This is a genomic window from Microvirga lupini (genome assembly GCF_014191055.1).
GTDB classification, from domain to species: domain Bacteria; phylum Pseudomonadota; class Alphaproteobacteria; order Rhizobiales; family Beijerinckiaceae; genus Microvirga; species Microvirga lupini_A.
The window spans coordinates 113,344-219,319 of record NZ_JACHWB010000005.1 but is presented as its reverse complement, the minus strand read 5'-3'; the positions used below and the strand labels follow the sequence as shown (position 1 = coordinate 219,319).

Sequence of the window (105,976 nt, the reverse complement as noted above, 5' to 3'; positions counted from 1 at the left end):
GGCACGACTTCCGTCGGCACCTTGTCCTTGAGGCGCCACCAGAGGTGCATGAACGAGCCGTAGAAGAAGGGATCGCCTTCGCACAGAACCGCGACGGTGCGGCCAGCCTCGATCTCGGCGAGAAGCCGTGCTGCCGCTTCCTCGTAGAAGGGGTTAAGGGCGGCGGCGTAATCCGGGTGATCGGCGGGAATTTCCGTCGTTACCGGATAGACGAGGGGGATCTCCCGCTCGGGGTTCTGGCCGACGACGGCATCAGCAATCGTGCGCGCATTGCCGCGGCGTCCACGCTTGCAGAAATGGACGAGCCGGTCGGCGCTCTCCAGCACCTTGCGGGCGCGCACGGTCATGTAGTCGGGATCGCCGGGGCCTAACCCCAAGCCGAAGAAGCGAATAGGATGCTTCGTCATGCTCGTCTCACTCCACCGGGTTCGCGAGGGCATTGACGGCCGCTGCCGCCATGGCGCTGCCGCCGCGCCGTCCATGGACCACGAGGTGCGGCACGCGCCCATCGCGGGCCAGAGCCTCCTTGGATTCCGCCGCCCCGATGAAACCAACCGGAATGCCGATGACGGCGGCGGGCTTCGGTGCGCCTGCATCGAGCATCTCGAGCAGGTGGAAGAGAGCGGTCGGCGCATTGCCGAACACCACGAGCGCGCCCTCCAGACGCTCACGCCACAGCTCCATGGCCGCCGCCGAGCGGGTGTTGCCGAGTTCCGCCGCCAATGATGGAACGCGCGGATCGTCCAGAGTGCAGATCACCTCGTTGTTCGCCGGCAGCCGCGAGCGGGTGATGCCATTCGCCACCATCTTGGCGTCGCAGAGGATCGGTGCGCCGCGCTTCAGGGCACCCTCGGCGGCTTCCGCAAAATCGGGTGAGAGCTCCACATCGCGCGGCAGATCCGTCATGCCGCAGGCATGGATCATGCGCACGACCACGCGCTCGGCGGCGCCGGTAAAGCGCGAAAGATCGGCTTCAGTGCGAATGATCGCGAAGGAGCGGCGATAGATTTCTGCGCCTTCGCGGACGTAATCGCGGGAGGTACTCATCGGGGGGCCTCCGCAAAGGCGGGCCGCAGGTCGTCCACAGAGTTCAAAGGCAACAGACGGGTCATGATCTCGTCAATGGATAGATGAATGGATGAAGCATCGCGGGCGGAGCCATGAAGCACGACCTCATAGCGGCCATCCTCCCGGCCTACCAGCGTCAGGTCCGCCTTGCCCGGATGGGCGCAGCCTTTCGGACAGCCTGAAACGTGAAGGGTTGCGCCCTCTCGGAGCAGGTCTCCGCAGCTCCCCGCAATGCGCAGCGCATCGCCGGGAGCCATGGTTTGGGCGCTGCCGCAATTCGGCCGACCGGGGCAGGCGAACACAGACAGGCGTGCATCGTCCGGGGCGGTGATGAAACCGGCGCGGTTAGCCTCATCGATCAAGGCTGGGACGCGCTCCTCCGCGATCATCGGCAGCAGAATGCCGCGCGTGAAGGAGAGGCGGATCTCGCCGCTGCCGAAGCGCTCGCTCCTATCCGCCACTTGAACCAGCTGCCCGACATTGCAGCGGCCGAACGGCAGGGCGAGGAGAACAGCCGATCCATTGTCGAGAGCCAGGACGCCTGCACGGAGAGCTGCGGTCCCGGCTGGCAGCTCGATGGCAGGATCGAGCGCTGCGCGTGCTGCGAGTTCCCACACGAGGTCAGGCGCGAGATCCCGCAGACGCTGCGCCTCGCTCACGCCCTTGCGCCGCAGATCCGCGAAGCCGGAGAGGATTGCATGAACGGCCTGCGGCGCGCGGCAGAGGGGCGATGAGCCGATCCAATGCTGGCCGTTTGAAGCAGGCATGGCAAATGTGACGGCGTCGTTATCACTCGCCACCAGACGAAGATCGGCCCCCACCTCAGCGAGGGGCATTGCGCCGCCGCCGTCGATTGCGATGAAGAATTTCGCGGTCAGACCCTCGATCCCACCTGCCGCAGTCTCAATGGCCTGCGCCAGGGCAAGTGTATCGCACCTGTCGAGCGGATCGAGACCGGCGAGCGGCGACAGCACCGTGAGGCGGTGCGGACCATCGCCCTCCGGTTCGGCCAGTCCTTCGCGGTCGAGGAGCGCGAGCAGATCGGGATAGGTCTCGTCGCTCACGCCCCGGATCTGCAAATTGCCGCGGGCGGTGATGTCGAGATGGCCGTTGCCGTGCCGGCGGGCGGCCTCGGCAATGAGTCGTGCCTGACGCGCATCGAGCCTCCCGGCAAACGGATGAAGACGCACGAGCAGGCCGTCACCGGTTGCCATCGGGCGTCGCACGCCCGGGCACCAGCCTCGGCGCGTGATGTGGGCGTGAGGGTTCATTCGGCGGCCTCCTTCCGGCCATCCTCGAAGAGAGCTACAACGGAATTGAGGCGGCTCTCCCACAGGCCACGCCGGAGGGCCTCGCTCAGGCGGTCGCGAATAGCCTGAGCTGCGGCGGGATTGGAGGAGGCGATCTGCTGCCAGACAGGCTCGTCGGCGATCAGGGCCGTGAAGACGAGATCAAGGGTCGCTGACGGAACGGCGTCCGTCGTGGCCGCGAAGGCGAAGAGCGCATCGACCCCTTGCGCGATCTCGGCCGCGCCGCGCCAACCGTGCCGCAGCTGGCCGGCGATCCAGCGCGGGTTCGTCAGACGGCCGCGGACAAGGCGGTCCACGTCCTCCGGGAGAGTGCGGGCTTTCGGGGTCTGGGGGCGGCTCGTGTCGAGGCTGTAGAGCGCCGGGAATACTCCCAGCGCCTGTGCCGCCGCCGCGAAGCCTCCGATGGCATCCGCTGCGGAGTCGCCGTCGAGGATGTCGCGTTCGGCCACGTCACTCACATGCACGAAGGCTTCTGCCTGTTCGACACGCTGCGGGAAGCTCTCATCGGCTCGAGCCTCGCCGCCGGCCCCAAACGCATGGGAGGTGCCTTCAAGATAGGTGCGGCCGAGATCATTCCCGCTCGACCATTCCCCGTCGAGCGCCTGTGCCGATACGCCTGCGCCATAGGTGCCGGGTGCGGACCCGAACACGCGGGAGAGTGCCTCACCGCGGCGGCGGGCGGCGGCGAGCTCATTCCACTCGTCATCCTCGTTGAGCGCCGCGACCGCGCGGGCCGCCTGGTCGAGGAGCGCGATCTGGTCCGGGAAGGTGTCGCGGAAAGCGCCGGAGACGCGGATCGTCACATCGGCGCGAGGCCGATCGAGGAGCGGCTGCGGCACGATCTCGAACCCGGTCACGCGGGTGGAGGCATGGTCCCAGGTTGGGCGCACGCCCATGAGGGCGAGGGCATGGGCGATGTCCTCGCCGCCGGAGCGGAGCGTGGGCGAGGCCCACAGGTCCATCACGATCCGGCGCGGCCAATCGCCCTGTTCCTGCAGATGGCGGCGCACCACTTCTGCCGCCGCGCGCCAACCGAGCTCGGTGGCGGCGCGGGTGGGAATTGCACGGGGATCGAGGGTCGCGAGGTTGCGGCCTGTGGGCAGCACCTCATTCTGCCCGCGCGACGGAGAGCCGGAAGGGCCGGGCACGACGAAACGCCCGTCGAGTGCTCTCAGCAATCCCGTGAGCTCGCCTTCGCTGCAGGTCTCGAAGCTTTCAGGTGCATGGCCGAACACGTGCAGCCCGTCGCGGATCGTCACTTCGCCGAGATCGCAGAGATGCGCGTCGAGGCGGGTCAAAGCCTCGTCCATCGGTGTGCCGGCATCGACACCGCAGGCGGCAGAAAGTCCGTTCGCCTGTGCACGCTCGAGAATTTCCTGCGCGACCAGTTCCGCACGTCCGGGGTGGAGCACCTGAGCTGAGGAGAATTCCTCCACCAGTTCGCGCAAGGCAGCGGCCTCGCCGTGTAGGCCTGCCTCCGATGTCTGCGGCGTGAGATGGCCGATGGTCACCGCGCCAATGCGGCGCTTGGCGGGGACGGCTTCGCCGGGATCATCAACGATGAACGGGTAGATTACCGGGATCGCTCCGATGACGAGGCGCGGCCAGCATGCGGTGGAGAGGGCCACTGCCTTGCCGGGCAGCCATTCGGTGGTGCCGTGGGTGCCCAGATGAACGAGCGCGTGGATGTTCTCCAGAGCCTTCAGGCCGCAATAGAACGCAAGATAGCCGTGGCTCGGGGGGCATTCGGGATCGTGGTAGGAGCTCTTGCGATCAAGGCCATGACCGCGATCGGGCTGCAGGGCGACAAGCACGTTGCCGGCGCGCAGGGCACGGAAGCGGAAAGCGCCATGCGACAAGGCAGGATCGTTCTGGGCGCTGCCCCAGCGCTCATCAATGGCACCACGATGCTCGCTTGGCAGCGTCTCCAACCATGCGCGATAAGTGGCGAGCGGAACCTCGAAGGTTTCTCCCCCTTCGGTGAGGCGGGGCATGAGGTCGTCCGCCGTGAAATCCCGCTCGGCCTCGTAACCGGCGTCGCGCAGCAGGTCGAGGATCGTGCAGGCACTCGCCGGCGTATCGAGTCCGACCGCAAAGCCGGCCCGGCCGCCGCGTGCCGGATAGTCGGAGAGAACGAGTGCGAGCCGCCGTTCATGGCGCGGCGTCCGCGCAATGCGCACCCATGCGGCTGCCATGTCCGCGACGGCATTGATGCCGGCTTCATCTGGTGCCTGCACCCGGCGCGAGAAGGCGAGCGCTGAGTCAGCAGGCTCTTCGGCTTTGAACGAGATGGCACCCGTGGCAATCCGGCCGTCGAACTCAGGCAGCGCGATCTGCATGGCGAGGTCGGCTGCGGAGAGGCCGCGCGGCGAAGCCTCCCAGGCGTCCTTGGCGCTGCCGACGGGAATCGCCTGAAGGATCGGGCAGTCGGCTTCGTCTAGCACGAAGCTCTCGTCGTCTCGTGCCGAGAAGGCCGTGGTGGTGATGATGATGTCGGGGCGGCGTGCCTGAATCGCGCGGCGGACGATTGCCACCGCGTCCGGATCCTTCAGGCTCGACACCGCGAGCACGAGGGGCTCGATGCTGCGCACGTGCAGGGCCGCTGATAGCGCTTCGATGGCATGCGTATCACCCGAGAGAATGGCGGAGCGATAGACGAGAAGGTAGGCAAGGGGACGTTCGTGGGAGAGGCCCGCAAGTAAGGATTCCGGTTCGACGATGTTACTGGATCTCTGCCCACAGCTCTCATCCTGAGGAGGTCGCGGAGCGGCCGTCTCGAAGGATGGCCCAGAGAGCACTGGAACCTCCTTCGAGGCGCAGCCTGATGGCCGCTCCTCAGAATGAGGGCTGTGAATGGAAGAACTGCTTTGAAGTATCCCTCCTGCCAACCACGCGAAGGCACGAGGTGCAGCGCGCGGCGGCTCGATGGCAGCATCTGCTTCGCCGATCTCCGCACCGATTCGTGCGAGCAGGTGGCCCATGTTGTCGATGCCGCCGGCCTGGAAGTAGGCTTTAATCTCGTCGCAGAGCGCTGGCGAAACGGTGGCATAGGCTGCAAGCCGGGGATCGGGTCGGTCGTCGCCCGGCAGCACGGCGAGCTTGATGCCGTGGACGCGGCATGCTTCAGACAGCCGCTCCAATCCATAGCGCCAGTAATCGAGCCCGCCGAGACAGCGCACGAGAACGAAGCGTGCTTTCGCGGCGGTATTGTCGATGTAGAGATCGACCGAGAGAGGATGGCGCAGGCGGCGCAAGGATGCGAGGCGCAGCGATGGTCCGCCCGCCTTCAGCCGATGGGCAGCCGCCAGTGCGCCGAGGTCACTGTCCGCAAACGACAGGACGACGATATCCCCAGGAGGTTGCTGGAGGTCAACAGCCTCCTGGCCATCCTCAAGGGATATCGTTGTGACCGGAAGGAGGTGCATGCTATCCCGCGCGCAAGGCGGCTTCGACAGCCTTCACGTCAAAGCCTTTCAGGCCGATCACCACCATGCGTCCGTCGCGCGCTTCGCCCGCCTTCCACGGCCGATCAAAGTGGTGCGCGACGCGCTGGCCGACGCCCTGCACCACGAGGCGCATGGGCTTGCCGTTCACGGGCGCGAAGCCCTTGATGCGCAGCACGCCGGCCGCTTCTGCCGCGCGTTCGACGCGGGCGACAAGCGCCTCCGGCGTGGCGACGGGATCGACGGGAATCGCGATGCTGTCGAAGTCGTCGTGGTCGTGATCCTCTTCCGTCTCATGATGCGAGGGACGCGCGTCGAGATCAGTTTCCGCCGCCGCATTCATGCCGAGCAGGACTGTCGGGTCGATCTTGCCATGTGAGGCCTCGATCACCTTTACGGCTCGGGGCAGGTGCTCTTCGATCTCGGCCAGAACCTTGCCCTTGTCGCCGGGTTGCATCTGGTCGGTCTTGTTGAGGATGATGAGGTCGGCACAGAGGAGCTGATCCTCGAAAACTTCTTCCAGCGGGTTCTCGTGATCGACGGAAGCATCGGCACTGCGCTGCGCTTCGAGCGCATCGGGATCGTCCGCGAAGGTGCCGGAAGCAACCGCCGGGCCGTCGACCACGGCGATCACGCCGTCGACCGTTACACGGGAGCGGATGTCGGGCCAGTTGAAGGCGCGGACCAGCGGCTTCGGCAGGGCGAGGCCCGAGGTCTCGATCAGGATGTGCTCAGGAGGGTTGGGCCGGTTGAGCAGCGTGTTCAGGGCAGGCACGAAATCATCGGCCACCGTGCAGCAGATGCAGCCGTTGGGGAGCTCCACGATATCGTCCTGCGTGCATCCTTCGATGCCGCAGCCTTCGATGAAAGAGCCATCGAAGCCGAGATCGCCGAACTCGTTCACGAGAACGGCGAGGCGGCGCCCGCCCGCGTTCTCGAGCAGGTGACGCACCAGGGTGGTTTTGCCGGCGCCAAGGAATCCGGTGATGATCGTGCAGGGGATCTTCGAGAGATCGCTCATGAAGGCTTGCCTTTCGGCGGCGTGTCTCAGGCCGCGCTGCTTGTCTTGAACGGGGGAATGCGGGCGACGACGCCCTTGCGGAACGCTTCGGGCCGCTCGCGCCACGGCACGAGGCCGTCGGAGGTTCCCGCATAGCGGCGCAGCCCGTCGAGAATGGTCTCGACCGAGGTGTCGGCGCTCAGGTCGCCATAGATGTAGGTCCAGCGGCCGGGACCGGAGACCGCGATGGTGCAGGGCCGCTTGCACACGGAGAGGCATTCGACCGGCTCCACGCGCACCTTCGGTGCGTCGGGATGCTCAAGCGCCTCGATCAGGGCCCGGTGAAGGATCGCACCGGGCCGGAGCGCCTTGTCGTCCGGGCCACCTGCCTGACGGCAGGTGACGCAGACATGAAGGCAGATCTCCTCAGGGGTTGAGGTCATCGATGTAAAGCCGATCCGCTCAGGCGAAGGCCGGCAGGGCCAGGGCCGCGACGCCCGTAACGGCAACCGCAACACCGGCGAGCCGCAGGGCGGGAGCGGCGAGCGAGCCCTTCGCAATCGAGCGGGCAGCGAAAGCCACGCCCGTGGTGAGAGCGGTCTGAACCGCCACGAGGCCGACGAGATAGGCGGCAAGCGGGGTGGCTTCCGCGCCGATGATCGACTCGCCCAGGGCATAGCCGTGCACGGCGCCGCCGGCGGCGAAGAGCGCCGCAATCAGACTATAGGGCAGGGTGGTGCGGATCGTCGCCGCAAGGCCGATGGCCACGACGCTCAACGCCACAAGCGCTTCGGTGTAAGGCAGGTCGAAGCTGGCGAGGTGCAGGCCGACGCCGGCCGCCATGGCAACCATCCAGAAGGCCGGAAGCGTCAGGCCGCGGGCAAAGCGCGAGGCGACGAGGCCGACGCCCACGAGGGCGGCGAGGTGATCGAGACCGATGACCGGATGGCCGAAGCCCGAGAGCAGGCCCTGCGTAAAGGTCGCCGGCGTCATGCCGCCCATCGGATGGTGGGCGAGGGCCGGCGTCGCGGCGGCAAGGCCGGCGAGCGTCAGGGCGAGGAGGCGGGTCTTGGGCAGATTCGGTGCAGTCATCGTTCTCTCCGTCGGGAGACTCGTGGTTAGAGTCTGTTGAGCTTCCACGGACGGAACCGAACGACGGGGGTCATTCGACTACGGTCACCGTCGGCACACCCCGTCCGACAGACCCGATAGAAGCAAAGGCTGACGGCAGGTCTCCTGGCTCGCGGGTCGATGCCTTTCTCCGCCTTCCCGGGCTTCATGGCCCAGTGGCATCCGGAGCGAAGGCTCGCCGCTTACAGTTGCGGGGGCAGCCGCGGTGTCTCACCGCATTCCCTTTTCACCCCGTTGCCGGGGCACCATCGTCTCCATGCTTATCTGGCCGGGGGGGATGTTTCAAGCCTCACGCATCGGGCATGGCCGGCCTTGAAATCTGCCTGAGCCCTGTTCATGGTGCGCCCTTCCACAGGAAAGCAGGCCGGAATGTCCCAGGACGAAGAGGCGCGCCACCGCGCCAAGATGATCAAGCGCAAGGAAGTACAGGACCGGGAGGTTGCCTCCAAAACCGTCGAGATGGGGCTCCTCATCGTCCATACAGGTCCCGGCAAAGGCAAGTCGACGGCGGCCTTCGGCCTTATGCTGCGGGCCCTCGGGCGCGGCTTTCAGGTGGGCGTGGTCCAGTTCATCAAGGGCGCCTGGGAGACAGGCGAGCGCATGGCACTCGACCGGTTCGGCGACCAGGTGGAGTGGCACACCATGGGCGAGGGCTTCACCTGGGAGACGCAGGATCGGTCCCGCGACGTGGCGGCGGCCGAGCGCGCCTGGGAGAAGGTGAAGGAACTGATGGCCCGCGAGGATATCCGCCTCCTCGTGCTCGACGAACTCAACATCGCGCTGCGCTATGAATATCTGCCGCTTGCCGAGGTGGTCGAAACCCTCAAGCAGCGCCGGCCCGATCTCCACATCGTGGTCACCGGCCGCAATGCCAAGCCGGAGCTGATCGAGGCCGCCGATCTCGTGACCGAGATGACCCTGGTGAAGCATCACTTCGCCGCCGGCGTGAAGGCGCAGGAAGGCGTCGAGTTCTGATGCGTGCGCTGATGATCCAGGGTACCGGCTCCAATGTGGGCAAGTCGCTCTTGGTGGCGGGCCTGTGCCGGGTCTTCGCGCGGAAAGGTTTGAGGGTTCGCCCGTTCAAGCCGCAGAACATGTCGAACAACGCCGCCGTCACCGCCGATGGCGGCGAGATCGGCCGCGCCCAGGCGCTTCAGGCGCGCGCTGCCGGTGTGGCGCCCAGCGTCCACATGAATCCCGTGCTGTTGAAACCCCAGAGCGAGATCGGCTCGCAGGTGGTGGTGCAGGGCCGCGTCGTCGGCACGGCGAAGGCGCGCGAATACCAGACCTGGAAGCCGCGCCTGATGGAAGCCGTTCTCGACAGCTTCGGGCGCCTCTCGGACGAGGCCGATCTCGTTCTCGTCGAAGGGGCAGGCTCGGCCTCGGAGGTGAATCTCAGGGCCGGCGACATCGCCAATATGGGCTTTGCCCGCGCGGCGAACGTGCCGGTGGTGCTGGTGGGCGATATTGACCGGGGCGGCGTGATTGCGAGCCTCGTGGGCACCAGGACGGTGCTCGACGAGGCGGATGCAGCGATGATCCGCGGCTTCATCGTCAACCGCTTCCGGGGCGATCCGGCCCTGTTCGACAGCGGCATGCGCTTCGTCGCCGAGCGCACCGGCTGGCCGGCGCTCGGGCTCGTGCCGCACTTCGCCGATGCCGCCCGGCTTCCGGCCGAAGACGGACTGGGCCTGCGGCGCGAGGGACGTAAGGGGGCGGTCATCATCGCCGTGCCGGTGACGCCATGGATCTCGAACTTCGACGATCTGGATCCCCTGCGGGAGGAGCCGGGCGTGGAGGTGGTTCTGGTCGAGCCCGGCCAGCCTTTGCCGGCCGAGGCGGCGCTCGTCTTGCTGCCGGGTTCGAAGACCACCGTCGACGATCTCCTCTTCATCCGCCAGCAGGGCTGGGACATCGACCTCAAGGCTCATGTGCGCCGGGGCGGGCGGGTGCTGGGCCTGTGCGGTGGCTATCAGATGCTGGGGATGCGCATCGATGATCCCTTCGGCATCGAGGGCGAGGCGGGGCGCTCCGTTGAGGGCCTCGGGCTCCTCGACGTGACGACCACGCTGACAGCGAAGAAACACTTGGAGGCGGTGACGGGCGCGACGATCCCCGACGGCGTTCCGCTCTCCGGCTACGAGATGCATATCGGCGAGACCTCGGGACCCGACACGTTGCGGCAGCCCTTCGCCCGTCTGGCGAATGGGCAGGCCGACGGCGCCGCATCGGCGGACGGTCGCGTGGTGGGCACCTACGTGCATGGCCTCTTTGCGGACGACCGACAGCGGGCACGGTGGCTCACGCTGCTCGGGGCCGAGACGAGCGATCTCGCCTACGAGGCTTTCATTGACAACATCCTCGACGGCTTTGCCGATCACCTTGAAGCGCATCTCGATTGCAAGCGGCTGCTGGCGATCAGTGTGCGATGAACCACGCCAGTAACGCCAATCCGGCAGCCAGACAGAAGAGCAGCGCGCAGGCCGTGCGATAGAGGGCCAGCGCCCGGTCGATGTCGTCGGCCTTTGCTTCCGCGCGCCCGTCGCCCATCCAGCGGTCCTCCACGCGCACGTCGCCATAGACGCGCGGTCCCGCGAGCCTCAAGCCCAGCGCTCCCGCCATTGCGGCCTCGGGCCAGCCGGCATTGGGCGAGCGGTGATGCGAGGCGTCACGTCGGACGGCGCGCCACGCGTCTTGTGGCGAAGCCTCTCTATGCAGAGCGGCTGCCATGATGATGAGCAGCGCCGAGAGGCGTGAGGCGGGCAGGTTCACCAGATCGTCGAAGCGCGCCGCCGCCCAGCCGAAGGCTTCGTGCCGCGGCGTGCGGTGGCCGATCATGCTGTCGGCGGTGTTCGCCGCCTTGTAGAGGGCAGCGCCAGGGAGGCCGCCGAGACCGAGCCAGAAGGCCGGGGCCACGATCCCGTCGGAAAAATTCTCCGCGAGGCTTTCGATGGCCGCGCGGGAGACGCCTGCCTCGTCCAGACTCTGCGGGTTGCGGCCGACGATCATCGAGACGGCCGCGCGCCCACCCTTGATCCCACTCTCCCGCAGCCCCTTCGACACGGCCGCCACATGCTCGTGCAGGCTGCGCTGGGCGATGAGGCTGCTGGCGAGAATCGCCAGGAGCAGAAGGCCCATGAGATCGAGCGGCCGGAGGAGGGCGCCCAGCGTCCAAGCCATCAGCCCCGTTACGGTGAGGAGAACCAGCAGGGCCAGAACGCCAGCAATGCGCCTTTGTCGGAAAGGCCAAGACTCCCTGTTCAAGCTCCGGTCAAGCCCTTTGATCAATCGGCCGATCCAGGTGACGGGATGGCCAATCGCCGTGTAAAGGCGGTTGGGGTAGCCGACAGCGGCCTCCGCCGCGAGGGCGAGGCTTAAGGTGAGCAGGCTGTCGGAAAGGGCCATGGGTGAATCGAATGGGTGAGGCGCGGGTCTGGCACGGGGGCGATCTGGACGAGGCCCGGCGGCTGTTTCCGCGGGCGCCCGAGCCGTGGATCGACCTGTCGACGGGGATCAACCCCATAGCCTATCCGGTACCCGCCTTGCCAGCCTCCCTGTTCGCGCGGCTGCCGTCGCCGGCCGATCACCTGGATCTCGAAGCGGCCGCTGCCCAAGCCTATGGAGCGACAGATGCCGCGATGGTGGTTGCGGCGCCCGGCACGCAGGTTCTGATCAGCCTTCTTCCCCATCTGCGAGGGCGTGGTCGAGTGGCTGTTTTCGGGCCAACCTATGCGGAGCATGCCCATTCGTGGCGCAAGGCAGGGCATGATGTGGTCGAGGTTCAGTCTTTGGACCTGCTCGACAGGGGCGATGTTGCGGTGGTCGTGAATCCCAACAATCCGGATGGCAGGCTCATTGGGCGCGAGGCTTTGCTTCGCCTTGCCGAGGATCTTCGTCCACGGGGCGGCTGGCTCGTGGTCGATGAGGCCTTCGCCGATTTCGATGCCGGCGAGAGCCTTGTGCCGGTGCTGCCATCGAACGTGATCATCCTGCGATCCTTCGGTAAGACCTATGGCCTTGCAGGACTGAGGATCGGCTTTGCGCTGGCGCCGGAACCCGTCGTCACGAGCTTAAGATCGGCACTCGGCCCTTGGGCGGTCTCCGGCCCTGCCATCGAGACGGGCCGGACGGCACTACGCGACCGGGAGTGGTTGGAGGCAGCGCGGGGTGCCCGCGCGGCCGATGCCAGCCGGTTGGATGCCCTTCTGAGCTCGGTTGCGGGGGCGCCTTTGCGAGGCACGATCCTGTATCGTCTGCTGGAGAGCATACGGGCGCCTGAACTGTTTCAGGTTCTGGGAGAGCATGGCATCTGGGTGCGGCGATTCCAGTATAGTCCGCATCTATTGAGGTTTGGACTTCCTCGCGATGAAGCAGAATGGCAGCGCCTTGAGACAGTATTGGGCCGCTATTCTCAACACTGAGCTTTGCCTTTTTCGGGTATAAAACAAAAAAAGAGAAGCCGCGTTCAGTTTATTCAACTGATTCGCGGCTTCAGCCGTGTCTGCCCCCGCCAACACGGTAGTCTTATAAAGTATATCTTTGGTAATTTTGTATATAATCGTTCCGCATCAATGAAAAAATCTATACGCTGATTTGGCTGGTGAATGGAATAGTGGAAATTACGTAGGCCGCTATGGCCAAGCTTATACTTCGGTATGAAAGCAGTGCCGAGTAAACTTGGCTATTCGTTTCGATCGGTCGCAAGATAAAGTCATAAGTCCTGCAAATTAAGGGATTTTTGTCCTGTGCCTTCCGAGCGCCTCGGGGTGCCAGTGGAAATATACGCTTCGAAAGGATGTGCGGTGGCCAACGCTGCGCAAAATGTCGCACCTCCTTGATCGAAGGGGCCTCTGGCGGTAGGGCCGCCACCGACAGGAGCATGCTGCCCTTCCTTCCCTGTGCTCGGCTGAGTTGGTCCGCATCCGGAGGGTGGCACATTGAGGCAGGAACATGCGGATAGCGACCGAGTTCAGCCCTCTGACATTTCCTGAAGGAGAGCTCCTTATGAACACCCGAAGCTGGACGGCGCTCGCTCTTGTCGCGCTTGCCGTTGTCGTCGTCTTCTTCGCTCTGCGCGAGACTCATTCGGATCCGGACAGCGCACCAGGCCGGGCCGCCAGTCAGGAAACCATCAAGCCGATCCCATCCAATCCGGATACGGTCACCCCGCGCTGATCGGGTGGCGTTCGCCGTGCCTATCGCCTCAAGCGCTTCGCGTTGGCACGGACCTTCTTGCGATATCCCTTGACGATCTTGTGAGCGGAGCCACCGGCCGCGACGACGGCCGCGGCCTCGGTGAAGGCGGTGATCTTCTCCGTCACCATGAGCAGGTTCTCGGCGTGGGATCCTCGACCCATCGCGGCCTGTGACAGGCGGGTCCAGATCACCGTCTGCGCCTCAAAGGCCAGCATCGTGGTGTCTGTTGCAAGTTTCATCCAGGGTAAGAGCATCGGAACTCCTGAGGCGCTTCTCTCAAGGGACAACATCGAGCGCCGGCATCTGATCCTCTCGAATCTCGAAAGTCGGACCGCATCGCTCCGGAGAGCCGGATCTGCTCGAAAGAGTGGAGGGCGATTCAGAGTGAATTTCAGCGATGCGCGCTGTCGTTTAACATAGATTTATATAATGAGGGGTGACCCCTCAGGTCCAGAGTTATCGAGGGGATCGGCTGTGCCCCGCTATTACATCGATATCAGAAGCCATTTCGGCATCGATGAGGATCCGAGCGGTGTCGACTTGCCGGATGTTGCGGCGGCCAGGTCCGAAGCTCTGAAGATGCTTCAAGTGCTCCTGGGCAACTGGGCCGCGATGCCGCCGGGTTACAGCGACGCGATCTTCATCGAGATCATCGGTGAAGATCTTCGCCCGGTGCTGATCATCCCATGCTCCGACGTGATAACGGTGAAGAGCTGAGCGTCACCGGATCATTCATCGAAGAGCCTGAGTAGAAGACCCAAAGCAGCTAGTTGTTGCTGGCCCACCCTGACAGAGCGGTCTCGGGGAACCTGTCGGTGGGCACTGCAAGCTGCACCGGGGCAGGAGGCTGCGCCCTCGTCATGCAGTCGCGCATGTGCTCCTGGCGGGCCACCTTGATGATCTCCCGATAATCCTGGCTGGACATGTTGCGGGTTCTGTGGATCAGCCGGGTCTCCTTGTAGCACGCATCCCAGCGTGCTTTCCCCTCGGGGGTAGAGGCCCATCCTCCCTCCTGCGCGTAAGCATTCGCACAGACGAGAGTCGCTGCTGCAAAGACATACAAGGTCAATAAACGCATATTGGTGCTCATGGTGTGAGTATCGGCTCACTTCATGAATGATAACAGTGTCGGGCTTCGAACGTCCCATCCCAGGAGCTAGGGCAAAAGGGTATCTACCTTTGCGTCAGGATCTGCAGGGGAATAAAAGGAGTCTCAGGGCGCTTCCGGCGCGCAGCCGGGCTTCAGGGAAGCTGGCTGCAGATCAGGAGTGCCGTTAGGGCAGCCACAAGAGCCGTAACCATGAGGCCGCTGTCGACCGGATCATGGGGCATCGCCTTGCGATTGATCACTCGCCTGATCACAATCCAGCTCTCGATGCGATTAACATAAGTTGATCTAAGTGTGGCAAGACGCGCCGGCGTCAACCTCGATCCCTATGCGACTAACGGCTTATTTCCTGCGCCCCGGCGACAGGTGCGTCACCCAGCCGCTAGCCTCAGCCTGAGAAGGCCGCCGATAGCAGGAGAATCGGAGTGGCTCGCGAGTAGCGCAGGCTCCGTGCCTTTCAAGCACCATCCCTTTGGAACTGCCCAAATGACCTATCGTTTACCCAAGTGAGGTATGCCTGTGGCTTGGCGGCGTCCGCATCCGGTTCGACCGCGCCACTGTGTGTCACGAACGTGAGATGAGGCAGTGATGGAGCTGGAGAAGATCAAAGAGGCCATTGCGAGTGTCACCCGTGATGAGGAATTGGCTTCGTCGACATGCTATGAAGTCGAGGCCTATGCCCGGATCTGGCCATTCGTCTTCCTGGTCAATGATTGGGACATCTGGAACGGCAGCAGGCGAGCGCTCAATCTTCAAGTCGTCCGGTGGCTCGAGGACTCGGGCGCTCCCTACGACTTCTTTCAGATCCGGACCGGTTTCGGCCTCATGGGGTTCAAGGATCAAGCGGCGGCCAGGAGCTTCGAACTGCGATGGTCGGCTTTCTCGCGCACGGCGCCAGCCTCGAACGGAGACTGGAACCCGCATCCCATCAGGAGCACCTTCGAACCTGTCCACGCAGGTTAGATTGGTATTCCGCCCGGCTTTCCGACGTGATCCGCAACGCATTTCTCGAGAGCCGATTCTTGAAGATCTGTGCGTAGAGAAGTCCAGCTTCAGGAATAGAGTCCGGAGAACTTCGGCTCTCCAGCCACGGCTGCTTAAGTTCAATTCAGCGGGATATGGCCAAGTTTTGGATCGCTGTGTTAAATGCCCTGCGACCTTCCTGTACGCGAAGGCTGTCGTCAGGGCCAAGGGGAGTGGTCTTGGTGCAGATCTGTCGATCCGACAGTAAACCAGAATAATCCCCGCCTTGGGGCAATGCTATGTTCGAGTTACTTGCTCGGTTCTTCCTTGGTGAGCCGCCACGTGAAAAGGGCGTCCATGTTGATCTGATCTACGGTGACCCCGATCTCCAGGCTTTCTTCCTGCTGCTCATCATATTCGGATCGATGCTCTTGACCCCGTTCGTGTCGGCCATGTGGCGAAAGCAGAAACAAGGGATAGCCTTCGTCCTAGCAGTAACGCTCTTCTGCGCGGTGAGCTTTGCGGCCGTAGGAATTTTCGCCAGTGGTTTTGCCGGCGGCCGGTACCCGCAACTCCAGTGGAGCGCGGGCCAACAGCAAGCCTTAAAATAATTGCCAGCCTCCAAGCGGAGGTGATTGGCCGCTTAAAGCATGAAGTAGCTCTTCGAGACGGTGGAGATGCCCTTCAGGTACATTGCAAAATCCGCCACCCCGTCACCGTTCACATCTCCGCTCACAACGGCCCCACCTGAGACCTTGTTGTAGCGCAACTCGCCCGCCTTCTCGTGAAAGCCGTTCTTTCCGATGAACGTGAAGGACTGGTTTCCGGATACGGTCGTCTTCGCATCCATGGCTTTCAGATCGATCCTGTCCTTCTGTCTGGCGGAGAAGTCATAGATCGTGTCCCGGCCATTTAACGCCACGGTACTGTCTTTGGCGCTCTTGAAGACAAAGGTGTCGGCTCCGGTGCCGCCATAAAGCCGATCCGCTCCGCGGCGGCCATAAAGCACATCGTTGCCGCCGAAGCCTTCCAACTTGTCTCCGACGTACTTATCCAACAAGTAGACGCCGTTGCCGCCTGTGATCTTGTCGTTCCCCGCAAGGGCTTTCTTCAAGAGAGCGAGATCATCGGATCTGGACGAGGTTCTGGCTGCCGCAACAAAGGAAGCCGCCGGAACGCTGATGCCTTTGACCGTGAGGCTGGGTTTGCCGCTTTGGAAGCCGCCAAAACTCTCCACGGCCCCGCCGTTCAGCATGCCGGTTGCATCATAGGTGAAGCCTGTACCTCTGTACTCGTCGCGGTACGCGGTCCCTGAGCCGTAAGTCACGGAGAACAAGCTTGAGGTCTGCTGATAGGGATTGCCGTGTAGCATTCCTGAGAATTTGACATTCTTCAGGTCAAAGCCGAAAGCCGTATAAACTGTAATCGTTGCCATGGATGCCGCTTCCTATGGGAAAGCGTCTTTATTAAGGCCCCGGTCAGGTGAGCAAGAGAACAAATGTCGCGCGGGCCCGAGACGGTTAGGTCCTGCCCATTCCTGATCGCCCGCACTGTGTCCATGATCCTTTCAGCAAACTGAGACCTGCGGACTCCAACCAGCCTGCATTCAATGGTTCCCTCGTTCCGTCCGTCGGCTGTCGAAGAGGCACCCCGATCACGCTTGGACGTCTTCAGGGTGGCACCGGCTGAGGCATGCATGAACACGGATGTGCCAGAAGGGAGGCTGGGCTGCGAGACTCGGTGATGCTTTTGCCGGTGGAGACAGGGAGGGCTAGCATACCGCCGTTTCATGCCGCCCTCCCGCCGCCTAGAGGGATCGAACCGTGAACCCATCGTCCAGACAGCCGTAGAACGGATGTCTAAGGTTCGACCCTGATGTGAGAGAGGCGCTAAGCCCTTGAAAATCGGAGTGGCTGGGGGACCTGGATTCGAACCAAGACTAACGGAGTCAGAGGCAGATGTTTTTGTAGTAGTTCCAAGCATATAACCCCTCCTATTTCTGTCTAACAGACTATAGAACTATTCAGGAATTTTCAATCTTTTCTAACGACTTGGCATCTTTTTCCTCCGTTTCCTGGTCCAGTTTTTCCACAACACCTTGCAGCTTCGGAACAAGGTCGGCTTGACGCGAATAATGACTTGCCATCCCCTCGGTCTCTTGCCCGAGCATGTCGGCAATCGTCCGGGTGTCGAAGCCGAGTTGGCGCATCTTGGTGGCTGCCGTGTGGCGCAGCCCGTGGAAGGTGAGGCCGCTATCCACCTTGCCCTCAGCCTCCAGCTTCCGAATGACCTTGAAGAACACCGACCGGAAGCCGTCTTCCGTCCACGCCTTGCCCCGCGTGTTGACGAACAGGGTCTTATCCTTGTGAGCGGGTAGAGCGCTCAGCGCCTCGGCAACCGCCTTCGGGGCCTTCACTTTCACTTCCTTGCCGCTCTTGGCTGAGATCCGGGTCAGCATCCCGGTCTTGGCATTGTAGGAGCCGAGCGGGGCTGCCAGGATTTCCCCCTGCCGATAGCCGAGAATGCCGCCTAGCAGGATCGGGGCCTTCAGGTGAGCCGGCACCGCCTCCAGAACCGCATCCCATTCCTCGGGCGTCCACGGGCGGTTGGCCCTCGGCTCCGTCTTCGGTTTGCGGATCTTCTTCATCTTGGCTGCCGGGTTGATGTCGAGCCCGACGAACTCCCGTTCCAGCCCAACCTCAAAGACCACGGACACCACGCTCAGCACATAGTTGGCGAAGCGGCGGCCCTTCTTCAGTTTGGCTTTATCCCTGAGTCCTGCCACGAACCCGCGCGTCCACTTGTCCAGCGGCATGCTGTGGAGCGGCTTGGTCCAGTCCAAGACCTTCAGGTAGTCTTCTTTCGTGCGAGGGGCCAAATCCTGAAACCGGGCGCTCTCTCGGTAGAGGACCACGAGCCCACCCCAGGTGCCAGGTTTCTCCTGAATGGGCTTCACCTTGGCTCGGGCGGCGTTCAAGGCCGCGAACCACTCCTCCGAATACATAGCGTGGGGCGGCGTCAGGCGGGTGCCGGTGATCCGGTCATAGGCGTAAGCGATCCCCTTGGACACATACGCTTTGATCCCCGGAACCTTATTCTTCTTCGGCATCGAGCTTGCCCAGCCAGTCGTTAGCGTCCGCCTCGTCGGAGCGGTCCAAGTTATCAATCCAGGCGTCCAAGTCCTTCACGTCGTATCGGAGCCCCTGCTTGCCAGGTCGGACCCGCTTGGGCCTGACTGGAGGAAGAGTAGACCCGAGGCCGCAATAGGCGGCTGCCTCAGATCGGGTCAGGAGGCGCTTGGCTGGGGGCTTCACATGAGCCTGTCCCATGTTATCCCTCCTTATGGGAGGTTTGGGGGGCCTTCCTTCGGGCTTCGCCCTCATCAGGAAAGATCAATCCGCCGCCCGCCCGGTCGCTGTGGGCTTTGCCGTCCTCGTAGGCACGCCGGATCTCAGCCTCAGCCCGGTTCCTGGCTTGGTTCCAGCCTTCGCCCTCGTAGCGGTCCGGGATAACGCGGCGGGCGCGTTCACGAAAATCCATCACGCTGCTTCCCCTGCTGAGTCAGAGAAGACCTCGCAGCTATCGCCGCACCCGCCGCCGAGGTCGAGATCATCCAGAACAACAAACCCGAACATGTCCATTTCGAACTGAAGTTCCGTATCGGGCGTGTAGGGGACGAACGTGTTGCTCATTCCGATGGCGAAGATGTCATTAACGGTCTTCTTTCCCCGAAAGAACCGGCGCGGCCGGTCGCGACCATCGCCTGGCCCCGCATCGGGGTAGGTGGCCTCCATGCGGCGAAAGAAGTCGAACCACTCCGGGCGCTCCCGGGCGATGGTCGCCAGTTTGCGGTCAGATTTCTTCCAGCAGGTAAGGCAGTTGCCCCAATGCTCTGGCAGGTTGAGGTCAAAAGGCTGTTGAGCCCACCACGACAAAACCGCCTGCTTCGTCACTCCCCACTTGATCAGTGGATAGATCAGCCTCAGTTCCTTCGCCTTGGAGTTTTTGCGACCTTTTTCATCAGAGCGTAGGCCGATAGCGGTATCGTAAGTCCCTGCATCCCAGCCGATGCTGCGAAGATAGGCGGTCATTGGCCGTTCCTTGGTCTCCCGCGTGCAATGCGGGAAGCTGCTATTTGGGATGCCGTATTTCTTGATAACGGGCTCAAACGGCTCGCCCCTGCGGGCGGCGGTTTCGAAGGTCGCGACCCTAAAGCCGGTTCCCTTGCCATGCTCGGGATCGACAACGGCCTCGACCCACACGACATTGAACCCGAAATGCTTGTCGCAGCGGTCCACGAACCGCAGCGTTTCTTCATGCTCCTGGCCTGTATTGGCGAAGAGCACCACGATTTCCGTGCCGTCATTGCGCTCGGCCGCTAGATCCAGTAGGCGCTTAGTCATATAGGCGCTGGTCCTGCCCCCGCTGAAACTGATGAACAGGCGCGACTTCGCGGCTTGGCTCTCGGTTGGACCCTGCTTTTCCGAGGAGCGCAGCGACGGAGGACACATCAAATCACTCATCTGTCCCTACCCCCGTCTTGCTGGAGGGGGAGGCGAGAGCCTCAAGGGCCTTGATGGCCGGATTGCCCTCTGTATTCCAGCTTGAGTAACGACCGCTGGATTGCGTCGTGTAGGCTGCGCGAACGGCCTCAATCGCTGCCTCAAGGGGAACGTAATCCCTGTTATGGGATGGGGAGAGGAGGGCGGCTATACGATCAGCAGCCCGCTCGATCTCGGCACCATTCCAATGCACAGCCGGGTTGGCCGCATAGAGGGCTTCGGTCGCAAGCACCCTCACATACTCTCCCCCGGTTTGTGGGGTGATTGTGTGCCCTCCTTCGGCTGCTTGCACAGCCTCATCGGGAAAACTCAATTCAGGCGATGGCTGGCGCGATCTCGCCGTAGTCAGTTCGGCCTCAAGGGCCTTGATGCCGGTTCTGAGCGCGGCAACCTCTTCCGAGAGAGACGCTATCGTTTTGTCTGCTTCGATGCACCGAGCCGCTCTCTCCTCAAACAAACGGGTCAGTCGCTCGATCTCTCCCTCGGGAAAGCGCGATCCGCCTTCAGGCAAGCCGGTGGGTGGTGTGAGGAGTTCGATTGTTGTCTCGAATGGCACATCACAGCCGTTGTAGAGATACTTGCCGAACAGGCTCATCAGTTCCCAGAGTTGCCACTTGGTCCAGCCATCGGCATCGGACGTCTTGATGTCGTAGTATTCGCGCTCAAGGATCAGCTTCCCCACATGGGTCAGCTTCACTTTGACCTCGTGATTGAGGTTGAACAGGTAGGGAGGCTGCCACATAGCGGCTTGCTGCTCTGGCTGATCGATCTGTCCCGACGAGCCTTCAGGCGAGGGAGGGCACATATGCTGCTCCTCAAGCTCCTTTACTCTGGCGAGGAGGAAGGTCTGTGCGGCGGCTATCGCAATTTCTGCCGTTTCAGTGTGGTAACGCCAACTCTCTTCGACACAGCGCCGAATGAATGCTTCGTCAGAGGTCTCCCTGTACCGGATGTTGGAAATGACGTGCTTGCGGCAAAGCGCTCTCGCTACATCCTCCACTAGTCCTGTATGATCGGGAGGGGATGTGTGCCCTCCCTCGGCTTTCGCCTCGTCGGGAACGATCAAGTCAGCTTCAGTCCCGTCGCTAGGTAGTGCTGTGAGGATGCGGCTATCAAATCGCTCTTCGAACCGCTCGGCAGCCTCAAGGGTATGGCAGGACACCGTGTAAACATCGCGGCACTCGCCAGGCGGGGCTCCGACTGCGCGGCAGTACAGAATGGCGATTGTACTGTCGGGATGGCGCACCGTGACCAGGCGTTCAGGTAGAACGATGTCGCTGCTTGAACTTTCTCGATGAGGGCTCTCAGAGCCCGAAGGAGAGCAACTCGTATTCTGTAGGGTCATGAGCGGGCTTCCTTGAAGGAACCACCGTGCTCGACCGCAGGAACGCTAGACGAGACAACTGCTGGCGGCACAGTGGAAGGGGTGGATCTCTGAAAAGGCTTGCAGTTCGAGCCGCGGAGCATCCACACGCGCTCGACCCGGTGATTGTGCTCGTTGATGAGATCCTGCAGCGCCTTGCTGATGGGGCGGATCGGGGAATTGATCGGTTCGCTCATCGGACGTTTCTCCGAACAAGCGTTCCATCCATCTTCCGCTTCCAGCCGCTGTCTCTGCTGCCGGGGATAGGCGGACCTTTTCGCGTCCTGATGCCGAGGTGACGCATCTTTTGGCGTTTCGCTTTGGCAATGCGGGCGAGGTCGCCATCCTTGCCATGTGTCTTCAGATCAGCGCAGGCTGTGTGAGCCGGGCCGCGGTTCTCCAGATCGTTCGACCCGCCAAGGCCGAGCGCCCGCAGATGCTCGTCGATCCAGGGTTCGCCGGCCTCGATCTTGCGCTCGCAAAGGACGCAGATCCCTTTGAACCGCTCGAAAAGGGCAAGGCGCTGCGTCGGGGTTAGAGGCTTACGGGGAGTGGTGCCGACGTCCACTGTCATGCAGCCCTCCCGGCGTTCCGGGTGAGCGTCTCAGGCTTCACTTCGATCAAGGCAGAGACGATCTCAAGCACGGCCTGCTTGCTGGCCTGGAACTCCTCTTTCCCCATTGCCCTACGCGATTGGCTCTTGGGCTTGCGCACGACGACGATCGGGCCGCGAACCACAACCACAGAATATTCGTCCATGGAGGCGACGAAGTTGGCGACCCGCAGTGCCGCGGCATGACTTCCGGCGTCGACCTCTTGCTGGTTGAAGTAACCGGCATCAATCAGGGCCCGCTTGCGCAGATGCTCACGCGTCTTGAACTGCTCCGCTAGGTGTTCAGGCAATTGCGCCCAGGCCTCAGCCACGAAGGCGAACTCGTGGTTATGGCTGGCAGTCGAGCGGTCGTTATGCTCGACAAGCCGGTAGTTCTCGCCAACCACGAAGGAGCGGTCGCACTCTGCCTGGAAGCGGCGGTGCGGGACCATCGCCTCGCCAGTCCATTCGAAGAGAATAGGGGCCGTGGTCATGCCGTAGCCCGCTGGTCATAGAGTGCCGTCAGGTCTGCAACCTTCTGAGCGAGCTCTGCCAAGAAGCCAGCCACGTCCGCCTCAAGGCTCGCGATCAGGGCGTCGTCACGCTCGATCCGCTTAACGAAGAGCCGCATATGCTCCGGCATCCTTGGGTCATAAGAGACGAAATCGCACCATTGACGACCTGCGCAGGCCATCTGCCACATCATCTGCGTGACGTACTTCCCCGGCACCGTCTGGCTGATTAGCGTCTCAATATGGGTTGCCGTGTTTGGGCACTTGATCTCGACAAGCCCGTCCTCACCAACCAGGCCGTCAGGGCTTGCTCCGGTCATCGCGATAGAGGGATGAGGCACGAAGCCGACTTGTACGACCTCTGCGTCCACGCGGAACTCGTATGCCACGCGGGCGTCAGGCTCCTGCTCCGTGCCCCATTTCATGGCCGCATTGCTGAACTTCTCAGCCGGCTCGCCGGTCAGGCGCTCCGCGATCAACTCGGCCATGTAGTTCGCCCTGGATGCGCCCCAGCCGGTTTTGGTCTTGGCGATCACATCCGCCACGCGTGAGGCGGTGACCTTGCCGACGCGGATGGCGAGCCATTCCTCGGAGCCTTGGACGATCTCGCTCATTGCTTCCCCTTCTTCGCGTTCAGGGCGGCAATGGCACGCTCGTAGTCCTTAGCCGGGATGGCGGCGATGCTCTCGACCTTGAGGTATTGGAGGAACTTCTTTTCGTTCGCCCCGACCGCCTCAATCAGGTCTCGGATCTTCATGACCTGCTCGTCTGAGATCCCCTCTCCCGCACCAGCCGCGTTGCCGTCGTCATCTTCCCCGCGGCTTGTGATGTTGAGCAGGGCGCCGGCCGTGTAGCGCTTGCCGTAGGAGATGGACGAACCGACGGCCTGGACAGCGTTTTTGCTGCCGCTGGTGTCGATGGGCAGATGCATGGTCGTCTCTTCACTGTGCCCGTCGCGATGGGACAGGACGCCCGTCACCGTGATCCGACCTTCCTCCTGTCCGGTGCGGAAGCTCAGCGCGAAGCCGTGATTGGACAGAACCGGCTTGATGGCGTCGTTGATGTCTTCCCAAAGGGCATAGGTGCTCTGAACCTGCTTGTTGCTGCCCTTGATGGCCCCGCGCTCGATGATGACCGGGAGATCGGGCTGCATCCGTGCCAGATCAGCCGCATAGGCCGCCTTCGCGTTCCGCTCCATGATGCGCTCCTGCATCTGGAGAAGCCGCTCCATCTTGTCGATGTCCACGGCAGGATTCATGGCAGCTCGCTCGATCACCTGAATGATGGCAGCGCTCTCAGGCACGACGGGAACAGGAACATTCGGCTCTTGGACGGCCACGGCGTTCGATTGGTTGCTCATTGATGCTTATCCTTCGGGAGTTTGACGACGGGCTTGGCCCATCCAAGTTCTTCGGAGAGCTTGGCGATCATCGCGACCCGGAGGCGCTCGGAGCGCTTGGTCTGAGGACCGCGATAGCGGGGAGTGAGGGAGACGCGCTTCATCGCAGCATCGCCTCCACCAGCTTGAACATCGTGAAGCACCACAGGCCGAAGGCGACGGCGCCGATGAGCATCCAAAGGCCGTTCTCGATCTTGCGGGAGTAGGCCTTGCACTTGGGAGTGTTGAAGCTCATCACGCTGCCCCCGGATAATCAGGCTCATCACAGCCGATGCGGTTCTCGTCGTCTCCACCGCAGGGGCAGGGGACAGTCTCAAAGTCGCTCGGGTAGAGCATCCGCAGATTGCGAGGGCGAAGCTTCACGCCGCGTCCGAAGCACGAAGGGCACAGCCCCTCGGCCATGATTTCGCGAACGGTTGCGTTTATCTCGACTGGCTCGGCAACGAACGGCTGCACGACACGAGGGCGGAAGGGGAAAGCGACGACCTCACCCATGGGCGTCACTCCGCCGCGATCAGGTAAGCGACAGGCTCGTTGTCCTGCGCTTCTGCAAGGCGGCTAAGGCGCTCGTCAGCCTTCGCGGCCAGCATGTCGGAAACGGTAGTGTCACCGGCGTCGCGGATCTCGACGCGGCCCTGGTAGATCTGCATCTCACCATCGACCTGAGCCTCGATGTAGCTTCGGGCGCTCCAGTCAGCGAGACGATGGGCGCGGTCGTCGATAGCGGCCTCGATTACGCTCCCACGGCGTGATCCGTCTTCGTTGATGTAGAGGAGCCTGTCGTTGAGAGGCGGAAGGGATCGGAGGGAGGGCATGGGGCTCATCCGTTCTGAGTGGATGAGAAGACCCTAATGGGGGATATTGCCCCCGTCAATAAGATTGTGGGACATAGCCCTCATTATTGTGGTTCATAGGGGATGTGAGCTTCTCCCCGTTATCCACAGATATGAAGACTCGACTCCCGCCTCTAAGGTGAACAAAATAAGAACAACGAACACGGAGGGGCAAACTTGCAGGTTCATTTCATACCACCAACACCTGAAAGCCCTCTCCCCAGAGAGCACCGCTACAAGCTCAGAATGCGCTGCTCAAACTGCCTCACGGACACCTATCCAGTTGCGTGCATGGGTGTGCGGCGTCTCTCGACGGTGGAGGTCAGCCGACGGGTTTTGGAGTTCGCTGAGCGCATTGAGCGTCCATGCCCATCATGTCACAGCGTCTCTTACCGGCTTATCAGCTACTTCCCAGACAAAGAGGATCAGAGCCATGTCAGCCACAGCTAAGATGTTCTACGTCGTGCAGCCATTCATCAAAGGGAAGCGGGGAGGGCTGAAGGCTGAGCAGGCCATTCAGGCGCCTAGCGAGAACGCGGCGCTACTCAGGGCAGAGCGTATGGCCGGTAGCAAAGCCGGGGTGCTCGTGTTCTCTCAGACCGGGGATCCGGAGATGGGGGACTTCGACGAGCCGGTATTCCTGGCTAGCCATGGCGACGTGCCGTCAAGGGACTGAGGGGCAGCCAAACAAAAACCCCGGCCAGAAGCCGGGGTTTGAATATCAAGCCGGGAGTGGTTTGGGACCACTGAACCCATTGTCTGATCGGTCCTCAGTACGCTTTGAGCCGAGCCGGACCGCTCGTGAGAAGAAAGCGGCTTCGCGCTTGTGGTCGGAAATTGCCTTCGCGACAAAGCTAATGAACATCGTGGCGCCTTCCGACCATCTGAAAAGCATCGCCGCAACACCGCTCGCTATCGCATCAGTGAAGGCTTCGGCCAGATCTGGATCGGTCTTCCGGAGGCGCTCGACAGCCTCTTCGAAATCTTCGGCCGCCTTCAGATCCGCCCGCGTCGTCTTACTCAGATCGGGTTGGCAGACCTGACGTATTAGCTCAAGAGCTGCCTCGCGGTCACTGACCTGCTCGCTGAAGACGATCAGCTCCCACTTCATGTCACTCGGGGCCTTTGGATCCTCCAAGAACCGCTCGAGCGCCTTGTGATGCTGCCTGAGTAGGCGCTCAGTGGCCTCAAGCTCACTAGTCCGGCGCCGATGCTTGGCAATAACTCGGCTACTCCAAAGATAGATGGAAGTCGCTAAGCTCGAAAGCGTGACTAGGGGGGAAACGCTGAATTCTAAATTGGCTATCATCGTTTCTTGCCTCCAATCCGCGGCGTATCCGCTGAATTCTGTAGTCGCTCTTTCTCTAAACGAAACTTATGTTTGTCACGGAGCGCCTTGATCTCCGCCTCTCTTTCTCTAACCCGGATCTCAGCCATCCGTTCTCTGTGGCCCTCAGCGCGGGTCTGCCGCCAAGCATATACGCCCAACAAAATAAGGGCAAAGCCTATGGCCAGCCAGGGGTCTAGCCCATATTTGATCAGTCCTGCTGTCCCAGCAAATAAGATCGCAGTTAGCAGGGCGTCCGGCCCATGGGGGCCAAGATGTTTAACTATCTCTTGATAAAGCCCTTTTTCAGGTTCAGTCGGCACCCTGCTGGTCTCCCAAAATTTTTGAGCGCACCTGCACGCACGTGAGGGCTAGTAGGTCAGATCGTTGATACTCCGGCGGACCAGGGCCAAGATCCTCACTTGGCGCCCATCGCCCTCGCTGGGGTCCCGAAAGACCTTATTTGGGATTACAATCGGCTTGTGCCGCTTATTCGTTGACCGAGGGCAGAACTCGTACCGATCCTCGTAGATCTCGAGCTGCTTGACTGACCATTCCCGGGTGTGACCGCCGTCTCGGGTCTGCTCCACGACAACAATCATGCCGTCCCTAAGCACGACCTGGCCCTCAATGTCCTGGAAATCGAGGCCAATGACCTTGTCTCCCTCAAGGATTGGGCGGGGTTTTAGGTCATTCATCGAGTCTCCCCGGACCCTGAAGCCGATGCGCCGGGCGTGGGGGAATTCCCGGTCCGGGTAGTCCCCGACGTACTCCATATCGTCGATATCGAACTCAGGAGCTTCCCTGAACGCTCCGGCCTCCACGTCACCAACAATGGGGACGGGCACCATCTTCTCTGTGATCATCTCAGCATGACTGGGCTGAGTTAATGGCGTTGGCCGATCGGTAGGCGAGGTGCCGCCAAAGGAACCAATGCCCTCAGCTCCAAAGATCAGCCACTCAGGGCTCGTTTCCAGGCCGACAGCCAGCTTCTTCAGAGTGTCCAGAGTAAGTGAGTTTTCAGGGCGCCGAAAAATATCCCTGATCGCAGTCGCTCCCATCCCGGAGTCGAGCGAGGCGGCGCGAGGGGTCTTCCCGGTCTGCTTCAGCCTCTCGGCTATGCGGTCGCGTACAGGGTCAGTCATGCGAGGGAAGATACCCTCACCTACGAGAAACAGTGAGGGGGATATATCCCCTTGACTTATGGGGGCTATGTCCCTCATTATCGTTTCATGCTTACCGCAGATCATCTTCTCACTCTTTTCGGCCCGTTCTGTCAGGCGCGGCGGATCTCCGAGTCCCGGCTCTCGATGCTGCTCTTCAATGACGGCAAACGTATCGGGCTGCTCCGTCGCGGTGGTGATATCGGATCGCGTCGCCTCCAAGATGCCTTTCAATGGCTCTCGGACCATTGGCCGAATGACGCTGAATGGCCCTCTGAGATCCCTCGCCCTGAGGTCCGCCGACAAGGGGAGGCCGCCTGATGCGGACCATCACCCTCACGGCTGACGCCGTCTCCATCAGTTTCCTCGACGAGTTGAACCGGCGGCTCACCGCACTGTCAGAACTTGTCGAAAAGCCGGTCGATCTTGTCGAGCTCATCCGCGACATCCCCCGCGCTGCCTCTGCTTTCAACTTTAAATCGCTCCCCACAGGCAGGGCAGGTGAGTTCCGGCTCGTCCTTGAGCCGTGTGACGGTCTGCTCCGTCTCATGGCCGCACTTCGGGCATCCGATAGGGAAGGTAATCTCGTCGCTGAGCTTGGGCATATGGAATCCTCCATCGGTTCTGTGACAAGCCCGATGGTAGGCGAGGGCGAGGAGGGTGTCACTGTTGCATTCTCCTCGCCTTCCGGCGGGGAGGCCGCCTGATGCCCCGCTCTCGTCTCAAGCCCCGCTACCGCTTCACGGCCTCTGGCCGTTGGCTGTTCCTCAGCCATGACGGCTTCATTCCCCATTCCCCTTCCATCGGCAAGACCGCTTCCTCCCCGGGCGCCGATGTGAAGAGCGCGGGCGGTTCAACCGAGCCCCTGGCTGCCCGCGCTTTTGTTTCAGCCCCCGCTTCCACGCTTGGGAATATCGCTCAGCCCCGTCCAGCAATCATCTCAAATCGATAGGCGAACCTTACATGAACGCCCGCAACCCCTATGCCGCCATCAAAGCCGCCTTCGATGCTGACGTGGACCGCCTTGGTGGCGTGGTCGTCGCTGCCAGCAAGAGCCGGGTAGGGCAGGCGCTCATCTCCCGCTATTCCTCGATCGCCGATCAAAACGTCACCACGCATGTGCCGGCCGACGTTCTGCTTGACCTCACCATGGAGATCGTGCGCCGAGGCGGTACGCCTGAGACCCTTCAGGTTCTGGCGGATCTAGCGGGCTTCAAACTTGTGCCCCGTGAGAGCGCAGAGGCCGCGGGCGACAACCTCATCCGCCACCTTGCTGATACCTCGCGAGCCCAGGCGGCGCTTTCCACCACAATAGCCGATGCCCTGTCGGATGGCCGGATCGATCCTGCCGAGAAGGCCGCTATCGATGCCGCTGCTGCTGCCGAGGAGAAGGAACTCGCTGAGCTTCGGAATGACCTGAAGCGCGGGACAGTCACGCCGATCCGTGGTGCAGCATGAGCGGCAAGTACCTTCATGGAACGAGATGGGCGGGCATCGCGGTCGTACCGACACGCAAACGCCTCCGCAGAGCGTGGCACCAAGCTCGTAACGGAGGCGTCGAGCGTTCGGTCCTGCGACCGTGGGGGCACGGGCCGGCCGGAGCGCTGGGCTTAAGGCTAAGCATCAGCCGCTGCCTGTCGACCGCGGAAGCGGATTACTCCGTCTGCAACTGACAACGCCCAAGGAAGTAAGAGGAGCATCGAGCATGGATGACGCAGCTTTCACTACCGAAGCCGTCGCCGCCGATCAGCTGAAGGCCTTCATCGAGCGCATTGAGCGCGTCGAAGAGGAAATCGCAGGGCTGAACGGTGACAAGCGCGACATCTATGCGGAAGCAAAGGGTAATGGCTTCTGCACGAAAACCATCAAGAAGATCGTCGCCCTGCGTCGGAAAGACTTTTCCGTACGCCAGGAAGAGGATGCCATCCTCGAAACCTATATGTCCGCGCTGGGGATGGTCTGATGGCATTCCTTCGTACACACGTGCGTGCACGTGCACGCGAGGGCCAGCAGGCGATGCTTGCCCTCGGCCGCATGAAGAACGGCCAGATGAACAAGACCGAGGAGGCCTATGCGGCTCACCTTGAATTGCGTCGGATCGCTGGCGAGGTCGCCTGGTACAAGTTCGAGGGCATCAAGCTTCGTCTCGCTGACAACACGTTCTTGACCATCGACTTCGCCGTGATGCTCACCGACGGCAGCCTTGAGATGCACGAGGTCAAGGGCTTCTGGACCGACGATGCCCGCGTGAAGATCAAGGTCGCGGCCGATCTATACCCCTTCCGTTTTATCGCTGTGCAGGCGCTCCCGAAGAAGCAGGGAGGCGGCTGGAAGGTCGAGGAGTTCTGATGATCTCCTTCAAGCGTCAATCCGAATCCCTCGCCATCTCCAAAGAACATGCCCTCGAAGGCTTCTTCTACTTCACCAGCGTGCGCGAGGAGGAGGCCAGCAAGTACCCGGACTATGTGGAGGCCCGTCTGGCAGCGACGGAGAGCGTCAAGAAGCTCGCTACGGCAGAGGAGGCCTTCGGCAGCGCCCGCGTCCGTTCCTGGCTCGACGAGATAGAAGCCAAGGCCATTGCCGAACTCAGCAAGCGAGGCGCGGCATGAGCGGAGACATTCTCTGGATCCTTGAGACTTTCTGGCCTGAGTTTGAAGCCTGGGCTGCGTCGACGCCTGCAATCGCACAGGTGAGCGAATGAGCATCACGTCAGCCATCGTGCGGGAACTCTTGGCGGCCGGTCTGGAAGGCGAGGGGCTTGTCGCAGCACTAGAGCGCATCGAGGCCGCTTCTCAACCGGCCCTGACCAAGAGGCAGCTTCGTGACCGCCGCTACTACGAGAACCACCGTGAGGAGAAGATCGCGAAGGTTCAGGCACGTCGCTCCGGGAATGGGCAAGGTGACGGAACAAGCGACGGAAATGACGGAAACAGCACTAACCCAACCAGCGACGGAAATGTCGGAAATAGCGACGGAAGCGACGGAAATCCGACACTCGTCCAAAGGTCCCCAAGATATAATAACTCAACCCCTAAAACCTCTCTCTCCGCTAACGCTCCGAGAGAGGGTGACGCGCCTGACGGCGCTTCGGCTCCCCCGACGAAATCGAAACCGGCTCGTCGAAAGCCTCGGGTCATCGCTGACGAGACACCAATCGACCCAGACCGCAAGCCCGAAGATCGGGACCGGGAGTTCGCTGCCGAGCGCGGGCTCACCGGGAAAACGGCTTGGCACGAATGGGAAGCGTTCGTCGCCTACCACCTCAAGAACGGCTCCCTGATGGTCGATTGGCATGGAGCCTGGAGAACCTGGGTCCTGCGCTGGAAGAAGCGCAATGAAGAGGAAACCACGAATGGCCAGCAAGGCAATCGCAACGGTCGAACCTATCCCGCCCCTCAGGCCCGAAGCTCCGGATCTCGCATCGCTTCCATCATGGGCTATGACACTGAACCAGACGTGCATGGACCTGAGGAAGAACGACGCTTACCGGATCGGGAGCCATGGCCGAAAGGTCGTCACGCTTCCGGCTTCCTCGATGCCGAACCCGACGCAGCGGGCGTATATCGAGCGTAGGGTTGCGGAGCTCGAGCTCATGCCTCAGCCGGGTCCGGTCAAGGAAATCGACGCCACCATCGGCGCCCTGATGCTTCGCTACATGACGGCCCGCCAGGATGACGAGATGGTTCGGGCCCGTGTGGAAGGCTACCGGATCGTCCTGAGAGACTTCCCTGGCTGGGCCGTCAGAGAGGCTTACGCCCGCTGGCTCAAAGGTGAGATCGGCAGGGAGCATGACGCTTCCTTTCCTCCGCCAGAGCGGGTGCTCTACGAGGCTGCCAAGAACCTGACCATGGCTGCCAACGGGCAGAGGGTTGGCTTGCAACTCGTGTTGGATGCCGAGGGCTACCAGCCCTTGACCGATGCGGAGATGGCCGAGCGGCGAGAGCGCCTTGCCGCCCTGACGCGCAATATCGTCAACACGGCAAGCCCTGAGGACCGCGGCCCCGGCTCGCTGCGGCGCCGGCCCGAATGCCCTGAGGAGATTGCCCGCAAAGATCAAATCCTGACCAACCCCGGCAAGGGTATCCTGGCAGGGCTTCACGAGATGCAGGAGGCCGAGAATGCGGCCGCTGAATGACGACGCCACGATCGAGCAGAGGGCGCGAGCCGACCGGTACTGGACCGAGATGGTTCGCCCTCAGATGTCCGCCAAGGGGCAGGCGAAGGCTCCTGAGGACCCGCAGGTCGCCCTCAACCGCATCAAGGCTGAAGGCTGGGGAGACGTTCAGGTCTCCGACGCCATCCTCGCCACTCTCCCGAACATGAAGAAGGGGCAGGCAGCATGAGGGAGCAACGTCCGAACAAGCTGAACTCTCGGCAGGCTAGGGAGGTCGCTGATAGGCTGAAGGCTAGGCGCCAGACAAAGGAAACGCTTTCAGCTATCGCGCAGGACTATGGCGTTTCCCACGCGACCATCGCCTACCACGAGAAGAAGCTGCCTCCGGCCATTCGGTTCAAGCCCGTCCCTCGTCAGGTCGATGAAGCCGAGGTGCTCCGGCTCTACGGCATTCACATGCACCAAGGCACGGTAGCCCAAATCCTCGGCGTCCCGTCCCGCACGATCTCGCGAACCATCGCTCGCTTGGAGTCATCGCCATGAGTGTTCGCAAAGGCAAGCAGGCCTGCATGGAAGCGCAGTTCTGGAAGGCTCTTCGGAAAGCCCTCTACGAGGACATGAAGCGCGCAAAGCGTGTCCCTCCCTCAGCTCGCATGGAATGGAAGGCAGCAGCATGAAGCTCTTTGACGTTTTGGCGACCATCGGCGTCCTGCTGATCTATAGCTCTGCTCTCTGGTGGGCTTGGAATGAAGGTGGCGCCTTTGGCTTGTTCATCGCGGGCATTGCGACGTTCTGCCTGTCAGTATGCGGTTTCCTGGGCAAGGAGCTCAGCAAGCCATGACGAACCTCCCCCGCTTCGCCCTGTCTGCCAAAGCCCAGGAGATCCCCGCACATGGCTAAGAAGAACCGCCGTAAGAAGCACATCCGCCAACGGCTTGAGACGCCGAAGGTGACCCCGACGCATTTCATCCGCCTTGAGCGGATCAAGGTCTCCATCGACGAGAGCCGGCGCTGGTATGTGGTTCGCGTGAACGCCAAGGCCGAAGCGAAGGTGCAGAAGGGCTTGGAGCAGGCTGGCTTCACGACCTATCGTCCGGTCGACACCGACCTGGTTCGCCGCAGGAACAGGGTCTACGAGGTTGGCCAGAGGCCTGCCGCTGGGTATCTCTTCGTCGGGGTTGATCCAGACAAGTGCGGCCATGAAGAGCTTTGGGCCTATCACGACAAGGTCGTCAGCGGAGACCAGCCCTTCACCGTCATAGACGAGGAGGGCAGGGAGGTCGTCTATGACGCTCGCATGGTGCAAGAGCGCCCCTTCTATCGCGTTATGGGACCGTTCAAGACAAAGCAGCTCACCCGGTTTGCGGAGAAGATCAGTGGTGCGCTCGTGGCTGTGCTTTGGTACAGGGGAGAAGTTCTAGGCCACTTCCCAGCAATCCAGTCAGGGCTTGTGGAAGGCGAGCGTCTACTGTTGACAAACTTCAACGAGACACTTGAAACTAGAGCGGCATAGCTGTAGTTATACCATTCAGAACTTGTGGTGACAGTGTGCTCGGTCTTCTTGGGCTTTGAGCTACGACCGCGTAGGAGAGACGGAGCCCAGGCCGCTGTCTCTCAGAGTGCGAAGCTTGCACGATTTCTCAGTAAGGTTTCGTTCCAGGTCGATCAGCGTAGCGCGTCAGAGCAATTCCGATGATGCGAGGCCGCCATGAAGCGCTTGGTAATGCCCACGTTGTATCTATCGACTATTTGCTCACCGGCTGTAGCCGAAGATGGGACAATCTGGGCTGGCTGGCTCGGAGCAATAGGAGCCGTTGTCTCGGCACTCATTGCTGCTTACGTCGGATCCAAGAGCGGCGCGATGCACGCTGTTCAGGGTTACAAGACCCAAAAGGCATTCGACAACCAACTCGACTGGTACATCCGAATGTTAAGGAGCGTACGCTCTCTTAATGAACGTATTCGAGGTGCATTGGTCTGGGAGGCAGAGGGCAGAGGCGACCCGCACTGGTGGAGCCAGGTGCAAATAGCGCATGAAGAGTTTGAGCGGACGGCTTGGGAGGCTCCGCTCTTCGGAACAGATAAGGCGAATGCGGCCACGAAGAAATGTTTAGCGGCAGTCGAAGCAGCAGCCAAAGTAAGTGAGATATTCGATCCCTACCATATGAAGAAAGAGGGCAGGGATCCGAACATCGCCTTCGAAGCGGCCCGAGCTCTTCCCCCGGTCCTTGAGGAATGCGTGAAGCCGATAATAAGCGAGGCCCGTATTCATCTCGGGATCGCGGTTGATGCCCCGGCGAGCTGATCGCGCAGGGCCTTTTCTAAGCTACTCCGCCTCTTTGGGGACCGAACGGGCAGGCTGCTCCCGAGCTTTTGCTTCCCGCTCCCTTGCGAGGTTCTCCCAAGTTTGGGCCATCTCCAGCAACTGTGCGCGTTGCTCCTCATTCAAAGCCCCATTGGCCATTTGCCAGCACTCTTCGGCATGCTGTCGGTATTCAGAAGCCTTTTTCATCGCAAGCTCACAAACCGTTGAGCGGGCCTAAGCCCTTCGGCTGAGCTTATTTTGTCAGAGGCTCTTCAGCGTCAAGACCCATGCCCACACGCAAATTCTACATCCGAGACGATGGCTGTCTCATGATAGAGATCAGCCCCAACCTCTACGTAGAAGAGAGCATGGCAGAACGCTTAGGTCTGCTAAGATAAGTTTGGCACGGCGGCGTGGACCGGAGATGCACCGGGTAAATCGACACGCAGCAGAAGGGCCCTGCGAGGGAGTGCGGATGTAAGCCCCAGCCTCACGGCTGTACCTTCGCCCCTCTAGCCAGTGTAGCGACTGGCCCGTGCCGCCCTTAGGCTCGCTGAGAGGCTGGGGCTGTTGAGGTAGGTTAGGCAGGCCGTGCGTTCGCTCGCAACCAAGCTACACCGTCTTCTTCGGGCTTGTGACAGGCCCACTGGCAGCCGTGTTTAAGCTCGATCACTGCGGTGCCGTCGTCCGAATCGATAAGCATGTTGAGGTGGTCTCTTATTGCTGCCGCGGAGGCATCTAACTTCACGAGCCAAACAGACTTCAAGAGCCTGCTCGCGTTCCATGCGGCAAGGCACTCATAAAGAGGATCATAGTTCCGCTCCTCGCGTAGATCATAGCTGACTAAGTAAAGCCCCACTGGATATTCCTTTTCTGGTTAGGAGATGTCACGTGAGTACTTGAATAAGGCAACATCGTGGCATTGAATTTTTACTCGTGGCCCCGACTTATGCGGCAAGTTGTCGGGAAGTAATGGGACACGCATTTGCCCAAGTCCCTGGACCACAAAGCAAGGCAGAGAGAGCACGACGCCAAGCGGAGGGGGAGTGGCCTCGACAGGTACGAGGCCCAAACCTTGGTTAGAGGATGAAGTCCGAGCTAGCGAATGCCTTCAGACCGCTGACCATGATGGTGAAGTCGGCGATGCCGTCACCATTGGTGTCGCCGGTGATGTAGGTGGTGGCACCGGACTTAAAAGCCCTCAATTCACCGGCGACGTTGTGAAAGTCCTTCTCGCTGATGAACTTGAAAGCCTGATTACCCGCCTGACCTGCGTTCGCGTCGATGTTCTTCAGGTTGATGCGGTCGGCGCCGCGCGTGAAATCGCGGATGGTGTCGCCGTCAGCTTCCGCGGAGGTATCGAAGACGAAGGTATCTTTACCTGTCCCACCCCAAAGAACGTCCTTGCCGCCGTTGCCGTTGAGGGTGTCTTTTCCGGATGAGCCCTTGAGTGTGTTCCTGCCGGAATTTCCCGCGATTGAGTTGTTCAGGCTGTTGCCTGTGCCGCTGATATTCCCCATACCCCAGAGCGTGAGGTTTTCCAGGTCCTGCCCCCCAAGAGAGAATGTGACAGAGCTGATGACCTTATCGGTGCCTTGCCCAACCTGTTCGAAAACCCTGTCGTTCTTGTGGTCCACGTAATAGGTGTCATGGCCCAGCCCGCCATACATGTCGTCGGCTTCGTTGGAGCCATACAGCATGTCCTTGCCGCTCGTGCCCCTGGTAGTGGCCCGGCCGGTGCCCACGTCGTTAGGCTCTGCGCGCTCGTTCGCGTTGGGCGAGCCGAAGTTCTGGGTCACGTAGACGCCGCCTTTCCCGACCTGCAAGCCGATTCCGATCTCCTGGAAGGTGCCATTGATGAGGTTGGCGTAGTGGCCCGGCGAGTTGACGAACTGGTCGTGCAGCCCTCGGATGGTCTCCTCCGTGAGGGGGCCGTAGCGCCACGCGATGTTCTCGCCCCATGCCTGCCATTCGTAACCTGCGGAGGTCATCCGGGCGCCAGCGGTCGAGCCGCCTTCGCCCGTATGCGAGAAGATGTTGGTCTTGCCCATCCACAGGCTGTGGGCGTCCGAGGACTCCAGCAGCTCGCCGTCGAAGGAGAGCGGCTTAGCTCCGACCTTGGCACGGGTTTCGTTCACGAGCTTAAGGAAGTAAATTTCGAGTTTGGTCGGCGTATACATGGATGACTTGCCCCCTGTGGCTTTAGCTTGGTTTTTGCCGGGCAATTACGCAACGTCAACCCCTCGCGACGTCCCTAGATCTGCATTCGTTGTCAGGTTTCCACCCAAACATTGAGTGACGTTGCCCAGCCCGGGCGCTGTCTGCTGGCTGAATGACGCAAAGAGACCAGAGAGCTCGCAACCGGGAGCACGACGCCAAGCGGACACAGGAGAAGCCCTGGCGTCGATGGTACTGGACAGCCCGATGGCGCAAGAGGGCAAAGAACCAGCTGAGGCTAGAGCCCCACTGCCGCATGTGTAAGGCTCAGGGGCGCATCACCCCGGCCACAGTAGCCGACCACGTCGTCCCCCATAGAGGCGATCCTATCCTCTTCTGGGAAGGCGAGCTTCAGAGCCTGTGCGACGCAGCCCCATGGCGATGCCATTCAAGCGGGAAGCAGAGGGAAGAGCGAGGCAAGCCCAGGCAGGCCATAGGTTGCGACGGGTGGCCTCTCTAGGGGGGGAAGGCAGAAGTCTAGGGCGATTGGGGCCTGCACCGGCAGGGGGCAAAACTTCTCGCTTTTGCAGATTAATGTTTTGAGATTGGAAACACGCAATGGCTAAGCGCGGCGCAAAGCCGAAGCCAGCGCACCTTCGACTGATAGATGGGACCCGCAACGTCACGCGGCACGGGACCGAGAAGGAAATCCGTGAGGCGGTCGAGGCGAGCGTACAGAGTTTCGGCAAGCTGACCAGACCTAAGCACCTGAAGGGTGAGGCTCTGGCGGCATGGAAGAGATACATCGAGCCGGCCTCGTGGCTGGACGCATCACGGGAGCCGGCGGCCATCGCGTTCTGTGAACTGTGGCACGAGTTCCGGTTCAATCCGACAGGATTCCCGGCATCCAGGCATGGGCAGATGCGGGCCTATATGAGCGAACTCGGTCTGACCGACGAGCGGAACCGCGGCGACATCGAGAAAGATGACAAGGACGAGTTCTTCGACGACTGACCGCGCGACCCTTTATGCCGAGGCTGTTGTTAGGGGCGAGATCGTCGCCGGCCCCCACGTTCGGAACGCCTGTCGTCGGCATTTGGACGATCTGCGGCGGAAGGACGTTGTTTTCGACCCAGCGAGCGCAGCCAAGGCGCTCCGGTTCTTCGAAGAGAAGCTGAGGCTGAGCGAGGGACAATTCGAGGGTAGGGCGTTCAAGTCCCAACCTGCGCAGGATTTCATCATCGGTTCGCTTTTTGGCTGGAAGAAGCTGGATGGCCGACGCCGGTTTCGGCGGGCTTATATTGAGCAGGGCAAGGGCAACGGGAAATCGCCTCTTGCGGGCGGGATTGGGCTCTACGGTCTGACAGCGGATGGTGAGGCAGGAGCGGAAATCTACTCCGCCGGCGCCACGAAGGACCAAGCAGGCATCCTTTTTCGCGATGCCGTGAAGATGGTGGACAAATCGCCGGACCTCGACAAGCGCCTGAAGCGCAGCGGAGGCCCTGGCAAGGAGTACAATCTGGCGTACCTCGCCAAGGGATCGTTCTTCCGGCCGGTCTCGAGGGAGACCAAGAAGACAGGTTCGGGGCCGCGCCCGCATTTCGCGCTTGTGGACGAGGTCCACGAGCACGCGGACGGTGGCATCATCGAGATCCTCGAGCGCGGCTTCAAGTTTCGCCGGCAGCCACTCCTGCTGATGATCACCAACAGCGGGTCGGACCGCAATTCGATCTGCTGGGCTGAGCACGAACATGCTGTGAGGGTCGCGGCCGGCAATATCGATGCCAAGGACGACGATGCCCATTATCTAGGCGAGGTTCTGGACGACAACACGTTTTCATATGTGTGCGCCCTTGATCCGGGCGATGATCCGCTGAATGACCCTTCCTGCTGGATCAAGGCGAATCCGCTTCTCGGGGTTACGATCACAGAGGAGTATCTGGCAGGCGTCGTTGCTCAGGCGAAGGCGATGCCCTCAAAGCTCAATGGCATTCTGAGACTGCACTTCTGTCAGTGGACGGATGCCGACACGGCCTGGATGACCCGGGCGGCTCTTGAGCCGGCCATTGCCGATTTCGAGCCTGAGGAGCATCACGGAAAGCCGGTCTGGATCGGCTGCGACCTGTCTCAGAACCGGGACATCACCGCTCTGGCGGTCGTCGTGAAGACTGGCGAGATCGAGGTCACGGCCGAGCGCAACGGGCAAACGCAGACGGTCCGCAAGCCGACCTATGACGCCTGGATCGAAGCTTGGACCCCTGGCGACACCTTGGACGCCCGGTCTTTAAGGGACAAGGCGCCGTATCGGCAATGGGCTGATGCCGAACATATCCACGCTCCGAAAGGCGAGAGCATTCGCTACGATCACGTTGCACAGGCCTTGGCCGAATACGCCCATGACTTCAAGGTCGAGTGCGTGGCCTATGACCGCTACGCCTTCCGCCGTGGCTTTGAGCCGGAATGCGCGGCGCTGGGTATCAGTGTCGAGTTCGTCGAGCACCCGCAGGGCGGCACGAAGAAGGGCAGGCCGAACGAGGCCATGACGGAGGCAGCGAAGGCCGCGGGGCGCGACCCTGAAGGGCTTTGGATGCCTGGGTCGGTTCGTGAACTGGAAGATGCGATCCTTGAAGGGCGCATCCGCCTGAAAAAGAACCCGGTACTCATCTCGGCCATGATGAGCGCGGTCACGGACGACGACCGTTGGGGCAACTACTGGCTCGCAAAAGAGCGAGCGGTCAACAAGATCGACGCGGCTGTGGCTCTCTGCATGGCGATTGGTGCCGCGAATTCCTACGAGGGCGCCAAGCCCAAAGAGTTCCAGATGTTCGTGCTGGGCTGACAAGGACCCCTGATATGAACCGCATGTATTCGATCCTGGCCGTGAAAGCGGTCGAGGAGGACCAGCGTATTATCCGCGGCGTGGCCACAACACCTAACCCTGACCGGGTAGGGGACATCGTGGAACCCTTGGGTGTCCAGTTCAAGAACCCCATGCCACTGCTGCATCAACACGACCACAGCAAGCCTGTCGGCACTGTTACCTTCGATAAACCTACCAAAGACGGCATCAAGTTCGAAGCCAAGCTCCCGATCATTGATGAGCCCGGACCTCTGCGCGACCGCGTCGAAACGGCTTGGGGCGAAGTGAAGGCCGGCCTCGTCAAGGGCGTCTCCATTGGCTTCCGCGCTCTCGAATACTCGTGGATGGACGAAGGCGGCATCCGCTTCATCGCCACCGAGGTTCTTGAGCTTTCTCTTGTCTCTGTGCCGGCCAATGCCGACGCGGTGATTTCCACTATCAAGTCGATTGATGCCCCCTTGCTCGCCGCGACCGGCAAAGAGCCCAAGGCAGATGATCGGCCTGTCCGCCCCGGCGCTTCGGGAAAAGCCATCAAATCCGTGAACTTGCGCCCGAAGGAGGGCACTAAGATGAAGACCATCGCAGAACAGATCGAGGCGCTTGAGGCCTCGCGAAATGCCAAGTCCGCTCGCATGGCAGCCGTCATGCAGAAGTCCATCGACGAAGGCCGTTCAACCGACCAGGCCGAGCAGGAAGAGTTCGACACGCTGGAAGGCGAGGTTGAGGCCATCGACGGCGACCTGAAGCGCCTCCGCGCTTTGGAGAAGGCGCAGGCTCTCTCCGCAAAGCCCGTCGTGCACGACCAGATCAAGACGGGTGCCGAAGGTGCGGCCGTCCGCTCTGGCGTCGCCCTGCCGAAGTCGGCCCCCGAGAAGGGGATTCGCTTCGCTCGCTACGCAAAGTGCTTGGCTCTCTCGACCAAGACGCATCAGCCCGTGGCGGCCATCGCGGAAGGCATGTATGGCAAGACCGATCCAGACCTTGTCGACATCGTCAAGGCTGCGGTATCTGCGATGACAACCAGCAACACGGATGCCCTGATCGGCAACGAGGGCGGCTTCGCCGACTTTGTGGAGTTCCTCCGGCCAAGAACAGACATGCGCCAAGCGGCGTAAATTAGTCTCAACAGAACAACAACTTAGCCGCCTCCGGGCGGCTTTTTTCATGTCGCGGGCGTGCTTACACCCGTATCAATGAAATCAATAGCTTACCGCTGACTGCCGCAGCCTCCCGGCGTCTCCGTGGTGCAAGAGTGGTGCAAGAGTTGGATGTGAGGCGCGACAAGGAAGGACCGAAAATGACGACTGAGAATGAGGATCTTTTGTATGGCGTACCGGCCATCGCAGAGGCCTTCAAATGGAAGCCGAGACAGGTCTATCATCTGAAGGAAAAGCACGGGCTGCCGACCTTCAAAATGGGCCGCACCGTCTGCGCTCTGAAATCGGACGTACGGGCTTGGATTGCCACGCGGGCGGGGAAGGTGGCGGCATGACCGACGACACTCTCGTTTCCACCATCCGCAAGAACAGCCGTGAAGAGATCCGGGTCAGCCTAGGGGAGTTCCAAGGCCACACGGTCGCTCATGTCAGGGTATGGTTTAAGGCTGCCGATGGGGCGATGCGTCCCTCTAAGTCGGGGCTCGCTTTTCGCGTTGACCTCCTGCCTGAGATTGCCCGCGCCATGTGCGAGGCGAGAGACCAAGCTGAGAGCCTCGGCCTTGTCGCTCCCGCCCCCCGGTAAGCCATCGGCACCGGAGGCGCGGAATGAGCGTAAAGAAGAGACGCAACAGCATTGGGCAGCAGTTTATTGCCCATCGCCGCGACATGCGGGAATCCCCAGCCTGGAGGCATCTGCCGGATAATGCCCGGCGCATCCTCGACCGGCTGGAGCTTGAACACATGAGGCATGGCAGCGCCGAAAATGGGAGGCTGCCCTGCACCTATGCCGACTTTGAGAAGGCAGGCATCCGAAGGAAGTCTATCGCCCTCGCCATCCGTCAATGTGCTGGCCTGGGCTTTCTGGAGGTGACGAGGCAGGGCCGCCGATCCATTGCCGAGTTCAGGACGCCCTCTCTCTATCGGCTCACCTATGTGCATGGGACAGGCCGCAGTCAGGCCCCGACAGACGAGTGGCAGCGCATCAGCACAGACGAGCATGCGGTTGCCGTGGTGGCGGCTCTTAAAGCTGCACCCTCCCGAGATCTAGAAAGTAGGGGCGAAAACGCCCCCAGGACTGTAGGGGCGAGAACGCCCCCGGCACATGGCCGGCATAAGGGGCGATAGCGCCCCCGGATAAGGGGCAAGAACGCCCCCGGCTTTTTAGTTTCAGCAAAGTATCAGAATGAAAGGCAAGGGCCTTCGCGACTAGAACACCTTGAATTTCGGGGTGTATAGCTTGTTCTTTGTCGCAATAGTATCGATCTCATTGAGAAGCTTGACATAGTCGTCGCGGTTCTGAATTTGCGCCGATCGAGAGGCGAGTTCTAGACGGGTGCGCTCATCCACATAGGGCGCCACTATCGTTTGCACCTGTACTAGGTGGTTGGCGGCTCTCACAGCATACGTGTCGCGAGCAAAGTTTACGAATAGGAAGGTGAGGAGGAACAGGAATATCGGCATCGAGAAAAAGGAGTTGAAACGTTCAAGTCTCCGATATAACGGGCCGGATTGTTCTAGGTTTATCTCGCGCTTCCGTGTGAACCTGATTAGAAAATACAAGGTCACGAGACCGCCGATGCTTACCGATGCAAAGCCCATTGTAAGAAGATAGTTAGACAGCGCTGCTCTCTCATATTGCCCGCGCGCGATGTCAACATAGATGCTGTTGAGGTAAGACGTCGCTCCTAGCGTTCCGATGTAAAGGAGCTTTTCCGAGGCCCACGACAGAAGTGGACGTACTACGTTCTCCCATACGCCGGAGCCGACCACGCCAAGGACGATTGCCGCAATCCAAGTGCCAATTCTCGTCTTATTCATCATTCTGCCCCCCAGGCATTCAATAGAGTTGAAATGCCTTATGTCGTGATCGCTGCCAAGGGGGGCTCCGGCCTACGTATGGCCAAGATCTAGGGACCGGCGTCCTATCCACTTCGCACGCAGCCACAATTCAAATGTTGAGGGTGCAGAGGGGGAAGGGGCTCGCCCAGAGAGCCGAAGGGGCCTGCACCGGCAGGGGGCAAAACTTCTCGTTTTTGCAGATTAATGTTCTGAGACGGCCATTCTGCAACGCCTGACCTGAGCAGGACCGGGGGGCATTCTCGACCCATCCAGCAAGGACCCTCAAACCGACCGGGGTCCACCGTTCGCACTGCGATGAAGTTTAGGAAGGGGGTTTCGGCCATCCCCTTCGGGGATGAAGTGTGCATGTCCGACACTGACGCGCTCTTGCGTGTGCTCATATCCGAGGTGCGAGGCCTTCGGGCTGATATTGCCCGGCAAGCCGGCGCACCTGTCCAGGCCGATAGCCTCGCTGCCTTGCTCGATGCCATCGCCTCAGCGGTAGGGGCTCGCGTGTTTACGGCCTCGGAACTCGCAGACTTTGCCGAGGCCGCACCGCCTGAAAAGCTGCTCACGGCCCTTCATGCAGCGGGCGGCACGAGCCCGCGCAAAGTCGGAAAGCTGTTGCGACGCATGGAGAAACAGGAGCTTGCCGGCTGGCGTGTCCTGCAGGTCGGCAGCGATAGAGACGGCATCATCTGGAAAGTAGAGCCTGCGAGTTTGGGCGGCTGAAACTCGCAAACCCGCAAAGCCCATTGAGACCCGGCCAGTATCACCGCAGTTTTACTATCACAACACAAGATGACCGGAGCACAACCTTGGACCGACTCGCCACTCTTACCAGTCAATACGAGCTGAACGCTAAGGCTCAGGCCTTCGTCAGATACACGATTGCCCGCGCCGTCGGCTACGAGGCGGGCATGGATACCGCCGAAGTCTTTGAGAAGCGGTGGCCTAATTCGAAGTACATCAGCATGGTACAAAAGGCGGCGGTGCCGGCTGGTTCAACGGGAAATTGGGGTGATCCCCTCGTCCCGGTGCAGGGCTTTGCCACTGAATTCCTTGAGCTGGTCCGCCCGCTTACGATCCTTGGCCGGATGCGCGGTTTCCGCCCGGTCCCGTTCCGGGTGAAGTTCAACAAGCAGACATCCGGCGCAACGGCGGGCTGGGTTGGCGAGTTCAAGCCGATCCCGGTCGGCAAGCTCGATATGAGCGTCGACGACTTCGAGCATTCCAAGGTGGCCGGAATCATCGTGCTCACCAAGGAGTTGGTGAGGTCGTCGGACCCTGCAGCCGAGGCCGTGGTCATGCGGGACCTCGTTGGCGGGATTGCCCAATTCACCGACGAGCAGCTCCTTGACCCGACCGTGACGGAAACCGGTATTCGCCCGGCTTCGATCACCAACGGCCTGACGGCGATCCCGTCCACCGATCCCGAGGCGGATCTGTACGCCCTTACCGGTGCTCTCAGCGCAGCCGGCGCACAGTTCCTTGCTCCCTACTTCATCATGAGCCCGAAGAACGCGCTTGCCTTGGCTGCGCTCAGAAACAGCCAGGGCGCCAGCGTGTTCCCGAACGTCAACGTCCTGGGCGGTGACATCTGGGGAATCCCGGTTCTGGTCTCTGCCAATGCGGGCGATCAAATCACGCTCCTCGATGCGGCGGAACTGATGCTGGCCGATGGCGCCGTGGAACTAGACATCGCTCAGGAAGCCGCACTTCAGATGCGGGACGATCCCGTTGATGGCGCGGTGCAGATGGTCAGCCTTTTTCAGGCCAATAGCGTCGGCTTCAGGGGCATCCGCACGATCCGTTGGAAGATGCGCAACCCCGGTGCCGTGGCCTATGTCTCCGGCACTTCCTACTGAGGGCCGCACCATGGATGAGGATGCTTGGGACGAAAAGATCCTAGAGGAATTAGACCGAGCCTTTGAGAACGCTGGCAAGATCAGCGGCAAAGGGCTCGGGCCGCTGGTGGGAGCAATGCTCGCCGCATGCGTGAAGACCGTTCGCGACGAGATGCGGGAAAAGCACCGCAAGACCGACGAGCGCCTCACTGCCATCGAAGAACACCTCACAGCCATTCGGGAAGGCCGCGAATGACCACGTTTAAGATCAAGTCTTTTGCCGACCTAGAAGCCTGCTTTGACGAGATCACAGAGGAGAGGCTGCAGGATACGGCCCGACTCTTGTCCAGCAAGGGCGCGACCGATGAAGAGATCCGAGCCGAGATAGCTATCCAACGACAGCAGTTCGACAGGGTGAAGGCCGAAGCGACCGGCACCGCCCGACGCGGCGGAGAGAGCCTACAGTGACCGGGGGGAGACCTCGGCGAGCCCATGAACGGGGCCTCCACCGGTCGGGGGTATTTCCTTTCATAAACGCCCCGAAAAAAGGTTTTTTTCGGGATCGGAAAGAAAGCAGACCCGGGGGGGTATCCTCACACTTGAGGAGACCCGAGGGCCGTTACCGGACGGGTGCGCATGCAGACAATTTTGCTTACCGATTTGATTTGCGAGTGCGCACTTTCCGGCAAATCGAAGGCCCTGAAACCTAATCAAGACAAGGCTTTCAGAGTGATTTTTAATAGGCGCGCAGAAAGCAAGGTGCGCACCCAAATGCTAACCGTTGCTAAGAAAGGAACGAGCAAATGAGCCAAGCCACCAATTGGCAGATCCCGATTATAGGGCCGATGACTCCATCAACCTTCGCGGGACGACTGAGAGACAACTTCAATGCTCTACTGTCGGAGCACTCAGGCTCGACCGAGCCGAGCTACAAGGTGGTAGGCACTACCTGGGCTGATACGTCGGTCGCGGGCGTGATCACCCGCAAGTATTGGGACGGCAGCGCCTGGCGCACGCTGATGACGATCAACACCGCGACAGGTGTAATCAGCTATGCCGGGCCCCAAACAACAGATGTCACAGTCGCCGCTCCTTTTGTAGACTTTACACTGTCCCCAGGGTTTCGATCGTACCGGCTAACCTTCTCGGAAGTTCAAGGTGCTGTGAACAACGCGCAGCTTGCTTTGCGCGTTTCTGAGAATGATGGAGCAAGCTACCGCTCCACTTCGGGCGATTATTTGAAGCAGATGAATTACAACACGACTGCCTCTGGCATCGCGACAATATCTGCCTCGACTGAAACCATGCCTCTCATCACGGCGCCAATAGATAACTCCAATGCTCTCAATGGTGCCTCTGGTTGCCTAACTATTCATCCTGGGTCTGCCTCAAAGCGGTTCTCCGTCAATCTGCAAAGCGAAGCGATCATCAATGCAACGAATTACCTGACCATATTTAATGGGTCCGTGAAGTGTCTTACGAACGCCGCTCGGGTAAATAAAATCCGCCTTCTTATGAGTTCTGGGAACATTGCCACCGGCAAGTTTACCTTGGAGAGCGTGCCATGATGATGAAATACGATGACGGGGAACTGGTGCCTCTGACGACAAAAGAGTTGGCACAATACGAGGCCGATCAGGCAGCGCCCCCACCTCCAATGGGCCTTCCGCGCACCTACAAAGCCCCGATGTTCCGCAAGATGACGGACGCCGAGTACGAGGCGTACCTTCAGATCCGTGCAGGCTTTCCGCCAAGACTGCAGGCGATCTTTGACGCGGCAGAATTCCTATCGTCGGATGATGAGTTCTGGCCGGACCTCATGGCAGCCGCAGAAGATACTTATGGTCCGGAACGTGCCGCAGAACTACTAAGCCCCACTCTCGGCTGAGAGTTGCCTCTCGGTGTGGAGAAGGTTGCGGCTGCGATCTTTCAACCGGCGTGCCGGCGTGCCAGCGTAAATTCCCCAGGGGGCAAGGGGTTCGTTTACGAGCGAGAGGGCGCCAACCGCACACCCTTCAGCAATATTTGCCCCCGGCAGAACGACAGAGTGGCTGCCTACTATGACGTGGCGACCAAGGGTTACAGTTCCACGCTTGACCTTGAGTAGGTGCCTTGGAACAGTGGGATTTGTCAGTGTTTCGCCTGAATAATCGTCGCTGACTGAATAGACGCAGACACTTTGGGAAATCCCGGAGAAGTCCTGCATCTCGATTCCCTCACCGCCCATCATGACAGCTTGGGCGGCAATGTGGATGTAAGAGCCAAACCGAACGAACCCACCGGCTGCGCTGATGACACAGTACGGATCGATACGGACATTTGAGCCGAAAGACATTCGTTCGAGGTCAACAAGTACAGCAGTTGAATGAACGCGAACGCCCTTCCCAACAGTCGGCACACCCGCTTCAAAGAGTTCGTCTTCGGTGAGGTAGCGTCCGCCTAGAATTTTCATGGCACGGTTTTAGCAAGACCGTCGCTCAACTGTCCAGTCGCCCGATTCCGGGCCTTTTCGGGGACGGCGTCTTCGTGCCAATGCTGACCCAGGCTGTCTATGTCTCAGACGAGCAACTCGACGAGCTGATGGAGCAGGCGGCGGGGCTGCCTGCTTAGGGCGGAAGGTAGAGGCCGGGATCAGCTCGCAAGGCTGCCCGGCCTTCCGTTCTAGCTACGACGTGGCCGAGACCGCGCGGCTTGCCGAGCTGCTGCCTCTTCTTCAGTCGAGACGACATAGCCCTTTGAAGCCATGCAACCGATAGCGACATCTAAAAGGGCGCTCTGCCTTTGGTTTTCGATCATGCCAGCTTGGATAGCCCCGACAACACCACGGTAATAGATTGGGGACATGCCAACGGCGGCCTTCTGTGTCTCACCAATGCAGATGGTCTTATCGAGTTCAGCCTGCTGCTCAAGCCTTGGATTGCCTCGAATAGACTGTCCATCAGCGCGGACGAAGACTTTCTTGGGCTGCTGCTGATCAGCTGTCGTCTGGCAACCGGCAAGCCCCAAGGCGACTGCCCCAATGGCAGCGATAGATACGAGTTTCATGAATAGCTCCCCAGCTAGTTAAAGGGCATTCAACATGTGGTGGGAACCACTGACAAGCCTGACTTTAGAAGGTGATTATTAGGTGCCAGAGGCTTCAGCTTCGCCTGCACCATCGCGTTGCTTCCGAAAATCGTAGAGCGTTCCCGGGTCGGCAGTTCCAAACTGGACATGCGTCAGCCGTGAGCCGACATGGACGATCTCGCCCCCAAGGTTTGAATAGGTTTTTGTCAAGCTTTCCACGAGAGATGCAAGAAATTGTACCGGGCTATCCTTGATAACGGGAGGGTCCATATTCAAACGTAGTAATGAATAGACAGAGATAACATCACCAGCAGTCGAAGGCCCAAGCATTCCGATATTTGGGAGAGCACTCTCGAAAACAGTAGTTCGAAACTGAGGCAGCCGGAAGTCGGTTTTCTTGTCTTTGTCAATCTTTGCCATCTCTAGAAAGATGTGTTGTTGTAACAATAGATATTGTTGAGTGTTGTGCACCTGGGGTAGCAGCGCAATGAGTTCTGCATGAATAGCTGCTGCAAGTGTCCTTCTCTGCCGGTCACTTTGCTTCTCAGACTGGAGGTCCGTTAATTCGGCCTGGTGGAGCCTAGCCGCTCTGTCTAGTTCTGCGCGATGCTCTTGCGAGGCGATCAGATTTTGGAAGCCTCGGCGCGTCTGCCAAGCGATAGTTCCAAGGCCGACAATCCCAGCGATCAGGGTGGCGATAGGCTGCGGAAGGCGGGCTAGGGTATTGGCAACGGTCGCCTCGTTTGAGACGAAGAGAAGAAGGTTGATGAACAGAAGCGCCCCTAGGACAAGTGCCGTGAAGCGGGTTCGAACCCATAAAGGTGCATTCATTTTAACTGATCCCCCCGTAACCTGTGTGCCACACCGGGACATTAGCGAGCAAGGCGCTATGCGCGCGAGAACCCCTCCCGCCTTGCCGGGCGGTGGGTTCGCGTGTCATATTGGAGCTTGGAGCCTGAGAACTTCCGCAGCGGGACCTTGCCGGGTCTAGCGCTGCATCTGCGATAGGTAGCGATCTGGCTTGCCGGCCCGATCCTACTGAAATTGACGTGCCCCTTAACTGTGGGCGCGACCGGCTCACTATGCCGGGAGTGCCACGGTTATACAATAGCCTTTGTGCGAAGGCCGTGGCGCATATTCTCGCGGATATGTTCTCAGACTCCCGGTGCCAGTGACGACCGCTGGCATGGAGCAACGTTCCCGAACGGAACCTCGCTCCCCGGCCCTGAGAAGCCGGTTCTATTCCGCGAGTACCCATGACATCACAATTCAATGCCCAGACCGGGCCAATAGTGTCTCTAGGCCTTGAGCTAGAGCGGGCCAATCTCCGCGCCCTTCGGACATCCATAGAGAACGAACTTGAGCGGCTTTTCAGCATCCTTGACGCCATCGACGGCGACCCGGATCTAGAGCCATCATTCGGCACGGTAATGCCTGGCTATGTCGACGAGGCAGAGAGCGATGCCGACCTAGAGCCCTCCCTTGGGTGGACCGGTACATATGCTCACGGCACCGACCAGGACCTCGAGGAGGAGCACGACGGGCGGGAGCCTGACGAGGACTTCGAGGGCAACACCGACGACAACGGAATTGGCGACCGTGGCGGCTTAGATGAGCAATACGGCATCGACGCGACCGTGGCCCGTTTCGTCATCGTCGGGACGGTCGAGCGCACCTATCACACCATCCCCGAAAGCTACTGACCAACCTGCCCGGCTGCACCCGTGGCCGGGCCTCTTCCCCTGAAAGGAGAGCAACGTGGCAAGCGTAAGCAAGAGAGAGTGGACCTATAAGGGCGAGAAGAAAACAGCCTGGGTGGTGCGCTATACCGACCAGGGCGGTACCCGCCGCATGAAGACGTTCGAGAAGAAAAAAGACGCGGATGCTTTTCGGGTTCAAGTAGAGGGCGAGATCACCCAAGGGGTTCATACTGCCTATAATGAGAGCGTTACTTTCGCAAAGGCAGTCGATGAGTTCATTAAGGACTGCCACCGGCGCCAGAAGCTAGGCGATCTGACCATGGGCGGCGTCAAGGGCTACGAGTACCGGCTTGAGCATTACACCCTTCCCAAGTTCGCAACCCGGCGCGTCTCTTCGATCACGGCGGCAGAGGTGCAAGCCTATGTCGAGGAACTGCGCGAAAAGCTATCGCCTTCGACCATCAGCGGGATCTACGGCTCCTTGCATGTCCTGTTCACATTCGCAGTGTCTAAGCGGTGGGTGCGCCGGAACGTCCTGCGCGACGAACCCTGTAAGCTACCTCATAAGCCCAAGCGCAAGGCGATCCCGACCAAGGACGACATTCGGGCGCTCTTGGAGGCTGCGGGCACGCTTGAGAGGGGAGAGAACCTCTTGACCTTCGTAAACCGCTCTGTGGTCATCGCATGCGGCGTATTCTGCGGATTCCGGCCTGGAGAGACCTACGGGCTTCACTGGGAGGACATCGACTGGGAAAGGGGCGTGATCCATGTCCGCCGCGCTCACTCCAAGGTGAACGGGCTCAAGAGCCCTAAGACTGAGGCAGGCTACCGGGACGTGCCGCTCACGGAGCCGGTGCGCCGGGCGCTCTACCAAGCCGCCCGATATTGGATCATCAGAACGATGGCGAACGAGCCAGAGCGGTTCCGAGGTTCAACGCACCCCAAGGCCATCTTTAGCCGCATCGCCCGCATGTGGGAAACCGAGGTGGTCAACGTCGATCCGACTCAGCTCCGGGGCTTCGTGGTCCTAACCAAGGTCGGCAAGCCCATGTCGGCAACAGCCAGCGCGACGACGTTCTGGAAGCGCCTGATGGATGCCGCCGGGCTCTACGATCACGAGGCCAAGCGGAACAAGTTCACCCCTCACGCCCTGCGCCATGTGGCTGCAAGCCTGCTCATCGAAGCCGGGCTCGACGACATGAACCTAAAGCGGTTCATCGGGCATGCTTCGATACAGACGACCAAGGACATTTACGGTCATCTTTTCCCGACCGATACGCGCATGGTTGCGACAACAGAGGCAGTTGCAGCGAGCCTGGACGCGACAAGGCCGCGACAAATCTCTGTAAGGCATTCATATCAAAGCTAAAAATATTCCTCCGGCCGATGACGATCCTCGGGCGGTTCGGAACCGGCAATATTCCGAACCTGACCCGAATTCCCTTTCGGGTCCCCCTGATCACTGAAACCTCCGAGACCGAGGCGCAGTGGGTTGGCGAGGGCAAGGGCAAGCCGCTGACCAAGTTCACGGTCGGCCGGAACGAGATCACGCCACTGAAGATCGCGGCTATCGCAGTGCAGACCATGGAGCTCATCCGCGATAGCTCGCCGTCCTCCGACGTGCTCCTGCGCAACTCGCTGGCCAAGGCCATCGCCAAGCGTTCGGACATCTCGTTCATCGACCCGACCTCAGCGGCGGTCGGCGGTGTCCGGCCGGCTTCGATCCTGAACGGTGTCACGGCTGTCACCAACAGCGATGCGACCGGTGCGGATGGCGTCCGTGAGGACGTTCAGGCGCTTATCGGCGCCTTCGTTGCGGCGAACAACCCGCTTCAGTCCGGCGTCTGGATCATGGGTGCGACCTATGCATTGCGCCTCATGATGATGCTGAACCCGCTCGGGCAGCGCGAATTCCCTGGCATCACCATGCAGGGTGGTACTTTCTTCGAACTGCCGGTCATCGTCTCGAACTACCTCGGCGACTATGTCGCGCTGGTCAATGCCGAGGATGTCTACTTGGCGGATGAGGGCGGCGTCGACATTGCCATGTCGACCGAAGCCTCGCTCGAGATGGCGGACAATCCGACCCAGGACTCGGGCGCTTCTACGCCGGTCGACGCCGAGCTAGTCTCCATGTTCCAGACCAATAGCGTGGCCTTCCGTGCCGAGCGGACCATGAACTGGGCCCGCCGCCGCGCCAGCGCTGTGGCCTGGATGGATAACATCACCTGGGGTGACCCCGTCGTAACGCCCTAAGCGTCCGATGATCACGACCGGCCCCGCATGCGGGGCCGGTTCTCTCGTGAGGAGCTTGCCATGAAGAAATCGTCCTACATGACCCGGGCCATGAAAGCCCGCGACCCCCGCTATGCCCGGATCCTCTCTGATCTCGGGTATGAGCGAACCGATGCGGTTGCGGATGATGGCCGGCAGGCGAAGAAACCGTTCGACGGTAAGGGGGATCACGACAAAAATGGCAAGACCGGCGGGGCTCCAAAGCAGAAGGAAGACATCTCCGCCCTGCGCAAGCAGTATCATGATGCGGTCGGCAAGAAGCCCTTCGGCGGCTGGGATGCCAAGACGCTTGAAGCCAAGATCGCCGAAGCTACCAAGGCCTGATCAATGCGCCTTCTGGGCCTGAACATATCCCGCTCCAAAGCGGAGGAGAAGGCGCTTGCGCCCATCTCCCAGAACCGGGGCTGGTATCGCATCCTCGAGGCCTTCGCCGGCGCCTGGCAGCGGAACGTTGAAATCCGATATGACGACGTGCTGTCGAACCATGCGGATTTCGCCTGCCGCACCCTGATCGCTTCGGATATCTCTAAGCTTCGGATCAAGCTGGTTCAGAAGGACGAGAGCGGCATCTGGTCCGAGACGGCCAACCCCGCCTATTCGCCAGTCCTCCGCAAGCCAAACCACTTCCAGAACCGTATGCAATTCATGGAAAGCTGGGTTCTGTCCAAGCTCCAGCGCGGCAATGCGGTGATCCTGAAGCAGCGCGACGGCCGTGGCGTCGTAAAGGCCCTCTATGTGCTGGATTGGACCCTCGTCACGCCGCTTGTGGCCGATGACGGCAGCGTGTTCTACCAGCTCAACACCGACAATCTTGCTGGCTTGCCCCAGGCGGTGACCGTTCCTTCCCGAGAGATCATCCACGACCGCTTCAACTGCTTCTATCACCCGCTCGTCGGGCTCTCCCCGATCTTTGCAGGCGGCCTTGCCGCTACGCAGGGCCTTGCGATCCAGAACGACAGCACGACGTTCTTCCAGAACGGGGCCCAGCCGGGCGGAATTCTGACGGCGCCGGCAGCGATCAGCGATGATACGGCAAAGCGCCTGAAGGAGCATTGGGACCAGAGCTACTCCGGCAAAAACTCTGGCAAAGTGGCTGTTCTGGGCGATGGTCTTAAGTACGAGGCCATGAGGGCAAAGGCCGTCGACTCGCAACTCATCGAGCAGCTCAAATGGTCTGCGGAGGTCGTCTGTTCGACCTACCATGTCCCGCCCTACAAGATCGGCGTGGGCACGATACCGACCAACAACAACGTCGAAGCACTCAATATCGAATACTACTCGCAATGCCTTCAGGTGCTGATCGAGGCGATAGAGCTCTGCCTGGATGAAGGCCTCGGCATGGGAGAGAACATCGGGACGGAGTTCGATGTCGACAATCTTCTGCGCATGGACACCACGGCCCTGATCAATGCCGAGAAGGAAGCGGTCGGTGCTGGTATCAAGGCCCCAAATGAGGCCCGCAAGCGGCTGAACCTCGGCCCGAAGGCAGGCGGCAACAGCCCCTATCTCCAGCAGCAGAACTACAGCCTTGAGGCTTTGGCCAAGCGCGATGCGCAGGACGACCCATTTGGCGCCAAGCCTGCGGCTCCACGTGAGCCCTCCGAGGAAGATGATGCTGCTCGCCGGGAAGCAGAGGAACGAGCATTCCGAGCCGAGGCCATGCTCTCATTTCAGAAAGGTCTCGCGGCATGATCGACCCTAAAGCTTTCGGCCAAGAGCTTGCCGAGATCGTAAAGGGCCATTTGGCGCCGATCCTGTCCCGCATGGAGGCGCTGGAGAAGCGCTTCGAGGATCTGCCGATGCCGAAGGACGGCAAGGATGCTGATCTTGGCGAGGTCCGCCAGATCATCGTGGAGGAGGTCGATGGCCTCAAGACAGCCTTGGAGGGCATCAAGGCGCCCGAATTGCCTGACATCGAGGCGATGGTTGTCGAACAGGTCGAAAGGGCCATCGCCGGGCTTCCGGCACCAAAGGACGGCAAGAGCGTCACTATCGAAGATGTGGCGCCCCTGATCACCTCCGAGGTCGAGAAACGCGTCAGCGAGCTTCCTAGGCCGAAAGATGGCGAGCCGGGCAAGGATGGCGAGAGCGTTGACCCTGCTGACGTTCAGCGGATTGTATCGGATGCAGTTGAGAAGGCGGTTGCAGCCATTCCTGCACCAAAAGATGGGTCTGATGGCAAGGACGGCAAAGATGGAATTGGGCTTGCCGGAGCCATAATTGACCGGGCGGGCGAGCTTGTCGTGACCCTGACGAATGGCGAGACGCGCAATCTCGGCCCAGTGGTCGGCAAGGACGGCAACCCTGGCAAGGACGGACGCGACGGCTTCGGCTTTGAAGATATCGACCTTCTCGACACCGACGAGGGTGTGATCCTGCGCTTCATGCGCGGCGAGGATGTCAAGGACTTCCGGCTTCCGATCATCGTTGACCGTGGTGTCTACAAGGAAGGCAAGACATATCGTCCTGGCGATGGCGTCACATGGGGCGGAAGCTACTGGATCTGCCAGGAAGAGACTTCCGAGAAGCCTGATAGCGGGAAGGGTTTCCGCCTTGCCGTGAAGAAGGGCAGGGACGGCCGCGACGGCGTGATGAAGGAAGTAAAGCCTCAAGAACCGGTGCGCGTTGGCCTTCCGGCAAAGGCGGTGCAGTGATGGCGGTCGAAGTCATCACCCCGGCCGAGAACTATCGCCTGACGACGATGGACGCTGTCCGGGCTGAGGCGGGCACAGCAGCCGAAGGGCTGGGCGATGCAGCTATCGAAGCCCTGATCGATCAGGCATCGGGGCAGGTGGCAGTGTATTGCCGTCGCGTCTTCGCTCGCGAGACGGTGGAAGAGACTATCGATGATGGGTCCGGAACGATCATTTTGGCTCGCACGCCGGTTGTGGAAATCGAGACTATCAACGGCGCGGCTTTCACTGGCAGCGGATGTCGGATCGACAAGGGCGCTGGAATCATCAGGCCTGCTTCTCGCGTGCACATCTGGAGTGGGCGGGCTTCGCCTGTCGTGGTCGTCTATACGGCTGGCTACGCCCTTCCTGAAGAGGATGATCGCAACCTTCCGGTCAACGTAGAGCGCGCAACCGCCCTTGTGGCCGCAACGATGCTCGGCAATCGCCAGCGCGATATCCTCGTGAAGAGCGAGAGCGTCGAAGGCATCGGTCGAACCGATTACTGGATGCCCGGTCAGGGTTCGTTCCTGAACCATCCCGAAGCCGAGCGCCTTTTGGCTCCCTTCGTTATGCCGACGTTGGCGTGACATGAACCCGCGATCCGAAATCGCCAAGTTGGACCGGAAGATCGCAAAGACCGGCCAGACGGTGACCCTTCGCAGGGGCACGGCTGCCGCACCGGTCGCAACGGCCACTGTGAAGGCTCATGTACGCGGCTTCAAGCCTGATGAGCTGATCGGAGGCATCGACCAGAACGACAGCAAGGCCATTCTGTCGCCGTCAGGGTTGGCAGGCTGGCCGGGTGGCACCCCTATCAAGGGCGATTGGATCACTATCGACGGGCGTGTCCGCTCCATCGTGGCGGCCGAGCCGGTGAAGATGAACGACGTGCTGGTTCGCTTCGAGCTTCAGGTGAAGGGCTGATGGCGATCACGGCCAAAATCGACGCCATCGACAAGGATCTGGCCCTCTTCCTGAAGGAGGAGCTATCCCCAGAGGCGCGGAAGGCCACAATGGCCTCCTTTGCCCGTGAGGAACTCGGCAAGGCACAGGCTGCCAATCGGCAGGCGCTCGGCTACGAACCGCAGTACGAGACCTTCGTGGATGGCCGGCGTGGCGCAGCGCTGGAGTCGGTCAATCCGGACGGCGGCACGATCCTGTTTGCCTTCGACTTGCTAGAAGATGTGTTCGCCTGGATCGGAGAGCAGCTTGTGCTTCATGCTCCGGTCCTGACAGGAGATTATCAACGCTCGTTCATGTTCCTGGCGGATGGTGCTGAGGTGCCTATGGGGGCAGAAGCTCCCACGGCTAACGAGTATGTCTTCCTCAACAGCCAGCCGTATAGCCGGAAGCTTGAGCGGGGGCATTCGGCACAGGTCCCCGATGGTGTGTTTCAAGTCGTGGCGGCGCTCGCCAAACGGCGCTTCGGCAATCTGGCAAACATCAAGTTCAGCTACCGCGCGTTGGGTGAAGATGGGATCGTGCCGTATCAGGCAGTCGGAGTGCCGGCCGCTCGTGCAAAGAATGGGCGCTTCACCGCGGCCGGGGCGGACCGGACTGCCCAGAAGACCGAGCATTCGCTACGCACGCCCGCTATCGTTATCACCCTGAGGTAATCTTCCCTACCATGGCCATGGGGTGGGGTTGTCATCCCCCGGTTCCCCGGTGACCCCAAGCGATCTATCAACGAAAACCAAGGTCCGGCTGACCCATCCCCCCGCTCCCGGAACGATGGCATGCCGAACTTCAATAATCGTCCAAACGCCTGCGTTCCCGCCTCGGAGATCAAGAATATCGCCCTTGTTGAACGAGCCGTAGGGCGATGGGGAAAGTGGAAACGGTTTGAACATTGGGGATGTTTGACCCCTTTGAAATACGGTCAGATCATATTGGACCATGTTCTGATCTCCTGATGCCGCGCTGAGAGAATAGGGCTTAAACACAATGGCCAGCAAGGCGGTTATCGACGCCGTAGAGGAGCACGCCGTTGCGAATTGGGATTATTCCCCAATCGTAGGGATGATCTATCTCGGCCCACGTCCCGACCCGAGTGGTGACTTCTTGGCTATCCAGTATCCGGTGGCGAACACCACTCGGCTCAGTATCGGCAACCGGATCTACCGTGAGGAAGGTGGAATCCGGTTCGTGCTCTCTTTCACTAGGGACAGTGATCGAGCCCTCATGATGCAACGAGCGGACGAGCTCGCCAGTCTATATAGAGACCGCAATGTCGGCGGAGTACGATGCTTGCAGCCGACGACACCGTTCATCGACGATAGCAATGACGAAGGCAACTTCTATTCGCTCTCAGTCGTGGTGCCTTACGTCTTTGAATACCATGCCTGAGGATGACTACGAGCTAATCGAATATGATCCTTCCCCTGTCTCTGAGGATGAGGGGCTGCTGTGGCTCAGGTGGCGTAGGATTGATGCTCGGTGGAGGAACGTTTGTAGGGCTCAATGATCGTGGGGGAGCTGGCTGTTGAGGCGGGGGCTTGGACGGCCGAGCGTCCTTCTGCGGTGGCTTTTGCCGAATTTGAGTCGTGCTATCCCCTCCTAATGTAGCAAGGACAAACTCGCTGAATGCTAGAGGGTTTGTCGTGTAGAAGTCGTGTGCTGAGGATGAACCAATCCACTGCGCTCCAGGAGGAGGTGGTACATCACCGACTGATTGCCCTTGGCGGTTCTTCCAGAACAGCCACCGATCTGGGAAGCTCCTCGCGAAATCTGATCCTCGTGCGGTTCTGAGGTTCGGATCGACTGCGTACATATACAAATCCCGCAGTGACCGCAGGGTTGCGGGATTTGCTTCTGCGGCGACACTAGCAGTGTAGGTATCGATGTTGTCTCCAACCTCTACGCCTAGAGCGCCCGACGCCTTAGCAACATTGAAGATTGGAATGGCCGCAGAGATGCTTCCGTTGTCGACCATCTGCATTTTGATCTCTGGCGAGATCGTCGTTCTGGTTGGTATGGCAAACGGACTTATGATTGATCTGCTGAGATTAACGAAGACCTCGTTCTGCGTCGCACTTCGGGTCGCCTGACCAAGCCATTCGCTTCGATTTACGATTCTCTCATTAGCGCAAGCTGGTAAGAGACTGACAATCGCAGAGATGAAGAAGAACTTCAGCTTCATCGGCATCCCCAATTTTGTGCAAATCCTAGTTTTTCCCGTAGATGACGTCCAGATTACTGGATTGCCCCTTAAGTGGTAGGGAACAATTCTTTAGGTTGAGCAAGAATATCGAAATTATCTGCGGCATCACCATGCATAGAAAGGATAGATACTATGAGAATTCAAAATAACACCCGTGAGACCCTGAGCTTCAACCTGAAGGGCAAGGCCAAGGACGGTCACCCACCGACCGGCTCGATTGCCCCGGGCGAGGTGGAAGACCTCGATGTCGACCCGGAAGACGCCCAGTTCAAGGGCCGTGTCGTCGCCGGCGCCATCAGCGTGCCCGCAAAGGTAGCCGAGAAGGTCGAAGCAACTGTGGCTGTCGAGGCTCCTGCCAAGGGCAAGTAAGCCCTCATCAATTCCGTTCGACGGATCGGCCCCTCCGCCCAGAGGGGCCTTTTTCATGCCATCGCCGCGGCTCTGGGCAGGCCGCATAGACTGAAGGACCAAGACGATGGGTAACACCACGGACACCAATGGCGCCAAGCTGTTCATCGCGCCTGCCTCTGCTTCCACGCCTGCGAATGCCGCCGCCTATCAGGCTCTCACCTGGACCGAAGTCGGTCTCGTGGAGAGCTTCGGTGAGTATGGAGACCAGTCGGCTGCAGTGAATTTCAACGCGCTTTCCGACAACCGCGTCCGCAAGGGCAAGGGCATCCGCGATGCCGGTGACCTGACTGTGACTGTCGGGCATGACGCCTCTGACGTCGGCCAGCAGGCCATGGTCGCTGCCGAGGGGACGAACTTCCGCTATCCCTTCAAGATCCAGTACCCGAACAAGCTGAACCCCACTGGCACAGACGAGATGCACTTTTTCATGGGCAAGGTCATGTCAAAGCGCAACGGCGGCGCGTCCGTCAATGACACTGTGCGCCGAACCTTCGTTATCGCCATCGATAGCGCCATCACCGAGGTCGCTCCGACATCCGGCGCCTAAGAGATCGCTCGCGAGCGAGGGCGGGCGGCTCGTCGGGTGTCGCCCGCCCAGCCCGATCAAACCCGGCAATCCGACATCAACCCGATTGGTGAGACATGAAGATCAGCGACATCAAAGCGATCAGCCGGCGCATGGAAAGCGGCGGCTGGGTCCGCAACCTCCCGAACCTGCCGCCCGAGATCGCCTTGAAGGTGAGGGCGTTCAACAACAGCGACTACCGCCGCCTGTTCGATCAGTACGGCAAAGAGTTGACCCCTGAGGAGGCCAAAGACCCGGCGGTGCAGGAAAAGACCTATGTTCGTCTCCTGCATGAAACCATTCTTGAGGAGTGGTTGGGCATCGAGGATGCGCCTTACTCCAAGGAGCGGGCGCTTGAGTTCCTAACCGATCCGGAAATGAAGGTCTTCCGTGAAGCGGTCGAACACGCAGCCTCTATCGTTGGGCGTCACGGCCTCGACAGCCTGGAGACCGACGCAAAAAACTCGCCAGCGCCCTCCGTTGGGAACTGACGTGGGGCCAGAAGATAGCCTACTACGCAGGCTTCGGGCGTGAATGCCCGGGGCCCGTCCCTCCTAAGCCCGATGTGCCCCCCCGCCTTGCGTTCTACTGGACAGCATGGCGCGAGCTGAGCACCGACCGGGAGACTGGCATGAGCCTTGGACGCATCCCGTTCACGGCCATCGCCAAATATGCCGAGTGCTACGGCATCCTTCCTGACATCGACGCCTTCGACCGCTTCCGGGTGATCATCCGGGCCATGGATTCCGAGTTCATCGCTGTCTCGAACATGAAGCCCGGCGAAATCTCCGCACAGGATCCTGACGCCGTGAAATCGCTGCTCAAACGAGCCGCTGAGGGCAAGCAAGGTACATAATGGCCACAGTCCAAGCTATCAAAGAACTGCTGCTCCGCTATCGGTCAGAAGGGGCCGATAAGGTTGCGGCTGATCTTGAGAAGACCGCTGCGGCACAGAAGAAGGTGATCGACGCGGCTGGCCTTGCCGCGAAGGTGACGGAGGATGCCACCCGCTCGCAAGTTTCCGCAGCGAAGGCCTATGAGCGGACCGTGGCGTCCGTTGACCCGGCGTTCCGCGCTCTCCAGCAGATGTCCCGCGGGCAGGCGATGCTTGATCGGGCGCTCGCACAAGGCGTCATCAATAACGACCAATATGCTGCATCCCTAGCGAGGATGCAGCAGCGATACGCGCCCCTAGCGGCTGCAAATAATAACCTTGTCGGGCAGACCGGCAACCTTGCTGCACAGTTCCAGGACATCGCCGTCCAGCTGCAGTCCGGCTCGAACCCCTTCACCATCGCTCTACAGCAGGGCACGCAGATTGCGGCTGTTCTTGGCGATACTCCGGGCGGCGCACGTGGCGCGGTGAAGGCCCTTGGTGCGGCGTTCCTGTCCGTCATCAGCCCGGTCAGCCTCCTGACCATCGGCGCCATTGCCGCCGGCGGTGCGCTGGTCCAGTACATGACCGGCGCCGAAGAGAAGGTCGAAAGCCTCGACGACAAGCTCAATGCCCATGCTGATCTCATCAAGGGCATTGCATCGGCCTATGGTGAGGCAGGCAAGGGACTGGAGGAATACGCGGCGGAGAGCGGGCGCGTTCTGGAGGGCCAGCTCAGGGCTCAGACCGAACGCCTGAAGGCGGAACTCGGGCGCATAACCGGTGAGATGTACGCCGGCTTCTCCGTCACGACAGGTCCAGCCTACACGGACCCGATGGGCAATGCCTTCGGCGGCGCCGACACGGCCATCAATTCCAAGTTCGCAGCGTTCCAGAGTGCCTTCGAGGCTTTCAACGCCTCGGTCGCCAGAGGGGAGCCGAACATCCGGCTCTTCCGGGAAGAGGTCGCCCGCATCATGGCGGCTGCGGCCGACAACACGGCCCTGCAACTTCTCGGCAGCGAACTCCTGAAGGGCTCGGAAGCCGCCTTCAAGATCGCAGAGGCGCTCGACAAATCGCAAGCAGCCATGCGCCTGACATCCGGCGCGGCGGCAGATGGCGCTGGCAACGTCAAGGAATTCACCTCCGCCATGGAGGCGCTCGCCAAGGTTGGCTTGCCGAACCTGACCGAGCAGCAAAAGGCGCTTCAGGAATACCGTCGCGCCGTCGGCGCTTTGGCGGATGAAGATTTCGACGGGCGCAACCGGGCCAAGAGGGCCTATGACGAGGCGGTCGAACGGGCCAACACGCGCGATGCGGAGAAGATCGCCCAGGATGCGCAGAAGCAGGCTGAGGCCGATGCGAAGAGGCGTTCACAGGGCTGGGATCGGTCGACCGATCGCATTCAAGATCAGATCAGGGCTCTGGAGCAGCAAGCCGCTACCTTTGGTATGGGTGCTGCGGAGGCGGCCCGGTACCGCGCGGAACAGGAGCTAATCAACGCGGCCATCGAGGCTCAAATCCCGCTGACGGGTGACCTTCAGCGATGGATACAGGCGACAGCCAACAGAGCAGGTGAGGCGGCTGAGGGCCTGGAGAAGGTCAAGACGGCAGCGGACTGGTCCAACTTCACGACTGGCACGCTCAAAGGCTTCATATCGGATTTGCGGAGCGCGAAGTCCGGAGCCGACGCATTCGCGAACGCTTTGGAGAGGATCGCTGATCGTTTCCTCGACATGACCCTGAACTGGGCAATGGGGAATGGCCCTAATCCGTTCAGCTTCCTTGGCAGCAACGCGCCTTCATACGTGCCGATGGCTAAGGGTGGCTATGGCCCTGAGCTTCCTGCGCAGGCATTCGCTGGAATGGGCAAGCTGCCTGAGGTGATCACTTCGGCTGTAGAGCCCCTCAAGACCGCGGCCAATTCTGTTGCTTCCATTGCTGGAAATGGCCTCAGCGCAGTCGAAAGCTATGTCAGGCAGGCAGCATCCATCCGTGGCATTGACCCAGATGTGGCCGCTCGCGTCATCAAGCAGGAGAGCGGGTTCCGCTTCGACGCACTTGGCGACAACGGGATGTCCTATGGCCCAATGCAGCTCTACACGGGCGGCGGGCTCGGGAATACGGCCCTAGCGAAGGGCATTAACGTCCGTGATCCCTCCACCTGGCAGCAGCAGGTTGATTTCGGCATGGATGTCGTCGCCAAGGACGGATGGCGGCAGTGGTACGGCGCCCGCGACATCGGCGTTAGCCGCTGGCAGGGCATCAACCGAAATGGCCCTCAGGCCTTCAACGGCTCGGCCGGCGCCGACAATCTAGCGGGCGGTATGGGTGCCGACCTGCAGCAACTCTCCGGCAATTTCAATCAGCTCTCGCAGAGCATGAGCAGCGCGACTCCGCAGATCACGCAGAGCCTGACCGGCCTCGGCAACATTACCCAGCAGGGTGGTGATATGGTCGGAACTGCCCTGGAAGGGACGGCGTCCACCATCGGGCAGGGAGCCAATGGCATCGGTCAGGCCATCAACCAGCTTGGTCAGTCACTGAGCGCTGGAGGCGGCGGCGGTGGCTTCGGCGGGCTCGGCAGCCTCTTCGGTGGTGGAGGAGGATATGACTGGGGCAGTTTCTCTACAGGCCTTGACTTCAGTGGTCTCTCGTTCGGCTTCCACAGCGGCGGGCTCGTGGGACGGGATCACTCCTTCAAGCGCTACATTCACCCGGCCTATTACGATGACGCTCCCCGCTATCACTCCGGCCTTCGCCCTGACGAGGTGCCGGCCATCCTGCAAAAGGGCGAATGGGTTTTGTCGAAGGACGATGTGGCCGGGATCAAGAACGGCGGGAAGGGCGCTGAAGGCGGGATTACGGTTAACAACAACGTCGTCAACAATTCGGGCGCTGCGGTCAAATCCGAAGCCCGGGAGAATGACGATGGCAGCATTGATATTGTGACGGTCATCGAAGAGACCGCCAAAGGCGCCGTCCGCAAAGACGCGATGCGCAACGGACCGACATCGCGCCAGCTCGGCGCCGGCTTTAACGGGAGAGGCTGATGGTTGCTTGGCCCGTGAGCCTGCCCATTGAGGTCGTGCAGGACGGAACCGGGATCGTGCGCCTGACGCCACCTCCGATCAGGACCGACATGGAGGACGGCCCAGGCCGCGCCCGCCGCCGCTCCACGACCACCTGGAGCGACGTGAACGTCCGCCTGAAGCTCACCCACGCGGAATTCCTGACCTTCCAGGCATTCCACCGTGACACCCTGAACCATGGCGCCTCACGCTTCACGATGCCGGTGTGGAAGCCCGGCGTGTCGGCTCCTTACCCGGAGAAGACCGTGATGCTCATTGATGAGCCTCAGGTCGATGACGTGATTGCCTGGGTCTACGTCACCCTACCTCTGAGAGCGCGCGACTACTGACATGGCGAAAGATCGTCTGACGATGGCGATGGAGGAAGCCTATGCCTCCGCGCCGCAGGATGTCGTATTCCTGCACACGATTGAACTGAACATCCCCGGTGACGATGGACCTGCTCGCTTTGTTGTCGGTGATGAGGGTGATGCTAACGGTCTCGTGTATCTCACGCTTGAGACCGGGGCGACCGTGCCGTTCACGGCCACTGCCTTTGATGCGATACCACCCGGCGCCGACAATGATGGCCCGACGGATGGCACGCTTGTGATCGATGGCGTGTCAGGCGAGCTTGCCGAGGTCCTTGAAAACGCGGCCGTTATGGCTGGCACAATCACGGCAATCTATAGAAATTATCGGTCCGATGCCCGGTTCGAGCCTGGCGAGGTGATTTCCGATCTCAGGGTCAAGTCCGCAAGCGTCACAGAAACCCGTGTCGAGGGTGCGTTCGGCTTCGACGACGTCGGTTCTCAGGCCTTCCCCCGCGATACCTACGACAAAGACCATTATCCGGGCCTCTACGAAGCTCAATAATGCCTCAAGACCGTCTCGCCTATCTCAACGCCCTCGGCTCGCTGCCGTGGTCGCAGGAGAACACCTGCTGGCATTTCGTGCAGCGCGTGCGCCGCGACCTGTTCGGCGTCGATGATCTCCCGACGATCGCGCCCGATCTCGTGAGCCATCCCGAGCGCCGCAAAGCCATCTTCGATAGTCATTCCGCCCGCTCCGATTGGATCGAGGTCAAGACACCTCAGGACGGCGATCTCGCCATCATGACCAAGGCTCATGACCTACACGTCGGGATCTGGCTCCTTGTCGGAAGCCGGGGGCTGATCTGGCACTCCGACATCGGCCACAACCTCGTCTCCGAGACGATCATGGAAGTCACCCAGCTTCGGCGCTGGAAGCTCACCTTCTACAGGCACGCATGACCCTTATCGCTCAACGTGCCCTGATCTCCCGCGCGGAGGTCAGGCCGGATCATCATATCCAGGATCGGCGCCGCCGGCGGCTGTCCACGCTGGTCAGGCGGCACGCCGACCGGTCGCGCAGCTTCATCGTCTCTGTGCATCGCATGGGCCAGCCGGTCGCTCCGACCAGCGTGGATGTCGTGCTCAAAGGCGAGTGGAAGGACAAACTCGTCGGGCCGCAGGATATCGTTCTGATCACGTATCTGCCCCAGGGCGGGAAGGGCGGCGGCGGCCAGATCCTGATGGCGATTGCCGCCATTGCGCTATCCATCATCGTGCCGTTCGCCGTGGCTGCGGTCCCCGGGCTCGGGGCGGTCGGTGGCGGTCTGACCTTCGCCGGTAAGCTCGTCTCGACCGGCATCATCATGGGCAGCATGGCGCTGCTCAGTTCGGCCTTCAAGCCCAAGGCGAACAAGCCTAGCGAAGACTCCAAGCCAGTCTATGGCGTCAGCGGCGGCGGGAACCTGCCAAGGCCGGGCGACCGCATCCCGCGCCTGTATGGCCGCTGCTGGACGGTGCCGGACCTCTCCCAAAGCGACTACTTCGAGTACCAGGGCGAACACCAGATCCTGCGCAAACGCATGACTGTCACGCTCGGCAGGGCGAAGATCTATGCGGTGCGTGTGAACGGGCAAACCCTGGCCCGCTGGCCCGCCGGCATCTCATCGGGCCGGTTCCCGAGCGAGAGCATCCGCGCCGCCTTCGAAGGCTCGAAGGTCGGCGTCATCGGGCCCGGCGTCACGTCCGATCTTGTGCCGGGCGATGTTCTGACCTCGCCCAACGTACAGGGCAACGAGCTCGTGCGGCCGGACAGCCCCATCGCGGATTGGACCGGCCCGTTTCTGGTCGCCGATCCTGACGTCACGGTCAACAAGATCCAGCTCGATATCTCGGCTCCGCAGGGCGCCTATTACTCAGGCGTCAATTCCAAGGGCGGGTTTGAGGCTGCGGTCCCGATTGCCTGGGAATTCCAATATGCTGCAGTCAATGATTTCGGTGACAGGGTAGGCGACTGGAAGACCCTCCACGCCTGGACCAGAAACAACGGGATCTTGTCGAAGCGCCCGTTGCGCTGGACACACATCCTGAACGTCCCGGAAGGGCGGTACATGGTCCGGGGCCGCAATCTCAGGTCGGATGAGCCGCCGAACGACAAGGTAACGTTCATCGCCAATGCGCTGCAATGGGATGGACTGCGCGGCCACATCAATGACAAGCGCGTCCGCCCCCACGTCACCGAGATCGCCATCGAGGTCAAGTCGTCGGAAGCGCTCGGCGTCACGTCCTTCGCCAACATCGAGGTAGAAGCCTCCAGCATCCTTCCGGTGTGGAACGGTGCGGGCTGGGTCAACGAGGAAACGAACAAAGCGGTTTGGGTCTACGCCGATGTCATGCGCAACGCCACTTACGGCGCGGCCATCCCGGACGCCTCCCTCGATCTCGACACCCTGAAATTCTATGCCGATACCCTTGGACGCTTCGATACCTTCAACGGCGTCATCCGCGGGCCTGACAGTGTGTGGAATGTCGCGAGCACGGTGTTGTTCCCTCTGCGGGCCGAACCGGTGCAGCTCGGGCGCATGTGGTCGCTTGTGCGCGACGACCGCAAGGACCTTCGACCGCATGTCATCACCTCACGGCAGATCGTCGGCGGGTCGAGCGGCCTGACCTTCGATCTGGACCCTGATAACGGCGAGTCGCACTACATTGCCGAGTACTACGACCGGGGCGATCCGCGCCGCTTGGTGCAGCTGGATGACGTGGTCTATGGCAACACCAGCCTGACCCCAACCCGCCGGAGCCTCTTCGGCATCACGAACCAAGCTCATGCGCAGCACATCACACGCTGGCTCGCCTCGTCCGCCTTCTATCGGCGGCAGAGCGTGCGGTTCCAGACCGAGTATGACGGACGCATCTACAAGCGCGGCGATCCTATCTCGGTCGAGACGTGGTTCGCCTCCAAGATGCAGATTGCTTCGGTTGTGGACCGAGTGGGGGACACGCTGCTGCTCGACCGGTCCGTTACGGTGGCGGCAAGCGACCGGATCGTTCTGCGGGATCGTAGCGGCCGCCAATGGGGACCGGTGGATATCGAAACGGTGGGCACCACCGACGAGATCACGCTCAACTCTGCCAGCCGGGCATCTGTCGAGGCCTTCACCGGCCTGACGTTGGACAAGGTCATCGCCCTCGACACCATGGAAGAAACCACGGTGCAGATCGGTGCGGGTTCGACCTTGACCCGGCACTTCCTGGTCAAGACCGCCAAGCCGTCAGGCCGCGACCGGATGGATATCGAGGCTGTCATCGACCGCCAGGAGGTTTGGGACATCCTGGATGAGCCGATCATCGATGTCCCCGACCCCAGTGACGCGCCGGATCCACTTCCGCCTGACAACATCACAGTGGCCGAGCGGTTGTATCTGGAATCGGACGAGATCCGGGCGGCCGCCATGATTTTCTGGCGGCGGACCGATCCTCGAGCGCTCACCTTCGAGGTCGAGTATCGGATCGACTTCAGGCAGCCGGATTTCGACACCGATCCCGAAGTGACGCCGGAGGAAACCGCGACGGATGGCCAATGGGTTCCGGTGGGAGCGACCAGCGGGACGTCCATCGAGATCCTGGATATCCCGGCGTCTCAGATCGATATCCGCGTCAGGTCGATCTACTCGGCCACGGGCATTTCTTCATGGGCCTATCGGAACAACGTCCAGATTGCCGGAGTGCTCGCGCCACCGAGCGATGTGACGGGCTTTGAGGCTTCCGTTCTGGGCGATCTGATGACGCTGGCCTGGAACGCGGTCAGCGACATCCATCTTCAACACTACGAGCTCCGGTTCTCGCCAAACCTGTCCGGTGTTGAGTGGGGCACGGCGGTGCCGCTGATCTCTCGCGTGACAACGCCGGGGGCGCAGGTGCCGGCGGCTTCCGGCACCTATTTGGTCAAGGCCGTGAGCCGGGCGGGGATTACGAGTGCGCATGCCGCTTTCGTGGTCTCAGACGTTGCTGGAATATCGCAGCTCAATGCCGTCGAGAGGTTCATAGAACAACCGGGCTTTTCAGGGGCCAAGACCGACCTTGTTATCAACACCACCTTCGGAGGGCTTCAGCTCACCTATTCCGAAGACGTGTACGCTCGTGAAGACTGGTATGCGCCTGGACAGGATTGGTACCTGGGCTCCGAAGGGCTTGTACCAGAGGGAACCTATACGTTCCCCCAAACTCTGGACCTCGGCGGGGTCTATACCTCTCGCCTGACAGCCGTCATTGACGCTTTCGGTATCAACCTCACAGACGACATCTACGCAGTCACCGATGTCTACGCTATGGAGGATTTCTACCAGACCGCTGCCGCATCGCTGTGGGACGCCTGGCTAGAATACCGGGTCACGAACGACGACCCGGCAGGAGCCCCGGTCTGGGGTGAATGGCGCACCTTCGTCATCGGCGATGTCACGGCCCGGGCGTTCCAGTTCAGGATGAAACTGGCCTCCTACGAGTTTGGTGTCACCCCCATCGTGACCCGCCTTGAGGTGTCAATCGATATGCCCGACCGCGTGATCGCCGGCGACGATATTGCCGTCCCGGCCGCGGGGCTGCGCATTCAATACGTGCCGCCGTTCATCGGCTTCGAAGGCTTGGCGACGACGGGGCAGGGCATGGCCTCAGGGGATCGCCTGGAGATCACCAACAAGGACACGACCGGCTTCGATGCCCGGTTCTTCAGTTCAGCAGGAACGCCCGTCTCGCGCACGCTTGATTACGTGGCGAAGGGTTATGGAAGGAGAGAGTCATGAGCCAACCGACCTTGGGCCAATGGGGCTTGCACCCGACAGGGCCGGGGAGTGGTGCCCAAGTCGCGGCACGCGCGAACGCGACATTTAATGCTCTACTGTCAGAGCATTCAGGGGCCACGGAGCCGATCTACAAGGTCGTGGGCACCACCTGGGCTGATACGTCGGCCGCCGGGAAGATCACGCGAAAATATTGGACCGGCAGCGCCTGGCGCACGCTGATGGTGATCGACACGGCGACTGGCTCTATTACCCTGACCGGATCAGGGTGGCGAGAAATCTACAACATTCGCACCACGGCCGTAGGTGGTGCGATCATCATTCCGATCCCATCCGATGTCTATAAACTGCACATCGAGGCATCCTTCTTCACGACTGTCGCCGATACTTTCGTGATGGGTCGTATCAGCCAGGACAATGGAACCACCTATCTACAGGCGGCTGATCAGTATAGGGCCCGCTACGGCGGCAGCAACGGGGCAGCGTGGTTTGCAAGCGGTGATGTGACTGAGTCATACATGCGTGTGGGCGCGGCAGCGGGCCCCACCGTCCCCGCCATTACGTCGATCGAGATTGACCTATGGAACGATCTAGCGGCTTCAAAAGGCACGACTTGGCGCTCCGAGCACTCAGGGTTCCACTCGACCCAATTCAACAACGTTAACCTCTCGTCTGGTTACACCCGAAACCAAACGGGCCGCCCGACGCATCTCATGCTCTACCCCCTCAGCGGGCAGATCGCCGCTGGCTCAACCGTTATCGTGGAGGGACGCTGATGCTTATTTATGTAGGTGAGGAACTTGTCGAGGTGCCGGAGAGCTTCGCAGATAATCTCGTCACAGAAGTCTTGCCAGAGCAGCCCAAGCCGCGCATCTACAAGGCACCCATGTTCCGCAGGATGACAGATGCGGAGTATGACGCCTATCTCCAGATCAGGGCAGGCTTCCCGCCAAGACTGCAGGCGATCTTTGACGCGGCGGAGTACCTGTCATCGAATGACGAGTTCTGGCCGGCGCTTGTGGCAGCGGCAGAGCATGCCTACGGGGCAGAGCGGGCAGCGGAGTTGCTATCGCCTAGCGCCTGATCTGGTGCAGCGCAGCTTCGGCAGACGTCCGCGTGGCCGTGTGCCTATCCAGTGCGGCTTTGGAACGCGAGGCTTCAGCCTCACTTAGGTCGCGTAAGTACATTAGAAGACCCTCCGGTGTTGAGATACCTGCATTCAATACTCTAGCTGCGACTCTCCACGCATCAACCTCTGCTTTAAGACGGGCAATCTCATTTTGCCTCGTCTTGCCAGAGGAAGCATTCAGCTCAACTATATTCGAAACCATCACGGTAATTCCCTCTAGGTTGGTACCTTAATAACGTATCTGTAGCCGTTGATCTAGGTTCAACTCCGTCTGTTTCAGACATCATGAGGCCTCTATGACTACCGAGAGTTCTCAGCGTAGAACTGACCTCCGCCTAGGGCGTGCAGCAGAACGACGTTTAGAGGGCAGGGTGCCCTGGAACACATAGGTCCATAGGAAAGCCCCTTCGGAGCCAGGTCACCAGCGCCTAGGGTTGAATTATTGTGCGGATGCGGGCTCAGGCTGTCGGGATCAGCGACCAGCAACTCAATGAATTAATCGTTCCTGCCGCCAATCTGCCGGCATGATGGAGGTCCTCAAGGAAGCCAGAAGGACCGCAAGCTCCCTTGGTGGCTTAGCAGGTTCCAGGCATCGAGCAGAGGATCCCGCGAGCTATCAAGGTAGTCGCGAGCATTTCGGACCCATGCGTCCAAGAGCGCACCGGCTGCTTCTGACTTGCCGAAATAGAGTGGGCCTGTGTGGATAGCGCCGCCCTCTTTGCGGCGAGCGGCGAAGTCGGCATCGATCCGGCTGAATACAACAGGGAAACGGTCAATGAAGGTTTCCGGATCCAGCCACACAATCGGCCGGTCGAACTTGTGCCAGATCCGGCGGACGAACTCCGCCCTCGTCTCATCTCCTGAGGTCTCTTCGATGACCGAGGCCACGGCATGAAGTTTCATGCTATCTTCAAGCTGCAGGGCGGCCTTCTCCGCAGCACTACCTTTTTTATAGCGGCAGGCTACGATGAAGCGCTTCTGGGTTGTTGGGGCAAGAGCATGATTTGACTTCATATCTGTTGCTTACTCTACGGCACCCCCGCCCGACAAGGCGCAATTTAGCGACCTTTGACATGTCGCCGCTCATGAAAAGACCGGCCGAAGGATCTTGGAGTTCCCAGCGTCCGCTGGTATGCCAACCCTTTGGTCAAGCCCAGCTAATTCGATGTATGGCGCCGGAGAATAAGCATCGACCCGAGTAACTTTACATCATAGGACTGGCTAGCGACCTGAGGGCTGATCTCGAGGGACAACGTCGCACGCGCCTAGTCAAAAGAGATCAATCGAATTAGGAATTGTTGGCGGATTAGAGATAGAATTATGTGGTTTCAGCGTCCAATCGAAAGGTTTCTCCGGCCCAAGGCTATCGATCCAATGGATGATCGAGTTCACGCTGCTAATGAAATAGAGCAGTATCGCTTTGACTGGATTGATATCCAGGTGCCTGAGGATCATTGGTCAGGTGAGATTAAGCAGAAGGTCGCGGATGCCATGTTGGCGGCCGGGTACGCTGCAGTCAATTCGGGCGAATTCGACAGGCTTGATAAGCTGTATGCTGAGTTCTCTGCTTTGTACCCGAAATTGATATCCGAGAGATCGGATCTGGATCGAGGGGCGGCAGTCTATTCTCTTCTTTACATTATGTTATGGCGCAGGACCCAAGTCCTGTCCAATCTCAAGACGTTTAACGTGGACGTCGTTGCTCCTTTCGCCGAATTTATTTCCAACAACTTCGAGAAACGGGTTCCTCATCTAAGCTCGAGCAACGCCCCGAGGATTGCGTATCTTACGGAAAGCAACAACCTGGACGGGGCAAATGCTGTTGGACGCATCACTGTGTCTCTGATCCTGGGGCAGCAACAACTTCGCGAGAGCAATAATTGGCCATATCTGTATTGTATCAATGAGCCACTTGAATCCCTTTTAAATTTTGCTTCCGAGCACGGGATCCAAGTCCGGAACATGGCGCGTACAACACCGACAGCTACCGCGGAGGCGGTAATCGATCAGGCCATGGCGGACGAAATCGACATTCTCATTTCAGACAATTCTAGCGCTGTCGCAACGATTGCTTTTCAACGCCGAGCGGCCCCAGTCCAGGCCTTTCATGAGAACGGGTTTGCGGCGTGGGCTATCCCCGAGCTCGATCTGATCTTCCTTGGCATCACCAAATCTGCCTCTGGATTGGTTTCGGAAAACGTGCAGGCAGTGCGGACCCCGAGAAATACGGCTCACATCTTCCAGAGAATTGCTAGACCTAGTGAGAGCATTGAGAGCTTTCGGAACTTCCTTGCAGTCGAATCCGGCGTCTCATCCCCGAGTACCGTGTATGGCGTCTATGGCCGAATGGCCAAGGTGACCAAAGAGTATATGTGCCTGGTCGAGCAAATTCTTATCAATACACCCAACGCAATATTTTTTGCTGGTGGAACTGGTGTAAGTTCTGCAGTTTATGAGAAGAAAGAGACATCTCCGGTTGGTAGTAGAATGGTTGTTCTGAATGAATTTGTGGACGGCCATATCGTCTCAGAATGCATCGACGTGTTTCTTGATACATTCCCCTTTCCGGGGGGAATGTCTTGCATTGAGGCCCAAGCTCGCAATGTTCCCGTTGTCTGGATGGCAAGCCAAACAGAAGAAGGGTTTGCTATAATTGCAGAGCAGCGCGATTACGCCCTTAGCGCCTCAAACGGTCAGCAGTACGTACACTTGGCGATCGGCCTCGATATTCACATGAGGCGGGAACAGGCGGGAGAAGTCGCGGGAAACATTGCGAAGAAGTTTGGGAATATGACAGAGCAGGCAAAATTGGTTGAGCATCATCTTTCGGAGGTATGGGAACGTACTCGCGTCAAGCAAAGGAGCGCCCGTTGAGCCCGATCCCTGTTGCTCGCCCACTCATGCCTCCGGCTGAGGCGCTGCTTCCCTACCTTAGGCGCGTTGATGCTAATCGGACTTACACCAACTTTGGGCCTCTAGTTACCGAGCTTGAGACGAGATTGGCGAGACGGCTGGATATATCCCCTGAGTGCATTGTCACAGTTTCGAACGCGACGGTGGGTCTTACCCTCGCGCTACAAGCGGTTGCAAAGGGCCAGAGTGGTATATGTCTTATCCCAGCGTGGACATTTGTTGCGACGGCCCATGCTGTTGTTGCGGCTGGGCTGGAGCCTGTTCTTCTGGACGTTGATGAGCAGACTTGGGCGATTACCCCTGATGCGGTACACGCTGCAATTTCTAAGGTTGAGGGACGTGTTGCCGCTGTGATGGTTGTCGCTCCGTTTGGAGCGCCTCTGGATGTGAATGTCTGGGACGAGTTTACAGCAACTACAGGAATTCCAACAATTGTTGATGCGGCTGCCGCCCACGACACTGTTCAGGTTGGATATAGCCCCTCTGTAGTGAGTCTGCATGCTACGAAAGTCCTTGGAGCAGGAGAGGGTGGCTACGTTGTGAGCCGTGACCCTCGACTGATCGTTGATGTGAAGAAGCGAAGTAACTTCGGGTTCTATGGCTCCAGGAATGCCCAAGTGGAGGCGCAGAATGGTAAGTTGAGCGAATACCATGCAGCTGTGGGCCTCGCTTCGATGGATTGCTATGGCGATACAGTTGGGCGGTTCAAACGTATTGCTCAACAATACCGCTCGACCCTCCATGCAAGAGGATATGCCGAGCTTCAGGAAGGGTTTGGCGAGAGCTGGATCGGCTCTGTTTGCGTTGTTCGTTTCAGGCACCGTGATCAACAAGCCATTGCAAAGTCTCTCTCAACGAAAGGCATCGACTCCCGAGCTTGGTGGGGCGATGGGATCCACAATCAATCAGCGTTCCAGAACCTGAAACGCTTCGACGTATCGACTACTGATCGGCTCTCCAAAGAGACATTAGGTCTACCCTTTTTCGTGGATATGACCTGTAGCGAAGTGGACGCCGTGGCGGAGCAGGTAATTTTCGGGCTAGAGAGTTCCACTAGCTAAGGCAATAGTGTCGCTTCAGTCGTGGCTAATGACGAGGATCGGTCTGGTCGCGCTCCGAGCCACCGATGGGGCGGAGCGGGTGGTCAGCTTCTTACATCCTATCGTTCCAGCACCCGAGCCGGGTTCCCCACCACAACTACGTCTGGAAGAACGTCATTTGTGACGACCGCTCCCATGCCGATAGTGGCGCCGCGGCCAATCCTAATCCCTTGCTTGAGAAAAGCGCCGGTCCCTACATACACGTCATCTTCAATGGTGACATTGCCGTTGCAGTTCACGCGCGGCGCGAAGGTCACGAAATCACCTATAACGCAATCATGGGCAACGTAAGAATAGATGTTGCATTGGAAGTGCTGGCCAATACGGGCGTTGCTGGTGCACATCGAATAATCGCAGAAGACAGAGCCCTCTCCAATCTTGTTATCGCGGAGCAGACGAACAGTAGGGGCTTGAAGCGAGCCAAACCGCAATCCTGCGGCTTTGCATTTGGCAGCTAGGTTGCGGCGCCCATCGCTACTGCCAACGGCTAGAACAACCTCCCGGTCAATATGCTGAGGAGAGATTAAGTCATCGAAAGAGATGACGCGGATATGATTGATGACGGAGCCGTGTTCGCTCGGAATATCAGAGACGAAGACCACATCAGCATCCATAGAGGAGGCGAGGGGCTCAATTTCGCGGCCGAAGCCTCCGCACCCGTATATTGCAATCCTGATATTGCGCATGGCCACAATGCTGGCACAGGCGAACCATCGAGACAAGTTCCCCCTCATCACGAGGACACCACGACCACCAAGAGGAGGGGCTTAGCCTTCAGTGTCGGAGGGCTTGGGGGCAGGGAGGGCGCAGGTTGCCAGGAGGGCGCTCGTTGAAGCGCCCTCCGTTCGATTTAAAGGTAGAAATAGCTCTTTGTGACAACAGAGACGTTCGCGAGGGTCAGCTCAAAATCAGCAACGGCATCCCCATTCACGTCACCCTCTATATATGAATCGCCCGCATAAGCATCGTAACGTAGCTGGCCTTTGGTGCCTGAGAACTCTGCAGTGCCGATAAATATGAAGGCTTGATTCCCAGAGACTCCGGTCTTGGCATCGATCTTCGAAAGATCAACCTTATCGCCCTGAGATCTGGAGAAGTCCGTGATGTAGTCGTTGTTGTAGCCGCGGGACTCAGACACCGACTTGAATACGAACCTATCGGCTCCCTTGCCGCCTGACAGCCAATCGGCACCGCCGCCGCCCGCGATCGTATCGTTGCCGTTGAACCCGCTCAGACTGTCGTCGTAGCGACCGCCCGTAATCTGATCGCGCCCTGACAAGGCAGATCTGAGGGCGCTTAGATCGTCACTGGTCGAGTAGGTTGATGCAGCGTCGACCAGCTTTGACACTGAAATTTTGACACCAGTTAAAGAGGCGGTTTTGCGCCCACCTTCAACGCCGGTGTAGCTGGTGACCGTTCCGCCGGTTGGAATCCCGGTGGCGTCGTAGGTGAACCCATGGCCTTCAAACTTGTCCCATGAGCGCTTGAGCGACCCGTATATAGCTTTGAAGGTCGTCGAAGAACGCTCGTAGCTGTCTGCTTCCACGAGCCAGCTCAGATTGAAATTGTATAGCTTGAACCCTTCGGTTCCTGACCACGTGAACTTAGCCATCTATGCCCCTTACGTAGGGTTATCCCCTAGCCTCGATCTCTATTCTGAAACCGCGACTGCGGCAACAACGCCTCTCTGAGGCATCTTTTCACATATTACGAGGACCCCATCACCACCGAGACACTCGGGGGCGCTTTCGTGCGCCTGACGGTCCTCTAGCCAGCCTTCCTCAACCACACAGGAGACTTCCATGAACGTCGCTGAGATCCAGCGCGCTCTCTTGGCGCGTGGCTATGACCCCGGACCCATTGACGGCGATCTAGGGCCGAAGACCCGCAAGGCAGTCGAAGCTTTCCAGAGGGAGCACGGACTGAAGGCGGATGGTATCGCCGGTCCTGTGACCCTCGGCGCTCTGGCTTCTCTGACGCCTGAGATGACCGTCAAGTCGCCATCGGCTCCGAAGAAGGGGCGCCCGATCCATACCCTCGTCTGGCACTGCACGGCTACCCCAGAGGGCAGGGAGTTCACCCGGGCGGACATCGACAAGATGCACCGGGCCCGCGGCTTCACCGGCATCGGCTACCACAAGCTGGTGCATCTCGACGGCTCTATCTCTGATGGCCGTCCGGAATCCCAGGTCGGTGCACACGTCTCCGGCCATAACACCGGGACCATCGGCTACTCTTACGTTGGCGGCTTGGACGCCAAGGGTAAGCCCAAGGATACCCGCACCCCCGAGCAGATGCAGACGATGATCCGGCTAACCCGGGAGGCAGCAGCCAAGTACGCGCTGCGGGCTGTCGTCGGGCACCGCGACCTTTCTCCAGACCTCGATGCAGACGGAATGATCGAGCCCCACGAGTGGGTGAAGGTCTGCCCCTGCTTCAATGCCATCGCTGAATACGGCGCACTCCTGAAGGAAGTCGCCTGACCCTCCCGAACCGCTAGGAGATCCCCATGGACTGGAACAGCATGCTCAACGACCTCTGGAACATCGCCATCACGATCATCACGCTGATGATCCCGATTATCGTCCCGCCCCTCGTCATCAAGCTTCTCGACAAGCTCGGCGCCGATGCTGACGCAAACCGGCGCCAGGCGGTCATCAATGCCTTCATCAATGGCCTGATCGGAGCGCTCGCCTCCAGGGGTTTCAAAGCCGGAGATGTTATCCCCCCCGAGGTTAAGGCGAGGGTGCTGGCGGAAACGGCCGGCTACGTGAAGCAGACTGTGCCGGACACCCTGAAGAAACTCGGAGTTCCCGATGGCAACCTCGTGGACATCGCCAACACCCATCTTCCTCAGGTGCTTGGGCAGTTCGGACCTGCGGGCGCACTGATCGGCACCATGCTCGCGGCTGAGAAAAAGGCCTAGCCGCATGAAGGATCACCACCTCGACCTTGGCAAGGATCCGCCGGCCATTATTCCTCTGAAGGAATTGGAGAACCTTGCTTGGCAGGCGGCTGACCGCGCCGCGGCTCAAGTCCTGGCGCGGGCTCCTTCCAAGGAAGAGGTGGAGCAGATCGCCAAGACGGCCGCCGTCGATGCGGCCGAGGCGGCTGCCGACAAGGCCATTGAGCGGTTTCTGGAACGCATCGGCGTCAATCCCAGCGAGATCGGCACCTTGCGGAAAGACCTCGATGCCCTGCGCTCCTGGCGCGAAATCAAGGAGGCCATGGTCAAGCAGGGCTTCCTGTCCATGACGATCCTGTTCATCACAGGCATGTGCACCCTCATCTGGTTCAGAATGTCAGGTGGCAAATGACGCGACCCAAGTTCATCGCCGGCGCTGCCGTGTGGCTCTTCATGAGCATGTTCGGGATGGGGCTGTTCTACTACCTCAGCCCAATCCTGGAAGCCGAGCTCGCCCCGGTCCTGACGGATCAAAAAGTAGAGGTAACCGTCCGGGAGCCGACGCGGGTCTGTTGGCGCTGGTGGTGGCACAAGGAGCGGTACGCCCAGCCAACGGTCATCGCCTGGTCTCTGGTCGTGGACGGGACTGCGGTGGCCTATCCGGCTGTGGTTTCGCGGCGAAGCGACGGCGAGGTGTTGCGGGAGTTCCGGACTGCCACCCTTGGGCCGGGTTCGAATGGACTCTGCGCTCAGATCCCGCTCGAGCTGATGAACGTCCCTGACCTGACGGTTAGAGGGCAGGCGAACTATGCCCTCAGGCATGGGCTGTGGACGATCTGGCAGGAGCTTCCTGAGGTGAAGGTGCCGACCGCCTTGACTCTCGCCCGGTGATTATGTTCCCTCAATGTTCTCATTGGGGATCTCATGGGCATCTATTGGAAGCGAACCGCTGAGGTCTACCCTGACGGCGGCTACGATGACACGTTCTGGATGGCGTTCGATCCTGACGTGCGCTTCCCCCGGTTTCACATGGAGCGTGGAGACGAGACAATCGGGAATGTCCATCAGATCACGGGCGGGCCTCAGAGCGGACATTGGCAATGGTCGATGACGGTCGCTCTTCCAGGGCCTCGCTATGGCTCACCAACCAATGGCGTAGAGGCCGATAGGGTCGAAGCAGGCCGGCAGGTCATTGCCTGCTACCGGCATTATCTATCGACTCGTCCCGAGAAGTACCCGCGCTAGGGCAATGTCGCCCACGGGCCGCACCAGACCTTCAACCGGCGCTCCTTGTCCTCACGGCCATCCTTCCAGGGGAGGGCAAGCCGATCGCGAACCAGGATCTGGCCTACATCGCCCTCCCGCACCGACAACGTTGCCAGCGTGCGCCGGTAGCGATCCTGTCCCTCTCGCCTGATCTCCACCGACCCGGAGCGCAGGAGCTGACCAAGCCTCTCCTTAGTCCGCAATGCCAGCTTCAGCTCCGCCTCACATCTCGAGCGGAAGCTTTCAGGGGCGTCGATGTTCAGGATGCGAATGCGCTCGCCTTGGACGTCGATTGTATCGCCGTCGATGATGACGACCCAGCGGCCGTCGACCGTCTCGGCCCGCGCGGCATAAAACAGCGAGCAGGCGGCGAACATGCCTAGGGCCAGTAATGCCGCCTTGATGGCGATCCCACCATATTCAGCCCGCCGGCGGCTGTTCTCCCGGATTTGATCCCGGAAGCGGAGTTGTTCAGTACTGGGGCGTCCTGTCATGTCTTATCCAGTGACCAGGTGGCTACAGAATGAAGTAGCCTTTCGAGAGAGTAGAGACGCCTTTTAGATAGATTGCGAAGTCCTCACTGCCATCGCCATTCACATCCCCAATTATGGATGCGCCACCAGAAACCTTCTCATAGCGCAACTCACCAACGTTCTGTCGAAAGGCTTGCTGGCCAATAAAGGTGAATGCCTGATTGCCACTAATCCCGACCTTAGCGTCTATTGCCTTCAGATCGATCTTGTCTCCTGCCCGCCCGGAAAAATCATACAACGTGTCTTGGCGAGCCGCCGACAGAGTGCTGTCTGCTATGGATTGAAATACAAACACGTCTGCACCAGAGCCCCCGCTCAGGGCATCTCGCCCAACACCACCGTAGAGTTTGTCCCTACCGCTGCCGCCTTGGATGTTGTCGTTACCAGACCCGCCCTTGAGGACATCATTGCCCTCATATCCGTACATGAGATCACGGTCTTTTGTGCCGGTCTTTGTGTCGTTGCGGTTCGTTAGCTTGATTGTATTCCAAACGTTCAGGTGAGTCTTGAAAACCCATTTGCCATTCGAAGTGAAATAGTTCCCCTCCTGACGGAACGATAGGAAGTCCATGTTTCCGTCTTTATTGAAATCCAGCGGTATGATTGAACTCTCAAAACCGTTCAGATCTGATTTAGGGAGTGGAGTGAATCTGCCTGAACCGTTGTTGATCCAAACGATTGTCTGCTTCTTGGTCTCGCTGTAGTCACTCGTTCCCACGAGGTCCATGAAGCCATCGCCGTTGTAGTCGATGGCCTCGATCTCCTGGAACCAGAATCCCTTGCCATCCTGTTTGATGCGTGAAGACTCGTCGTGGAACGTGCCGTCCGTGTTGTTGATAAGAATTTGGACTTTTTGGCCCTGGTAATAGGGTTTGCCTGGAGTCGCGGCCAGGACCAAATCCATGAAGCCGTCGCCGTTTATGTCGAGATCTAGCACGTCTACAACATTGGTATTCTGCGCACCATAAATGCCAACAGGAAGTGCCGTCTCACCGCTTCTCGCGAAGACTCCGGCGCCATTGTTCAGGAAGGTGTGTCCAGCCACCGAGCCTCTGTCAGCGTAAACGGTAATCAAGTCACGCCAGCCATCGTTATTGATATCAACAAATTTACATTCTGAGATCATCCGATCATCACCGCCGTACGCGCCGGCGCCAGGCATTGAATTGTAATCAGCCTTAAAATTGCCCTTTCCATCATTTCGCATAATGAAAGGAAGGTTTAAGTCTCCACTTAGGATGTCTTGGTCACCATCATTGTCGATGTCGGCAGCAGTTGCAGTATGAACAAGATCGGGTTCGCCATCGAAATTTAGGGGGAGTTCGGATGAACCGTCGTAGAGCTTTCCCCCCGGTCCTGATAACATAAGGGTGTTGTACTCACCCGGAAACGGATGGCTATCGTACCCAAAGTTCCCTGAAAAGAAGTCGTCGACCCCGTCACCGTTGAAGTCGGCTACGACGCCTTCGCTTGCCTGAACCGCATACGGCGTAGTGGCAAAGAGCTTTGTCGTGATATTGGTGATGACGCCCTTCTTGCTCACGCTAATCGCGTTGAACGGCATCGGCTTGTTCTCGAAAGGCGTCGTAGGTCCCCCGAAAATCAGGTCAAGGCTTCCATCGCCATTGAAGTCGCCGGTTCCGAAAGAGAAGATGGTTCCTTGGTACGAATACTTGAAGGATTGAGTCTTGAAAGCCACTTGGTCCCCCGATTCCTTTGGGCCACTGCTAGCGCTGATGAAGCTGCTGCACGGCCTTGTTCCTGAATGAATGGCTGGGACACTCAGCGAAGTGTATTAAAAATGGATTTAGTCGAGAGATGACAAGCTAGCTTCTCAAGGCCTTACGTCCACTTACCTCACGCACGGCCTGGAGCTGTCGGGCCGTTTCCATGATCTTCTCGGCCGCCTGAGGTCCGCGGATCCCGACCAAGCCCCGGTCAATGGTCTTCCCGTTCTCGTCCTTCCGACCGTTGAAGAACACGTCCCGCTCCTGCTTGGACACCTTCAGGACGGCTTTGGCTTCGGTCTCGATCCGCCATTCCTCAGACCAAGTGTTGACGGGTAGGCCGTTGAGTTCGGAGATAGCGGTGGTGTTGCGGAAGTAGGTCATACTGTAATGTAGTTCGTGATAAGTATAAGGCAGAGTGACTTCAGTAGAATATTTCGTTTTACCCGACTCGTATCATAGCCAGCATGCAAAGCGGCAGTTTACCAAATTGGTTTCTGTAAGTGCATAAACAGCTTGGCCATGGATTTCGAGCAATCGATGAGTAAGAACGCGACAATAGGGACAGCTAACCACCAGCTAATTTTAGCTGACGAGAGCATTCCATACGAAATCTTTTCAAGCCCGGTGCCGAAATCCCAGTTCTCATAAACTGTCCGACCGACAATCCCATAGTAGCCCCAAGCTGAAAATTCAGCGAACCAGTTCCAGCGTATAAAGGTGAATATTAGGCCAAATCCAATGGCAATTCCCGCCGCGAACGTAGCTGGAGTTGAATTGTATATATTTAGCTCTCCCACAATCGGCAAAGTCATTATGGGCTTGTCGATAAAGTAGGCTAGTAGGAAAAATCCAAGAACTTTGGAGTTTCTCGAATGGTCTGCTAGTATATTTGCCTCTGTTTCCTGAGCTCTTTCTGCAGATATGGATATGCTTGCAGCGTCATCCTTTGAGTTGTTTGTTGTGAGTTCGCTCATTTGATGTATTAAGTCTCTTGGTTTTGATGGCGAGAAGTCCGCAACGACAGATCTTTGAAATGTCGCGGGAGTAGGTCATGGGCCGAATATCGCATTAAGGAGTGAACGGAGGCTTTCTGCGTCGAGAAACCCGGCCCGTACGAGAATTTCAATAATCCTCCTAACCTCCGTTGCAAGACGTGCGAGAGCGACCACGGTGTTAGCGCGCTTGGTAGGGTTCATATGTACTCCAGAAACAAAAAAAGCCGCCCCGGACGGGAGCGGCTGACGATGGGCCCAGCAGACTGCGGGCCAAAAAAATAGCCCGCGCGTGGCGGGCCGGTTGGATGCTCTTAAAACTTCGGCATCTATATATTACGGTAGCTTAGCCGTTATGCCGCGTCAAGCTTCTTTTATCGGAGCGGCGAATGCTTTGATGTCTCGGATGACATCCTCTTGGATCTCCATCCAAAGCTCTGGATCGTAGGCTGTATATTCCGCCCCGCCGCCTGCATGAACCCAGGACTGTCGCGCCTCGTCCCACTTCATGATCACATCCTGTTGCGCCCCGTCGACAAATGAGCGGCCCAGAATCATGCGATCCTTCGGGGCGGAAGTAATCGGGTTCCAGTCAAAAGCTGTCATCTCACTCTCCTCTCACACCATAGCGGCTAGGTTCAGTCCGTAAACATGCTTTCCCGAGCGAAGCGGAGGGCACCTCTACTCCCCTGTAAGAGAAGAGGGAGGGGTGGGGAGGGCAGCTCTTCCCGCATCCGTCCTGATGAAATAGGCCGTCTCGAATAGCTTCAGGCCATCAGCATAGCGGGCGGCAACGATCAAGCCCTGGCGCTCAAGCTTCCGGTACATCCGCTTGTGAGGTGGCGTCATCGCCCGGCGCCCCGGCAGCGAGTCTGGGATCTCGGCCAGATACCGCTTCTGTGCCTCGGTCACGCTCATCCCCGCTCTCCTTCCAGAGAGAGGGAGGGGTGCCCTCCGTCGCCGTTGGCTCCTCGGGAAAGATCGTTTTCGGGCAGAGAGCGGATAGCCTTGATGGCAGCAATGGCCATCTCCCGGAGTTCATCGGGCGGGATCGTTTGCCCTTGATATTGCTCGTTGATGGCTTGAGCCACCCTTTGGATTTCATCTTCGTTCATGGCTTTGACCCTTCTGTCGGAATAAGGACGAACTGCCAGCGGACCGGTCCTTCATCCTTGGGGCGTTCCTTCCACCCCTCATACAAGATTAGCTCAACGTCCTCATGATGCGAGAAACGATGCCAAGTCGCGCCTCTAGTCTCTGCCTCCTGAGCGCGGGCCTTGAACCACTCTCTGCGCTCTTGCGGTGTCGTGGTCTCGCCGGACTGAGACAAGAAGTCTGGTTCGACCATCCCCTCTTGCTCTGACATGGATTGCTCTTTCATGGGGCTAGTCATTGAGGTGCCCTCCTTCAGGCTTCGCCTTCATCGGGAAAGGGGTGTTTCCGGACAGAGTCTCAGCGAGGGCGGTATCGATCATCTCAGCCCAGATCTTCTCGGCCGAATAGCTGCCGGGTTGGCAGTGGTTCCCGCCCACGAGCATGGCAACGGTAGGCTCCCGCATGGCCTCAATGGCAGCGCGGGCGTCCCTGCGGAACCCATCAAGAACGGACGAGTCGCTGCCGGTCTGAACCGCAAAGACGACTTCGGCATAGGTGAGGGGTGCGTCTGGATGCCGAGCCTTCATCAGAGCTTCGGCCACCCGTTCGATCATCTCAGACATCCCCCGTCCTCCCATCGCTGAGAGGGGGCGAGAGGGCGGTGAAGCGCAAAGCTTCCTCGACCGCCTGTTTGACGGCTTCCCATTGGTCGGCATCGATGTAGACCATGTCCGAGCCCTGAGAGATCCTTAGGCTGCCATCGGACGCGGCTTCTATGGCGAAGCGAAAGCCGGAATTGTCGTCATAAGGCAGGACGCCGAGCGTGACGGATCGTGCGTGTTCAGGGCTCATGACGCCCTCCCGATGCTGGAAGGGGTCGAAGCCAATACCGCTTGGCGAAGGGCTCTGGCATCCCATAGGGCATTGTGCTGGACCGCGCCCTCTAGTGGCGTCGGATAAGCGTCAATCCTAACCATTTCAAAGGCGATGGCCCCAATAGGCACCATTTGCCCCGGCCCTGTGATGAGAGCTTGGCAGAAGTAGCGGATATCGTCGGGCCAATCCGAGATGACGTGTGGGCGCCTATCGTGCTGAAGGAACCAGCAGATCACTTTTCCGAATTCGTCGGGCTGGACCATGATGGGATCGGTGCCGCCATCGATGATTGGCAGGACATTTTCTGCGACCCATGGTTCAGGGCTTTTGCACTCAGTAGCAAGGTAGAGCGACCGCAGGCCATCCTCGCTTACAAGGGCTAGGCTTATGAGGTCCCCACCGAAGCCATTGAATTCGGTATCAAGGAAATATCTCATGACGCCCCCCCAGCAGAAAGAGGGGCGCGATTGTCTAACTTCGACGGATCGAGGTGTCTAACCCCCGAGTCTGAATTTTCAGGAAACGCCGCTAGGTCTTTGATTTGTAAGGTGGCTGGGGGACCTGGATTCGAACCAAGACTAACGGAGTCAGAGTCCGCTGTTCTACCATTAAACTATCCCCCAACGAAACCATTGAAATCCTTCGCCTTTTCTGAATTTGACTCAGCATTAAAGGCAGGGATTCGAAACCGGCTCGCGGTTGGCGCTGAGATAGGGGGCTTTTGACGCGCCGTCAAGCCTTGAAATGTACGGTGCTCAAAGGCGTACGCCACCTCGTCTTGCTCAGGCGATGGTCATGGGAAAAATCAGTCCAAATGCCAACCGAGGCCTTCGGTCTCGCTCTAAGCCACGCTTCGGTTTGCCCATATATCGATCAGTTGTGCGCATGCGCACGGACCGGAGCGGTGAGATAGATACAAGACTAGGAAAATACCGATGGGTGTGACGCAATAGATCCTTATCCTGAAAATCCGAATCCTAGGGTCAGTATACTGTTGCCTTTCGGGGTTTGGGATTTTATTGCAAGTATTCTTAGGAAATGACGAAACGTTAGGCGATTGCGAGGGTACAATGGCGACGAGAAGGCCGAATAAGGACGGTGTTGCTGTCGGAACGGCGGGCAGCGACAAGGTTTACGGCGACGGCCGGAGTAATGTGCTCGCTGGATTAGGGGGCAACGATAGTCTTTGGGGACGCGGTGGCGCCGACATCATCGATGGCGGCAATGGCAATGACAAGCTTTACGGCGAGAGCGGGAACGATTTTCTGAGTGGCGGCCTAGGGCGGGATACCCTGGTCGGAGGTGCGGGATACGACTTTTTCGCCTTTGAAAAGCCGTCGGCCAGCAACGTGGACACCGTTGAAGACTTCAACGTGAAGTACGACACGATTGTCCTTCATAAGATAACCTTCAAGGTTCCCGTCAATTCCAAAGGCTTTATGTCCTCCAGCGCGTTCTGGACTGGCTCAAGCGCTCACGATTCGAATGATCGGATCATCTACGACAACAACACGGGCGCCCTTTACTACGATCCGGACGGAACAGGCGCTAAGGCCGCGATAAAGTTCGCCCAACTCGACGCGAATCTGAAGCTGACCTACAAGGACTTCGGCGGGATTTAAGTCGGAACGCGGCTCCGCTCAGCAGCCAGCTTTGGCCGACGTTACAACTTACTCATCCATAGCGCCGCCTTCGGGCGGCGTTTCCGTGTCGAGGCCTGCTTTCGCGGCGGCCTCGTCTTCCGCATCCGCTGCGTCAGCCGCAATCCGCTCGTAGCGGTCGAGAGCGCCCTGGAGGATGTAGGCGGCGGCCATCTTGTCGACTGCGTCGGCGCGCTTCGCCCGTGAGGCGTCCGCGTCGAGGAGCGTGCGGGTCACCACCATGGTGGACATGCGCTCGTCCCAGAACAGGACGGGCAGGGGCAGCAGGGGCTTCATGTTCCGGATAAAGGCGCGGGTGGCCTGGGAGCGGGGGCCCTCCGTGCCGTCCATGTTGAGCGGGAGCCCGAAGACGAGCCCGCCGACCTCGTAGCGGGCGGCAAGATCCTTGATTCGCCCCACATCGGGGGTGAACTTCACCCGCTTGATCGTCTCGAGCGGCGTCGCGATCCGGCGCTCCACGTCGGACAGGGCAAGGCCGATGGTCTTGGTGCCGAGGTCCAGGCCCATGAGGCGGGCGCGGGGCGGCAGGCCGTCGATGAAGGCGACCAGTTCGTCGTCTCGCGAGATCATGGGCTTGCTCCTCATCCTGCTTGGCAGATCACAGGCAGTATAGAGGAAGTCGCCCGGCGTCGAGATCAGGCCACGCTGCTGGTCAGATCGGGGGAGGTGGGGCTCGTGGCGCCTGCCTGCGGCTGCAGCGCTTCGCCGGTGCGCCGGAACAGGTGGCAGAACGTTCGGGCGAGATCGAGGGATACGGTGCTGCCCGCCTCGTGCCTTGCGTCGCCGGGCTCACGGACGGTGAGGCGGCGGCCCTGGCCCGCATCGACGTAGAGAAGATGGTTTTCTCCCAGTTCCTCGACCAGCTCGACCCGGCCGTTCAGCGCTCCCTCAGGGCTGATCCTGACATGATCCGGCCTGACGCCGAGCGTGACGGCTTCCCCGGCCTGCAAGCCGTCGGGCTGGACCGGGACAGCCAGGGTGCCGCCGCCGGGCAGGCTCACCAGAACCTCGGCAGGTCCCACACCGGCGACCTGGCACTCGATGAAATTCATCTGCGGCGAGCCGATGAAGCCGGCGACGAACAGGTTGGCCGGTCGGTGGTAGAGCTCGAGCGGCGTGCCCACCTGCTCGATGCGGCCCGCATTGAGCACCACGATCCGGTCGGCCAGCGTCATGGCCTCCACCTGGTCGTGCGTGACGTAGATCATGGTCGCGCGGGTGTCGGTGTGGAGCTTGGCGATCTCGATGCGCGTCTGCACGCGCAAAGCCGCATCGAGGTTGGAAAGCGGCTCGTCGAAGAGAAACACCTTCGGATCCCGCACGATGGCGCGGCCGATGGCGACGCGCTGGCGCTGGCCGCCGGAAAGCTGGCGCGGCTTGCGGTCGAGCAGCGCCTCGATCTGCAAGAGGCGCGCGGCTTCCCGCACCTTGCGGTCGATCTCGGCCTTCGAGGATTTCGCCAGCTCCAGCCCGAAGGCCATGTTGTCGTAGACGTTCATGTGCGGATAGAGCGCGTAGGACTGGAACACCATGGCAATGCCGCGCTTGGCGGGCACGAGTTCGTTCACCCGATCGCCGCCGATGAACAGATCGCCCGCCGTGATGTCCTCGAGGCCCGCGATCAGGCGCAGCAGCGTGGACTTTCCGCAGCCGGAAGGCCCGACGAAGACCACGAACTCGCCGTCGCGGATGTCGAGATCGACCCCGTGGATGACTTTCGCCCGCCCGAAAGTTTTTTGCACGTTCTTGAGGATGACATCAGCCATGCATGATTTCCCGGATTAGCCCTTCACGGCGCCCGCTGTCAGTCCCGCGACGATCTTGCGCTGGAACACGAGCACGAGCGCGATGATCGGCAGGGTCACGATGACGGAAGCCGCCATGATCGTGCCCCAGGGCAGCTCATAGGCCGTCGAGCCGGTCATGAGCGCGATGGCGGGCGGCACCGTGCGCCGCTCGTTGGTGAGGGTGAAGGTGAGGGCGAAGAGGAACTCGTTCCAGGAGACGATGAAGGCGAGAAGCCCCGTCGTCACTGCGGCCGGCGCCATCAGCGGCAGAAACACGCGCCTGACCACGATCCAGGGCGTCGCCCCATCGACGAAGGCGGCCTCCTCGATCTCCTTCGGCAGCTCGCGCATGAAGGTGGTGAGCACCCAGATGGTGAAGGGCAGGGTGAGCATGAGATTCGCGAGGATCAGGCCCGGCAGGGTGTTGTAGAGCCCGAGGCTGTGGATCAGCTCGAACATGCCCGACAGCACGGCCACCTGCGGGAACATGGAGACCGCGAGGATCGTCATGAGCAGGAGCGCGCGGCCGCGAAACGCGATGCGCCCGAAGGCATAGGCCGCCGTGATGCCGAGACCCAGCGATACGGCCACCACGGCGCCGGCCACGATGATCGAGTTCAGGATGTTCCGGCCGAAGGGCTGACGGTCGAAGACCGCCGCATAGTTCGAAAGGTCGAAACGCTCCGGGAGATAGGCCACGGAGAACAGCTCGGCGCCGGAGCGGAAGGATGAGACGATCGCGTAATAGAACGGAAACAGGGCAAAAAGCCCGATGGCGATCACGAGCAGCCAGAAGCCGATTCGGGAGAGCACCTTCATCGCGGATCCTCCCCAAGCCGAACGCGGCCAGCGGCCAGCGTGATGACGACGAGAAGGGCGATGATGAGGAAGATCAGCGTCGAGGCGGCCGACCCTAAGCCCACCTCCTGAAAATCCACGAGCTGCTGGCGGGCATAGACGGACATCGACATGGTGTCGCGCGAATTGGCAGTCAGCACGTAGATCAGATCGAAGACGCGCAGCGCGTCCAGCGCCCTGAAGACGATGGCGACGATCAGAGCCGGCCGGATCAGCGGCAACGTCACCCGGAAGAACACGCGCACGGGATGGACACCGTCGACCCGTGCGGCCTCGTAGATGTCGCCGGGGAGCATCTGCAGGGCAGCCAGGATGAGGAGCGCCATGAACGGCGTCGTCTTCCACACGTCGACCATGACGACCGTCCAGAGCGCCGTATCGGGATTGGCCGTCCAGGTGATGGGCGCAGCGATCAGGCCGAGGCGCAGAAGCATGTCGTTGATGACGCCGAACTGATCGTGCAGCATCCAGTTCCACATGCGGGCGGACACCACGGTCGGGATCGCCCAGGGAATGAGGATGATCGCCCGCATGAGGCCGCGACCGGGAAAGGCGGCATTGAGGATCAGCGCCACGACGATCCCGAGCACGGTCTCGATGGACACGGACACGAGGGTGAACCACACCGTGTTCCACACGGAGCGCCACCAGTCGGGATCGGTCAGCAGCCCAAGCCACTCGCCATCGTAGTTGGCGAGGTAGTTCTCGAAGCCGATGAATTCGTAGTCGCTGAGATTGTTCAGGTCGGCGTCGGTAAAACTGAACCAGATCGTCCGCGCCAAGGGCCATCCGGCGATGAGCGCCAGGATGATCAGGCTCGGCGCGATGAACAGCCATGCCGCCCTGACGCGCGACCGCGTCAGCGACGAGCGGCGTCCCCGAACCCGGCGCGGTACGGGGACGTCACCTTGGGCGACCGCGCTGGTCATCCTTACTTCCAGCCGTCGCGCTTGATCCGCTTCAGGTCTCGGTCGAGGCGGTTGAGCGCCTGGGCCGGTTCGGCGCGCTTCGACAGCACCTGATGCACCGCGTTGAAGAACTCGGTCGAGACCTTATTGTAGTTCTGGCCCGTCACGGTCGCTGGGCGCGCCACCGCATTGGTGAACACGTCGACGAGATCGCCGATGAACGGGTTGGCCCTGGCGATGTCCGCATCGCTGTAGAGCGCCACGATGGTGGGATTGAAGGAGCCTTCGACGGCCCGGCGCTTCTGCTCCTGCTGGCTGGTCAGGTACAGGACGAGGTCGGTCGCAGCGTCCGCATTCTTGGAATATTTGGACACGGCGAGAAGCTGTCCGCCGAGCGTACCCGCATGGCGCCCGTCGGCGCCGCCTTTGGGAAGAGGCGCGATGCCGACCTTGCCCTTGATGGTGCTGTCGGCGCCCTGCGCCAGCGCCCAGGCATAGGGCCAGTTGCGCATGAAAGCGGCGTTGCCGGCCTGGAAGACGCCGCGGGATTCCTCCTCCGTGTAGTTGAGCACGCCCTCTGGCGTGATGGTGCCGACCCAGCCGGCGGCGGCCTTCAGGGCTTCCGTGGCCTTCGGGTTCTCGATGGTGATCTCGCCCTTGTCGTCGACGATGGCGCCGCCGCCGAAGGAGGCCACCCATTCCAGCGCGTTGGTGGTCAGGCCCTCATAGGCCCGCCCCTGCCAGACATAACCCCAGAAGTCACCGCGTCCGTCCTTGCGCTCGCCGTCCTGGATCATGCGGGCGGTCTCGGTCAGGTCGGCCCAGGTCTGCGGCACGGGGCGCTTGTATTTGTCGAGCAGGTCCTGGCGGTAATAGAGCAGGCCCGCATCGGCAAACCAGGGCATGGCCATCAGCTTGCCGTTGACGCGGCTCGTCTCGACCATGGCGGGCAGGTGGTCGTCGATGTCGGCCTGACCCTTGGCGGTGAGGTCCATGAGATGATCGGCCAGGATGCCGGTCCAGACCACGTCGATCTGGAACACGTCGATGTCGGACGCTCCTGCGGCCAGAAGCTGCTGGTAGAGCGCCAAGCGCTCCGTGGCGGAGTTCGGCGTCGAGACGATCTTGACCGTGTTGCCGGTTCTCTTCGCCCAGGCATCGACGCCCTGCTTGCAGATCTCGTATTCCTTGCCCAGCGCGCTGCACGAGATCGAGATTTCCACCGCCCAGGCGCTGGTCGAGGCGAGGATCCCGGCGGCAAGGCCGAGGCTGGCGATGAGGCGTGGCATGGCTATCCTCCTGCAGGCTTGATGTTTATTGCTTAGCTTCTTAAAGCCCGATCCGCCGTTTTGTTCCTCTGGAACATGGTCAGGGGCTGAAGCCGCTCCATTTCATCTGGCCAAACACGAGGGACTTTCCATGAAAATCACGTGGTACGGACATTCCGCCTTCCGGCTCGATTTCGCCGGCAAGGCCGTGCTCATCGATCCCTTCTTCACCGGCAATCCGGCCTTCGAGGGCGACAGGGCCAGGATCAATGAGGGCGTGTCCCATATTCTCGTGACCCATGGCCATGGGGATCACGTGGGCGACACCCTCGACATCGCGAAGGCGACCGGCGCCAAGGTGGTGACGAATTTCGAATTGTGCATGTACCTCGCCAAGCAGGGCCTCGAGCACTTCGATCCCATGAACACCGGCGGCACCACGGGGCAGGGCGGGTTCACCGTCACCCTGGTGCGCGCGGACCATTCGTCCGGCCTCGTCGAGATGGACGTGACCTTTCCTCTTGGCAGCGCCAACGGGGTCATCGTCAAGGCCATGAACGAGCCGACCGTCTATCACATGGGCGATACGGACATCTTCGGCGACATGGCCCTGATCGCCGAAATCCATCAGCCCGACGTGGTGATCGTGCCGATCGGCGACCGCTTCACCATGGGCCCGGAGGTCGCGGCGCTCGCCGTCGAGCGTTATTTCAAGAACGCAAAGGCCGTCATCCCCTGCCATTACGGCTCCTTCCCGCCGCTGGTGCCCAATGCGGACCGCTTCGTGGCCGCCCTCGACGGCAAGGGCATACAGGTGGTGGTGCCGCACAAGACCGTGGGCGTGACGGTCTGAGCATAACCCTGCACGTCATCCCCGGACTTGTTCCGGGGATCCACGTCTTTGGCGGCTTAAAACGTGGATGGCCGGGCTTGTCCCGGCCATGACGGAGAGGGTGTCATCCCGGCGCACGAAGTGCGGGAAGGGGATCCGCCCACACACGCGAGTTATGGATTCCCTTCCCCTCCGCTGACGCTCCGGCCGGGAATGACACCAAGGGCGCCACATCCGCCGTTGCTCCCCGGCGCGGGCGGGTGCTATAGCCCGGCCAGCAGATTTCCAAGGGGTATGACCATTCATGTCGGTCGATGAGAAAACGGTCCGCCGCATCGCCCATCTGGCGCGCATTGCCGTGACGGATGAGGAGGTGCCCCATCTCCAGGGCGAGCTCAACGCCATCCTGGCCTTCGTCGAGCAGCTCAACGAGGTGAACGTGGAGGGCGTCGAGCCCATGACCTCCGTGACGCCCATGGTCATGAAGAAGCGCCAGGACGGCGTGACCGATGGCGGCTATCCGCAAAAGATCGTCCAGAACGCCCCTGCCACGGAAGACAACTTCTTCCTGGTGCCCAAGGTGGTCGAGTAAGGCGCAAGCCTGCCCACCCTCCCTGAGGAATTAAGACGTGGATGGCCGGCACGAGCCCGGCCATGACGTTCAGACAAGAGATCCAGTCCCGTGACCGAACTGACCCATCTCACGATCGCCGAGGCCCGCGACGGCCTGAAGGCCAAGACCTTCTCCGCCACCGAGCTCACACAGGCCCATGTGGAGGCCATCGAGAAGGCGAGGGCGCTCAACGCCTATGTGCTCGAGACGCCCGAGAAGGCGCTCGCCATGGCCAAGGCCTCCGACGAGAAGATCGCCAAGGGCGAGGCCCGCGCCCTCGAGGGCATTCCGCTCGGCATCAAGGACCTGTTCTGCACCGAGGGCGTGGTCTCCACGGCCGGCTCGAAGATCCTCGGCAACTTCAACCCGCCCTATGAGTCTACCGTCACCCGGAACCTCTGGAACGACGGCGCTGTGATGCTCGGCAAGCTCAACATGGACGAGTTCGCCATGGGCTCGTCCAACGAGACCAGCGCCTTCGGTCCCGTCGTGTCGCCCTGGCGGCGCGAGGGCTCGAACGTGAGCGCGGGCGCTTCGGGCGCCATCGAGGGAACCCATCTGGTTCCCGGGGGCTCCTCGGGCGGCTCGGCGGCGGCTGTCGCGGCGCACCTGTGCCTCGGTGCCACGGCAACCGATACGGGCGGTTCGATCCGCCAGCCAGCGGCCTTCACCGGAACCGTCGGCATCAAGCCGACCTATGGGCGCGTCTCCCGCTGGGGCACCGTCGCCTTCGCGTCGTCGCTGGATCAGGCGGGCCCGATCGCCCGCACGGTGCGCGACTCGGCCATCATGTTGCGCTCCATGGCGAGCCCCGACCCGAAGGACACCACCTGCGTGGACCTGCCGGTTCCGGATTTCGAGGCCGCCGTCTCGCGCGGCGTGAAGGGCCTCAAGATCGGCATTCCGAAGGAATACCGGATCGACGGAATGTCGCCGGAGATCGAGAAGCTCTGGCATCAGGGCGCCGAATGGCTGCGCGCCGCCGGTGCCGAGATCGTCGAGGTGTCGCTGCCGCACACCAAATACGCGCTGCCCGCCTATTACATCGTGGCGCCGGCCGAGGCCTCCTCGAACCTCGCCCGCTATGACGGCGTCCGTTACGGCCTGCGCGAGAACGGCCGGGATATCGTCGAACTCTACGAGAAGTCCCGCGCCGCCGGCTTTGGCCGCGAGGTCAAGCGCCGCATCATGATCGGCACCTACGTGCTCTCGGCGGGCTATTACGACGCCTATTACGTCCGGGCCCAGAAGCTGCGCACCCTCATCAAGCGCGACTTCGAGGAGGTGTATGCCCAGGGCGTGCACGCCATCCTGACGCCGGCGACGCCGTCCTCGGCCTTCGGCATCGGCGAGAAGGGCTCGGGCGATCCGGTCGAGATGTACCTCAACGACATCTTCACCGTGACGGTGAACATGGCGGGCCTGCCGGGCATCGCCGTGCCGGCCGGTCTGGACGCCCAGGGGCTGCCTCTGGGCCTCCAGCTCATCGGCCGCGCCTTCGACGAGGAGACCCTCTTCGCTGCCGGTCAGGTGATCGAGGATGCGGCCGGCCGCATCAAGCTGCCCCAGGCCTGGTGGGCTTGAACCCGGTGGGACCGACCGTACCCGTCGTCACCCTGTGGGATTGGCTGCCTGCGGCCTTCGATCCGGTGCTGATCCTGATTGCGGTCTGGCTCGGCTGGAAGGCCGACCAGTTCGGCAAGGTGCTGATCATCGGCATGGTGGCCCTGGCCGTCTCCGTGCTCGTATCCTGGGCGATCAGCAGTCTGGGGATCCCCTGGATCGCGCCGGTTCGGTCTGAGGGGCTGACCCTGTTTCCCGTGCGCTTCGTGGCCGCCATGCTCTGGGCGAGCGGCGCCTATGCCGCCCGTCGATTGGCCAGAGGGTAGCTCTCGGTACTAGGTTTCGGCCAGCCCCGCGCCGGAACCGGCCGGGCTGCCGAGTGCCGTGGCAATCTCGGCCAGGGTGGCCTTTTCGGCATCGCTGACAGCCACACCCCCGAATCCCAAAAACCCGCCTTCCTTGCCGGCCTCGGCCGATTTCCGGGCCACGCTCCACAGCCATGATTTGAAGGCAGCCGCCTCGTCGGGAGCCTTGGCATCGAGCAGACCCGAGACGGCGTGAAGCTCCTCGACGGCCTTGCGCTTCACATCGGCGAATTGGCTGCCTGTGAACTGCTTCTGGAAGGATTCGCGCACGGCATTGCGCGTTTCGGTATCGGTGATGTCATCGGCCACGGCTTTGACGAGCGGCGTGGCCTGAGCGTCCTGCTTGGCTTCGAGCAAAGCCCAGCCGCTCGACATGGATTCCTGCAGCAGGCTCCAGAGCCCGCCCGGATCCGCCGCGGTGATCGCCATGCTGGCCACCACGGGGCTTGCGACGAGGCGGGACCATTCTTCCGGGGTGAAGCTCGACTTATTCGCCATCTTGGGGCTCCTGACGTGCTGCCGTGTGGGGGCTTTCAGGCGAAACCGCTCAAGCTTGCGGTTGGTTCCTTGGGAGTGAAGGCGCAAAAGGAATGGGCCCGACCGTGAGGTCAGGCCCATCCTGCGCAGTGTGACGCGAGACGCGATTACTGCGGGTTGGCCGGAGCCGCGGGAGCGGCCGGAGCCGGGGACGACGGAGTAGCGGGGGCCGACGGAGTCGCCGGAGCCGTCGAGGAACCGCCGGTTGCGCCGGAACCGGTGCGCGGTGCGGTGGTTTCCGTCTGGGTGCCGGTCGAGCCCGTGGTGCTCGGCTCGTTGCTGCCGCCATCATAGAAGAGGAAGGCCAGAAGGCCCAGGGCGATAACAAGACCGCCGATCACGTAAGCAAGTGTGTTCGAACCGCGGCCGGTGTTATCGTAGACATTCGTCTCACGATTGTAGACGTTGGGTTCGCGATCCATGGGATCCATAGCCATTTTGAAACTCCTTGACCGTTTTACCTCCCGAACAACGCCGAATGTGCGGAGGGGTTTCATTCGAGCGTGGCAATTATTTTTGAAATCTGTGCATAATTTATTTCTGATCTTAACGAACGGTTTATCTATCTGAACGTCCGTTCATCTCGAAGGGGGTTGACCGGTTCAAGCGCCGCTCGTACTCGAAACGAGAGCATCGAGCGGAAAAGTGGCTCCGGTTTTCCGCGCTCAACGATGCTCTCATTTATGGAGAGGCATCGGATGGGTCCCAAAAGTGCATTCCACTTTTGGGTCCGATGCTTTAGCAAAAGCGAGAGATTAAAGGCGCAAGGCTCATGAACGCTCCGGTCAACCCTAAGAAGCTCATCAAGGGCGCGACAGGCGATTGGGAAATCGTCATCGGCATGGAGATCCATGCCCAGGTGACGAGCCAGGCCAAGCTCTTCTCCGGCGCCTCCACGGCCTTCGGCGGCGACCCGAACAGCCACGTTTCCCTGGTGGACGCGGCCATGCCGGGCATGCTGCCCGTGATCAACGAGGAATGCGTGCGCCAGGCCATCCGCACGGGCCTGGGCCTCAAGGCCGAGATCAACCTGCGCAGCACCTTCGACCGCAAGAACTATTTCTACCCGGACCTGCCGCAGGGCTACCAGATCAGCCAGTACAAGAGCCCCATCGTGGGCGAGGGTGAGGTGATCGTGGACGTGCCGGAGACCGGCGAGACCATCACGGTCCGCATCGAGCGGCTGCATCTCGAGCAGGATGCCGGCAAGTCGATTCACGACCTGCACCCGACCATGAGCTTCGTCGATCTCAACCGCTCCGGCGTGGCCCTCATGGAGATCGTGTCGAAGCCGGACCTGCGCTCGTCCGACGAGGCCCGCGCCTATGTGACCAAGCTGCGCACGATCCTGCGCTATCTCGGCACCTGCGACGGCGACATGGACAAGGGCAATCTCCGCGCTGACGTGAACGTCTCCGTGCGCCGCCCAGGCGACGAGCTCGGCACGCGTTGCGAGATCAAGAACGTCAACTCCATCCGCTTCATCGGTCAGGCCATCGAATACGAGGCGCGCCGCCAGATCGCGATCCTGGAGGATGGCGGCACCATCGACCAGGAGACCCGCCTCTACGATCCCGGCAAGGGCGAGACCCGCTCCATGCGCTCCAAGGAAGAGGCGCACGATTACCGCTACTTCCCCGATCCGGACCTGCTGCCGCTCGAGTTCGATCAGGCCTATGTGGACGATCTCGCGAAAGGCCTTCCGGAACTGCCCGACGAGAAGAAGGCACGCTTCATGGCCGATTATGGCCTCTCGCCCTACGACGCGAGCGTGCTGGTGGCCGAGCGCGCTTCCGCCGACTTCTTCGAGGAGGTGGCGAAGGGCCGCGACGGCAAGGCGGCTGCGAACTGGATCATCAACGAGCTGTTCGGCCGCCTGAACAAGGAAGGCAAGGACATTGCCGAGACGCCGGTTTCGGCCGCCCAGCTCGGCGCCATCATCGAGCTCATCGGCGAGAACGTGATCTCCGGCAAGATCGCCAAGGACCTGTTCGAGATCGTCTTCACGGAAGGCGGCGACCCGCGCGAACTCGTGGAACAGCGCGGCATGAAGCAGGTGACCGACACCGGCGCCATCGAGAAGGCCGTGGACGAGATCATCGCGGCCAATCCGGACAAGGTGGAGCAGGCGAAGGCGAAGCCGACCCTGCTCGGCTGGTTCGTCGGTCAAACCATGAAGGCCACGGGCGGCAAGGCCAACCCGCAGGCCCTCAACGAGATCCTCAAGCGCAAGCTTGGGATCGAGTAAGGCCGTTCGGCCATCCCGGCGGAGCGCACCCGCGCCCGCCGGGGCTCATGCAGGCACCGCTCCCGTGACCTCGCAGCCCAATCCTTTCGCGCCGCACTGGCTGATCCGCGATATCGTGATCGCCTCGCACCGCTCCGCCGTTGGGCCGGGTGGACTGCTGTTCGTGGGCGATTCCCTTGTCGAAGGTTTCTACTGGAACCGCATCGCTTCGCTGCCTGTGCTGAATGCCGGCTATTCCGGCATTTGGACCGAGGCCCTGGAGCCGCGCGTGCCGCTTCTGCTCAACTCTGCCGAGCCCAGCCTCGCGGTGCTGCTCGTCGGCACGAACGATGCCAAGAAGGATTGCAGCGAGCGTTCCCTCGACAACGTGGCGGAACACTTCGAAACGATCGTCAGCCATTTCGAAGCCGCCGCCGTGCCGGTGATCGTCATGACCCCGCCGCCGATCGAGCGGGCCAAGCGTCTCACGAGCTTCTATTCGCCAGACGCCATGGCTTCCTTGAGGCGTCGGATCGTGCAGATTGCGGATGGGCGCGCGGCTGCCATCGTCGATCTGCACGGAGCTTTCGGCGACGGCGAGGGAGCGGCGCGCGAAGGGATTACAACGGACGGCGTTCATCTGTCGGTGGGGGCCTATCGCCAGCTGCACGATGTGCTCGAAGCGACGGTCGGCTCGGTGATGATGAAGAAGGGGCAACAATGAACCTGGCGCTGCAAGTTGAAACACAACCGATCATCCGACCTGTCCGCGACAGCGATGCGCAGGATCTCTATGGGCTGATCGCAATCTGCTACGCGGATTATCCCGGCTGCTTCGTCGATCCGCATGACGACCTGCCGGATCTGCGCGCGCCGAGCACATCGTATGATGAGACCGGCGGCGCCTTCTGGGCCGTCGAGGACGAACGCGGGCGCGTCTGCGCCTGCGTGGCCGTGGACTTTCCCGAAGCAGGAACGGCGGAACTGCACCGGCTCTATGTGCGTCCGGACCAGCGCGGGATGGGATTGGGCTCCCGCCTCGTGCACCAGGCCGAGGCGCATGCGCGCGGCAAGGGCGCACCGCGCCTTGTCCTGTGGTCCGACACACGTTTCGTCACGGCCCATCGGCTCTACACACGGTTGGGCTATGTGCAGAGCGAGGGCCAGCGGCAACTGGCGGATATTTCGCAATCGGCGGAGTATCGGTTCGAGAAGGTCCTATAGAGCAGTCGATTCAACCTCCTCGTCATGGCCGCACTTGTTGCGGCCATCCACGTCTTCAACCGCTGCAAAGACGCGGATCCCCGGCACAAGGCCGGGGATGACGGTAGCGTGGGTTCTCACGGAATTTCATAAACCGAGAACTCATCGTTGAGCCCGCGCAGAGACGTCTTCTGCAGGGCCGGATGCAGGCCTTGTTTCGCAATGATCTGTGAGGCTCTCTGATTCTCGACCACGGCGCCGGTTGCGAAGATCGAGCGCGACATGGCGAGCCCCTGGACCCGGGATGCGATGTTCACAGTCTGGCCGAAATAATCCTGCCGGTCGTTCAGCGTCACGGCGAGGCACGGTCCCTCATGGATGCCGATCTTGAGGAGCAGGTCCTCGCTCCCGCGCTCCTCGTTGAGCTGGCGCATCGCCTCGCGCATCCGCAGAGCGGCCGAGATTGCGTGATCCGGCGTCGGGAAGGTTGCCATCACGGCATCGCCGATGGTCTTCACCACGGCGCCGGATTCGGACGCGACGATCTCGTTCAGAACCTGGAAGTGCGACCGCACGAGATCATAGGCCACGAGGTCCCCGACGCGCTCGTAGAGCTGCGTCGAGCCTTTCAGGTCGGTGAAGAGGAACGTAAGGCTCGTGATCTTCAGCCGCTGGTCGATGTCGAGCGTGTCGGTCCGGTAGAGATCGCGGAATGTCTGGTTGGTGAGCAGGCGCTTTGCCGTCAGGAACGCGCGGCGCTGTTTCAGCATCTCATGCAGCGCGTCGCCTGCGACCCAGACCGAGGGCAGGGCGCGCCGGTTCGTGCGGTTCTCGATGGAGATCCGCAAAGGGCCCGGCCGCAGGGTGAGGGTCTGGTTCTGCGGATGCGTCTCGTTGATCACGAGTGAAAGGCTCTGCCGCTCGCGGGTGGGCTCGCCCTGCACGTCGATGAACTGAGCCGCGTGGGTGACAGGCTCAAAAACGATCACGAACTCTGCCGGCAGCTGCAGGGACATGATCGCCCTTTCGCCCGGCGGCAGCTCGACGGCGTCGAGGACGATTTCCTCCATCATGCGCTCGAAGTCCTGTGGCAGATTGAGTCCAGAGCCCCAGAAGATCTGCCGCGCATATTCGTGCAGCGGCAGGGTATCGGGATCGTGAGCGGCAATCTTGCGGACCCGCGGGTTCACCGTGAACGTCACCTCCACCATCTCATCGAGGGTCGGCTCGTAGCCCGCGGAGCAGAGGGCGCAGGTGTATTCCTCGCGGTTCACCGATTTCAAGCTTATGCCCGTATCGAGCACGCCGCCACATCCCGGGCACAGGACATTCCACGACATCTCGAACAGTCCGAGCCTTGACGCGTGGAGGAAAGCGGCGATCACACGATCATCGTCGAAGCCATGTTTGGCCGCGAAGGCGAGCGCATTGATGCGGTTCAGCTCATGATCCGGAGCATCCTGGATCAGGCGATCGATGGCAGCCACGATATCGGCATCGGCGGATTGCCGAAGAATGACGAGGAGTTTTTCATGTTCGTTCATGGTGCAACCTCCTTCGAGGTGCGAACCGGGCCATGCATCATGGCAACATGAATCATGGCAATGCGAAGCGCCCGCTGGCACGCCTTACAATGGCACACCCCGGTTGCATGTCTCAAGGGAGTCAGGATGCGCCCGCAATCCGGCAATGTCAGGGCAGGGGGGCGGAGGCCGTGCGCCTCAAGCCACCCCGTATTCCTCCGCATAACGGTTGGCGACCCGGGTCTGCCAGAGGCAGAGAACCGGCGCGACGATCAGCTCGACGATCAGGCCGCCGACCATGAAGAGCGAGGGCAGACCCGTCAGCCCGAGGCCGATGAGCCGTCCCAACCCGCCGATCACCACGAGCAGGGTCAGAAGCCTGAAGCGGCCCGTGTGAATCTCGATGGAGGGCAGGGTGCTCCAGAAGCACAGGCCGATGCCCAGGAGGAGACCGGACATGAAGCGGAAATGGCTCTCCGCCGAGATGCTCACCGCATCGCCCGTGAGCGCCTGCCCGAACAGAACGCCGTAGAGCCCCGTTGCGACAGGGATGGTCGCCACGATGGCGACGGCTTGCTGAAGAAGCTTGCGCTCACGTACCGTACCGGGCATGGGATCTCCTATCTGTTGGCCTGCTTGAAAACAGGCGTCGCACCGATGGCGACGATGACGCCGATCGCCCCCATCACCAGTGAGATGCCGCCGATCACCAAGCCCGGACCTCCCGGGCCCGAGAACAATCCCACCAGCAGCCCGGCCAGCGGCTGCGACAGGTTGTTGACGGTGATCATCGCACCCGTGGTCTTGCCGAAATCCTTCTGCGGAATGATCTTCTGGCGCAAGCTTCTGAGGTAGATGGTGAACATCCTGTCGAAGCCGAGGACGAGGATGTAGCCTGCGGCATAGACCCCATAATTAGGGCTGATGGCCGTCAACAGGCCGCCGATGAAGATCGCCGTGTAGCCGATGGCCCCCATCGCCCTCAAGGGGATGATTACGTGGGCCAGAAAGGCCAGGATCGCGATAGCCGCGACAGCGCTGGCCGTCTGCAGAAGCGCGTAGCTCTGCTCGGACTGACCATGGATGCCGGTCACCATCGCGGCCGATGTGGCCAGCGTCGCGCCGAAGACGAAGTTCAGCCCGGCCGACAGCGCGGCGGCTCTTCGCAGCCCGGGCAGATGCCAGATGTGCCTGAGGGCGATGCGGAAAGGATCGACCCAGCTGTTATGGGCCGCCTCCGGCGGAGCGAGTTCGATCCGGCTCGACCGATGCCACAGGGTGAGCCCGAGATCCGCCAGCAGGAACAGGAATGCCGTGATGCCGACCACGATCTGCCAGGGCCACAGGCCGAGCAGCGCGGCCGCCAGGATGGGGCCGATCACCATCCCGAGCTGGTCGCCCAGCTGCGAGTAGGACAGCACCTTCTCGAACCGCTGCTGCCTGAAGATCTGCGGCAGCATCACCTCCCGGGCCAGAAACCCTTGCGTCGAGAGGATCCCGCAGACCGCCGAGAGAGCGATCAGCCAGCCGATGCCCCCAAGAAGCTCGTGGCCGGCAATGCCGACCGCGCAGGTCAGTAGGCGGAAGCGCTGGCTGATGACCAGCAGGGACACCGGCGACCGGCGGTCACAGAGAATTCCGCAGACCGAGAACAGCAGGTAGCGCGGCAGGGTCTCGATGAAGAAGGCGATTCCCGACAGGGCTGCGCTCTGCGTTGTCTGGAACACCACGAGCGGCACCAGAAACAGCAGCATCTGATCCGCCAGGCGGGCGAAGAAGAGGGAGACGAAGAAGCTGATGTCCCTGACGCGCACTGGGGTTCCCCTGCCATCGACCCGGTGCGGCCGTCTCATGCAATACCCTGTCATATATTCTGTCGGTGTCCGGCGCCAGATCACAGATCTTTGGCGTGAGGTTCTTTCCTGCTGGAAAAGAGCCGTCTAGGGTGCGGCCAGCAGCATCGCCTCAGGGGGCTTCTCATGCCGGCACGGTTCGAACTTCACGGAATTGCCTTCTCTGGCCCGACCTACAAGGTCGGCCTGTTGCTCTCGCTGGCGGGCGAACCGTTCGATTACGTCCATGTCAACATGATGCAGGGCGAACATAAGCAGCCTCCGCATCTGTCCAAGCAGCGCTATGGGCAGGTGCCCCTGCTCGTCGACCGCAACAACGGCCGTCATCTGTGCCAGTCGGCTGCCATCATGGAATATCTCGCCGACATGACGGGCAAGTTCGGCGGCGCCAATCTCGACGAGCGCCTGCTGGCGCGCGAGTGGATGTACTGGGATTTCGACCGGCTCGCCTCGAATGTGTACCGCGCCAGGACGATCAAGCTCGGCATCCGTCCCGCCGGACCGGAGGTGCTGGAGTTCAGCATGGCCGGAGGCAACGCCGCCCTGAAGGTGCTCGACGAGCATCTTGCCGGCCGCAACTGGATCGTCGGCGAGGGAGCCACCATCGCCGACATCGACATTTACGGCGTCGTCGCCTTCGCGGATGACGGCGGCTTCGATCTCGGCGCCTATCCCAACATTCTGGCCTGGGTAAAGCGGTTCGAGGCGCTGCCCGGTTTCAAAGGGCGCAAGGATCTGCTTCCGATGGAATCCCGCGCAGCCGCATGAGCGATCTCCTGATCCGTGAAGCGCAGGACGGCGATCTCGAAGCGATCATCCGCCTGCACGAAGAGGACGAGCTGGGCTCGCATGGGGACGTCTGGTCGCCTGAAACCCGGCCGGCCTATGAGACCGCTTTCGCCGCCATCCAGGCGAGCCCCGAGAACCGGCTGTTCGTGGTGGTTGATCGCGACGAGATCGTCGGCACGTTCCAGCTCACCTTCATTCCCAATCTCACGGGACGCGGCGCCCTGCGCGTGAAGGTGGAGAGCGTGAAGGTGAAGGCGGCGCGACGTTCAAGCGGCATCGGCGCCAGGATGATGGCCTTCGCGGAGGACCACGCCCGCAGCCACGGCGCCCGCGCCATGGAGCTCACCTCCAACAAGACCCGCAAGGAGGCCCATCGCTTCTACGAGCGCCTCGGCTTCTCCCGCAGCCACGAGGGCTTCAAGAAGAAGCTGTGAGGCTCATCGAAGCGATCAATTGAGCGTATAGATCTCGTGCCGGGCCGCGCCAGGAGGCCCTTTGCGGATCGTCACGCTCGCGTCCTGCGCCAGCGGATGGGTCTTCAGGACCCGCTCGACGGCGCGGTACATCGCCTCCGCGTCCGGGCCGTAGAGATAGATGATCGTGTCAGTCGCGCCGACCGCATGGCCGTCGACTTCGCCAAGCTCCCCGAGGGCGATCTCCAGCTGGTTCTCAAAACCCGAGAGATCGTATTCCTCGTAGATCGCGCGGGGCAGCGACTCCCCGTCGAGGCGGATGAAAAGCGCCTGCTGGGGCGGAATGTAGTTGCCGCCGGAAGCGGGTTGCTTGCCGATGATGCGGGAAAGCCAGTTCATGGAGAGCTCCTGTCCAATCGAGGCGTTCGCCCGGCTTCAGGCCTTCGTGCCGTCCTTGAGGCGCTTGTTGCACGCGCTCCAGAAGGCCGGCCACTTCATGTCCTTGCCCACCTTGCCGCCGGCCTTGGCTTCCTTCCACTCGAGGCTGCACTTGCTCATGCGCTCGCGGGCGGCCACCTGGGCGGCGCTCGGCTCCTTCTTCGGCTTGGTCTCGGCCGCCGCAGGGCCGGTCAAGGCAAAGGTCACAACGGCAGCAAGAGCCGCGCCCACAAGTCTTTTCACCATCGAATCACCCCCACAGCGATTGCTTTATGTTATAAACTTTCTGAATCGTTGTGCGGCAACATGCAAGCCCCGATGAGCTGCCATGCGTCGATTTTGGGGATTTTCATTGCAGGCGAGGGTGCCAGCCCCGATCTTATGTCTTAACGTTCCCACGCGAATTCGTATTGTCACCTGAAGAGAGGCGTTTCATGGCGGCTTCCGCGCAGCAACCGATCGATCTTTATTACTGGCCCACACCGAACGGGTGGAAGATCACCATCATGCTCGAGGAATGCGGGCTGCCTTACACGATCCGCCCGGTGAACATCGGCAAGGGCGACCAGTTCAAGCCGGAATTCCTGGATATCTCCCCCAACAACAAGATGCCGGCCATTGTCGATCACGACGGTCCGGGAGGACAGCCGATCTCCGTGTTCGAGTCCGGCGCCATCCTGCAATATCTCGGGCGCAAGACGGGCCGGTTCTACCCGCAGGACGAGAGGGGACGCGTCGAGGTCGATCAATGGCTGTTCTGGCAAATGGGCGGCTTCGGGCCCATGCTCGGCCAGGCCCATCATTTCCGCATCTACGCGCCGGAAAAGGTGCCCTACGCCATCGACCGCTACACCAACGAGACGAACCGTCTCTACGGCGTGCTGAACAAGCGCCTCGCGGACCGGGAGTTCGTGGCCGGCGATTACTCCATCGCCGACATGGCCATCGCCCCCTGGGCCAAGCTCTGGGAGCGCCAGGGCCAGAACATCGAGGATTTCCCTCACGTGAAGCGCTGGCTCGAGACGATGCTCGCCCGCCCGGCGGTTCTGCGCGGCATCAAGGTCAGCTCCGAGGACCGCAACAAAACCGACCTGACGGACCCGGCCGTCCAGGCGGTGCTGTTCGGCCAGAAGGCGCGGTAAAATCGCCCTGCCAAGGCGTCATCCCCGGACTTGTTCCGGGGATCCACGTCTTAACTCCCGCTCAAAGACGTGGATGGCCGGGACGAGCCCGGCCATGACGGTGAGAAGAGTTTTTCTTCGATCTTTTAATTCACCTTCGTCCAGGTCTGCGACTTGCAGATCAGGCCGCCGAAGACGCAGCCGGAGAGCTGCAGTGTTTTGGGGCTCGTGACCTTGAGCTTGCCCGTATAGGTCTTGCCGTCCTGGGGGTTGTAGAGCTGGCCCGTATAGCCGTCCCCCTCCGGCTTGAGGTCCCAGATCATCCGGACGCCCACGATGTTGCGCTCCCGCAGCTTCGGGTCGGCGTTGTTCGTGTCCTTCTGGTAGGTGGAGGCGGCGATGGTGCCGCAATACTCGGCCCCGCATTTGGCGATCCGGACGCGGGTGTCGCCGCTCTGGGTCACCCAGGTGCCGCTCGGATCGGCTGACTGGGCCTGGGCCGGAAGGGCCAGCATGACAAGCCCGAAGGCGGCAAGGACAGCTTTTCTCATTGTTGTCTCCCTTTGGATCGGTCTTCACCGGACCGCTCCGGGACAAGACTAGGGCATCGTGCGGAAAAGTGGACCCGGTTTTCAGGTTAAGCTTTCCAGCGGGCCGGGGCAAAAGGCGCTTGAGGCCAGGGGGGCTCGCCGCTATAAGCGCCCCACTTCACCATTTCCCTTACAAATAGAAGCGAGCTGTCATGGCCATCGAGCGCACATTCTCCATCATCAAGCCCGACGCGACCGAGCGTAACCTCACGGGCGCCGTCAATGCCGTCATCGAAAAGGCCGGCCTGCGGATCGTCGCCCAGAAGCGCATTCTCATGAGCCGCCGCGAGGCCGAGGCCTTCTATGCCGTCCACAAGGAACGCCCTTTCTTCGGCGAGCTCGTGGACTTCATGATCTCGGCTCCGGTCGTGGTGCAGGTCCTGGAAGGCGAAAACGCCGTCGTCCGCTACCGCGAGATCATGGGCGCCACCAACCCGGAGAGCGCCGCCGAGGGCACCATCCGCAAGCTCTACGCCAAGTCCATCGGCGAGAACTCCGTCCACGGCTCCGACAGCCTCGACAACGCCAAGATCGAGATCGCCCAGTTCTTCTCGGGCAACGAGATCGTCGGCTAAGCCTTCAAGGCATAGCCTTCATGTTCAGGCCGCCTCCGGGCGGCCTTTTCATTTTCGGCCTGTTCCCCCATCATGCGCCCGCCATGAACCAAGCTCCCCGCATCGAACGCCGCGCCTCCGTCTGCCCGCACGATTGCCCCTCCGTCTGCTCCCTCGAGGTGGAGGTGATCGACGGGCGCAGTATCGGCCGCGTGCATGGGGCGAAGTCCAACACCTACACGGCGGGCGTGATCTGCGCGAAGGTGGCGCGTTATGCGGAGCGCATCCACAACCCGGACCGGCTGCTCTATCCCATGCGGCGCACCGGGCCGAAGGGGTCAGGCCAGTTCGAGCGCATCTCCTGGGACGAGGCGCTGGACATCGTGGCCCGAAAATTCCTTGAGGCCGAGCGGGAATTCGGCTCGGAATCGGTCTGGCCCTATTACTATGCCGGCACCATGGGCTACGTGATGCGCGACGGCATCAATCGCCTGCGCCACGTGAAGAAGTATTCCGGCCAGTATTCCACCATCTGCACGGCCATGAGCTGGACCGGTTACGTGGCCGGAACCGGCCATCTGCGCGGCGCCGACCCGCGCGAGATGGCGGTCTCCGACTGCATCGTGATCTGGGGCACCAACGCGGTCCACACCCAGGTCAACGTGATGACCCACGCGATGAAGGCCCGCAAGGAGCGCGGGGCCAAGATCGTCGCCATCGACATCTACAACAATGCCACCCTGAAGCAGGCCGACATGGCGCTGGTCCTGCGTCCCGGCACCGACGGCGCGCTCGCCTGCGCGGTCATGCATGTGCTGTTCCGCGACGGCTATGCAGACTGGAACTACCTGGAGCGCTACACCGATCATCCGCGCGAGCTTGAAGAGCACCTCAAGACCCGTGATCCGGCGTGGGCCTCGACCATCACCGGCCTATCGGTGGAGGAGATCGAGGCCTTCGCCAAGCTCGTGGGCACGACCAAGCGCACCTATTTCCGCCTCGGCTTCGGCTTCGCGCGCCAGCGCAACGGCGTGGTCAACATGCATGCGGCCCTGTCGATCCCGGCCGTCACCGGCGCCTGGCAATATGAGGGCGGCGGGGCGCTTCATTCGAACAGCGGCATCTTCCACTGGAACAAGGCCCTGATCGAAGGCCATGACGCCATCGATAAAAGCATTCGCGTGCTCGACCAATCGCAGATCGGCCGCGTGCTCACCGGCGATCCGCAAGCGCTCTACAACGGCCCGTCCGTCAAGGCGATGCTGATCCAGAACACCAACCCGGTCTCCGTCGCGCCCGAGCAGGAACTGGTGAAGCAGGGCTTCGCCCGCGACGACCTCTTCGTCTGCGTCCACGAGCAGTTCATGACCGAGACGGCGCTCATGGCCGACATCGTGCTGCCCGCCACCATGTTCATGGAGCACGACGACCTCTATTCCGGCGGCGGGCACCAGCACTTCCAGGTCGGCCCCAAGCTCATCGAGCCGCCTGGCGAGTGCCGCTCGAACCACGAGGTCTTCCGCGGACTGGCCGAGCGCCTCGGCACCAAGCATCGCGGGTTCACCATGGAACCGCGCGAGATCATCGACTGGACGCTTCAGAATTCCGGCTGGGGCAGCCTCGAGAATCTGGAGGCGCAGGTTCACTTCGATGCCCAGCCGCCCTTCGAGGAGGCGCATTTCCTGAATGGCTTCGGCTATCCGGACGGCAAGTTCCGCTTCAAGCCGGATTGGACCAAAGTGCCGTCCTACAACAACGGCGCCATGGGCCCCTGGGCCAGCATGCCGGCCTTGCCCGATCATTGGGGCGTGATCGAAGCGGCGACCGAGGAACACCCGTTCCGCCTCGCCACGAGCCCGGCCCGCAACTTCCTCAATTCCAGCTTCACCGAGACGCCGACATCGCTGGACAAGGAGCGCCGGCCCGAGGTGATGATCCACCCGGTCGATGCCGAACGGCAGGGCATAACTGACGGCGACTGGGTGAAGCTGAAGAACCAGCGCGGTGAGGTTTATCTTCGCGCCAAGCTGTTCGACGGCGTGCGGCGCGGCGTGCTGATCGCCGAGGGCATCTGGCCCAACGCGGCGCACCCCTTCGGTCGTGGTATCAACACATTGACGGGTGGCGATCAGGTGGCGCCTTATGGCGGCGCGGCCTTCCACGACAACCGCGTGGCGCTGGAAAGGGCGGAGATCGATCCGGTGCTAGAGCCGCTGGTGGCGAGGAAGCAGCATAGGCCCGAGGCGCTGGTCGGTTGAAAACGATGGCTTACAGCCTCTTCACGTCATCCCCGGACTTGTTCCGGGGATCCACGTCTTCAACCCGGCTCAAGACGTGGATGACCGGGACAAGCCCGGCCATGACGAGGAGCCTGGAGGCAGGCGCATAGTCAGACCTTCTTAAGCCTATCTCCGGCTTCCCCTTGATCCTGAACGGCCAAGCCTATTCTTAGAACCGAACGTGATTTCATCTCTGGGGAGCTATCCATGATCTCGACCGCCCGCGCGCTGCTCGTCGCAGCCGCCGTCTCTTTAAGCGCGACAGCCGCCTTTGCCGCCGCCTCCAACATGCCGACGCAGTACCAGCCCGATCCGGCGCTGAAGACCGAAAGCATCAGCCAGCTGCGCGCCCGCGTGAGTCAGGCCTGCGCCATTACGCAGGCGAAGCTTCAGAGCGGCGTCAGCGAGGCTTCGCTCAGCCGTTCCTGTGATTGCTATGCCGGGCGCATCCTGCGCTCCTTGAGTGCCGACGAAGTCCAGGCCTATCGCGACACCGGCGTGTTCAACGACACCGCTCGCGCGAAGGCGCTCACCGCTCTCGACGCCTGCAAGCTGCCGCGGCCGCAGATTTAAGCTATATCCGAAATCGTGATGCAGAAAGGCCGGGTTCAACCCGGCCTTTCTTCGCTCTGACACATGAGGTTAACTCAATCCGGTGTTAACCGGGCAGCAGGTCGATCACGCGCATGATGGCGACCGTGGTGCCGGTATTCTTGCTGCGCTCCGGCATGCCCTTGGCACACGACCACACATCACCTTTCCTGTAGACATTGTCCCCAGAGCCCGTATCCACCGTCAGCTCGCCTTCCAGCATGTGGCAGACCATATCATTGCCCATGCTCGCGCCGCTGGTGCTCGCGCCCGGTTGATAGATGTTGTCGCGCATCGAAACCGTTTTATAGTTCGGGATCATCGTCTCGCGCTTCGAGTAGTCTATCCGACGAACGCCCGGAGCGATTTCTCGGCCTTCGGTTGAGCCGGAGGTTTGAGCGGCAGCAGGGGCAATGGGAAGAATAACAGACGCTACGGCAATATTGAGCAAAGTCTGACGACGGTTAAGCGGTTTCATGGCTTCCTCCCGTCAAAGAGGCCACCCCAGCACGTCAGATTCCATGCCCGTTCCGGGTATGTGTCAATCGTCTTTGTAGTTTCAGCGCGTGGCGCATTACCCCGGCGAGTGCAGCGCGCCGCTCGCATTCCACCCGCGCGAAAACACCACCCGCCCATTCTCCAACCGGGCCGTGCCATCGCAGATCATCCGCAGGGCCTGCGGATAGAGCCGGTGCTCCTGCACGATCACCCGCGCGGCGAGGCTTTCTCCCGTGTCGCCCGGCACCACCGGCACGACAGCCTGGGCGATGATCGGGCCGGCATCGAGCTCCGGCACTACGAAATGCACGGTGCAGCCATGGACCAGGACGCCGTCGGCCAGCGCCCGCCGGTGGGTCTGGGTGCCGCGATAGAGGGGCAGGAGGGACGGGTGGATGTTGATCATCCGGCCCGCCCAGCGCTCCACGAACCAGTCGCTGAGCACGCGCATGAAGCCGGCTAGGCAGATGAAGGCGATGTCGTGCTCGTTCAGCGCCGCATCGAGCGCCCGGTCGAAGCTCTCCCGGTCGGGAAAGGCCTTGTGGTCGATGGCAAGCGTCGCGATCCCGGCTGCCTTCGCGCGCTCCAGCCCTTCCGCGTCGGGGCGGTTCGAGAGCACGAGGGCGATCTCGGCCGGGAAGTCCGCCGCCTGGGTGGCCTCGATCAGCGAGGCCATGTTCGAGCCGCGGCCCGAGATCAGGATGGCGACGCGGCAGGTCATCAGAGCTTCAAGGAGCCCGAATTCTGCACGCGCTCGCCATCTGTATGCGCGATCGTCTCACCGATCCGC

136 protein-coding genes, 1 tRNA gene and 1 riboswitch (2 of these 138 running past the window's edge) are annotated in these 105,976 nt (G+C 60.8%); of the genes, 73 read left to right on the top strand and 64 right to left on the bottom strand.

The genetic code is table 11. The features are described from left to right. The 7 genes in view from FHR70_RS18670 to FHR70_RS18640 are tightly spaced (at most 26 nt apart) and all read right to left on the bottom strand, a layout consistent with a single transcriptional unit that may run on beyond the window. Positions 1-407, bottom strand: the 5' portion of a protein-coding gene (locus FHR70_RS18670; protein ID WP_183452976.1) for a precorrin-2 C(20)-methyltransferase. Its footprint begins 334 nt before the window's first position; 407 of the gene's 741 nt are visible here — the first part of the coding sequence; the start codon lies at positions 405-407; the stop codon falls past the left edge of the window. A 7-nt stretch (positions 408-414) separates the two neighbouring features. Then, positions 415-1,047 (bottom strand): precorrin-8X methylmutase, encoded by a 633-nt coding sequence (locus FHR70_RS18665; RefSeq protein WP_183452974.1) that lies wholly within the window; start codon positions 1,045-1,047, stop codon positions 415-417. Further along, a complete protein-coding gene (gene cobG, locus FHR70_RS18660) occupies positions 1,044-2,339 on the bottom strand; it encodes a precorrin-3B synthase (protein ID WP_183452972.1) in 1,296 nt (431 codons plus the stop codon). The genes FHR70_RS18665 and cobG overlap by 4 nt, the downstream gene beginning before the upstream one ends. Then, entirely contained in the window at positions 2,336-5,803 is a 3,468-nt protein-coding gene (gene cobN, locus FHR70_RS18655; protein ID WP_183452970.1) for a cobaltochelatase subunit CobN, read from the bottom strand. Before cobN ends, cobG begins: the two co-directional genes overlap by 4 nt. Position 5,804: 1 nt before the next feature. Next, positions 5,805-6,842, bottom strand: coding sequence for a cobalamin biosynthesis protein CobW (gene cobW, locus FHR70_RS18650; RefSeq protein ID WP_183452968.1), 1,038 nt, complete (start codon positions 6,840-6,842; stop codon positions 5,805-5,807). 26 nt (positions 6,843-6,868) lie between these two features. Further along, positions 6,869-7,264 carry a DUF1636 family protein gene (locus FHR70_RS18645; RefSeq protein WP_183452966.1) on the bottom strand — a complete coding sequence of 132 codons (396 nt, stop codon included), beginning with the start codon at positions 7,262-7,264 and terminating at the stop codon, positions 6,869-6,871. A gap of 19 nt (positions 7,265-7,283) precedes the next feature. Continuing rightward, the gene (locus tag FHR70_RS18640) at positions 7,284-7,913 is read right to left on the bottom strand and encodes a HupE/UreJ family protein (RefSeq protein ID WP_183452964.1); all 630 of its coding nucleotides are present in this window, start codon (positions 7,911-7,913) and stop codon (positions 7,284-7,286) included. Positions 7,914-8,030: 117 nt separating this feature from the next. Then, positions 8,031-8,217: riboswitch (cobalamin riboswitch) on the bottom strand. 104 nt (positions 8,218-8,321) lie between these two features. Between FHR70_RS18640 and cobO the strand changes: the two genes are divergently transcribed. Next, on the top strand, positions 8,322-8,927 hold the full coding sequence (gene cobO / locus FHR70_RS18635; RefSeq protein WP_183452962.1) for a cob(I)yrinic acid a,c-diamide adenosyltransferase: 606 nt from the start codon (positions 8,322-8,324) through the stop codon (positions 8,925-8,927). A gap of 11 nt (positions 8,928-8,938) precedes the next feature. After that, on the top strand, positions 8,939-10,384 hold the full coding sequence (locus FHR70_RS18630) for a cobyric acid synthase (protein ID WP_183453060.1): 1,446 nt from the start codon (positions 8,939-8,941) through the stop codon (positions 10,382-10,384). Here FHR70_RS18630 and cbiB read toward each other — a convergent pair. Next, complete coding sequence (gene cbiB / locus FHR70_RS18625; RefSeq protein WP_183452960.1) at positions 10,371-11,357, bottom strand: adenosylcobinamide-phosphate synthase CbiB; 987 nt, start codon at positions 11,355-11,357, stop codon at positions 10,371-10,373. The genes FHR70_RS18630 and cbiB overlap by 14 nt on opposite strands. Before the next feature lie 11 nt (positions 11,358-11,368). Here cbiB and cobD point away from each other — a divergent pair, with 11 nt between their 5' ends. Both cobD and FHR70_RS18615 read left to right on the top strand, forming a co-directional pair. Then, positions 11,369-12,373, top strand: coding sequence for a threonine-phosphate decarboxylase CobD (gene cobD, locus FHR70_RS18620; protein WP_183452958.1), 1,005 nt, complete (start codon positions 11,369-11,371; stop codon positions 12,371-12,373). Positions 12,374-12,956: 583 nt separating this feature from the next. Continuing rightward, the gene (locus FHR70_RS18615) at positions 12,957-13,127 is read left to right on the top strand and encodes a hypothetical protein (RefSeq protein ID WP_183452956.1); all 171 of its coding nucleotides are present in this window, start codon (positions 12,957-12,959) and stop codon (positions 13,125-13,127) included. A gap of 20 nt (positions 13,128-13,147) precedes the next feature. On the opposite strand, the gene FHR70_RS18610 is transcribed toward FHR70_RS18615, so the two are convergent. After that, positions 13,148-13,402, bottom strand: coding sequence for a hypothetical protein (locus FHR70_RS18610; protein ID WP_183452954.1), 255 nt, complete (start codon positions 13,400-13,402; stop codon positions 13,148-13,150). Positions 13,403-13,622: 220 nt separating this feature from the next. Between FHR70_RS18610 and FHR70_RS18605 the strand changes: the two genes are divergently transcribed. Further along, complete coding sequence (locus FHR70_RS18605) at positions 13,623-13,865, top strand: DUF6894 family protein (protein WP_183452952.1); 243 nt, start codon at positions 13,623-13,625, stop codon at positions 13,863-13,865. Between the two features lie 49 nt (positions 13,866-13,914). Here FHR70_RS18605 and FHR70_RS18600 read toward each other — a convergent pair whose 3' ends face one another. Then, the gene (locus FHR70_RS18600; protein WP_183452950.1) at positions 13,915-14,226 is read right to left on the bottom strand and encodes a hypothetical protein; all 312 of its coding nucleotides are present in this window, start codon (positions 14,224-14,226) and stop codon (positions 13,915-13,917) included. Between the two features lie 618 nt (positions 14,227-14,844). Between FHR70_RS18600 and FHR70_RS18595 the strand changes: the two genes are divergently transcribed. Both FHR70_RS18595 and FHR70_RS18590 read left to right on the top strand, forming a co-directional pair. Further along, positions 14,845-15,219, top strand: a complete 375-nt coding sequence (locus FHR70_RS18595) for a hypothetical protein (RefSeq protein ID WP_183452948.1) — start codon at positions 14,845-14,847, stop codon at positions 15,217-15,219. Between the two features lie 299 nt (positions 15,220-15,518). After that, the gene (locus FHR70_RS18590; protein WP_183452946.1) at positions 15,519-15,830 is read left to right on the top strand and encodes a hypothetical protein; all 312 of its coding nucleotides are present in this window, start codon (positions 15,519-15,521) and stop codon (positions 15,828-15,830) included. Positions 15,831-15,862: 32 nt separating this feature from the next. On the opposite strand, the gene FHR70_RS18585 is transcribed toward FHR70_RS18590, so the two are convergent. From FHR70_RS18585 to FHR70_RS18520, 15 genes are all read right to left on the bottom strand, one after another. Beyond that, complete coding sequence (locus FHR70_RS18585; RefSeq protein WP_183452944.1) at positions 15,863-16,654, bottom strand: M10 family metallopeptidase C-terminal domain-containing protein; 792 nt, start codon at positions 16,652-16,654, stop codon at positions 15,863-15,865. Positions 16,655-17,242: 588 nt separating this feature from the next. Next, complete coding sequence (locus FHR70_RS18580; protein WP_183452942.1) at positions 17,243-18,328, bottom strand: tyrosine-type recombinase/integrase; 1,086 nt, start codon at positions 18,326-18,328, stop codon at positions 17,243-17,245. Beyond that, positions 18,312-18,548 (bottom strand): helix-turn-helix transcriptional regulator, encoded by a 237-nt coding sequence (locus FHR70_RS18575; RefSeq protein WP_183452940.1) that lies wholly within the window; start codon positions 18,546-18,548, stop codon positions 18,312-18,314. Before FHR70_RS18575 ends, FHR70_RS18580 begins: the two co-directional genes overlap by 17 nt. Before the next feature lies 1 nt (position 18,549). After that, entirely contained in the window at positions 18,550-18,759 is a 210-nt protein-coding gene (locus tag FHR70_RS18570; RefSeq protein ID WP_183452938.1) for a hypothetical protein, read from the bottom strand. Further along, positions 18,759-19,742, bottom strand: a complete 984-nt coding sequence (locus FHR70_RS18565) for a phosphoadenosine phosphosulfate reductase domain-containing protein (RefSeq protein WP_183452936.1) — start codon at positions 19,740-19,742, stop codon at positions 18,759-18,761. Before FHR70_RS18565 ends, FHR70_RS18570 begins: the two co-directional genes overlap by 1 nt. Continuing rightward, a complete protein-coding gene (locus FHR70_RS18560; protein ID WP_183452934.1) occupies positions 19,735-21,126 on the bottom strand; it encodes a hypothetical protein in 1,392 nt (463 codons plus the stop codon). The genes FHR70_RS18565 and FHR70_RS18560 overlap by 8 nt, the downstream gene beginning before the upstream one ends. After that, positions 21,123-21,341 carry a hypothetical protein gene (locus tag FHR70_RS18555; RefSeq protein ID WP_183452932.1) on the bottom strand — a complete coding sequence of 73 codons (219 nt, stop codon included), beginning with the start codon at positions 21,339-21,341 and terminating at the stop codon, positions 21,123-21,125. The genes FHR70_RS18560 and FHR70_RS18555 overlap by 4 nt, the downstream gene beginning before the upstream one ends. Further along, positions 21,338-21,718, bottom strand: coding sequence for an HNH endonuclease (locus FHR70_RS18550; RefSeq protein WP_183452930.1), 381 nt, complete (start codon positions 21,716-21,718; stop codon positions 21,338-21,340). The genes FHR70_RS18555 and FHR70_RS18550 overlap by 4 nt, the downstream gene beginning before the upstream one ends. Continuing rightward, complete coding sequence (locus FHR70_RS18545; RefSeq protein ID WP_183452928.1) at positions 21,715-22,230, bottom strand: hypothetical protein; 516 nt, start codon at positions 22,228-22,230, stop codon at positions 21,715-21,717. Before FHR70_RS18545 ends, FHR70_RS18550 begins: the two co-directional genes overlap by 4 nt. After that, a complete protein-coding gene (locus tag FHR70_RS18540; RefSeq protein ID WP_183452926.1) occupies positions 22,227-22,862 on the bottom strand; it encodes a lambda exonuclease family protein in 636 nt (211 codons plus the stop codon). Before FHR70_RS18540 ends, FHR70_RS18545 begins: the two co-directional genes overlap by 4 nt. Beyond that, positions 22,859-23,608, bottom strand: coding sequence for an ERF family protein (locus FHR70_RS18535; RefSeq protein ID WP_183452924.1), 750 nt, complete (start codon positions 23,606-23,608; stop codon positions 22,859-22,861). The genes FHR70_RS18540 and FHR70_RS18535 overlap by 4 nt, the downstream gene beginning before the upstream one ends. Further along, on the bottom strand, positions 23,605-23,751 hold the full coding sequence (locus FHR70_RS18530; protein ID WP_183452922.1) for a hypothetical protein: 147 nt from the start codon (positions 23,749-23,751) through the stop codon (positions 23,605-23,607). The genes FHR70_RS18535 and FHR70_RS18530 overlap by 4 nt, the downstream gene beginning before the upstream one ends. Next, entirely contained in the window at positions 23,748-23,882 is a 135-nt protein-coding gene (locus FHR70_RS24390) for a hypothetical protein (RefSeq protein ID WP_281381380.1), read from the bottom strand. The genes FHR70_RS18530 and FHR70_RS24390 overlap by 4 nt, the downstream gene beginning before the upstream one ends. Continuing rightward, positions 23,882-24,142: a hypothetical protein gene (locus tag FHR70_RS18525; protein WP_183452920.1), complete on the bottom strand. Its 261-nt coding sequence runs from the start codon at positions 24,140-24,142 to the stop codon at positions 23,882-23,884. Before FHR70_RS18525 ends, FHR70_RS24390 begins: the two co-directional genes overlap by 1 nt. Positions 24,143-24,147: 5 nt before the next feature. Continuing rightward, a complete protein-coding gene (locus FHR70_RS18520; protein ID WP_183452918.1) occupies positions 24,148-24,462 on the bottom strand; it encodes a hypothetical protein in 315 nt (104 codons plus the stop codon). A gap of 451 nt (positions 24,463-24,913) precedes the next feature. On the opposite strand from FHR70_RS18520, the gene FHR70_RS18515 reads away from it, so the two are divergent. Beyond that, entirely contained in the window at positions 24,914-25,156 is a 243-nt protein-coding gene (locus FHR70_RS18515; protein WP_210277698.1) for a hypothetical protein, read from the top strand. Between the two features lie 45 nt (positions 25,157-25,201). On the opposite strand, the gene FHR70_RS18510 is transcribed toward FHR70_RS18515, so the two are convergent. The 4 genes from FHR70_RS18510 to FHR70_RS24605 all read right to left on the bottom strand — a co-directional run bounded on the left by FHR70_RS18510 (position 25,202) and on the right by FHR70_RS24605 (position 27,575). Then, a complete protein-coding gene (locus tag FHR70_RS18510; RefSeq protein WP_183452916.1) occupies positions 25,202-25,591 on the bottom strand; it encodes a hypothetical protein in 390 nt (129 codons plus the stop codon). Between the two features lie 194 nt (positions 25,592-25,785). After that, positions 25,786-26,130, bottom strand: a complete 345-nt coding sequence (locus FHR70_RS18505) for a hypothetical protein (RefSeq protein ID WP_183452914.1) — start codon at positions 26,128-26,130, stop codon at positions 25,786-25,788. A gap of 48 nt (positions 26,131-26,178) precedes the next feature. After that, complete coding sequence (locus FHR70_RS18500) at positions 26,179-27,276, bottom strand: S24 family peptidase (protein WP_183452912.1); 1,098 nt, start codon at positions 27,274-27,276, stop codon at positions 26,179-26,181. Between the two features lie 92 nt (positions 27,277-27,368). Then, positions 27,369-27,575 carry a YnfU family zinc-binding protein gene (locus FHR70_RS24605; RefSeq protein ID WP_425487880.1) on the bottom strand — a complete coding sequence of 69 codons (207 nt, stop codon included), beginning with the start codon at positions 27,573-27,575 and terminating at the stop codon, positions 27,369-27,371. Positions 27,576-27,933: 358 nt separating this feature from the next. Between FHR70_RS24605 and FHR70_RS18490 the strand changes: the two genes are divergently transcribed. The 11 genes from FHR70_RS18490 to FHR70_RS18440 all read left to right on the top strand — a co-directional run bounded on the left by FHR70_RS18490 (position 27,934) and on the right by FHR70_RS18440 (position 33,389). Next, positions 27,934-28,428 (top strand): phage regulatory CII family protein, encoded by a 495-nt coding sequence (locus FHR70_RS18490; RefSeq protein ID WP_183452908.1) that lies wholly within the window; start codon positions 27,934-27,936, stop codon positions 28,426-28,428. Between the two features lie 247 nt (positions 28,429-28,675). After that, on the top strand, positions 28,676-28,933 hold the full coding sequence (locus FHR70_RS18485; RefSeq protein ID WP_183452906.1) for a DUF2312 domain-containing protein: 258 nt from the start codon (positions 28,676-28,678) through the stop codon (positions 28,931-28,933). Then, positions 28,933-29,319, top strand: a complete 387-nt coding sequence (locus FHR70_RS18480) for a DUF1064 domain-containing protein (protein WP_183452904.1) — start codon at positions 28,933-28,935, stop codon at positions 29,317-29,319. Before FHR70_RS18485 ends, FHR70_RS18480 begins: the two co-directional genes overlap by 1 nt. Continuing rightward, positions 29,319-29,579, top strand: a complete 261-nt coding sequence (locus FHR70_RS18475) for a hypothetical protein (protein WP_183452902.1) — start codon at positions 29,319-29,321, stop codon at positions 29,577-29,579. The genes FHR70_RS18480 and FHR70_RS18475 overlap by 1 nt, the downstream gene beginning before the upstream one ends. Positions 29,580-30,322: 743 nt before the next feature. Further along, a complete protein-coding gene (locus FHR70_RS18470; protein WP_183452900.1) occupies positions 30,323-31,105 on the top strand; it encodes a hypothetical protein in 783 nt (260 codons plus the stop codon). Beyond that, positions 31,089-31,313: a hypothetical protein gene (locus tag FHR70_RS18465; RefSeq protein ID WP_183452898.1), complete on the top strand. Its 225-nt coding sequence runs from the start codon at positions 31,089-31,091 to the stop codon at positions 31,311-31,313. Before FHR70_RS18470 ends, FHR70_RS18465 begins: the two co-directional genes overlap by 17 nt. Continuing rightward, positions 31,310-31,627 carry a helix-turn-helix domain-containing protein gene (locus tag FHR70_RS18460; RefSeq protein ID WP_183452896.1) on the top strand — a complete coding sequence of 106 codons (318 nt, stop codon included), beginning with the start codon at positions 31,310-31,312 and terminating at the stop codon, positions 31,625-31,627. Before FHR70_RS18465 ends, FHR70_RS18460 begins: the two co-directional genes overlap by 4 nt. Next, positions 31,624-31,761: a hypothetical protein gene (locus FHR70_RS18455; RefSeq protein WP_183452894.1), complete on the top strand. Its 138-nt coding sequence runs from the start codon at positions 31,624-31,626 to the stop codon at positions 31,759-31,761. Before FHR70_RS18460 ends, FHR70_RS18455 begins: the two co-directional genes overlap by 4 nt. Then, entirely contained in the window at positions 31,758-31,925 is a 168-nt protein-coding gene (locus FHR70_RS18450) for a hypothetical protein (protein ID WP_183452892.1), read from the top strand. Before FHR70_RS18455 ends, FHR70_RS18450 begins: the two co-directional genes overlap by 4 nt. A 51-nt stretch (positions 31,926-31,976) precedes the next feature. Next, positions 31,977-32,597: a transcription termination/antitermination NusG family protein gene (locus FHR70_RS18445; protein ID WP_183452891.1), complete on the top strand. Its 621-nt coding sequence runs from the start codon at positions 31,977-31,979 to the stop codon at positions 32,595-32,597. A gap of 195 nt (positions 32,598-32,792) precedes the next feature. Next, positions 32,793-33,389: a hypothetical protein gene (locus FHR70_RS18440; RefSeq protein ID WP_183452889.1), complete on the top strand. Its 597-nt coding sequence runs from the start codon at positions 32,793-32,795 to the stop codon at positions 33,387-33,389. Between the two features lie 21 nt (positions 33,390-33,410). Here the strand turns inward: FHR70_RS18440 and FHR70_RS18435 are convergent, their stop codons facing one another. Then, on the bottom strand, positions 33,411-33,596 hold the full coding sequence (locus FHR70_RS18435; protein ID WP_183452887.1) for a hypothetical protein: 186 nt from the start codon (positions 33,594-33,596) through the stop codon (positions 33,411-33,413). Between the two features lie 872 nt (positions 33,597-34,468). Next, positions 34,469-35,569: a CAP domain-containing protein gene (locus FHR70_RS18430; RefSeq protein ID WP_183452885.1), complete on the bottom strand. Its 1,101-nt coding sequence runs from the start codon at positions 35,567-35,569 to the stop codon at positions 34,469-34,471. Positions 35,570-36,164: 595 nt separating this feature from the next. Between FHR70_RS18430 and FHR70_RS18425 the strand changes: the two genes are divergently transcribed. The 5 genes from FHR70_RS18425 (at position 36,165) to FHR70_RS18405 (ending at position 40,146) form a co-directional block, all read left to right on the top strand. Continuing rightward, positions 36,165-36,560: a hypothetical protein gene (locus tag FHR70_RS18425; RefSeq protein WP_183452883.1), complete on the top strand. Its 396-nt coding sequence runs from the start codon at positions 36,165-36,167 to the stop codon at positions 36,558-36,560. Next, positions 36,532-38,385 (top strand): terminase large subunit, encoded by a 1,854-nt coding sequence (locus FHR70_RS18420; RefSeq protein ID WP_183452881.1) that lies wholly within the window; start codon positions 36,532-36,534, stop codon positions 38,383-38,385. The genes FHR70_RS18425 and FHR70_RS18420 overlap by 29 nt, the downstream gene beginning before the upstream one ends. A 14-nt stretch (positions 38,386-38,399) precedes the next feature. Then, positions 38,400-39,521, top strand: a complete 1,122-nt coding sequence (locus FHR70_RS18415) for an HK97 family phage prohead protease (protein ID WP_183452879.1) — start codon at positions 38,400-38,402, stop codon at positions 39,519-39,521. A gap of 182 nt (positions 39,522-39,703) precedes the next feature. After that, positions 39,704-39,898, top strand: coding sequence for a DNA-binding protein (locus FHR70_RS18410; protein WP_183452877.1), 195 nt, complete (start codon positions 39,704-39,706; stop codon positions 39,896-39,898). Next, on the top strand, positions 39,895-40,146 hold the full coding sequence (locus FHR70_RS18405; RefSeq protein WP_183452875.1) for a transcriptional coactivator p15/PC4 family protein: 252 nt from the start codon (positions 39,895-39,897) through the stop codon (positions 40,144-40,146). Before FHR70_RS18410 ends, FHR70_RS18405 begins: the two co-directional genes overlap by 4 nt. A gap of 623 nt (positions 40,147-40,769) precedes the next feature. On the opposite strand, the gene FHR70_RS18400 is transcribed toward FHR70_RS18405, so the two are convergent. After that, positions 40,770-41,384: a hypothetical protein gene (locus tag FHR70_RS18400; protein ID WP_183452873.1), complete on the bottom strand. Its 615-nt coding sequence runs from the start codon at positions 41,382-41,384 to the stop codon at positions 40,770-40,772. Between the two features lie 384 nt (positions 41,385-41,768). Between FHR70_RS18400 and FHR70_RS18395 the strand changes: the two genes are divergently transcribed. From FHR70_RS18395 to FHR70_RS18370, 6 genes are all read left to right on the top strand, one after another. Next, positions 41,769-42,134, top strand: a complete 366-nt coding sequence (locus tag FHR70_RS18395; RefSeq protein ID WP_183452871.1) for a hypothetical protein — start codon at positions 41,769-41,771, stop codon at positions 42,132-42,134. An 86-nt stretch (positions 42,135-42,220) separates the two neighbouring features. After that, complete coding sequence (locus tag FHR70_RS18390) at positions 42,221-43,270, top strand: phage major capsid protein (protein ID WP_183452869.1); 1,050 nt, start codon at positions 42,221-42,223, stop codon at positions 43,268-43,270. Between the two features lie 10 nt (positions 43,271-43,280). Next, positions 43,281-43,505 (top strand): hypothetical protein, encoded by a 225-nt coding sequence (locus tag FHR70_RS18385; RefSeq protein ID WP_183452867.1) that lies wholly within the window; start codon positions 43,281-43,283, stop codon positions 43,503-43,505. Next, entirely contained in the window at positions 43,502-43,717 is a 216-nt protein-coding gene (locus FHR70_RS18380) for a hypothetical protein (RefSeq protein ID WP_183452865.1), read from the top strand. Before FHR70_RS18385 ends, FHR70_RS18380 begins: the two co-directional genes overlap by 4 nt. A 335-nt stretch (positions 43,718-44,052) precedes the next feature. Beyond that, positions 44,053-44,817 (top strand): hypothetical protein, encoded by a 765-nt coding sequence (locus FHR70_RS18375; RefSeq protein ID WP_183452863.1) that lies wholly within the window; start codon positions 44,053-44,055, stop codon positions 44,815-44,817. Then, complete coding sequence (locus tag FHR70_RS18370) at positions 44,814-45,137, top strand: death domain-containing protein (protein ID WP_183452862.1); 324 nt, start codon at positions 44,814-44,816, stop codon at positions 45,135-45,137. Before FHR70_RS18375 ends, FHR70_RS18370 begins: the two co-directional genes overlap by 4 nt. Here FHR70_RS18370 and FHR70_RS18365 read toward each other — a convergent pair. The 3 genes from FHR70_RS18365 to FHR70_RS18355 form a co-directional block, all read right to left on the bottom strand. After that, complete coding sequence (locus FHR70_RS18365) at positions 45,117-45,701, bottom strand: acyltransferase (RefSeq protein ID WP_183452860.1); 585 nt, start codon at positions 45,699-45,701, stop codon at positions 45,117-45,119. The genes FHR70_RS18370 and FHR70_RS18365 overlap by 21 nt on opposite strands. A 209-nt stretch (positions 45,702-45,910) precedes the next feature. Further along, complete coding sequence (locus FHR70_RS18360; protein ID WP_183452858.1) at positions 45,911-46,294, bottom strand: hypothetical protein; 384 nt, start codon at positions 46,292-46,294, stop codon at positions 45,911-45,913. A gap of 78 nt (positions 46,295-46,372) precedes the next feature. Then, entirely contained in the window at positions 46,373-47,146 is a 774-nt protein-coding gene (locus tag FHR70_RS18355) for a hypothetical protein (protein WP_183452856.1), read from the bottom strand. Positions 47,147-47,571: 425 nt separating this feature from the next. On the opposite strand from FHR70_RS18355, the gene FHR70_RS18350 reads away from it, so the two are divergent. The 21 genes from FHR70_RS18350 (at position 47,572) to FHR70_RS18250 (ending at position 67,260) form a co-directional block, all read left to right on the top strand. After that, entirely contained in the window at positions 47,572-48,018 is a 447-nt protein-coding gene (locus FHR70_RS18350) for a hypothetical protein (RefSeq protein ID WP_183452854.1), read from the top strand. Between the two features lie 55 nt (positions 48,019-48,073). Next, a complete protein-coding gene (locus FHR70_RS18345) occupies positions 48,074-49,384 on the top strand; it encodes a tyrosine-type recombinase/integrase (RefSeq protein ID WP_183452852.1) in 1,311 nt (436 codons plus the stop codon). 17 nt (positions 49,385-49,401) lie between these two features. Next, positions 49,402-50,271 (top strand): phage major capsid protein, encoded by an 870-nt coding sequence (locus FHR70_RS18340; RefSeq protein ID WP_183452850.1) that lies wholly within the window; start codon positions 49,402-49,404, stop codon positions 50,269-50,271. A gap of 60 nt (positions 50,272-50,331) precedes the next feature. Continuing rightward, on the top strand, positions 50,332-50,634 hold the full coding sequence (locus FHR70_RS18335) for a hypothetical protein (protein WP_183452847.1): 303 nt from the start codon (positions 50,332-50,334) through the stop codon (positions 50,632-50,634). A gap of 3 nt (positions 50,635-50,637) precedes the next feature. After that, positions 50,638-52,002: a phage portal protein gene (locus tag FHR70_RS18330; protein WP_183452845.1), complete on the top strand. Its 1,365-nt coding sequence runs from the start codon at positions 50,638-50,640 to the stop codon at positions 52,000-52,002. Next, positions 51,999-52,964 (top strand): collagen-like domain-containing protein, encoded by a 966-nt coding sequence (locus tag FHR70_RS18325; RefSeq protein ID WP_183452843.1) that lies wholly within the window; start codon positions 51,999-52,001, stop codon positions 52,962-52,964. The genes FHR70_RS18330 and FHR70_RS18325 overlap by 4 nt, the downstream gene beginning before the upstream one ends. Further along, entirely contained in the window at positions 52,964-53,572 is a 609-nt protein-coding gene (locus FHR70_RS18320; RefSeq protein ID WP_183452841.1) for a hypothetical protein, read from the top strand. The genes FHR70_RS18325 and FHR70_RS18320 overlap by 1 nt, the downstream gene beginning before the upstream one ends. Position 53,573: 1 nt before the next feature. Continuing rightward, entirely contained in the window at positions 53,574-53,909 is a 336-nt protein-coding gene (locus FHR70_RS18315) for a hypothetical protein (protein WP_183452839.1), read from the top strand. Then, positions 53,909-54,601, top strand: a complete 693-nt coding sequence (locus FHR70_RS18310) for a hypothetical protein (RefSeq protein ID WP_183452837.1) — start codon at positions 53,909-53,911, stop codon at positions 54,599-54,601. The genes FHR70_RS18315 and FHR70_RS18310 overlap by 1 nt, the downstream gene beginning before the upstream one ends. Positions 54,602-54,929: 328 nt before the next feature. Further along, a complete protein-coding gene (locus FHR70_RS18305) occupies positions 54,930-55,331 on the top strand; it encodes a hypothetical protein (protein WP_183452835.1) in 402 nt (133 codons plus the stop codon). Positions 55,332-56,277: 946 nt separating this feature from the next. Further along, a complete protein-coding gene (locus FHR70_RS18300) occupies positions 56,278-56,514 on the top strand; it encodes a hypothetical protein (protein ID WP_183452833.1) in 237 nt (78 codons plus the stop codon). Positions 56,515-56,620: 106 nt separating this feature from the next. Continuing rightward, positions 56,621-57,103: a phage tail tube protein gene (locus FHR70_RS18295; protein WP_183452831.1), complete on the top strand. Its 483-nt coding sequence runs from the start codon at positions 56,621-56,623 to the stop codon at positions 57,101-57,103. A gap of 95 nt (positions 57,104-57,198) precedes the next feature. After that, positions 57,199-57,612: a hypothetical protein gene (locus FHR70_RS18290; protein ID WP_183452828.1), complete on the top strand. Its 414-nt coding sequence runs from the start codon at positions 57,199-57,201 to the stop codon at positions 57,610-57,612. Between the two features lie 74 nt (positions 57,613-57,686). Beyond that, entirely contained in the window at positions 57,687-57,977 is a 291-nt protein-coding gene (locus FHR70_RS18285) for a phage tail assembly chaperone (RefSeq protein ID WP_425487879.1), read from the top strand. After that, positions 57,977-61,048, top strand: coding sequence for a phage tail length tape measure family protein (locus FHR70_RS18280; RefSeq protein WP_183452824.1), 3,072 nt, complete (start codon positions 57,977-57,979; stop codon positions 61,046-61,048). Before FHR70_RS18285 ends, FHR70_RS18280 begins: the two co-directional genes overlap by 1 nt. Further along, positions 61,048-61,416 carry a hypothetical protein gene (locus FHR70_RS18275; protein WP_183452822.1) on the top strand — a complete coding sequence of 123 codons (369 nt, stop codon included), beginning with the start codon at positions 61,048-61,050 and terminating at the stop codon, positions 61,414-61,416. Before FHR70_RS18280 ends, FHR70_RS18275 begins: the two co-directional genes overlap by 1 nt. Position 61,417: 1 nt before the next feature. After that, the gene (locus tag FHR70_RS18270; RefSeq protein ID WP_183452819.1) at positions 61,418-61,942 is read left to right on the top strand and encodes a DUF1833 family protein; all 525 of its coding nucleotides are present in this window, start codon (positions 61,418-61,420) and stop codon (positions 61,940-61,942) included. Next, a complete protein-coding gene (locus FHR70_RS18265; protein ID WP_183452817.1) occupies positions 61,942-62,340 on the top strand; it encodes a hypothetical protein in 399 nt (132 codons plus the stop codon). Before FHR70_RS18270 ends, FHR70_RS18265 begins: the two co-directional genes overlap by 1 nt. Beyond that, positions 62,337-66,179 (top strand): host specificity factor TipJ family phage tail protein, encoded by a 3,843-nt coding sequence (locus tag FHR70_RS18260; RefSeq protein ID WP_183452815.1) that lies wholly within the window; start codon positions 62,337-62,339, stop codon positions 66,177-66,179. Before FHR70_RS18265 ends, FHR70_RS18260 begins: the two co-directional genes overlap by 4 nt. Beyond that, a complete protein-coding gene (locus FHR70_RS18255) occupies positions 66,176-66,952 on the top strand; it encodes a hypothetical protein (RefSeq protein ID WP_183452813.1) in 777 nt (258 codons plus the stop codon). The genes FHR70_RS18260 and FHR70_RS18255 overlap by 4 nt, the downstream gene beginning before the upstream one ends. After that, positions 66,952-67,260: a hypothetical protein gene (locus FHR70_RS18250; RefSeq protein WP_183452811.1), complete on the top strand. Its 309-nt coding sequence runs from the start codon at positions 66,952-66,954 to the stop codon at positions 67,258-67,260. The genes FHR70_RS18255 and FHR70_RS18250 overlap by 1 nt, the downstream gene beginning before the upstream one ends. A gap of 582 nt (positions 67,261-67,842) precedes the next feature. Here the strand turns inward: FHR70_RS18250 and FHR70_RS18245 are convergent. Next, the gene (locus tag FHR70_RS18245) at positions 67,843-68,208 is read right to left on the bottom strand and encodes a hypothetical protein (protein ID WP_210277697.1); all 366 of its coding nucleotides are present in this window, start codon (positions 68,206-68,208) and stop codon (positions 67,843-67,845) included. 417 nt (positions 68,209-68,625) lie between these two features. Here FHR70_RS18245 and FHR70_RS18240 point away from each other — a divergent pair, with 417 nt between their 5' ends. Together FHR70_RS18240 and FHR70_RS18235 are read left to right on the top strand one after the other, a co-directional pair. After that, entirely contained in the window at positions 68,626-70,179 is a 1,554-nt protein-coding gene (locus tag FHR70_RS18240; RefSeq protein ID WP_210277696.1) for a tetratricopeptide repeat protein, read from the top strand. Further along, entirely contained in the window at positions 70,140-71,279 is a 1,140-nt protein-coding gene (locus FHR70_RS18235; protein WP_343058844.1) for a DegT/DnrJ/EryC1/StrS family aminotransferase, read from the top strand. Before FHR70_RS18240 ends, FHR70_RS18235 begins: the two co-directional genes overlap by 40 nt. A gap of 98 nt (positions 71,280-71,377) precedes the next feature. On the opposite strand, the gene FHR70_RS18230 is transcribed toward FHR70_RS18235, so the two are convergent. Continuing rightward, the gene (locus FHR70_RS18230; protein ID WP_246408271.1) at positions 71,378-72,040 is read right to left on the bottom strand and encodes an acetyltransferase; all 663 of its coding nucleotides are present in this window, start codon (positions 72,038-72,040) and stop codon (positions 71,378-71,380) included. A gap of 128 nt (positions 72,041-72,168) precedes the next feature. Then, positions 72,169-72,930 carry a M10 family metallopeptidase C-terminal domain-containing protein gene (locus FHR70_RS18225; protein WP_183452808.1) on the bottom strand — a complete coding sequence of 254 codons (762 nt, stop codon included), beginning with the start codon at positions 72,928-72,930 and terminating at the stop codon, positions 72,169-72,171. Positions 72,931-73,120: 190 nt separating this feature from the next. Here FHR70_RS18225 and FHR70_RS18220 point away from each other — a divergent pair, with 190 nt between their 5' ends. The 5 genes from FHR70_RS18220 to FHR70_RS18200 are packed head-to-tail and all read left to right on the top strand — an operon-like array spanning position 73,121 to position 75,468. Continuing rightward, on the top strand, positions 73,121-73,801 hold the full coding sequence (locus FHR70_RS18220; protein ID WP_183452806.1) for a peptidoglycan recognition protein family protein: 681 nt from the start codon (positions 73,121-73,123) through the stop codon (positions 73,799-73,801). Between the two features lie 26 nt (positions 73,802-73,827). After that, positions 73,828-74,244: a hypothetical protein gene (locus tag FHR70_RS18215; protein WP_183452804.1), complete on the top strand. Its 417-nt coding sequence runs from the start codon at positions 73,828-73,830 to the stop codon at positions 74,242-74,244. A 4-nt stretch (positions 74,245-74,248) separates the two neighbouring features. Continuing rightward, positions 74,249-74,635, top strand: coding sequence for a hypothetical protein (locus FHR70_RS18210; protein ID WP_183452802.1), 387 nt, complete (start codon positions 74,249-74,251; stop codon positions 74,633-74,635). Further along, positions 74,632-75,114 carry a hypothetical protein gene (locus FHR70_RS18205; protein WP_183452800.1) on the top strand — a complete coding sequence of 161 codons (483 nt, stop codon included), beginning with the start codon at positions 74,632-74,634 and terminating at the stop codon, positions 75,112-75,114. Before FHR70_RS18210 ends, FHR70_RS18205 begins: the two co-directional genes overlap by 4 nt. A 33-nt stretch (positions 75,115-75,147) precedes the next feature. Beyond that, positions 75,148-75,468: a hypothetical protein gene (locus FHR70_RS18200; protein WP_183452798.1), complete on the top strand. Its 321-nt coding sequence runs from the start codon at positions 75,148-75,150 to the stop codon at positions 75,466-75,468. Here FHR70_RS18200 and FHR70_RS18195 read toward each other — a convergent pair. The 9 genes from FHR70_RS18195 to FHR70_RS18155 all read right to left on the bottom strand — a co-directional run bounded on the left by FHR70_RS18195 (position 75,465) and on the right by FHR70_RS18155 (position 80,691). After that, the gene (locus tag FHR70_RS18195; protein WP_183452796.1) at positions 75,465-75,983 is read right to left on the bottom strand and encodes a thermonuclease family protein; all 519 of its coding nucleotides are present in this window, start codon (positions 75,981-75,983) and stop codon (positions 75,465-75,467) included. The genes FHR70_RS18200 and FHR70_RS18195 overlap by 4 nt on opposite strands. Before the next feature lie 22 nt (positions 75,984-76,005). Next, positions 76,006-77,721: an FG-GAP-like repeat-containing protein gene (locus tag FHR70_RS24385; RefSeq protein ID WP_183452794.1), complete on the bottom strand. Its 1,716-nt coding sequence runs from the start codon at positions 77,719-77,721 to the stop codon at positions 76,006-76,008. A gap of 127 nt (positions 77,722-77,848) precedes the next feature. Beyond that, a complete protein-coding gene (locus FHR70_RS18185) occupies positions 77,849-78,133 on the bottom strand; it encodes a DUF7696 family protein (RefSeq protein WP_246408270.1) in 285 nt (94 codons plus the stop codon). A 98-nt stretch (positions 78,134-78,231) separates the two neighbouring features. Beyond that, the gene (locus FHR70_RS18180) at positions 78,232-78,726 is read right to left on the bottom strand and encodes a hypothetical protein (protein WP_183452792.1); all 495 of its coding nucleotides are present in this window, start codon (positions 78,724-78,726) and stop codon (positions 78,232-78,234) included. Between the two features lie 381 nt (positions 78,727-79,107). Continuing rightward, a complete protein-coding gene (locus FHR70_RS18175; RefSeq protein WP_183452790.1) occupies positions 79,108-79,350 on the bottom strand; it encodes a hypothetical protein in 243 nt (80 codons plus the stop codon). A 75-nt stretch (positions 79,351-79,425) separates the two neighbouring features. Further along, positions 79,426-79,662: a hypothetical protein gene (locus tag FHR70_RS18170; protein WP_183452788.1), complete on the bottom strand. Its 237-nt coding sequence runs from the start codon at positions 79,660-79,662 to the stop codon at positions 79,426-79,428. Then, the gene (locus FHR70_RS18165) at positions 79,659-79,859 is read right to left on the bottom strand and encodes a hypothetical protein (protein ID WP_183452786.1); all 201 of its coding nucleotides are present in this window, start codon (positions 79,857-79,859) and stop codon (positions 79,659-79,661) included. Before FHR70_RS18165 ends, FHR70_RS18170 begins: the two co-directional genes overlap by 4 nt. Before the next feature lie 270 nt (positions 79,860-80,129). Beyond that, positions 80,130-80,462, bottom strand: a complete 333-nt coding sequence (locus FHR70_RS18160; RefSeq protein WP_183452784.1) for a hypothetical protein — start codon at positions 80,460-80,462, stop codon at positions 80,130-80,132. After that, positions 80,455-80,691 carry a hypothetical protein gene (locus FHR70_RS18155; protein WP_183452782.1) on the bottom strand — a complete coding sequence of 79 codons (237 nt, stop codon included), beginning with the start codon at positions 80,689-80,691 and terminating at the stop codon, positions 80,455-80,457. The genes FHR70_RS18160 and FHR70_RS18155 overlap by 8 nt, the downstream gene beginning before the upstream one ends. 179 nt (positions 80,692-80,870) lie before the next feature. Here FHR70_RS18155 and FHR70_RS18150 point away from each other — a divergent pair, with 179 nt between their 5' ends. Further along, positions 80,871-81,098, top strand: a complete 228-nt coding sequence (locus FHR70_RS18150; RefSeq protein WP_183452780.1) for a hypothetical protein — start codon at positions 80,871-80,873, stop codon at positions 81,096-81,098. Positions 81,099-81,264: 166 nt separating this feature from the next. On the opposite strand, the gene FHR70_RS18145 is transcribed toward FHR70_RS18150, so the two are convergent. Beyond that, positions 81,265-81,338: transfer RNA gene (locus FHR70_RS18145), tRNA-Gln, on the bottom strand. Between the two features lie 447 nt (positions 81,339-81,785). On the opposite strand from FHR70_RS18145, the gene FHR70_RS18140 reads away from it, so the two are divergent. Then, entirely contained in the window at positions 81,786-82,337 is a 552-nt protein-coding gene (locus FHR70_RS18140) for a calcium-binding protein (RefSeq protein ID WP_183452778.1), read from the top strand. Positions 82,338-82,385: 48 nt separating this feature from the next. On the opposite strand, the gene ruvX is transcribed toward FHR70_RS18140, so the two are convergent. The 5 genes from ruvX to FHR70_RS18115 form a co-directional block, all read right to left on the bottom strand. Continuing rightward, positions 82,386-82,946: a Holliday junction resolvase RuvX gene (ruvX, locus tag FHR70_RS18135; RefSeq protein ID WP_183452776.1), complete on the bottom strand. Its 561-nt coding sequence runs from the start codon at positions 82,944-82,946 to the stop codon at positions 82,386-82,388. Between the two features lie 65 nt (positions 82,947-83,011). Then, a complete protein-coding gene (locus tag FHR70_RS18130) occupies positions 83,012-84,142 on the bottom strand; it encodes an ABC transporter ATP-binding protein (RefSeq protein WP_183452774.1) in 1,131 nt (376 codons plus the stop codon). A gap of 15 nt (positions 84,143-84,157) precedes the next feature. After that, a complete protein-coding gene (locus FHR70_RS18125; protein WP_183452772.1) occupies positions 84,158-84,982 on the bottom strand; it encodes a carbohydrate ABC transporter permease in 825 nt (274 codons plus the stop codon). Next, a complete protein-coding gene (locus tag FHR70_RS18120) occupies positions 84,979-85,950 on the bottom strand; it encodes a carbohydrate ABC transporter permease (RefSeq protein ID WP_183452770.1) in 972 nt (323 codons plus the stop codon). The genes FHR70_RS18125 and FHR70_RS18120 overlap by 4 nt, the downstream gene beginning before the upstream one ends. Positions 85,951-85,952: 2 nt before the next feature. After that, positions 85,953-87,218 (bottom strand): ABC transporter substrate-binding protein, encoded by a 1,266-nt coding sequence (locus FHR70_RS18115; protein ID WP_183452768.1) that lies wholly within the window; start codon positions 87,216-87,218, stop codon positions 85,953-85,955. Between the two features lie 130 nt (positions 87,219-87,348). Between FHR70_RS18115 and FHR70_RS18110 the strand changes: the two genes are divergently transcribed. The 4 genes from FHR70_RS18110 (at position 87,349) to FHR70_RS18095 (ending at position 90,531) form a co-directional block, all read left to right on the top strand. Beyond that, positions 87,349-88,050, top strand: coding sequence for a metal-dependent hydrolase (locus FHR70_RS18110; protein ID WP_183452766.1), 702 nt, complete (start codon positions 87,349-87,351; stop codon positions 88,048-88,050). 283 nt (positions 88,051-88,333) lie between these two features. Continuing rightward, positions 88,334-88,621 (top strand): Asp-tRNA(Asn)/Glu-tRNA(Gln) amidotransferase subunit GatC, encoded by a 288-nt coding sequence (gene gatC / locus FHR70_RS18105; RefSeq protein WP_183452764.1) that lies wholly within the window; start codon positions 88,334-88,336, stop codon positions 88,619-88,621. A gap of 90 nt (positions 88,622-88,711) precedes the next feature. Further along, on the top strand, positions 88,712-90,226 hold the full coding sequence (gene gatA, locus FHR70_RS18100) for an Asp-tRNA(Asn)/Glu-tRNA(Gln) amidotransferase subunit GatA (RefSeq protein ID WP_183452762.1): 1,515 nt from the start codon (positions 88,712-88,714) through the stop codon (positions 90,224-90,226). Between the two features lie 5 nt (positions 90,227-90,231). Then, a complete protein-coding gene (locus FHR70_RS18095; RefSeq protein ID WP_425487878.1) occupies positions 90,232-90,531 on the top strand; it encodes a hypothetical protein in 300 nt (99 codons plus the stop codon). A gap of 9 nt (positions 90,532-90,540) precedes the next feature. Here FHR70_RS18095 and FHR70_RS18090 read toward each other — a convergent pair whose 3' ends face one another. Both FHR70_RS18090 and FHR70_RS18085 read right to left on the bottom strand, forming a co-directional pair. Beyond that, positions 90,541-91,068, bottom strand: coding sequence for a hypothetical protein (locus tag FHR70_RS18090; protein WP_183452760.1), 528 nt, complete (start codon positions 91,066-91,068; stop codon positions 90,541-90,543). A gap of 146 nt (positions 91,069-91,214) precedes the next feature. After that, positions 91,215-91,544: an LPXTG cell wall anchor domain-containing protein gene (locus tag FHR70_RS18085; protein WP_183452758.1), complete on the bottom strand. Its 330-nt coding sequence runs from the start codon at positions 91,542-91,544 to the stop codon at positions 91,215-91,217. A 335-nt stretch (positions 91,545-91,879) separates the two neighbouring features. Here FHR70_RS18085 and gatB point away from each other — a divergent pair, with 335 nt between their 5' ends. The 3 genes from gatB (at position 91,880) to FHR70_RS18070 (ending at position 94,558) form a co-directional block, all read left to right on the top strand. After that, positions 91,880-93,355 (top strand): Asp-tRNA(Asn)/Glu-tRNA(Gln) amidotransferase subunit GatB, encoded by a 1,476-nt coding sequence (gatB, locus tag FHR70_RS18080; protein WP_183452756.1) that lies wholly within the window; start codon positions 91,880-91,882, stop codon positions 93,353-93,355. A 64-nt stretch (positions 93,356-93,419) separates the two neighbouring features. Next, entirely contained in the window at positions 93,420-94,058 is a 639-nt protein-coding gene (locus tag FHR70_RS18075; RefSeq protein ID WP_183452754.1) for a GDSL-type esterase/lipase family protein, read from the top strand. Then, positions 94,055-94,558 carry a GNAT family N-acetyltransferase gene (locus FHR70_RS18070; protein ID WP_183452752.1) on the top strand — a complete coding sequence of 168 codons (504 nt, stop codon included), beginning with the start codon at positions 94,055-94,057 and terminating at the stop codon, positions 94,556-94,558. Before FHR70_RS18075 ends, FHR70_RS18070 begins: the two co-directional genes overlap by 4 nt. A 116-nt stretch (positions 94,559-94,674) precedes the next feature. Here FHR70_RS18070 and FHR70_RS18065 read toward each other — a convergent pair whose 3' ends face one another. The 3 genes from FHR70_RS18065 to FHR70_RS18055 form a co-directional block, all read right to left on the bottom strand. Next, positions 94,675-96,081, bottom strand: coding sequence for an adenylate/guanylate cyclase domain-containing protein (locus FHR70_RS18065; RefSeq protein ID WP_183452750.1), 1,407 nt, complete (start codon positions 96,079-96,081; stop codon positions 94,675-94,677). A 177-nt stretch (positions 96,082-96,258) separates the two neighbouring features. Continuing rightward, positions 96,259-96,672: a DUF4345 domain-containing protein gene (locus tag FHR70_RS18060; RefSeq protein WP_183452748.1), complete on the bottom strand. Its 414-nt coding sequence runs from the start codon at positions 96,670-96,672 to the stop codon at positions 96,259-96,261. A gap of 8 nt (positions 96,673-96,680) precedes the next feature. Beyond that, the gene (locus tag FHR70_RS18055) at positions 96,681-97,913 is read right to left on the bottom strand and encodes an MFS transporter (RefSeq protein WP_210277694.1); all 1,233 of its coding nucleotides are present in this window, start codon (positions 97,911-97,913) and stop codon (positions 96,681-96,683) included. Positions 97,914-98,039: 126 nt separating this feature from the next. On the opposite strand from FHR70_RS18055, the gene FHR70_RS18050 reads away from it, so the two are divergent. Together FHR70_RS18050 and FHR70_RS18045 are read left to right on the top strand one after the other, a co-directional pair. Then, positions 98,040-98,681 (top strand): glutathione S-transferase family protein, encoded by a 642-nt coding sequence (locus tag FHR70_RS18050; RefSeq protein ID WP_183452746.1) that lies wholly within the window; start codon positions 98,040-98,042, stop codon positions 98,679-98,681. After that, positions 98,678-99,136, top strand: coding sequence for a GNAT family N-acetyltransferase (locus FHR70_RS18045; RefSeq protein WP_183452744.1), 459 nt, complete (start codon positions 98,678-98,680; stop codon positions 99,134-99,136). Before FHR70_RS18050 ends, FHR70_RS18045 begins: the two co-directional genes overlap by 4 nt. Positions 99,137-99,151: 15 nt before the next feature. Here the strand turns inward: FHR70_RS18045 and FHR70_RS18040 are convergent, their stop codons facing one another. Continuing rightward, complete coding sequence (locus tag FHR70_RS18040; RefSeq protein ID WP_183452742.1) at positions 99,152-99,514, bottom strand: hypothetical protein; 363 nt, start codon at positions 99,512-99,514, stop codon at positions 99,152-99,154. Between the two features lie 36 nt (positions 99,515-99,550). After that, positions 99,551-99,799 (bottom strand): hypothetical protein, encoded by a 249-nt coding sequence (locus tag FHR70_RS18035; RefSeq protein WP_183452740.1) that lies wholly within the window; start codon positions 99,797-99,799, stop codon positions 99,551-99,553. A gap of 188 nt (positions 99,800-99,987) precedes the next feature. Here FHR70_RS18035 and FHR70_RS18030 point away from each other — a divergent pair, with 188 nt between their 5' ends. Next, a complete protein-coding gene (locus FHR70_RS18030; protein WP_183452738.1) occupies positions 99,988-100,695 on the top strand; it encodes a glutathione S-transferase N-terminal domain-containing protein in 708 nt (235 codons plus the stop codon). Positions 100,696-100,820: 125 nt separating this feature from the next. Here the strand turns inward: FHR70_RS18030 and FHR70_RS18025 are convergent, their stop codons facing one another. Continuing rightward, positions 100,821-101,225 (bottom strand): DUF2147 domain-containing protein, encoded by a 405-nt coding sequence (locus FHR70_RS18025; protein ID WP_183452736.1) that lies wholly within the window; start codon positions 101,223-101,225, stop codon positions 100,821-100,823. 191 nt (positions 101,226-101,416) lie between these two features. On the opposite strand from FHR70_RS18025, the gene ndk reads away from it, so the two are divergent. The 3 genes from ndk to FHR70_RS18010 all read left to right on the top strand — a co-directional run bounded on the left by ndk (position 101,417) and on the right by FHR70_RS18010 (position 104,670). Next, entirely contained in the window at positions 101,417-101,839 is a 423-nt protein-coding gene (gene ndk, locus FHR70_RS18020) for a nucleoside-diphosphate kinase (RefSeq protein WP_183452734.1), read from the top strand. 83 nt (positions 101,840-101,922) lie between these two features. Continuing rightward, positions 101,923-104,076, top strand: coding sequence for a molybdopterin-containing oxidoreductase family protein (locus FHR70_RS18015; RefSeq protein ID WP_183453048.1), 2,154 nt, complete (start codon positions 101,923-101,925; stop codon positions 104,074-104,076). Between the two features lie 228 nt (positions 104,077-104,304). Further along, entirely contained in the window at positions 104,305-104,670 is a 366-nt protein-coding gene (locus tag FHR70_RS18010) for a hypothetical protein (protein ID WP_183452732.1), read from the top strand. A gap of 85 nt (positions 104,671-104,755) precedes the next feature. Here FHR70_RS18010 and FHR70_RS18005 read toward each other — a convergent pair whose 3' ends face one another. The 3 genes from FHR70_RS18005 to purM form a co-directional block, all read right to left on the bottom strand. Continuing rightward, complete coding sequence (locus tag FHR70_RS18005) at positions 104,756-105,166, bottom strand: cupin domain-containing protein (protein WP_183452730.1); 411 nt, start codon at positions 105,164-105,166, stop codon at positions 104,756-104,758. Between the two features lie 96 nt (positions 105,167-105,262). Then, positions 105,263-105,907 carry a phosphoribosylglycinamide formyltransferase gene (gene purN, locus FHR70_RS18000; RefSeq protein WP_183452728.1) on the bottom strand — a complete coding sequence of 215 codons (645 nt, stop codon included), beginning with the start codon at positions 105,905-105,907 and terminating at the stop codon, positions 105,263-105,265. After that, positions 105,907-105,976, bottom strand: partial view of a phosphoribosylformylglycinamidine cyclo-ligase gene (purM, locus tag FHR70_RS17995; protein WP_183452726.1) — the 3' portion only. 1,001 nt of this gene lie beyond the right edge of the window; 70 of the gene's 1,071 nt are visible here — the last part of the coding sequence; its start codon lies off the right edge, out of view; its stop codon occupies positions 105,907-105,909. The genes purN and purM overlap by 1 nt, the downstream gene beginning before the upstream one ends.

Coding starts and splice junctions, on each gene's coding strand:
- FHR70_RS18245 (WP_210277697.1), bottom strand. CDS start 68,208: ATGAAACTTCATGCCGTGGCCTCGGTCATCGAAGAGACCTCAGGAGAT.
- FHR70_RS18300 (WP_183452833.1), top strand. CDS start 56,278: ATGAGAATTCAAAATAACACCCGTGAGACCCTGAGCTTCAACCTGAAG.
- FHR70_RS18630 (WP_183453060.1), top strand. CDS start 8,939: ATGATCCAGGGTACCGGCTCCAATGTGGGCAAGTCGCTCTTGGTGGCG.
- FHR70_RS18425 (WP_183452883.1), top strand. CDS start 36,165: ATGGCTAAGCGCGGCGCAAAGCCGAAGCCAGCGCACCTTCGACTGATA.
- FHR70_RS18155 (WP_183452782.1), bottom strand. CDS start 80,691: ATGAGCCCTGAACACGCACGATCCGTCACGCTCGGCGTCCTGCCTTAT.
- FHR70_RS18470 (WP_183452900.1), top strand. CDS start 30,323: ATGGCCAGCAAGGCAATCGCAACGGTCGAACCTATCCCGCCCCTCAGG.
- FHR70_RS18005 (WP_183452730.1), bottom strand. CDS start 105,166: ATGAAACCGCTTAACCGTCGTCAGACTTTGCTCAATATTGCCGTAGCG.
- FHR70_RS18295 (WP_183452831.1), top strand. CDS start 56,621: ATGGGTAACACCACGGACACCAATGGCGCCAAGCTGTTCATCGCGCCT.
- FHR70_RS18210 (WP_183452802.1), top strand. CDS start 74,249: ATGAAGGATCACCACCTCGACCTTGGCAAGGATCCGCCGGCCATTATT.
- FHR70_RS18565 (WP_183452936.1), bottom strand. CDS start 19,742: ATGAGTGATTTGATGTGTCCTCCGTCGCTGCGCTCCTCGGAAAAGCAG.
- FHR70_RS18570 (WP_183452938.1), bottom strand. CDS start 18,759: ATGGATTTTCGTGAACGCGCCCGCCGCGTTATCCCGGACCGCTACGAG.
- FHR70_RS18445 (WP_183452891.1), top strand. CDS start 31,977: ATGGCTAAGAAGAACCGCCGTAAGAAGCACATCCGCCAACGGCTTGAG.
- FHR70_RS18575 (WP_183452940.1), bottom strand. CDS start 18,548: ATGGGACAGGCTCATGTGAAGCCCCCAGCCAAGCGCCTCCTGACCCGA.
- FHR70_RS18490 (WP_183452908.1), top strand. CDS start 27,934: ATGAACGCCCGCAACCCCTATGCCGCCATCAAAGCCGCCTTCGATGCT.
- FHR70_RS18205 (WP_183452800.1), top strand. CDS start 74,632: ATGACGCGACCCAAGTTCATCGCCGGCGCTGCCGTGTGGCTCTTCATG.
- purN (WP_183452728.1), bottom strand. CDS start 105,907: ATGACCTGCCGCGTCGCCATCCTGATCTCGGGCCGCGGCTCGAACATG.
- ndk (WP_183452734.1), top strand. CDS start 101,417: ATGGCCATCGAGCGCACATTCTCCATCATCAAGCCCGACGCGACCGAG.
- FHR70_RS18195 (WP_183452796.1), bottom strand. CDS start 75,983: ATGACAGGACGCCCCAGTACTGAACAACTCCGCTTCCGGGATCAAATC.
- cobN (WP_183452970.1), bottom strand. CDS start 5,803: ATGCACCTCCTTCCGGTCACAACGATATCCCTTGAGGATGGCCAGGAG.
- FHR70_RS18530 (WP_183452922.1), bottom strand. CDS start 23,751: ATGAAGCGCGTCTCCCTCACTCCCCGCTATCGCGGTCCTCAGACCAAG.
- cobD (WP_183452958.1), top strand. CDS start 11,369: ATGGGTGAGGCGCGGGTCTGGCACGGGGGCGATCTGGACGAGGCCCGG.
- FHR70_RS18460 (WP_183452896.1), top strand. CDS start 31,310: ATGAGGGAGCAACGTCCGAACAAGCTGAACTCTCGGCAGGCTAGGGAG.
- cobW (WP_183452968.1), bottom strand. CDS start 6,842: ATGAGCGATCTCTCGAAGATCCCCTGCACGATCATCACCGGATTCCTT.
- FHR70_RS18265 (WP_183452817.1), top strand. CDS start 61,942: ATGCCTCAAGACCGTCTCGCCTATCTCAACGCCCTCGGCTCGCTGCCG.
- FHR70_RS18125 (WP_183452772.1), bottom strand. CDS start 84,982: ATGAAGGTGCTCTCCCGAATCGGCTTCTGGCTGCTCGTGATCGCCATC.
- FHR70_RS18040 (WP_183452742.1), bottom strand. CDS start 99,514: ATGAACTGGCTTTCCCGCATCATCGGCAAGCAACCCGCTTCCGGCGGC.
- FHR70_RS18480 (WP_183452904.1), top strand. CDS start 28,933: ATGGCATTCCTTCGTACACACGTGCGTGCACGTGCACGCGAGGGCCAG.
- FHR70_RS18535 (WP_183452924.1), bottom strand. CDS start 23,608: ATGAGCAACCAATCGAACGCCGTGGCCGTCCAAGAGCCGAATGTTCCT.
- FHR70_RS18520 (WP_183452918.1), bottom strand. CDS start 24,462: ATGCCCTCCCTCCGATCCCTTCCGCCTCTCAACGACAGGCTCCTCTAC.
- FHR70_RS24390 (WP_281381380.1), bottom strand. CDS start 23,882: ATGAGCTTCAACACTCCCAAGTGCAAGGCCTACTCCCGCAAGATCGAG.
- FHR70_RS18440 (WP_183452889.1), top strand. CDS start 32,793: ATGAAGCGCTTGGTAATGCCCACGTTGTATCTATCGACTATTTGCTCA.
- FHR70_RS18600 (WP_183452950.1), bottom strand. CDS start 14,226: ATGCGTTTATTGACCTTGTATGTCTTTGCAGCAGCGACTCTCGTCTGT.
- FHR70_RS18545 (WP_183452928.1), bottom strand. CDS start 22,230: ATGACCACGGCCCCTATTCTCTTCGAATGGACTGGCGAGGCGATGGTC.
- FHR70_RS18430 (WP_183452885.1), bottom strand. CDS start 35,569: ATGTATACGCCGACCAAACTCGAAATTTACTTCCTTAAGCTCGTGAAC.
- FHR70_RS18610 (WP_183452954.1), bottom strand. CDS start 13,402: ATGCTCTTACCCTGGATGAAACTTGCAACAGACACCACGATGCTGGCC.
- gatC (WP_183452764.1), top strand. CDS start 88,334: ATGTCGGTCGATGAGAAAACGGTCCGCCGCATCGCCCATCTGGCGCGC.
- FHR70_RS18180 (WP_183452792.1), bottom strand. CDS start 78,726: ATGAGCGAACTCACAACAAACAACTCAAAGGATGACGCTGCAAGCATA.
- FHR70_RS18240 (WP_210277696.1), top strand. CDS start 68,626: ATGTGGTTTCAGCGTCCAATCGAAAGGTTTCTCCGGCCCAAGGCTATC.
- FHR70_RS18515 (WP_210277698.1), top strand. CDS start 24,914: ATGTCAGCCACAGCTAAGATGTTCTACGTCGTGCAGCCATTCATCAAA.
- FHR70_RS18550 (WP_183452930.1), bottom strand. CDS start 21,718: ATGACAGTGGACGTCGGCACCACTCCCCGTAAGCCTCTAACCCCGACG.
- FHR70_RS18335 (WP_183452847.1), top strand. CDS start 50,332: ATGAAGAAATCGTCCTACATGACCCGGGCCATGAAAGCCCGCGACCCC.
- FHR70_RS18410 (WP_183452877.1), top strand. CDS start 39,704: ATGACGACTGAGAATGAGGATCTTTTGTATGGCGTACCGGCCATCGCA.
- FHR70_RS18540 (WP_183452926.1), bottom strand. CDS start 22,862: ATGAGCGAGATCGTCCAAGGCTCCGAGGAATGGCTCGCCATCCGCGTC.
- FHR70_RS18375 (WP_183452863.1), top strand. CDS start 44,053: ATGAGCCAAGCCACCAATTGGCAGATCCCGATTATAGGGCCGATGACT.
- FHR70_RS18525 (WP_183452920.1), bottom strand. CDS start 24,142: ATGGGTGAGGTCGTCGCTTTCCCCTTCCGCCCTCGTGTCGTGCAGCCG.
- FHR70_RS18085 (WP_183452758.1), bottom strand. CDS start 91,544: ATGGCTATGGATCCCATGGATCGCGAACCCAACGTCTACAATCGTGAG.
- FHR70_RS18160 (WP_183452784.1), bottom strand. CDS start 80,462: ATGTCTGAGATGATCGAACGGGTGGCCGAAGCTCTGATGAAGGCTCGG.
- FHR70_RS18045 (WP_183452744.1), top strand. CDS start 98,678: ATGAGCGATCTCCTGATCCGTGAAGCGCAGGACGGCGATCTCGAAGCG.
- FHR70_RS18220 (WP_183452806.1), top strand. CDS start 73,121: ATGAACGTCGCTGAGATCCAGCGCGCTCTCTTGGCGCGTGGCTATGAC.
- FHR70_RS18450 (WP_183452892.1), top strand. CDS start 31,758: ATGAAGCTCTTTGACGTTTTGGCGACCATCGGCGTCCTGCTGATCTAT.
- FHR70_RS18090 (WP_183452760.1), bottom strand. CDS start 91,068: ATGGCGAATAAGTCGAGCTTCACCCCGGAAGAATGGTCCCGCCTCGTC.
- FHR70_RS18435 (WP_183452887.1), bottom strand. CDS start 33,596: ATGAAAAAGGCTTCTGAATACCGACAGCATGCCGAAGAGTGCTGGCAA.
- FHR70_RS18055 (WP_210277694.1), bottom strand. CDS start 97,913: ATGAGACGGCCGCACCGGGTCGATGGCAGGGGAACCCCAGTGCGCGTC.
- FHR70_RS18380 (WP_183452865.1), top strand. CDS start 43,502: ATGACCACGTTTAAGATCAAGTCTTTTGCCGACCTAGAAGCCTGCTTT.
- FHR70_RS18255 (WP_183452813.1), top strand. CDS start 66,176: ATGAGCCAACCGACCTTGGGCCAATGGGGCTTGCACCCGACAGGGCCG.
- FHR70_RS18510 (WP_183452916.1), bottom strand. CDS start 25,591: ATGAAGTGGGAGCTGATCGTCTTCAGCGAGCAGGTCAGTGACCGCGAG.
- FHR70_RS18140 (WP_183452778.1), top strand. CDS start 81,786: ATGGCGACGAGAAGGCCGAATAAGGACGGTGTTGCTGTCGGAACGGCG.
- FHR70_RS18120 (WP_183452770.1), bottom strand. CDS start 85,950: ATGACCAGCGCGGTCGCCCAAGGTGACGTCCCCGTACCGCGCCGGGTT.
- FHR70_RS18070 (WP_183452752.1), top strand. CDS start 94,055: ATGAACCTGGCGCTGCAAGTTGAAACACAACCGATCATCCGACCTGTC.
- FHR70_RS18260 (WP_183452815.1), top strand. CDS start 62,337: ATGACCCTTATCGCTCAACGTGCCCTGATCTCCCGCGCGGAGGTCAGG.
- FHR70_RS18330 (WP_183452845.1), top strand. CDS start 50,638: ATGCGCCTTCTGGGCCTGAACATATCCCGCTCCAAAGCGGAGGAGAAG.
- FHR70_RS18025 (WP_183452736.1), bottom strand. CDS start 101,225: ATGAGAAAAGCTGTCCTTGCCGCCTTCGGGCTTGTCATGCTGGCCCTT.
- cobO (WP_183452962.1), top strand. CDS start 8,322: ATGTCCCAGGACGAAGAGGCGCGCCACCGCGCCAAGATGATCAAGCGC.
- FHR70_RS18315 (WP_183452839.1), top strand. CDS start 53,574: ATGAACCCGCGATCCGAAATCGCCAAGTTGGACCGGAAGATCGCAAAG.
- FHR70_RS18595 (WP_183452948.1), top strand. CDS start 14,845: ATGGAGCTGGAGAAGATCAAAGAGGCCATTGCGAGTGTCACCCGTGAT.
- FHR70_RS18235 (WP_343058844.1), top strand. CDS start 70,140: ATGGGAACGTACTCGCGTCAAGCAAAGGAGCGCCCGTTGAGCCCGATC.
- FHR70_RS18405 (WP_183452875.1), top strand. CDS start 39,895: ATGACCGACGACACTCTCGTTTCCACCATCCGCAAGAACAGCCGTGAA.
- FHR70_RS18355 (WP_183452856.1), bottom strand. CDS start 47,146: ATGAATGCACCTTTATGGGTTCGAACCCGCTTCACGGCACTTGTCCTA.
- FHR70_RS18175 (WP_183452790.1), bottom strand. CDS start 79,350: ATGACAGCTTTTGACTGGAACCCGATTACTTCCGCCCCGAAGGATCGC.
- FHR70_RS18615 (WP_183452956.1), top strand. CDS start 12,957: ATGAACACCCGAAGCTGGACGGCGCTCGCTCTTGTCGCGCTTGCCGTT.
- cobG (WP_183452972.1), bottom strand. CDS start 2,339: ATGAACCCTCACGCCCACATCACGCGCCGAGGCTGGTGCCCGGGCGTG.
- FHR70_RS18310 (WP_183452837.1), top strand. CDS start 53,909: ATGGCGATCACGGCCAAAATCGACGCCATCGACAAGGATCTGGCCCTC.
- FHR70_RS18580 (WP_183452942.1), bottom strand. CDS start 18,328: ATGCCGAAGAAGAATAAGGTTCCGGGGATCAAAGCGTATGTGTCCAAG.
- FHR70_RS18370 (WP_183452862.1), top strand. CDS start 44,814: ATGATGATGAAATACGATGACGGGGAACTGGTGCCTCTGACGACAAAA.
- FHR70_RS18060 (WP_183452748.1), bottom strand. CDS start 96,672: ATGCCCGGTACGGTACGTGAGCGCAAGCTTCTTCAGCAAGCCGTCGCC.
- FHR70_RS18290 (WP_183452828.1), top strand. CDS start 57,199: ATGAAGATCAGCGACATCAAAGCGATCAGCCGGCGCATGGAAAGCGGC.
- FHR70_RS18225 (WP_183452808.1), bottom strand. CDS start 72,930: ATGGCTAAGTTCACGTGGTCAGGAACCGAAGGGTTCAAGCTATACAAT.
- cbiB (WP_183452960.1), bottom strand. CDS start 11,357: ATGGCCCTTTCCGACAGCCTGCTCACCTTAAGCCTCGCCCTCGCGGCG.
- FHR70_RS18010 (WP_183452732.1), top strand. CDS start 104,305: ATGATCTCGACCGCCCGCGCGCTGCTCGTCGCAGCCGCCGTCTCTTTA.
- ruvX (WP_183452776.1), bottom strand. CDS start 82,946: ATGATCTCGCGAGACGACGAACTGGTCGCCTTCATCGACGGCCTGCCG.
- FHR70_RS18050 (WP_183452746.1), top strand. CDS start 98,040: ATGCCGGCACGGTTCGAACTTCACGGAATTGCCTTCTCTGGCCCGACC.
- FHR70_RS18400 (WP_183452873.1), bottom strand. CDS start 41,384: ATGATGAATAAGACGAGAATTGGCACTTGGATTGCGGCAATCGTCCTT.
- FHR70_RS18165 (WP_183452786.1), bottom strand. CDS start 79,859: ATGAACGAAGATGAAATCCAAAGGGTGGCTCAAGCCATCAACGAGCAA.
- FHR70_RS18560 (WP_183452934.1), bottom strand. CDS start 21,126: ATGACCCTACAGAATACGAGTTGCTCTCCTTCGGGCTCTGAGAGCCCT.
- FHR70_RS18035 (WP_183452740.1), bottom strand. CDS start 99,799: ATGGTGAAAAGACTTGTGGGCGCGGCTCTTGCTGCCGTTGTGACCTTT.
- FHR70_RS18365 (WP_183452860.1), bottom strand. CDS start 45,701: ATGAAAATTCTAGGCGGACGCTACCTCACCGAAGACGAACTCTTTGAA.
- FHR70_RS18485 (WP_183452906.1), top strand. CDS start 28,676: ATGGATGACGCAGCTTTCACTACCGAAGCCGTCGCCGCCGATCAGCTG.
- gatB (WP_183452756.1), top strand. CDS start 91,880: ATGAACGCTCCGGTCAACCCTAAGAAGCTCATCAAGGGCGCGACAGGC.
- FHR70_RS18360 (WP_183452858.1), bottom strand. CDS start 46,294: ATGAAACTCGTATCTATCGCTGCCATTGGGGCAGTCGCCTTGGGGCTT.
- FHR70_RS18280 (WP_183452824.1), top strand. CDS start 57,977: ATGGCCACAGTCCAAGCTATCAAAGAACTGCTGCTCCGCTATCGGTCA.
- FHR70_RS18665 (WP_183452974.1), bottom strand. CDS start 1,047: ATGAGTACCTCCCGCGATTACGTCCGCGAAGGCGCAGAAATCTATCGC.
- FHR70_RS18115 (WP_183452768.1), bottom strand. CDS start 87,218: ATGCCACGCCTCATCGCCAGCCTCGGCCTTGCCGCCGGGATCCTCGCC.
- FHR70_RS18475 (WP_183452902.1), top strand. CDS start 29,319: ATGATCTCCTTCAAGCGTCAATCCGAATCCCTCGCCATCTCCAAAGAA.
- FHR70_RS18385 (WP_183452867.1), top strand. CDS start 43,281: ATGGATGAGGATGCTTGGGACGAAAAGATCCTAGAGGAATTAGACCGA.
- FHR70_RS18645 (WP_183452966.1), bottom strand. CDS start 7,264: ATGACCTCAACCCCTGAGGAGATCTGCCTTCATGTCTGCGTCACCTGC.
- FHR70_RS18340 (WP_183452850.1), top strand. CDS start 49,402: ATGACGATCCTCGGGCGGTTCGGAACCGGCAATATTCCGAACCTGACC.
- FHR70_RS18250 (WP_183452811.1), top strand. CDS start 66,952: ATGCTTATTTATGTAGGTGAGGAACTTGTCGAGGTGCCGGAGAGCTTC.
- FHR70_RS18415 (WP_183452879.1), top strand. CDS start 38,400: ATGAACCGCATGTATTCGATCCTGGCCGTGAAAGCGGTCGAGGAGGAC.
- FHR70_RS18215 (WP_183452804.1), top strand. CDS start 73,828: ATGGACTGGAACAGCATGCTCAACGACCTCTGGAACATCGCCATCACG.
- FHR70_RS18465 (WP_183452898.1), top strand. CDS start 31,089: ATGCGGCCGCTGAATGACGACGCCACGATCGAGCAGAGGGCGCGAGCC.
- FHR70_RS18270 (WP_183452819.1), top strand. CDS start 61,418: ATGGCGAAAGATCGTCTGACGATGGCGATGGAGGAAGCCTATGCCTCC.
- FHR70_RS18395 (WP_183452871.1), top strand. CDS start 41,769: ATGTCCGACACTGACGCGCTCTTGCGTGTGCTCATATCCGAGGTGCGA.
- FHR70_RS18590 (WP_183452946.1), top strand. CDS start 15,519: ATGTTCGAGTTACTTGCTCGGTTCTTCCTTGGTGAGCCGCCACGTGAA.
- FHR70_RS18305 (WP_183452835.1), top strand. CDS start 54,930: ATGGCCAGCAAGGCGGTTATCGACGCCGTAGAGGAGCACGCCGTTGCG.
- FHR70_RS18065 (WP_183452750.1), bottom strand. CDS start 96,081: ATGAACGAACATGAAAAACTCCTCGTCATTCTTCGGCAATCCGCCGAT.
- FHR70_RS18555 (WP_183452932.1), bottom strand. CDS start 21,341: ATGAGCGAACCGATCAATTCCCCGATCCGCCCCATCAGCAAGGCGCTG.
- FHR70_RS18110 (WP_183452766.1), top strand. CDS start 87,349: ATGAAAATCACGTGGTACGGACATTCCGCCTTCCGGCTCGATTTCGCC.
- FHR70_RS18200 (WP_183452798.1), top strand. CDS start 75,148: ATGGGCATCTATTGGAAGCGAACCGCTGAGGTCTACCCTGACGGCGGC.
- FHR70_RS18320 (WP_183452841.1), top strand. CDS start 52,964: ATGGCGGTCGAAGTCATCACCCCGGCCGAGAACTATCGCCTGACGACG.
- FHR70_RS18640 (WP_183452964.1), bottom strand. CDS start 7,913: ATGACTGCACCGAATCTGCCCAAGACCCGCCTCCTCGCCCTGACGCTC.
- FHR70_RS18275 (WP_183452822.1), top strand. CDS start 61,048: ATGGTTGCTTGGCCCGTGAGCCTGCCCATTGAGGTCGTGCAGGACGGA.
- FHR70_RS18185 (WP_246408270.1), bottom strand. CDS start 78,133: ATGACCTACTTCCGCAACACCACCGCTATCTCCGAACTCAACGGCCTA.
- FHR70_RS18030 (WP_183452738.1), top strand. CDS start 99,988: ATGGCGGCTTCCGCGCAGCAACCGATCGATCTTTATTACTGGCCCACA.
- FHR70_RS18015 (WP_183453048.1), top strand. CDS start 101,923: ATGAACCAAGCTCCCCGCATCGAACGCCGCGCCTCCGTCTGCCCGCAC.
- FHR70_RS24605 (WP_425487880.1), bottom strand. CDS start 27,575: ATGCCCAAGCTCAGCGACGAGATTACCTTCCCTATCGGATGCCCGAAG.
- FHR70_RS18585 (WP_183452944.1), bottom strand. CDS start 16,654: ATGGCAACGATTACAGTTTATACGGCTTTCGGCTTTGACCTGAAGAAT.
- FHR70_RS18420 (WP_183452881.1), top strand. CDS start 36,532: ATGACAAGGACGAGTTCTTCGACGACTGACCGCGCGACCCTTTATGCC.
- FHR70_RS18350 (WP_183452854.1), top strand. CDS start 47,572: ATGACATCACAATTCAATGCCCAGACCGGGCCAATAGTGTCTCTAGGC.
- FHR70_RS18455 (WP_183452894.1), top strand. CDS start 31,624: ATGAGTGTTCGCAAAGGCAAGCAGGCCTGCATGGAAGCGCAGTTCTGG.
- FHR70_RS18170 (WP_183452788.1), bottom strand. CDS start 79,662: ATGAGCGTGACCGAGGCACAGAAGCGGTATCTGGCCGAGATCCCAGAC.
- FHR70_RS18325 (WP_183452843.1), top strand. CDS start 51,999: ATGATCGACCCTAAAGCTTTCGGCCAAGAGCTTGCCGAGATCGTAAAG.
- FHR70_RS18130 (WP_183452774.1), bottom strand. CDS start 84,142: ATGGCTGATGTCATCCTCAAGAACGTGCAAAAAACTTTCGGGCGGGCG.